Source organism: Flavobacterium succinicans LMG 10402, from assembly GCF_000611675.1.
In the GTDB taxonomy this organism is placed as follows: Bacteria; Bacteroidota; Bacteroidia; order Flavobacteriales; family Flavobacteriaceae; genus Flavobacterium; species Flavobacterium succinicans.
This window is the reverse complement of the sequence record NZ_JATV01000014.1, coordinates 1-98,851: the sequence shown is the minus strand read 5'-3', so window position 1 is coordinate 98,851 and position 98,851 is coordinate 1. Positions and strand designations below refer to the sequence as shown.

Annotated in this window: 81 protein-coding genes, 3 tRNA genes and 1 pseudogene; 54 read left to right on the top strand and 31 right to left on the bottom strand. The window is 36.5% G+C overall.

Annotated elements, in window-relative coordinates:
- The 8 genes and pseudogenes from AO58_RS18105 to AO58_RS0113740 all read left to right on the top strand — a co-directional run.
- Positions 1-885, top strand: a pseudogene (locus AO58_RS18105) (hypothetical protein); the annotation flags it as partial.
- A 76-nt stretch (positions 886-961) separates the two neighbouring features.
- Entirely contained in the window at positions 962-1,354 is a 393-nt protein-coding gene (locus AO58_RS0113770; protein WP_024982263.1) for a hypothetical protein, read from the top strand.
- A 188-nt stretch (positions 1,355-1,542) separates the two neighbouring features.
- Positions 1,543-2,346: a hypothetical protein gene (locus tag AO58_RS0113765; protein ID WP_139225557.1), complete on the top strand. Its 804-nt coding sequence runs from the start codon at positions 1,543-1,545 to the stop codon at positions 2,344-2,346.
- 175 nt (positions 2,347-2,521) lie between these two features.
- A complete protein-coding gene (locus tag AO58_RS0113760; protein ID WP_155959424.1) occupies positions 2,522-2,896 on the top strand; it encodes a hypothetical protein in 375 nt (124 codons plus the stop codon).
- Positions 2,897-2,935: 39 nt separating this feature from the next.
- The gene (locus AO58_RS0113755) at positions 2,936-3,286 is read left to right on the top strand and encodes a hypothetical protein (RefSeq protein ID WP_074917648.1); all 351 of its coding nucleotides are present in this window, start codon (positions 2,936-2,938) and stop codon (positions 3,284-3,286) included.
- Positions 3,287-3,312: 26 nt separating this feature from the next.
- The gene (locus AO58_RS0113750) at positions 3,313-4,656 is read left to right on the top strand and encodes a hypothetical protein (protein ID WP_024982259.1); all 1,344 of its coding nucleotides are present in this window, start codon (positions 3,313-3,315) and stop codon (positions 4,654-4,656) included.
- Between the two features lie 21 nt (positions 4,657-4,677).
- Positions 4,678-5,070 (top strand): hypothetical protein, encoded by a 393-nt coding sequence (locus tag AO58_RS0113745; protein WP_024982258.1) that lies wholly within the window; start codon positions 4,678-4,680, stop codon positions 5,068-5,070.
- A gap of 382 nt (positions 5,071-5,452) precedes the next feature.
- The gene (locus tag AO58_RS0113740; protein WP_024982257.1) at positions 5,453-7,951 is read left to right on the top strand and encodes a DUF5686 family protein; all 2,499 of its coding nucleotides are present in this window, start codon (positions 5,453-5,455) and stop codon (positions 7,949-7,951) included.
- 331 nt (positions 7,952-8,282) lie between these two features.
- Here AO58_RS0113740 and AO58_RS0113735 read toward each other — a convergent pair whose 3' ends face one another.
- Positions 8,283-10,550, bottom strand: a complete 2,268-nt coding sequence (locus AO58_RS0113735) for a cation:proton antiporter domain-containing protein (RefSeq protein WP_024982256.1) — start codon at positions 10,548-10,550, stop codon at positions 8,283-8,285.
- Positions 10,551-10,748: 198 nt separating this feature from the next.
- Between AO58_RS0113735 and AO58_RS0113730 the strand changes: the two genes are divergently transcribed.
- The 4 genes from AO58_RS0113730 to rpoN all read left to right on the top strand — a co-directional run bounded on the left by AO58_RS0113730 (position 10,749) and on the right by rpoN (position 16,933).
- Positions 10,749-13,169, top strand: coding sequence for an efflux RND transporter permease subunit (locus tag AO58_RS0113730; RefSeq protein WP_024982255.1), 2,421 nt, complete (start codon positions 10,749-10,751; stop codon positions 13,167-13,169).
- A gap of 9 nt (positions 13,170-13,178) precedes the next feature.
- Entirely contained in the window at positions 13,179-13,661 is a 483-nt protein-coding gene (locus AO58_RS0113725) for a SixA phosphatase family protein (protein WP_024982254.1), read from the top strand.
- A gap of 268 nt (positions 13,662-13,929) precedes the next feature.
- Entirely contained in the window at positions 13,930-15,375 is a 1,446-nt protein-coding gene (gene asnS, locus AO58_RS0113720; RefSeq protein ID WP_024982253.1) for an asparagine--tRNA ligase, read from the top strand.
- 94 nt (positions 15,376-15,469) lie between these two features.
- On the top strand, positions 15,470-16,933 hold the full coding sequence (rpoN, locus tag AO58_RS0113715; protein WP_024982252.1) for an RNA polymerase factor sigma-54: 1,464 nt from the start codon (positions 15,470-15,472) through the stop codon (positions 16,931-16,933).
- A gap of 44 nt (positions 16,934-16,977) precedes the next feature.
- Here the strand turns inward: rpoN and AO58_RS0113710 are convergent, their stop codons facing one another.
- On the bottom strand, positions 16,978-17,571 hold the full coding sequence (locus AO58_RS0113710; RefSeq protein WP_024982251.1) for a thymidine kinase: 594 nt from the start codon (positions 17,569-17,571) through the stop codon (positions 16,978-16,980).
- A gap of 103 nt (positions 17,572-17,674) precedes the next feature.
- Here AO58_RS0113710 and AO58_RS0113705 point away from each other — a divergent pair, with 103 nt between their 5' ends.
- The 5 genes from AO58_RS0113705 to AO58_RS0113685 all read left to right on the top strand — a co-directional run bounded on the left by AO58_RS0113705 (position 17,675) and on the right by AO58_RS0113685 (position 23,017).
- Positions 17,675-18,616, top strand: coding sequence for a DUF8457 domain-containing protein (locus AO58_RS0113705; RefSeq protein ID WP_024982250.1), 942 nt, complete (start codon positions 17,675-17,677; stop codon positions 18,614-18,616).
- 89 nt (positions 18,617-18,705) lie between these two features.
- Entirely contained in the window at positions 18,706-19,419 is a 714-nt protein-coding gene (rsmI, locus tag AO58_RS0113700; RefSeq protein ID WP_024982249.1) for a 16S rRNA (cytidine(1402)-2'-O)-methyltransferase, read from the top strand.
- Positions 19,420-19,429: 10 nt separating this feature from the next.
- Positions 19,430-19,780, top strand: a complete 351-nt coding sequence (locus tag AO58_RS0113695) for a HopJ type III effector protein (protein ID WP_024982248.1) — start codon at positions 19,430-19,432, stop codon at positions 19,778-19,780.
- 275 nt (positions 19,781-20,055) lie between these two features.
- Entirely contained in the window at positions 20,056-21,747 is a 1,692-nt protein-coding gene (gene recJ, locus AO58_RS0113690) for a single-stranded-DNA-specific exonuclease RecJ (protein ID WP_024982247.1), read from the top strand.
- Position 21,748: 1 nt separating this feature from the next.
- Entirely contained in the window at positions 21,749-23,017 is a 1,269-nt protein-coding gene (locus AO58_RS0113685) for an MFS transporter (protein ID WP_024982246.1), read from the top strand.
- Between the two features lie 12 nt (positions 23,018-23,029).
- Here AO58_RS0113685 and AO58_RS0113680 read toward each other — a convergent pair whose 3' ends face one another.
- The 5 genes from AO58_RS0113680 to AO58_RS0113660 form a co-directional block, all read right to left on the bottom strand.
- Positions 23,030-23,725, bottom strand: a complete 696-nt coding sequence (locus AO58_RS0113680) for a GNAT family N-acetyltransferase (RefSeq protein WP_024982245.1) — start codon at positions 23,723-23,725, stop codon at positions 23,030-23,032.
- Between the two features lie 11 nt (positions 23,726-23,736).
- Entirely contained in the window at positions 23,737-24,489 is a 753-nt protein-coding gene (locus AO58_RS0113675; RefSeq protein WP_024982244.1) for a UDP-2,3-diacylglucosamine diphosphatase, read from the bottom strand.
- 237 nt (positions 24,490-24,726) lie between these two features.
- Positions 24,727-25,179: a 6-pyruvoyl trahydropterin synthase family protein gene (locus AO58_RS0113670; RefSeq protein WP_024982243.1), complete on the bottom strand. Its 453-nt coding sequence runs from the start codon at positions 25,177-25,179 to the stop codon at positions 24,727-24,729.
- A 34-nt stretch (positions 25,180-25,213) separates the two neighbouring features.
- The gene (locus tag AO58_RS18165; RefSeq protein WP_169733399.1) at positions 25,214-25,387 is read right to left on the bottom strand and encodes a hypothetical protein; all 174 of its coding nucleotides are present in this window, start codon (positions 25,385-25,387) and stop codon (positions 25,214-25,216) included.
- A 5-nt stretch (positions 25,388-25,392) separates the two neighbouring features.
- Positions 25,393-26,160, bottom strand: coding sequence for an enoyl-CoA hydratase/isomerase family protein (locus AO58_RS0113660; RefSeq protein ID WP_024982242.1), 768 nt, complete (start codon positions 26,158-26,160; stop codon positions 25,393-25,395).
- 115 nt (positions 26,161-26,275) lie between these two features.
- On the opposite strand from AO58_RS0113660, the gene AO58_RS0113655 reads away from it, so the two are divergent.
- Positions 26,276-26,349, top strand: a tRNA-Ala gene (locus AO58_RS0113655).
- 54 nt (positions 26,350-26,403) lie between these two features.
- On the opposite strand, the gene AO58_RS0113650 is transcribed toward AO58_RS0113655, so the two are convergent.
- Both AO58_RS0113650 and AO58_RS0113645 read right to left on the bottom strand, forming a co-directional pair.
- Positions 26,404-26,892, bottom strand: a complete 489-nt coding sequence (locus tag AO58_RS0113650) for a dihydrofolate reductase (protein WP_024982241.1) — start codon at positions 26,890-26,892, stop codon at positions 26,404-26,406.
- A gap of 8 nt (positions 26,893-26,900) precedes the next feature.
- Positions 26,901-27,230 (bottom strand): 2TM domain-containing protein, encoded by a 330-nt coding sequence (locus tag AO58_RS0113645; protein WP_024982240.1) that lies wholly within the window; start codon positions 27,228-27,230, stop codon positions 26,901-26,903.
- A gap of 236 nt (positions 27,231-27,466) precedes the next feature.
- On the opposite strand from AO58_RS0113645, the gene AO58_RS0113640 reads away from it, so the two are divergent.
- Positions 27,467-27,769 (top strand): isoamylase early set domain-containing protein, encoded by a 303-nt coding sequence (locus tag AO58_RS0113640; RefSeq protein ID WP_024982239.1) that lies wholly within the window; start codon positions 27,467-27,469, stop codon positions 27,767-27,769.
- Between the two features lie 21 nt (positions 27,770-27,790).
- Here the strand turns inward: AO58_RS0113640 and AO58_RS0113635 are convergent, their stop codons facing one another.
- The 4 genes from AO58_RS0113635 to AO58_RS0113620 form a co-directional block, all read right to left on the bottom strand.
- On the bottom strand, positions 27,791-28,615 hold the full coding sequence (locus AO58_RS0113635; RefSeq protein ID WP_024982238.1) for a thymidylate synthase: 825 nt from the start codon (positions 28,613-28,615) through the stop codon (positions 27,791-27,793).
- 68 nt (positions 28,616-28,683) lie between these two features.
- The gene (locus AO58_RS0113630) at positions 28,684-29,307 is read right to left on the bottom strand and encodes a bifunctional nuclease family protein (protein WP_024982237.1); all 624 of its coding nucleotides are present in this window, start codon (positions 29,305-29,307) and stop codon (positions 28,684-28,686) included.
- 250 nt (positions 29,308-29,557) lie between these two features.
- A complete protein-coding gene (locus AO58_RS0113625) occupies positions 29,558-30,526 on the bottom strand; it encodes an electron transfer flavoprotein subunit alpha/FixB family protein (RefSeq protein WP_024982236.1) in 969 nt (322 codons plus the stop codon).
- An 82-nt stretch (positions 30,527-30,608) separates the two neighbouring features.
- Complete coding sequence (locus AO58_RS0113620) at positions 30,609-31,355, bottom strand: electron transfer flavoprotein subunit beta/FixA family protein (RefSeq protein WP_024982235.1); 747 nt, start codon at positions 31,353-31,355, stop codon at positions 30,609-30,611.
- Between the two features lie 421 nt (positions 31,356-31,776).
- Here AO58_RS0113620 and AO58_RS0113615 point away from each other — a divergent pair, with 421 nt between their 5' ends.
- The 5 genes from AO58_RS0113615 (at position 31,777) to AO58_RS0113595 (ending at position 39,412) form a co-directional block, all read left to right on the top strand.
- A complete protein-coding gene (locus AO58_RS0113615) occupies positions 31,777-32,796 on the top strand; it encodes a pyruvate dehydrogenase complex E1 component subunit beta (RefSeq protein WP_223253754.1) in 1,020 nt (339 codons plus the stop codon).
- Positions 32,797-32,914: 118 nt separating this feature from the next.
- A complete protein-coding gene (locus tag AO58_RS0113610; protein ID WP_024982233.1) occupies positions 32,915-35,416 on the top strand; it encodes a DUF5686 and carboxypeptidase-like regulatory domain-containing protein in 2,502 nt (833 codons plus the stop codon).
- Between the two features lie 87 nt (positions 35,417-35,503).
- Positions 35,504-36,112, top strand: coding sequence for a DNA-3-methyladenine glycosylase family protein (locus tag AO58_RS0113605; RefSeq protein WP_024982232.1), 609 nt, complete (start codon positions 35,504-35,506; stop codon positions 36,110-36,112).
- A gap of 102 nt (positions 36,113-36,214) precedes the next feature.
- Positions 36,215-36,745, top strand: a complete 531-nt coding sequence (locus AO58_RS0113600) for an inorganic diphosphatase (protein ID WP_024982231.1) — start codon at positions 36,215-36,217, stop codon at positions 36,743-36,745.
- 114 nt (positions 36,746-36,859) lie between these two features.
- Positions 36,860-39,412, top strand: a complete 2,553-nt coding sequence (locus AO58_RS0113595; RefSeq protein ID WP_024982230.1) for a sodium-translocating pyrophosphatase — start codon at positions 36,860-36,862, stop codon at positions 39,410-39,412.
- A gap of 157 nt (positions 39,413-39,569) precedes the next feature.
- Here AO58_RS0113595 and AO58_RS0113590 read toward each other — a convergent pair whose 3' ends face one another.
- Both AO58_RS0113590 and AO58_RS0113585 read right to left on the bottom strand, forming a co-directional pair.
- A complete protein-coding gene (locus AO58_RS0113590) occupies positions 39,570-40,184 on the bottom strand; it encodes a deoxynucleoside kinase (protein ID WP_024982229.1) in 615 nt (204 codons plus the stop codon).
- Positions 40,184-40,984, bottom strand: a complete 801-nt coding sequence (locus AO58_RS0113585; RefSeq protein ID WP_024982228.1) for a hypothetical protein — start codon at positions 40,982-40,984, stop codon at positions 40,184-40,186. Before AO58_RS0113585 ends, AO58_RS0113590 begins: the two co-directional genes overlap by 1 nt.
- A 112-nt stretch (positions 40,985-41,096) precedes the next feature.
- Here AO58_RS0113585 and AO58_RS0113580 point away from each other — a divergent pair, with 112 nt between their 5' ends.
- Complete coding sequence (locus tag AO58_RS0113580) at positions 41,097-42,011, top strand: GLPGLI family protein (RefSeq protein WP_024982227.1); 915 nt, start codon at positions 41,097-41,099, stop codon at positions 42,009-42,011.
- A gap of 26 nt (positions 42,012-42,037) precedes the next feature.
- Here AO58_RS0113580 and AO58_RS18050 read toward each other — a convergent pair whose 3' ends face one another.
- Entirely contained in the window at positions 42,038-42,220 is a 183-nt protein-coding gene (locus AO58_RS18050) for a hypothetical protein (RefSeq protein WP_139225559.1), read from the bottom strand.
- Between the two features lie 11 nt (positions 42,221-42,231).
- Between AO58_RS18050 and AO58_RS0113570 the strand changes: the two genes are divergently transcribed.
- Positions 42,232-44,934, top strand: a complete 2,703-nt coding sequence (locus AO58_RS0113570; RefSeq protein ID WP_024982226.1) for a carboxypeptidase-like regulatory domain-containing protein — start codon at positions 42,232-42,234, stop codon at positions 44,932-44,934.
- 147 nt (positions 44,935-45,081) lie between these two features.
- Here the strand turns inward: AO58_RS0113570 and AO58_RS0113565 are convergent, their stop codons facing one another.
- The 6 genes from AO58_RS0113565 to AO58_RS0113540 all read right to left on the bottom strand — a co-directional run bounded on the left by AO58_RS0113565 (position 45,082) and on the right by AO58_RS0113540 (position 51,996).
- Positions 45,082-46,848 (bottom strand): DUF4153 domain-containing protein, encoded by a 1,767-nt coding sequence (locus tag AO58_RS0113565; protein WP_024982225.1) that lies wholly within the window; start codon positions 46,846-46,848, stop codon positions 45,082-45,084.
- 107 nt (positions 46,849-46,955) lie between these two features.
- The gene (locus AO58_RS0113560) at positions 46,956-49,055 is read right to left on the bottom strand and encodes a peptidylprolyl isomerase (RefSeq protein ID WP_024982224.1); all 2,100 of its coding nucleotides are present in this window, start codon (positions 49,053-49,055) and stop codon (positions 46,956-46,958) included.
- Between the two features lie 189 nt (positions 49,056-49,244).
- Positions 49,245-49,439 carry a hypothetical protein gene (locus AO58_RS0113555; RefSeq protein WP_024982223.1) on the bottom strand — a complete coding sequence of 65 codons (195 nt, stop codon included), beginning with the start codon at positions 49,437-49,439 and terminating at the stop codon, positions 49,245-49,247.
- An 8-nt stretch (positions 49,440-49,447) separates the two neighbouring features.
- The gene (gene lptC / locus AO58_RS0113550; protein WP_035717840.1) at positions 49,448-50,002 is read right to left on the bottom strand and encodes an LPS export ABC transporter periplasmic protein LptC; all 555 of its coding nucleotides are present in this window, start codon (positions 50,000-50,002) and stop codon (positions 49,448-49,450) included.
- A 19-nt stretch (positions 50,003-50,021) separates the two neighbouring features.
- Positions 50,022-51,269, bottom strand: a complete 1,248-nt coding sequence (gene bamG / locus AO58_RS0113545; protein WP_024982221.1) for a BamG family beta-barrel-assembly machinery protein — start codon at positions 51,267-51,269, stop codon at positions 50,022-50,024.
- Positions 51,262-51,996 carry a type III pantothenate kinase gene (locus AO58_RS0113540; RefSeq protein ID WP_024982220.1) on the bottom strand — a complete coding sequence of 245 codons (735 nt, stop codon included), beginning with the start codon at positions 51,994-51,996 and terminating at the stop codon, positions 51,262-51,264. The genes bamG and AO58_RS0113540 overlap by 8 nt, the downstream gene beginning before the upstream one ends.
- A 99-nt stretch (positions 51,997-52,095) precedes the next feature.
- Here AO58_RS0113540 and AO58_RS0113535 point away from each other — a divergent pair.
- The 8 genes from AO58_RS0113535 (at position 52,096) to acs (ending at position 61,506) form a co-directional block, all read left to right on the top strand.
- Positions 52,096-52,168 (top strand) — tRNA-Phe (locus AO58_RS0113535).
- 295 nt (positions 52,169-52,463) lie between these two features.
- Positions 52,464-52,883 carry an IS1/IS1595 family N-terminal zinc-binding domain-containing protein gene (locus AO58_RS0113530; protein ID WP_024982219.1) on the top strand — a complete coding sequence of 140 codons (420 nt, stop codon included), beginning with the start codon at positions 52,464-52,466 and terminating at the stop codon, positions 52,881-52,883.
- A 172-nt stretch (positions 52,884-53,055) separates the two neighbouring features.
- Entirely contained in the window at positions 53,056-54,438 is a 1,383-nt protein-coding gene (locus tag AO58_RS0113525; RefSeq protein ID WP_024982218.1) for a hypothetical protein, read from the top strand.
- A gap of 32 nt (positions 54,439-54,470) precedes the next feature.
- On the top strand, positions 54,471-56,003 hold the full coding sequence (locus tag AO58_RS17305; protein ID WP_035717838.1) for an MFS transporter: 1,533 nt from the start codon (positions 54,471-54,473) through the stop codon (positions 56,001-56,003).
- A gap of 10 nt (positions 56,004-56,013) precedes the next feature.
- On the top strand, positions 56,014-56,241 hold the full coding sequence (locus AO58_RS0113515; protein ID WP_024982217.1) for a DUF6814 family protein: 228 nt from the start codon (positions 56,014-56,016) through the stop codon (positions 56,239-56,241).
- Positions 56,242-56,512: 271 nt separating this feature from the next.
- Positions 56,513-59,221, top strand: a complete 2,709-nt coding sequence (locus AO58_RS0113505; protein ID WP_024982215.1) for an ATP-binding protein — start codon at positions 56,513-56,515, stop codon at positions 59,219-59,221.
- On the top strand, positions 59,218-59,577 hold the full coding sequence (locus AO58_RS0113500) for a response regulator transcription factor (protein WP_024982214.1): 360 nt from the start codon (positions 59,218-59,220) through the stop codon (positions 59,575-59,577). The genes AO58_RS0113505 and AO58_RS0113500 overlap by 4 nt, the downstream gene beginning before the upstream one ends.
- 21 nt (positions 59,578-59,598) lie before the next feature.
- A complete protein-coding gene (acs, locus tag AO58_RS0113495) occupies positions 59,599-61,506 on the top strand; it encodes an acetate--CoA ligase (protein WP_024982213.1) in 1,908 nt (635 codons plus the stop codon).
- A 94-nt stretch (positions 61,507-61,600) separates the two neighbouring features.
- Here the strand turns inward: acs and AO58_RS0113490 are convergent, their stop codons facing one another.
- From AO58_RS0113490 to AO58_RS0113475, 4 genes are all read right to left on the bottom strand, one after another.
- The gene (locus AO58_RS0113490) at positions 61,601-64,465 is read right to left on the bottom strand and encodes an alpha-amylase family glycosyl hydrolase (protein ID WP_024982212.1); all 2,865 of its coding nucleotides are present in this window, start codon (positions 64,463-64,465) and stop codon (positions 61,601-61,603) included.
- Positions 64,466-64,538: 73 nt separating this feature from the next.
- A complete protein-coding gene (locus AO58_RS0113485) occupies positions 64,539-65,627 on the bottom strand; it encodes a SusE domain-containing protein (RefSeq protein WP_024982211.1) in 1,089 nt (362 codons plus the stop codon).
- Positions 65,628-65,648: 21 nt separating this feature from the next.
- On the bottom strand, positions 65,649-67,220 hold the full coding sequence (locus AO58_RS0113480; protein WP_024982210.1) for a RagB/SusD family nutrient uptake outer membrane protein: 1,572 nt from the start codon (positions 67,218-67,220) through the stop codon (positions 65,649-65,651).
- Positions 67,221-67,235: 15 nt separating this feature from the next.
- Positions 67,236-70,316 (bottom strand): SusC/RagA family TonB-linked outer membrane protein, encoded by a 3,081-nt coding sequence (locus AO58_RS0113475; protein WP_024982209.1) that lies wholly within the window; start codon positions 70,314-70,316, stop codon positions 67,236-67,238.
- Positions 70,317-70,553: 237 nt separating this feature from the next.
- Between AO58_RS0113475 and AO58_RS0113470 the strand changes: the two genes are divergently transcribed.
- From AO58_RS0113470 to AO58_RS0113425, 10 genes are all read left to right on the top strand, one after another.
- Entirely contained in the window at positions 70,554-71,576 is a 1,023-nt protein-coding gene (locus AO58_RS0113470; protein WP_024982208.1) for a LacI family DNA-binding transcriptional regulator, read from the top strand.
- 713 nt (positions 71,577-72,289) lie between these two features.
- Complete coding sequence (locus AO58_RS0113465) at positions 72,290-73,618, top strand: MFS transporter (RefSeq protein ID WP_024982207.1); 1,329 nt, start codon at positions 72,290-72,292, stop codon at positions 73,616-73,618.
- A 108-nt stretch (positions 73,619-73,726) separates the two neighbouring features.
- Complete coding sequence (pgmB, locus tag AO58_RS0113460; RefSeq protein WP_024982206.1) at positions 73,727-74,386, top strand: beta-phosphoglucomutase; 660 nt, start codon at positions 73,727-73,729, stop codon at positions 74,384-74,386.
- Between the two features lie 62 nt (positions 74,387-74,448).
- Positions 74,449-76,740, top strand: a complete 2,292-nt coding sequence (gene mdxK, locus AO58_RS0113455) for a maltose phosphorylase MdxK (protein WP_024982205.1) — start codon at positions 74,449-74,451, stop codon at positions 76,738-76,740.
- A gap of 65 nt (positions 76,741-76,805) precedes the next feature.
- The gene (locus AO58_RS0113450; RefSeq protein WP_024982204.1) at positions 76,806-79,172 is read left to right on the top strand and encodes a glycoside hydrolase family 31 protein; all 2,367 of its coding nucleotides are present in this window, start codon (positions 76,806-76,808) and stop codon (positions 79,170-79,172) included.
- On the top strand, positions 79,172-80,836 hold the full coding sequence (locus AO58_RS0113445; protein ID WP_024982203.1) for an alpha-amylase family glycosyl hydrolase: 1,665 nt from the start codon (positions 79,172-79,174) through the stop codon (positions 80,834-80,836). The genes AO58_RS0113450 and AO58_RS0113445 overlap by 1 nt, the downstream gene beginning before the upstream one ends.
- 266 nt (positions 80,837-81,102) lie before the next feature.
- A complete protein-coding gene (locus tag AO58_RS0113440; protein ID WP_024982202.1) occupies positions 81,103-81,846 on the top strand; it encodes a glycerophosphodiester phosphodiesterase in 744 nt (247 codons plus the stop codon).
- On the top strand, positions 81,843-83,048 hold the full coding sequence (locus AO58_RS0113435) for a BaiN/RdsA family NAD(P)/FAD-dependent oxidoreductase (RefSeq protein WP_035717835.1): 1,206 nt from the start codon (positions 81,843-81,845) through the stop codon (positions 83,046-83,048). The genes AO58_RS0113440 and AO58_RS0113435 overlap by 4 nt, the downstream gene beginning before the upstream one ends.
- 87 nt (positions 83,049-83,135) lie before the next feature.
- Positions 83,136-83,357 (top strand): DUF2683 family protein, encoded by a 222-nt coding sequence (locus tag AO58_RS0113430; protein WP_024982200.1) that lies wholly within the window; start codon positions 83,136-83,138, stop codon positions 83,355-83,357.
- Positions 83,339-83,614: a Txe/YoeB family addiction module toxin gene (locus AO58_RS0113425; RefSeq protein WP_024982199.1), complete on the top strand. Its 276-nt coding sequence runs from the start codon at positions 83,339-83,341 to the stop codon at positions 83,612-83,614. Before AO58_RS0113430 ends, AO58_RS0113425 begins: the two co-directional genes overlap by 19 nt.
- A gap of 203 nt (positions 83,615-83,817) precedes the next feature.
- On the opposite strand, the gene AO58_RS0113420 is transcribed toward AO58_RS0113425, so the two are convergent.
- Together AO58_RS0113420 and AO58_RS0113415 are read right to left on the bottom strand one after the other, a co-directional pair.
- Complete coding sequence (locus AO58_RS0113420; protein ID WP_024982198.1) at positions 83,818-85,473, bottom strand: S41 family peptidase; 1,656 nt, start codon at positions 85,471-85,473, stop codon at positions 83,818-83,820.
- A 53-nt stretch (positions 85,474-85,526) separates the two neighbouring features.
- On the bottom strand, positions 85,527-86,003 hold the full coding sequence (locus AO58_RS0113415) for a TspO/MBR family protein (RefSeq protein ID WP_024982197.1): 477 nt from the start codon (positions 86,001-86,003) through the stop codon (positions 85,527-85,529).
- A gap of 110 nt (positions 86,004-86,113) precedes the next feature.
- On the opposite strand from AO58_RS0113415, the gene AO58_RS0113410 reads away from it, so the two are divergent.
- The 6 genes from AO58_RS0113410 to AO58_RS0113385 all read left to right on the top strand — a co-directional run bounded on the left by AO58_RS0113410 (position 86,114) and on the right by AO58_RS0113385 (position 92,578).
- Positions 86,114-87,238, top strand: a complete 1,125-nt coding sequence (locus AO58_RS0113410; RefSeq protein ID WP_024982196.1) for a diphosphomevalonate decarboxylase — start codon at positions 86,114-86,116, stop codon at positions 87,236-87,238.
- 40 nt (positions 87,239-87,278) lie between these two features.
- Positions 87,279-88,217, top strand: coding sequence for a mevalonate kinase family protein (locus AO58_RS0113405; protein WP_024982195.1), 939 nt, complete (start codon positions 87,279-87,281; stop codon positions 88,215-88,217).
- Between the two features lie 20 nt (positions 88,218-88,237).
- Positions 88,238-89,194: a geranylgeranylglycerol-phosphate geranylgeranyltransferase gene (locus AO58_RS0113400; RefSeq protein WP_024982194.1), complete on the top strand. Its 957-nt coding sequence runs from the start codon at positions 88,238-88,240 to the stop codon at positions 89,192-89,194.
- A gap of 241 nt (positions 89,195-89,435) precedes the next feature.
- Positions 89,436-90,338 (top strand): pseudouridine synthase, encoded by a 903-nt coding sequence (locus tag AO58_RS0113395; protein ID WP_024982193.1) that lies wholly within the window; start codon positions 89,436-89,438, stop codon positions 90,336-90,338.
- Between the two features lie 67 nt (positions 90,339-90,405).
- Positions 90,406-90,768 carry a nuclear transport factor 2 family protein gene (locus AO58_RS0113390; RefSeq protein WP_024982192.1) on the top strand — a complete coding sequence of 121 codons (363 nt, stop codon included), beginning with the start codon at positions 90,406-90,408 and terminating at the stop codon, positions 90,766-90,768.
- Between the two features lie 49 nt (positions 90,769-90,817).
- A complete protein-coding gene (locus AO58_RS0113385) occupies positions 90,818-92,578 on the top strand; it encodes a DUF885 domain-containing protein (protein WP_024982191.1) in 1,761 nt (586 codons plus the stop codon).
- 74 nt (positions 92,579-92,652) lie between these two features.
- On the opposite strand, the gene AO58_RS0113380 is transcribed toward AO58_RS0113385, so the two are convergent.
- Both AO58_RS0113380 and AO58_RS0113375 read right to left on the bottom strand, forming a co-directional pair.
- Positions 92,653-93,225 carry a hypothetical protein gene (locus tag AO58_RS0113380; protein WP_024982190.1) on the bottom strand — a complete coding sequence of 191 codons (573 nt, stop codon included), beginning with the start codon at positions 93,223-93,225 and terminating at the stop codon, positions 92,653-92,655.
- Between the two features lie 146 nt (positions 93,226-93,371).
- A tRNA-Leu gene (locus AO58_RS0113375) sits at positions 93,372-93,453 on the bottom strand.
- 109 nt (positions 93,454-93,562) lie between these two features.
- Between AO58_RS0113375 and AO58_RS0113370 the strand changes: the two genes are divergently transcribed.
- From AO58_RS0113370 to AO58_RS18040, 4 genes are all read left to right on the top strand, one after another.
- Positions 93,563-94,951 carry a dipeptidase gene (locus AO58_RS0113370; RefSeq protein WP_024982189.1) on the top strand — a complete coding sequence of 463 codons (1,389 nt, stop codon included), beginning with the start codon at positions 93,563-93,565 and terminating at the stop codon, positions 94,949-94,951.
- Positions 94,952-95,215: 264 nt separating this feature from the next.
- A complete protein-coding gene (locus AO58_RS0113365) occupies positions 95,216-95,647 on the top strand; it encodes a toxin-antitoxin system YwqK family antitoxin (RefSeq protein WP_024982188.1) in 432 nt (143 codons plus the stop codon).
- Positions 95,648-95,650: 3 nt separating this feature from the next.
- The gene (locus AO58_RS0113360; protein ID WP_024982187.1) at positions 95,651-96,025 is read left to right on the top strand and encodes a BlaI/MecI/CopY family transcriptional regulator; all 375 of its coding nucleotides are present in this window, start codon (positions 95,651-95,653) and stop codon (positions 96,023-96,025) included.
- On the top strand, positions 96,022-97,824 hold the full coding sequence (locus AO58_RS18040) for a M56 family metallopeptidase (RefSeq protein WP_024982186.1): 1,803 nt from the start codon (positions 96,022-96,024) through the stop codon (positions 97,822-97,824). The genes AO58_RS0113360 and AO58_RS18040 overlap by 4 nt, the downstream gene beginning before the upstream one ends.
- Before the next feature lie 74 nt (positions 97,825-97,898).
- On the opposite strand, the gene AO58_RS0113350 is transcribed toward AO58_RS18040, so the two are convergent.
- Positions 97,899-98,807, bottom strand: coding sequence for an IS1595 family transposase (locus AO58_RS0113350; RefSeq protein ID WP_024982185.1), 909 nt, complete (start codon positions 98,805-98,807; stop codon positions 97,899-97,901).
- Positions 98,808-98,851 lie beyond the last annotated feature (44 nt).

The following is a 98,851-nucleotide window of genomic DNA, read 5'->3' as shown; positions in this document are numbered from 1 at the left end:
ACTTCAAAAACATCAAAAATTAGTGATGTTGATTGTGAATTGTGGGGCTATTTCTTAACCAATGATGATACTGGTGAAAGAACGCTTATCTATACTTGGTATGTATGTTCCCGTTCTGGTCAACCAGAACAGGTACCTCCTGGTGATGGAGGTGGAGGTGGAGAGGCTGTAAGTTGTGGGACTGGATATATTCAAGATGAATACGGAAATTGTGTTGTAGATGATCAGATTATTGTTGAACTTACTGGAAAAGAAAAGTGTCTCAATGATTTGTTAGACAAAAATGGGGTTTCTTTTGTAAAAAATTTATTAGCTAATTTTAAAGGGAATTCAGAATTTAATATCAAAATTGTTTCTAAAGACAAAGTAACAGTTTTAGATGAAAATAAAATTACTAAAGAAGTTAATGGAAAAACGGAGCACACACCAGGAAGCACTTTAATGACAATTGAAATCAGCACATCTAGAACAAATGAACATTCCGCTTTGGATGCCGCAAGAACCATCTTGCACGAATACATTCATGCCGATATGTATAGAAAAACATACTCAAAAGACATAACAAACAAAGAAGTTTTGGATTTTAATAAAACTTATGAAGCATACGGAAATCAACACGGAACTATGGGAGCATTATACATCGATAGTATGAAAGAAGCTCTAAAAGCGTTTCATAGAGATGTTCTTACCGATGATTATAATAAATACACAAATTATTTTGGAGAAACACCTAGTGATGCCTTTTATGAGGCTCTGGCTTGGAACGGGCTAAAAGAAAGCAATGTTAAGTCTTGGACAGATTTACCTGCAGAAAAAAAAGCAGCAATAGAAGCACTTGCAAACAGAGTTCCTCTTTTAAGTAAAACAGTTCCTTGTCCTAATTAATTAAAAAGTTACAATCCTAAATTATGTGTTGAAATTTCAATATATAATTTAGATTGGAGCCTAAACAACTTTAAATATGAAAACAGCTATTTTCCTTCTATTCCTTTTATTTTTAACCCCTATTTTAAATGCTCAAGAAAAACCAAAAGACACCCTCTATTTTAACTATGATAATAAATATATAAATAAATATGTTGAAATTCCAAATCATTTGTATCTGGATGATAGTAGTGGAGGCAGTAAAGGATCTTTTTTCTTTAAAGAAGTTGAAGTAAAAAACAATCTAAAGCCAAAAAAAATTCTATCCCTCAAAAAATTCATACATTCATCGGAATTTTACGATAAAAAGAAAAAACTGGAGGATGAAAAACTTGCCGTATTTTTTAGTAATTACGTGGTGTTTTTAGTAAAAAAGATTAATAAAAGCGTAAAATATATTCATGTAGAATCAGGTATTGAAATTGAATAACCCTATTAAATTTTACCCCCATTCCCGCACGAAAAATGTCATTAGGTTAAGGGATTTTTTGTCATTTCAACCAGCGGGAGAAATCTAATAATGTGAGAAACTAATGAGATTCCTCGTCCCTGGGAAAGACAAAATCGAGAAGTTTTTTTTCTTAACTAAATGACATTTTTCGTGCGGGAATGGGGGACATGTTCTCAATCGATGGTGAAACAGGAGAAGAAACGCTGTTATATACGTGGTGTGAATGTTCTGGCTCTAGCCAACCAGAACAGGTGCCCCCTGGTGACGGAGGTGGTGGCGAACCTGTAAGTTGTGGCCCTGGATATATTCAGGATGAATATGGAAATTGTGTTGTAGATGATCAGATTATTGTTGAACTTACTGGAAAAGTAAAATGTATTTATGATAAATTAATGAATTCAAATTCTGGATTTAAAAATGCTATACAAAAATTTGACGGAGAATTCCCTGTAAGTCACTTGAAATTCATTAATACTACTTCCCTTCCAAATAATATTAACGCTACAACTCATCCTCCTTTGAATTATTTAATAACTATTGAAGTTAATGATAACAACTTATCTAGGCCAAATTTATCAATTGCGAGAACATTGATTCATGAAACTATTCATGCTGAAATGTTTAGAAAAATATTATCTATTTTAGAAAATGGAGGAGACTTAAATGGTTTAACTATAGATGAATGGAATCAAAAATTGTCAAACGGAGACTATCTTGGTATTTATGATTATTATAGTCGTTTCGGTATTAATGGAATGCAACACAAACAAATGGCAGCGCACTATAGAACTACAATAAGTGATTACCTTAAAGAGTTTCAACCTGGTCTTTCAGAAAGTATATATGCCTCTTTAGCATGGGAAGGATTAAAAGGAACAACTTCTTGGAATTTGTTACCCCTTTCAGAAAAAAATGCAATAAACGTAATTATAGCTAATTTTGAACAAGCTGGTAGTGAAGATTGTAATTAAATATGAAATTAACAAAAACATGTTTGTGCAATTAGACACAAAAGAATATAATTTTCTGATTATCAATTTATTAAAAAACAACATACATATGAAAAATTTGTTTATCTACCTAATAATTTTAAGCTCAAGTATCAAAATGAATTGTCAACAACTAAATAACAAATCTATCTTTGTTATGATTGATAGTATTCAAAATGAACAATTATTTATTTTAGAAAAAAATAAAAATAATGTTTATGCAAACATAAAAATACTAAAATATGATAAAAGAAAAGAGGGGTTTAATAATAAAGAAACAAAAATAAAATCTAAAAATGATATAATTCAAGTAAACCCTGAACCAAACATTATAAATTACTATGAATTTAGAGCAAACAATCCCCCGCAAAAATTAAATAGTTTAAAGGGCTTGAAGCTGAATAGCATACAAGATGTTAGCAAAAACAAGAAAAATGTATGGAGTAAATACCCATATACTATTTTCTTTGTAGAAAAATTAGAAAAAAGAGAATATAATTTATGGGAAATGAATTTGATTATATACGAATAGTGGATTTCCTCAGATAAGCCAACTTGGAATCATGAAATGATGGCAAACCATTACAGAAGTACAATTGCTGATGTGATACAACAATTTGATAATAATCGTCTTCCCCTATCTACCTATGAAGCTGTAGCGTGGGTAGGTTTGGGTAAACTTGACAAAAATGTAACTACAATTGCTTGGGATAATTTACCTCCAGATGTAAAAGCCTCAACTAACGCACAACTTAACTTTCACAACAAACATCAACGAAACCGTCTCCAGAATCTATTGGAGACGGTTTTTTTGTGCTTAAAAATCACTAAATGTGGGTATTGTGAATTGATAAGGAATACCTATTTTTATAAACCATTAACTAACAACCATTTTATGAAAACAAACAAACAAACAAACTAAAAATCAGTGTTCTAAGACTTCTTGTAATGCTATTTATAGGATGTATTCAAAGTTGCTCTACTGAAGAATCTGTACTAGAAAATAATGCTGTCATTAAAACCGTTACCAAAAAAGAAGCCATCCAATTCCTAAAAAAGTATGATACGACTTTGGGAATTAATAGCAAAAACACTGCTTTAATCTTTGACTTCAACAAAATAACTCAAGAAAAGCTAATCAATACATCAGAATTGCTAACAGTGGTACCGGTATTCACTAAAGCTAAAAAACAAAGAACGCGTGCGTTATTACTAAAAGTAGAAAACTCCATTGAAACCATTCTCTATAACGAATACCCAGATGCATCTTCTACAAAAAGTAGTTTTACAGGTATTATTCTTATGACGAAATTGAATGGCGATTTCATTAGAGCCTACCGATTAAAAAATAATGAATATGATGTAGAATTAGCTCCAACCACTGGAACTAAAACTAACAAACTATTTCCTTCAAAAGATGTCATCGCAATAGAAGAATTAAATGAAGTAATCATAAAGAATAATTACAAAAAACCATCAGGCTATATCATTATACTTGAATTTACTCCTCCATCACCAACAGCACCTAATAATGAGTTGATTTGGGAAATCACTGGTGGCGGTGGTGGTAGTGAAGAAATAATTTGTGGCTCTGGATATATTCAAGATGAATATGGAAATTGTGTTTTAGATGACCAGATTATTGTTGAACTTACTGGAAAAGAAAAGTGTCTCAATGATTTGTTAGACAAAAATGGCACTTCTTTTGTGAAAAATTTATTAGCTAATTTTAAAGGAAATTCAGAATTTAACATTAAAATTGTTTCTAAGGACAAGATAATCGTTGATAAAAATGGAATTACTGAAGAAGTTAACGGAAATACGAAGTATATCGAGGGAAGTAATTTAATCACAATTGAAATCAGCACAACAAGAACAAATGAGCATGCAACTTTAGATGTCGCAAGAACCATATTACATGAATACATTCATGCCGATATTTTCAGAAAGCTAAACACAACAACAGGCACATTAGCAGAAAGTTTGGATTTTAAAATTACATATGAAGCATATGGAAATCAACACGGAGCTATGGGAGCTTTATACATTGATAGCATGAAAGAAGCACTAAAAGCGTTTCATAGAGATGTACTCACCGATGATTATAATAAATACACCAACTATTTTGGAGAAACACCTAGTGATGTCTTTTATGAGGCTCTGGCTTGGAGCGGACTAAAAGAAAGCAATGTTAAATCTTGGACAGATTTATCTGCAGAAAAAAAAGCAGCAATAGAAGCACTTGCTAAAAGAGTTCCTCTTTTAAGCAAAACAGTTACGTGTCCAGACTAATTTTATAAAAACTTACTAGTTATGAAAACAATTTTTCTAGTCCTATTATCTTTCTTTTTCGTGAGTTTAAAAGCACAGGAAAAAGAAAAAGATACACTTTATTTTAAATATGACAATAAGTATGTTTATGAATCAAAATACGCCCCTAAAGAGTATTTACTTAAAGACAGTAACAGTGACGAAATCTTTTTCTTTAATGAGGTTGAAAAAGTTACTGATTTAAACCCGAAAGAAATACTTTGTCTTAAAAAAATTATACGCACCCCTAAGTTTTATGATGAAAACAAAAAACAAAAATTAAATAATTATAAACTTATTCTTTTTTTTAGAGATTATGTTGTGTTTTTAGTTAAAAAAACCAATAATAAAACTGAATATATTCGTGTAAATCCAGCTGAAGTAATTTACGATTAAGTGTATAAACCCAACTACCGCACGAATCCTTCCGTTTGATAGTTTATTACAAAGTGTATTCTGTAATTACAAAACAGTGCGTTTAGTCTGTACTTTTAGTTTTTTGGAATTTTTATTTTATCCACGAATAATTCCCTTGGGAACTGGGGTTTTGAATAGAGTAAGAGAAAAACAGGGCTCATCGTCTTCAAAAGTTGTAATTATGAAAAAAGAAAAGGGCAAGTGGATAATAGTTAGAGTTATGGGAGATTATATCTATTCATAATTTTAAAAAATATAAATCAACTCAACGAAACCGTCTCCAGAATCTATTGGAGACGGTTTTTTTATGCTATTTTTGTCAATCTAATACAAAAATCGCTTGGGTTCAAAATACACTTTTATGAAGCAATTGAGTTGGTTGTTGCTACTTTTTACGTTCTCTGGGCAAGCGCAATTCCAATGGAATGGTTTGGTGAAAGACGCGAAGACCAATCAACCCTTGCCTTTTGCGAGCATTACCAGTAACACGGGAGTACAAACCGTCTCGGATGTTGACGGGAAGTTTCTGCTCACAAGTGCCAATCCCATCACGGATTTTATCGTCTCGTATATTGGCTACGCTCCTATTCAACAAAACATCATCCCCAACAAAACGTTTTACGGGATTGTACTAGAAGAAAAATCCAATGACTTGAATGAAGTCATCATTCCAAATGACAATGACGCATTGCGCATTATTCAGCAGGCGATTGCAAATAAAAACAACAACAACCCAAGAAAAAAAAACAAAAGCTATTCCTTCAAATCCTATAACAAACTCTTAGTTACCGCCAATCCTGACTCCATCAACGGAAAAATTGATTCGATTTTTGTTGAAAAAACCTACGGTAAAGAGCTAATAAAAATAGATTCTTCAAATTATAAGTTCAAAGAAATCATCAGTAAGCAACATTTATTTCAAACGGAGAAAGTGTCCTTTTTTCAGCACCAAAATACTCATTTGAAAGAAGTTATATTGGGCACCAAAATGTCAGGTTTCAAACAACCTATTTACGAGATTATTGCTTTTAATTTACATTCCTTTTCGATGTATGATGCCAAATACGAATTGTTTGAAACCAAATACAATAGCCCCATAGCCGATGATGCAACAGAGCATTACCACTACAAACTACTCGATTCGGTAACCATAGATGGCAGGAGTACCTACATGATTTATTTCAAAAACAAAAAAAAGAAAAACGCTTCAGGCTTAGAAGGCGTACTATATATTGATACCAATTCCTATGGTATTGCCAAAGCCATTATGCGCATCAAAGGAGTTTTAGACATTAGCAGTACTCATGAGTTTGCGTATTTTCCGAAAGAGAAAATTTGGTTTCCTATCACCAAAACCTTTCAAATTGTAAAAGGAAAAAATGAAAATGATATTAAGATTCTAGGTGGCACCATACAATTTGATGGTGCCGAAGAAGTCTCGTTTATGCCCAGAAAAAAAGAGGCTACAGACATCAGTTATTTACGATCCAAAAGCTACTATTTTGACATTCAATTTGACAAAGTGGTCGTTATAAAACAGCCATCCATTGCGATTGAAGTCGAGACCAACGCCATTAACCCGCCAGAATCGTTTTGGCAAACCTACCGCAAGGAGCCCCTTGACCTACGCAGCCAAAAAACCTATAGCGCGGTGGATAGTATCTCTATCAAAAACGGAATTGAAAACAAACTACTGTTTGGCAGAAAAATCATTAATGGGTATGTACCCATCAGTATCATTGATTTTGATTTAAGAAAGTTTGTGAGTTACAACAACTATGAAGGTTTTCGCTTAGGTGTTGGTGGTATTACCAATGATCGCTTTTCAAAAAAATGGAAAATTGAAGGGTATAGCGCATACGGAACTAAAGACGGAACTTTTAAATACAGTTTAGGTATTGGCAGCAGAATCAATAAGTTTTCGAATACTTGGTGGGGCATTTCGTTTACTGATGATGTGCGAGAAATCGCCAGTACTGCATGGGCTGTTGATAAACGTGGTTTTAAAATATACGACCCAAGACCCATAAACATTAGTACTTTTTACCATTATCAAACTTGGAAAACAAGTGTAGAAACCAAATTTATCCCCAAAACGGAGAGTATCTGGGAAATTTCCAACACTTTTGTGGAACCGCGTTTTGATTATGTTTATAATTTAAATGAAAAATTATTCACAAAATACAATTTGACTACAGCCATGGTTTCGTTGCGATGGAATCCGTTTAGCGACTATATGCAAACGCCGACCGGAAGAATTGAAACCGAAAAACGATATCCAAAATTTACGTTTCAATTTACCAAATCGTTACCCAATGTAGGCAATAATGATTTTGAATTTAGCAAAATCGACTTTAGAACCGAGTATCAAAAAAACTATTTGAATGGCCAAAAAACAAGTTTGCTTTTTGAAACCGGTTACGTAGTGGGCGATTTACCTTTGACACATTTGTATAACACCTCGCCCAATAACTTGAATAAAGAAACCATTTTTCAACGGATTACTTTTGGCGGAAAAAACAGTTTTGAAACCATGTTTTTTAACGAATTTTTCTCCAGTAAGTTTGCTTATTTTCAATTCAAACATCAATTCAATCGGATTCCTATCTTGAAAAAAGTGAAGCCAGTGTTGGTATTGGTGAGCCGAATGGGATGGGGCGACATGGAAAAACCAGAGCAACATGTGGGTATTGATTATAAAACCTTACGCGACGGTTTTTTTGAATCGGGTATTGAATTGAATCAGATTTTTAATGGTTTAGGCTTGAGTGGTTTTTACCGATATGGCCCGAATCAATTGCCAAAATTTCAAGACAATATTGCGGTAAAAATTAGCTTTATTTTGAATTTAGGATTTTGATTGTTTGCAGGGTTAAGCGAGGGATGTAAGCCAATGCCATTAAGTAAAGAGATTTTTGATTGAAGAGCAACGATTCTTGATTTTTGATTTTGTGCTAATAAATAAGAAAAACTAGTTTTTTCAATGGTTTACACATCAGCAATCAAAAATCGTTATTCAAAAATCAGCAATCAAATTATTGATTATTTCTTAACTTAATGACATCGGGATGGAAGCGGGATCCTCGTAACGCAGCGGAGAGATATAGCGTAAAGCCCGACAGCATAAAAAAAAGAGCCATTCACCGGCAGGATGAATGGCTCTTTTTTTTATGGTGGCACGCCCAATTTACCTAAGGTTTTAGTATAAGTACTGAGGGTACGCCGCTCAACCAAATACTTCGGGAATCAACTAGGGCTTTCCAACTTTCGAGACTGATCATCATTAAATCTTGATCGGCCAGGAACTCTTTTTTGATGATTTTTTCGCCATACAACGTGATGTTATTAGGGAACTTATGTTCTAACGAACTGATGGCGCTTCCGATGACGAAATTGGACTTGATGTGTCCGTTTACATCTAACACTACCACTTTGGATTTATTATTGTGAATCATTTTTTGAGCATAATCGATCAAAAAGGCATCTTCGGAATTGAAGATCGGGATAAAAACAGTGTTGACTTTTTGTAAATCTTTATCGATCAAAATCCCTACTGGCATTTTGGCTTTGAGTAATATTTGTCGGGTTCTCTCGTCAAAAGGAGAATTGGCAAACAAGCCTTCTTTCCCAGTGAATTTGTCCATTAATCGTTCTGGATTAATGATTCGGGTGGTAAATCCAATGACTTTGCCGAGTAAAGTGCCTTCGAAAATAGATTTTCCGAGTCCAATTAACAACAAATCGTATTCGCCATGATTGGCCGTATCGGTGATTTCGGATTCGATGTCCAAAGTGGCTTTGAACAAAGTCGTAACTTCCTGTTTTAGCAGTTTGGATTCTTCTTCTATGGGAAGAAAAGCAGCGGTTTCTTTATCTTCGATGGCAAACGAATGCATTTCGTTGCTCAAAGAAAGGTGCATAGCGGTAACCGAGGCGTCTTTTTGTTTTCGAACAAAAGCATTCGCCAAACGAAGCAATGATCTTCCTTTTTCGTTGTTCCCAAAAGATAGCAAGATACGATAGACTTTGACTTGCTCGCTTTCTTCAGAATCGACATCGTCTTTGGTTTTGAAAATAAAATTAATAAGGTTCAACGCTGGCCCAGTCATAAACGTAGTAAACAAGGCCATAATTACCATCATGGTAAAGACAGCCGGAGTTAAAACCCCTAACTCTAGCCCAATGTTGAGAACAATTAATTCCATCAAGCCACGTGTATTCATTAATGCGCCGATGGTAAGACTATCTCTCCAATTTTGTCCCACAAATTTAGCAGCAATGGCACTCCCGAAAAACTTTCCAACTACTGCGACTAAAATGATGCAACCGGTGACTTTCCATAAATAAGGATCATTTATCAATCCGATTTCGGTTCGTAATCCGGTAAAAACAAAAAACAAAGGCAAGAGCAAAATGACGGATACGTCCTCTACTTTTTCAATGAATAAAATTCGGAACTTGGTAACATCAGGCATGATTACACCCGTCATAAAAGCACCAAAAAGAGCATGAATTCCAATAACCTCAGTGGCATATGAAGCAATAATTAAGGTCACAAAAAAGATGGCTACTACCGGTTTACTAATATTTTCTTTAGTGGCGTATAAATCACCAATTCGTTTTAGAAACGGTTTTACAATAAGTAACATAATCAGTACAAAACCTACCGATAATGAAATCACATACAACGAACTCACAAAAGAGCCTGCTTTTACAATGGCAATAACGGCTGCCAACAAACACCAAGCCGTGATATCATCGGCAGCAGCGCACGTGATGACAATGGCACCTAATTTGGTTTTATGAATGCCGCGTTCTTGAACAATACGTGCCAAAACGGGAAACGCCGTAATACTCATTGCGATTCCCATGAACAAACTGAACGAAAGGAATTTTACCCCGTCGGGAGCAAATTGATCATACACAAAATACGCCAAACCAATTCCGAGGGTAAACGGAAAAATAATACTAGCATGACTAATAACAACCGCTTCGTTGGCTTTGTTTTTCAGTACTTTCAAGTCTAGCTCCATTCCGATTACATACATGAAAAGTATCAAACCGATTTGACTCAGAAATTTCAAATTACCTAGTGAAGCATCGGGAAACAGTACTTGAGAAAACTCCGGAAAATACATACCTAACAAGGACGGCCCCAAAGCAATTCCGGCAATAATTTCGCCAATTACAGACGGTTGTCCAATTTTTTTAAATACCCAACCAAAAATTCTTGCTACAACAATAATGGTAATAATTTGGGCCAACAATATCGCTAAGGGCTCCTGAAAACTGTGTTGCATGGTCTCTATAAAATCCAACCAAGCATCCTTTGAACTTATTTTGGTTTTCACCACATCATTGCCTTCTAGAAGTTTTCCATTTTGAATAATCCAATACATTAACACGGAAAAACCACCCGTAACCGTGATATAAAAAATAGAGTTCCTGTACTTTTTCATTGATTTAATTTAATACGTAATGAGTGACTTGTTATAGCAAAGATGAGAAAATCAAACAAAAGTATTGCACTACAGTGAAAAATAGTAACCAAAAAATAATAGTAATTCAATATTTATTAAAAAAAACCGACACGGCACCAAAGAATTTTAATTTTTCAGTATGCATTTGTTACCTTTGCTGCCTTTTAAATACAGAAAATGATTAAATGGTTTAGTTTAGGATTTTGGGAACTCATAGCCCGTATTGTCCTTAGAAATAGATTGCTAATGATCGCTATCATTGCAGCCCTCACGGTCTTCTTGGCGATGCAATGGAAAAACATTCACTTTACGTTTACCGAAGCCAATATGTTGCCCGAAGACAACATTGCCAACATAGAATACAATGCCTTTTTGGATAAATTTGGAGAAGAAGGAAATCTGATTATTATTGGCGTTAAAGATGCTACTTTTTTCACCCCAAAGGCCTATAAAGCTTGGAGCACCTTAATGAATAGCATTAAGAATGATCCTACCATTGATTTGGTGGTTTCAATAAATGATTTGAAAAAACTTCAAAAAAATGAAGCATTAGAAAAATTTGAATTGATTCCGTTTGTCGACGAAGCCAAGGTACTAGATCCGGATTACTTAAAAACGATCAAAAAGGAGCTTTTTCATGATCTGCCGTTTTATGAAGGTTTGTTATTTAATAAACGTTCAGGAAGTATTCGCTCGGCAATTTACATGGACAAAAAAATTGTCAATACCAAAGCTCGTAAAGAATACATCTTACAGCGCTTAATTCCTGCTATTGAAACTTTTGAAAAACAAACCAATATAGACCTTCGCGTTTCAGGAATGCCCTACATAAGGACTATGAATACTAAAACGATAACAGGCGAAATTAGTATTTTTATTGGTGCTTCCTTGTTGATTACCTCGTTGTTATTTTTCTTCTTTTTTAGAAGCTTCAAGGCGACTTTAATTTCTATCATTATCGTAGTGATTGGCGTAATGTGGTCGTTTGGATTCTTGGGATTATTCAATTACGAAATCACTATTTTAACTGCTTTAGTTCCTTCCTTGATTATTGTGATTGGGATTCCGAATTGTATTTTCTTGACCAATAAATACCATCAAGAATTTAAAGTGCACCGCAACAAAGCCAAAGCCCTGCAAAGAGTCACCACCAAAATTGGCATGGCTACTTTGATGACCAATTTGACCACAGCTATCGGTTTTGCAACCTTCGTTGCTTCGAACAATGACTTACTCATAGAATTTGGCGTGGTGACTTCGATCAATATCATGGCGCTCTTTTTCCTGAGTTTGGTTTTGATTCCTATTTTTCATAGTTACTCGAATCCTCCTAAAGAAAGACATCTTAAACATTTGGATCGAGGCACGGTTCAAAAATTCATGAACTGGATTTTGAATACGATCAAAACCAATCGTTTTTCTATTTATGTGGCTTCAATCGCGTTACTGATATTCAGTATTATTGGAATTTACGAGATGCGTATTTCAGGCAGTTTGATTGAAGACATGCCCAAAAAAGAAGCCTTCTTTCAGGATATTGTTTTCTTTGAAAAAGAATTCGATGGTGTGATGCCGCTCGAAATCATGATTGATACCCAACGTAAAAAAGGCGTCATGAAATTGTCGACCCTAAAACGTATGGAAGAATTCGAGGAAGCAATCGCTGAAATTCCGGGATTATCCAAACCCATTTCGATTGTGAATTTGGTGAAATATTCCAAACAAGCGTATTACAATGGCAATCCTGAATATTACGACTTACCCACTGCTCAAGAACAAGCTTTTATCCTTTCGTATGCGAAAAACGCCGCTGGAAACGGAAAAGAAAACATCATGAAAAGCTATGTGGATAGCACGGGGCAATATGCCCGAATCACCACCTTTATGCGCGATGAAAATGGCGCACAAATTGCCGAAATTGAAAAACAAGTTAAAGAAAAAGCCGCAAAACTATTCCCAAAAGAACGCTTCAAAGTGACCATTACTGGAAAAGCGCTAGTTTTTCAAAAAGGAACGGGTTATCTCCTAGACAACCTACTCAGTTCCTTATTGTTTGCTCTTTTCTTAACAGCAGTGCTAATCGCATTTATGTTCCGTTCTGTAAAGATGGTAATCGTTGCTATTATTCCCAATTTATTACCACTATTTTTAACCGCAGGATTGATGGGCTTTTTGGATATCCCATTAAAACCCTCGACTATTTTAGTGTTTGGGATTGCCTTTGGACTATCGGTAGATGATACCCTTCGATTCTTGTCGCAATACCGTGAGGAATTGAAGAAGAACAATTGGAAAATCAAAAAATCAGTATATGCTACGTTTAAAGAATCGGGATTGAGTATGTTTTATACTTCAATTGTATTGTTTTTTGGATTCTCGGTATTTATGCTGTCCAGTTTTGGTGGAACGATTGCTTTAGGCGGATTGATTTCGTTGACTTTATTATTTGGTATGTTATCGAATTTGATGTTGCTACCCGCTTTGGTGTTGACTTTGAATAAAACCTTAGCCAACGAGCAAGAATTCATTGAACCTAAAATCGACCTGATCGAACCGAGTGACGAGAAAATTGACACATTAACAGCCCAGAAAAAATAGAGAACTGTCATGAGAAAATTAATTATATCACTACTGTTTTTGGTTCTTTCAGCAGGTGCTTGGAGTCAAACGACTACTATTTATTTGATTCGTCATGCCGAAAAAGTAGACAATTCTAAAAATCCTGATTTATCAAAATTAGGATGGGAACGCGCCGAACATTGGAAAACGATTTTGAATCAGGTTCCACTAAAGGTAGTGTACAGCACTGATTATTTGAGAACGGTACAAACCGTTACTCCAACAGCTACAAGCAAAAACTTGGAGATTATAAAATATGACCCAAAAACAATTGATCTGGAAAAACTCAAAAATGAACACAAAGGTCAAGCTATTTTGATTGTAGGCCATAGCAATACGACGCCTGATTTAGCAAACAAAATCATTAATCAAAAGGTGTATGCGCCAATTGATGATACTGTTTTTGGAAATTTATACATCATTACCATTAGCGGAAATGAAGTAAGTCACCAATTGCTGCAAGGGTTGTAAATTAAGAAACGACTGGTTTTCCTACTGCCCTAGCCCCGATTGTAGTGGAAATCCTTGTGAAAATAAAGACTAATTTTTCTTGACGAAAAAGAGCGACCAGCGGAAGCTCCTTTTTTGGCTTAGAAAAATAGTATTTATTGAACAAGATTGTAACGAAAAGCGGGAAATAGCTCCTAAAAAATAAACACAAAACAATTATATTTGCATAACGCTTAAAGCACCGATTTTTGTTTTGAGCGCGTATTTAAATCTATAATCTAAAATGAAGATGAAACACACAAAAGTTAAAGACTTATTAAACAGCACTACTACGCTGCAAGAGATCAATGCTAAAGGTTGGGTAAGAACGTTTAGAAATAATCAGTTTATTGCGTTGAATGACGGGTCGACTATCAATAATATTCAATGTGTGGTTGATTTTGAAAATACACCAGATGAGACACTAAAACGCATTACCACTGGCGCTGCCGTTTCGGTAACTGGAACATTGGTGGAGAGCCAAGGTGCGGGACAAAAATATGAAATTCAGGTAAAGCAATTGGAAATTTTGGGCGACTCGGATGCGGAGAAATTCCCAATGCAACCTAAGAAGCACTCTTTGGAATTCTTGCGTGAGAATGCGCATTTGAGAGTAAGAACGAATGCTTTTGGCGCGATTATGCGCGTGCGTTCGGTTTTGGCTCACGCGGTGCACACCTATTTTCAAGAGAAAGGTTTTGTGTATGTGAACACGCCAATTATTACTGGTTCGGATGCTGAAGGTGCGGGTGAAATGTTTAAAGTAACCGCTTTGCCTTTTGACAATACACCAAGAACTGAGGAAGGTAAAGTAGATTACAAAAAAGATTTCTTTGGTAAAGAGACCAACTTGACGGTTTCTGGACAATTAGAAGGTGAAACGTTTGCCATGGCGTTGGGTCAGATTTATACTTTTGGTCCTACGTTTAGAGCTGAAAACTCAAATACTTCTCGTCACTTAGCAGAATTTTGGATGATTGAGCCAGAGGTGGCTTTCAATGATTTGGAAGACAATATGGATTTGGCTGAGGATTTCATTCAATTTGTGATTAAATATGTAATGGATAAATGTCCAGAGGATTTGAAATTCCTAGAAGGACGTTTGTTAGAAGAAGAAAAATCAAAACCACAAGCCGAAAGAAGTGAAATGGCTTTATTGGAGAAATTGAACTTTGTATTGGAAAACAATTTCAAACGCGTTTCGTATACGGAAGCCATTGATATTTTGAGAAACAGTACCCCAAACAAAAAGAAAAAATTCCAATATATTATCAACGAATGGGGTGCTGATTTACAATCAGAACACGAACGTTACTTGGTGGAAAAACACTTTAAATGTCCAGTGATTTTGTTTGATTATCCAGCCAACATCAAAGCATTTTATATGCGTTTGAATGATAATACAGAACCTGGAAAAGAGACAGTTCGCGCCATGGATATTCTTTTCCCAGGCATTGGAGAAATCGTAGGTGGTTCTCAAAGAGAAGAACGTTTTGATGTTTTAGTCGAAAAAATGAAAGCCTTAGGTATCGATGAAGAAGAATTGTGGTGGTACTTAGATACCAGACGTTTTGGATCAGCCGTACACTCTGGTTTTGGTCTTGGCTTCGAAAGATTGGTATTGTTTGTAACTGGAATGACGAATATTCGTGACGTAATTCCTTTCCCAAGAACACCAGGCAGTGCCGAGTTTTAAAAAGTTTACTGTTGTTTAAAATGGTTTAAAGTTGTTGCCTACAACACAACAACTTTAAACCTTTAAACCTTAAACCTTTAAACTATTAAAAAAAATGCTAAAGCAATTTTTAAATTTAAAATTATCACAGAAATTATCTCCACAACAAATTCAGTTGATGAAGTTAATTCAATTGCCTACGCAAGCCTTTGAACAACGTTTATTAGAAGAAATGAACGAAAATCCGGCTCTAGAAGCAGGCAAAGAAGACGACTACGAGAAAGACGAATTTGAATCTGAAGACTACGACGATTATGATGATCCCGAATCAGATCGTATAGAAGCCGACGATATCGACGTGGATGACTATTTGAATAGTGACGATATCCCCGATTACAAAACACAAGCTAATAACTACAGTGACGATGATGAAGAGCGCGAGACTCCCTTTGCTGCTCCTATTAGCTTTCATCAAGATTTAATCAATCAGCTCAATACTTTTATTTTAAACGATGAGGACCGAGAAATCGCGGAATTCTTAGTGGGAAGTATTGATGATATGGGATACATCCGAAGAAGCATCGCTGACATTGTAGATGATTTGGCCTTTACACAAGGCATTTATACTGATGAAAAAAACGTAGAACGCTTGCTTCACGTTGTTCACGAATTGGAACCCACAGGAGTTGGTGCAAGAGACCTACAAGAATGTTTGCTTTTGCAACTCAAACACAAAACGCCTACAGAATATATTGAATTAGCCATTGATATAATCGAAAATCAATTTGATGCTTTTACCAAAAAACACTACGAAAAATTGATTCAAAAATACAATGTTTCCAACGAGCAATTAAAAAAAGGCATTCACGAAATTGAAAAACTAAACCCAAAACCGGGAGGATCACTGGCTGGAAACAACAAAGTTACCGAAAATATTGTTCCTGATTTCGCCATCAGAATTATTGAGGGCGAACTCGAACTAACGTTAAATGGTCGAAATGCACCTTCGCTTCATGTATCTAAGGACTATCAGGAAATGATGCAGACCTATAAAGATTCTAAAGACAAATCCAACCAACAAAAAGAAGCCGTTCAATTCATCAAACAAAAATTAGATTCGGCCAAATGGTTTATTGATGCCATTCGTCAACGTCAAGAAACACTTTTTGTAACCATGAATGCCATCATGCATTACCAAGAAGAATTTTTCCTAGATGGCGATGAGACCAAGTTAAAACCAATGATTTTGAAAGACATTGCCGATTTGGTTGGTCTTGATATTTCGACCATTTCTAGGGTGGCCAATAGCAAATATGTAGAGACACCCTATGGTACCAAATTGATTAAAGAATTTTTCTCTGAAGCGATGATGAACGATCAAGGTGAAGAAGTTTCAACTTTAGAAATCAAGAAAATTCTAAAAAATACGATCGAAGAAGAAGACAAACACAAACCACTTCCCGATGACCAATTGGCTGAAATTTTAAAAGAAAAAGGCTATCCGATTGCCAGAAGAACAATTGCAAAATATCGAGAACAACTTGATATTCCAGTGGCGAGAATGAGAAAGAAAATGTAGTAAAAAAATCCCAACGAATTGTTGGGATTTTTTATGGTACTATATTATTTCTTTTCTTTAGCATCATGCATCGCATGATAATAAGCGGCTCGACTCAAAGGTTCATATTCCTCGGTTTCCCCTAGCATAACGAGCTTATCATTGTCGGTTTTTCTGAAACTGTAATTCGCTAAATTCCCTGTTCGGGTACATACGGCATGCACTTTCGTAACATACTCCGCAGTGGCCATCAATGCAGGCATCGGACCGAAAGGATTGCCTTTAAAATCCATATCCAAGCCCGCAACAATTACGCGAATACCTTGATTCGCTAAATCATTACAAACAGCGACAATTTCGTCATCAAAAAACTGAGCTTCATCAATACCTACCACATCACAACCTTGAGCCAACAACATAATATTGGCTGCAGCAGGAACTGGCGTAGAACGAATCTCGTTCTCGTCATGAGACACCACCATTTCCTCGTGATAACGTGTATCAATGGAAGGCTTAAAAATTTCGATTTTTTGTTTGGCAAACTGAGCGCGCTTTAAACGACGAATCAATTCTTCTGTTTTACCCGAAAACATGGAGCCACAAATGACTTCGATCCAACCAAATTGTTCTTTATGATTTACTGTATTTTCGAGAAACATTTTGTATTTTTCTACCTTTAAAAATGAATAGTTTTTATTACTTTGTACTGTCGACAAATTTATTAAAAAAGACACACCCTATTCATTATAAATTCCAAAAGTTATGAAAAAAAGATTGGAAGCTGATTTAGTTAGCATTGCGCATAGAATTCTAAAACTCAAAAACAAATCTGATGTGAATGTCCTACTTTTAGAAACCCAAAAACTACATGAAAAACTAGCGGTTTTAAAATTTATACAGGATAATTTCGGAGAAGTCAAACCAACCATTGGACAAGCGGCTTTAGAAATAGAAGTTGAAAAAGCTTTTGACAAACTCGAGAGCTCTCCTGAAATTGTGCTTCCTGCATCTGCTGCAACAATCGAAAAAGTGCAAACAGAAAATGATCTTCCGAAACAAACATTCGTTACTGAAATTTTAGAAGAAGTTGCTCCAAAAAGTACTATTGAAGAAACAATTTTATCCGAAATTGAAGCGACTGAAAATGAAATTCCAAGTATTGAAGACGTTCTAAAAGAAGAAGAGAAACCAATACTTGAAGCTATAGTAGAAGAAGTTGTCGCAACAGAAGAAGTGAAAATCCAAGAACCAGAAACTGTTTTACCTTTAGAAGAGATTAAACAAGAAGTAATCCAAATTTCTTTTGAAGAATTATTAGGAGGAAGCTTTACTGAACCTCAATTTGTAAAAGCAGATAGTATCGAAGCAGGTAAAACCAATGCAACCGTTTCGCCTTTTGATTTAGCTTTTGATAAAGTAGAAACACTAACCGAAGAAAAAGAGAACAAACCTAAATCATTAAACGAGAAGTTAAGCAAAGGTATCGCCATAGATTTGAACGATCGTATTGGATTTGTAAAACATCTTTTCAACAACAGTAACGAGGAATACAATCGAGTTTTGAGTCAACTGAATAGCTTTACTACTTTTCACGAAACCAAAGCCTTTATTGATGAAATGATAAAACCTGAATACAACAACTGGGAAGGTAAAGACGATTATGCCCACCGATTCATCGAAATCGTAGAGAAAAAATTCTTGTAATCCACTCTATTTTACCGCTCCCTTCAATACCTCATCATCAAACACGAACTTCGTTTTATTGCGGATTTCGTGTTTTAACTTTTTAAAATATGTCTAAACTTTATATCGTACCCACTCCAATTGGCAACCTCGAAGACATGACGTTTCGAGCGATACGCATTCTAAAAGAAGCTGATTTGATTTTGGCCGAGGACACCCGAACCAGTGGGAAATTGCTCAAGCATTTTGAGATTAGCACGCACATGCACAGCCATCACATGCATAATGAACACAAAACCATCGAAAACTTGATTGCTAGATTGCAAGCTGGCGAAACCATCGCTTTGATTTCGGATGCTGGAACACCCGCCATCTCGGACCCTGGTTTTTTGATTACTAGAGCTTGCATCGAAAACGGCATTGCGGTAGAATGCTTACCTGGCGCCACTGCATTTGTCCCTGCTTTAGTCAATAGTGGTTTGCCGAATGACAAATTTGTATTTGAAGGTTTTTTGCCTGACAAAAAAGGAAGACAAACTCGCTATTTGGCTTTGGCCGAAGAAACGAGAACGATGATTCTTTATGTTTCTCCACACAAATTAGTAAAGACTTTAAGTGAATTTATTACTTATTTTGGTGAAGACCGTCCCGTTTGTGTTTCGAGAGAATTATCTAAAATGCATGAAGAAAACGTACGCGGAACGGTAAAAGAAGTGCTGGCTCACTTTGAAAAAACCGCACCTAGAGGCGAAATTGTAGTGGTGGTTGGAGGAAAACCCATAACCAAAGAAACCAAAAAAAGTAAATTTTCAGAAGAACAATAAAATAAAAAATATGAGCCTAACTGCTTTTTTAGAAAAATTAAAAAACACCCCAAACGCGATTACCTTTCAAGAAACAATCGCGGTTATTGAAGCGCATTATGATTTTGAACCAACAGCTTTCGAAAACGGCTTACAACATAATGCTGCCAACGAAAACAACGGCTCTTGTAAATTGTTTGCTTTTGCTGAACTACAGCAGTTGTCACCAGAAGCAACATTAGCTTGTTTTGGAGCCTATTATACTGAAGACGTCTTGAAAAATCCAGAAGGTACAGACCATCAAAACATTCGTAATTTTATGAAAACAGGTTGGGATGGCATCGCTTTTTATGGAGAGCCTTTGACATTGAAACAACAATAATTGTTATTTATAGATATCGATTTTTGAAAAAAATGTTATTTATTGATAACAAAAATAGTTCTAAAATATAGTCTAAAGACCATTTTAAAATGCCAATAAAAAGGCAATTTGTGGCTCTTTAACCCCGATAGCAGCGGCATCCTTTGTTTTTTTTCTTTAAAAAAACAAAGATAAAGCGGATAGCGGGACCCGTGTTTCCTGAAAAAGCCTTTTGCTTTGGTTCCTAAAAAAATAAATTATACGCCTAATTAACAAGTTATAAAACCTAAAATACCATGCGTTGGACACTCAAACCCAAACCCAAAGAAGAAAAAATAAATGAATTAGCGAAAGCCTTACAAGTTTCTAGAACGATTGCCGCATTATTACTGCAAAGAGGCATCACTTCATTTGAGGAAGCCCGACAATTTTTTCGTCCCTCGTTAAACGATTTGCACGACCCGTATTTAATGAAAGATATGGATAAAGCGGTGGCAAGACTTGAAAAAGCGATAGAAAATGAGGAAAATATTTTGGTTTTTGGAGATTATGATGTGGATGGAACTACGGCTGTTTCTTTGGTTTCGGGCTATTTGAGAAGTTTTTACCCCAATGTTGCGACTTATATTCCGGACCGTTATGATGAGGGTTACGGAGTGTCGTTTAAAGGAATTGATTTTGCCGATGACAACGGTTTTTCACTAATTATAGCGCTAGATTGTGGGATAAAATCTATTGATCACGTGGCGTATGCCAAAGAAAAGAATATCGATTTTATTATTGGCGACCACCACCGCCCTGGTGACAACTTACCTGATGCCGTAGCAATTTTGGACCCGAAACGAACTGATTGTGGGTATCCGTACGACGAATTGTGTGGTTGTGGAATTGGTTTTAAACTCATTCAAGCATTGGCAGCTAACCGTAATCAAACCATAGAAGATTTGATTCCGTATCTGGATTTGGTGGCTACCGCAATTGCTGCCGATATTGTTCCGATGACGGGTGAGAATAGAGTTTTGGCACATTTTGGATTGCAAGTAATTAACAGCGAACCGCGTCCTGGAATTAAGGCGATGACGCATCAACTCAAGAAAAAAACGCTCGACATTACGGATGTAGTTTTTATTATTGCGCCGAGAATCAACGCGGCGGGTCGCATCAAACATGGAAATCATGCCGTAGAATTGTTGACCGAATTTGATTTTGAACAAGCGCAGCAATTTGCCTCTGAAATTGAAGCCTATAATGCCGAACGCAAAGATTTGGACCAACAAATCACCAAAGAAGCGCTGACGCAAATTGAAGAAAACGGCGAACAAAACCGATTTACCACAGTAGTTTTTCAGGAAACTTGGCACAAAGGCGTGATTGGCATTGTCGCTTCTCGATTGATAGAAACCTACTATCGCCCTACCTTGGTGTTTACCAAAAGTGGCGATAAATATGCCGCATCAGCCCGTTCGGTAAAAGGATTTGATGTTTACAATGCGCTAGAAGCTTGCTCAGCACATTTGGAACAATTTGGAGGACACATGTATGCTGCAGGCATGACGTTGAAACCTGAAAATTATGCCGCATTTAAGGAAGCCTTTGAAAAAGTAGTACAAGAAACCATTGCCCCCGAATTACTTCAACCCGAACTTTCTATCGATGCTGTTGTCCATTTTGAAGAAATTACCCCTAAATTTACACGCATTTTAAAACAATTTGAGCCTTGTGGTCCTCAAAATATGACCCCTATTTTTGCGACCAAAAATGTATTTGATACGGGCTACGGAAAACCGATGGGAAAAGAAGAAGAACATCTGAAACTTTTTGTGCGCCAAAATAATTCGGAAGGCATTCCTGCTATTGGTTTTGGATTAGGAAGCAAACATGCAATAGTAAAAAACAAACAAGTTTTCGAGGCTGCTTATTGCATAGACGAAAATGAATGGAACGACAAAATAGAACTGCAATTGAGACTAAAAGACATAAAGAACTAAAATGAAACCAAAAAACGACCCTTATCAAGCACTTCGCTATAAAGAATTTAATATCTTTTTACTCATCCGATTCGCTATGGTTTTTGCATGGTCGATGCAGTTTATCATTATTGAATGGGAAGTATATCGCGTAACCAAAAGTGCTTTATCCTTGGGGATTATTGGGTTGATGGAAATCATACCTGCGGTTGCCATGGCGCTGTTTGCTGGTCATATCGTGGATCAAAAGGAAAAAAAAGGCATGCTAATCAAATGTATTTTGGGATTTCTTTTTATTAGTTCAGGATTATTTTGCTTGACTATTCCAAGTTTTTCTTCCCAGTTTGAAGGCAGCACCATTCTGTACCTCATTTACTTATTTGTCTTTTTAGGTGGTCTTGTCCGTTCGTTTTTGGGGCCTACTATTTTTTCTCTTTTAGCCTTAATCGTACCCAAAAAAGCCTATTCCAATGCCGCTACTTGGAGCAGTTCGGTTTGGCAAGTAGGATCGGTAATTGGACCTGCGGTTGCTGGATTTTCAATTACTTTTATAGGCGTTCATTGGTCTTTAGCCCTTGTCGTTGCCTTTGCTTTTGCTGCTTTATTAGGCTTAACTTTCATAGAAAAGAAACCCATTTTAAATCCAAAAATTGGCGAACCTGTTTTAGATAGTTTGAAAGAAGGCGTAAAATTTGTGTACAACAACAAGATGATTCTTGGAGCCTTAACCTTAGATATGACTGCGGTATTATTTGGTGGCGCAGTAGCGCTGTTACCTATTTTCGCTTTAGATATTTTACAAGTAGGTTCGCAAGGTTTTGGCGTTCTAAGAGCCGCTCCTGCAGTTGGAGCGATACTAACCATGCTTTTCACCGCTTATGTTCCAGTAAATAAAAATGCCGGAATGAAATTGCTAACCGCTATTTTCTTGTTTGGTGTTTGTATCATCATTTTTGGCCTTTCTACCATCTTCTGGGTTTCCTTGTTAGCCTTATTCTTTAGTGGCGTTGTGGATGGCATTTCAATGGTGATTCGTTCGACTATTTTACAATTAAAAACTCCAGATCACATGCGTGGCCGTGTGGCTTCGGTAAATTCAATTTTTGTTGGCTCGTCGAATGAATTGGGTGCTTTTGAAAGTGGTCTTACGGCAAAATTAATGGGAACCGTTCCTGCAGTGGTATTTGGAGGATGTATGACTTTGATGATTGTACTCGGAATGGGAACCTTTATGCCTTCTTTCCGAAAATTGGATTTACAAAAAGATCTCGATGCACATGAAAATTCCTAAAAAAGCGGCAAATTAAGGGCTATGCTGCTTTTTAACCAAATGCCAAATATTAATTTCTTTACGCGTGCTAAATCCTAATGATTCATACACATGAATCGCTCTACTATTGCGCCTTGCGACATGCAAAAAAGGAAATTTATTTTGATCAAAAATAGCGTTTGCAGTATGTGTTACTAACTGTTTAGCATACCCTTTTCCTGTGTGATCCGGATGCGTAATTACAGCACTGACCTCTATAAAATCGTTCATTTGCATGCGCTCACCTGTAACAGCAACTAATTTACTGTCTTTATAAATACCGTAATAATTTCCCATAGCTGTGGTTTGAGGCTTGAAGTACTCTGGATAAACCAAACGTACCAAACCCAACAAATCGTCTAACTTTTCAGGGCCTAATTTGATGATAGTTTCAGTAATAGGATGCTTAATTCGACAAGTAAGAATCATTTGACAACAACGTAACGCTCCTTTATTTTCTATACACGAAGGGACTTCAGGTAAGTTACCAAAAATATAAAAAGAAGATGTTAATTTTAAATACTGCTCTAAAATAGAAGCTGCATTTTCAAAAGAAGAAAAGTCCCCAAAAGGACAATAGTCAGGAAGATAAAAATGCCCATTTTGAAAATCTAATCCATACTGACTATGGCATTCTTTAATGGAATTCCCAATAGGATAATCTAGTTTATCAAAATCTATTGGCACCATATCACTTTAATTTAGTTGAATGTTTTGACCTCAAAAGTTTCACCATCAAAAACGCCATAAGTAAAATAAGTAATCCAATCGCCTAGATTTACGTATTCAGCGTTTTCACCAACGGTGTATTTCATGGGCAAATGACGGTGTCCAAAAACCAAATAGTTATAATGCTTGGTTTCTAGTTTTCGTTTAGCATATTGAATTAACCATTCGTTGTCTTCACCTAAAAAAGTAACATCTTCGGCTCCAGAAATTAACTTGTTTTTTACCGAAAGATATTGTGCTAGTCCAACACCAAGATCAGGATGCAACCAACGAAACAGCCATTTAGAGAACGGATTGGTAAACACTTTTTTCATGCGTTTGTAGCCCAAATCTCCAGGTCCTTTTCCGTCTCCGTGTCCTACTAAAAAAGTTTTTCCATGAAAAGTATATTCTTGATTGTCATGAAAAACCGGAATATTCAGTTCTTTTTCAAAATAATCGTTCATCCATAAATCATGATTCCCGACGAAAAAATAAATCGGAATTCCACTATCGCGAATCTCGGCCAATTTACCTAAAACGCGAACAAATCCTTTGGGCACGACGGTTTTGTATTCGAACCAAAAATCGAATAAATCACCCAATAAAAAAATAGCTTCTGCATCTTTCTTTACTTCGTCTAGCCATGCTACAAATTTTTGTTCTCTAGGAAAACTCAACTCAGGCGTAGGCGCACCAAAATGTTGATCAGAAGCAAAATATATTTTTTTGGAGATTGAAGTCATGCAATTTAATTTGGATTTTGATCCCGAAACTTTGGGTTAAATTATCTTTTTACCACATAGAATCATAGAATTTGTAGTTTTTTAAGAAAAAGAAAATAGACGTTTTACTATTCACATAGTTATCTATTGTGGAAAATAGAACTTTTTCTCTTTTTTCTATATTGATTATCTTTTAATCTATGGCTCTATGTGGTTAAATTTTTATTTTATTTGAATTTGACCAAGGGTTATCTATTTCTATACATTATCGCTGGCAAACCATTCTGCGAAAGAAGATTCGGTTTCTTGTAATTTTAAAGAGAATAAGTTAATTCCCTCTGGCAATCGGCTTTTGATTCTTGCCGCAAAATCAACAATCATGTTCTCGCTGGTAGGCTGATAATCGACCAAAATTACGTGATGTCCACGGTCTTTTAATTCTTTTGCCAATTCAATATGAGGAGTCGTTTGGTTGAAAACAGTAGCGTGGTCAAATTGATCTACTACTTCTTCTTTGACAATTTTTTTCAAATCGGTAAAATCAATCACCATGCCTAGTTTCACGTTCGATCGATCGGTTATAGGAGAGCCGATAACAGTTACTGATAATTTATAACTGTGCCCGTGTACATTTTTGCATTTCCCATCATAACCATACAAAGCATGACCGGTTTCGAAACTAAATTTTTTGGTGATTCTGATATTACTCATCTGTATTGAATTTGAGGGGCAAATTTAAGGAATTTTAGCGGTTTTCGTCTCTTTTTTTTGCTCGGTAATACATCCAATACGCAAATCCAACCAAAACCACGAAAGGCAAATACGAGCCAATAACCACTCCTATTTCATAATTTTTGTCTGGCGCTTGGGCTATTTTTTGGGCTACATCTACTTTTTGAAGTAAAGAAAAAAAAGTCATTGTTGTTATTTTTTAAATTGAAGTAAAGCGTTTTTGGTAAAATCAGAAAGCACCAATTGTCCGGAAATCGCGGCACGTTCTAGCAATAAAGTTGCCCAATGATCGGTGCCTTCCCAAAATACTTTCTTGATTTCGAGTAAAGCTTGGGGATTGTAGCTGGCTAGTTGTGCGGCCATTTGTTGCACGGCTTCGTCCAATTCTGGAAGGGTTTCAAAAATAGCGGCATACAAACCTTGTTGTTGTGCCCACTCGGCCGATTTCCATTCTTGAGCCGTCAAGGTCATTTGAGACATCGCCATTTTTCCGATTTTACGACTCACCGCAGGCTCAATCACAAAAGGACCAATTCCGATGGCGAGTTCTGATAATTTGATACTAGCCTGACGTGTAGCCAAGGTATAATCACAAGCTGCCGCAATGCCAACTCCACCGCCTATGGCTTTTCCTTGAATGCGACCAATAATCACTTTCGGACAAGCTCGCATTGCATTAATGACATTAGCAAAGCCAGAAAAGAAGGCTGCTCCTTCGGCTTCATTGCTGACCGCCAAAAGTTCGTCGAATGAGGCACCTGCGCAGAAAACTCCGATTCCTTCACTTTTCAGAACCACTACTTGCACAGCTTCATTGGCTCCTACCTCTTGAATAGCTTCAGTAAGTTGTTGTAATAGTTCTTTAGGAAAAGAATTACTAGCTGGATGCCCAAAGGTAAGCGTAGCAATTCCATTAGAAATATTGATCGATAAGATCCCGGGAGAAGTACTCATTGACATGCTGGTTGTTTTTGGGTAAAGTTAAAACTATTTCTAGACCTAGCTTCTTTTTTATTTTGTGATGAATATATTTGTATAATCAATAATTAAAATACTATATTTGCGACATAGTCATGGGGATGTAGCTCAGTTGGCTAGAGTGCTTGACTGGCAGTCAAGAGGTCGTGGGTTCGAGCCCCATCTTCTCCACAAAAAAGCCTTAAAAACTTCTGTTTTTAAGGCTTTTTTTATGGTCTTCAAAGATTACTTTTGAATTTTTGCATACGTTTCAAAAGTATACTCATAGAGATGTTTCTCGTCTCTAGGTTGTTTTTCCGCACTGGTTAACTTCCATTTATTCACATCAATTTCAGGAAAAAAGGCATCTGCTTCAAACTCATGATGCACACGTGTTAGATCTAATTGATCTGCAAAAGGCAATGCCAACGCATAAATTTCGCCTCCTCCAATCACATAAATTGGCGCTTCAGAAGGGCAAACTGCCAAGGCTTTTTCCATCGAATCCACCACAATACAACCTTCAACTTCATAATCCTTCTGTCTAGTTATAATCACATGCGTTCGATTGGGTAATGGTTTAGGAAAGCTTTCAAAGGTTTTTCGCCCCATTACTATATAATGCCCTGAAGTGATGGCTTTAAATCTTTTGAAATCATTAGGCAAATGCCAAAGCAGCTCGTTGTTTTTACCTAAAGCCCAATTCTCTGCTACGGCAGCAATAAGTGTAATCATTTGTGTCTTTATTTTGATTCGTTTTCAATTTGCCTTTCTAGTTGGCTGATTTTTTTTTGCTGTAAAGCTACCAATCGATCAATTTGGTCGCGTTCCCAATTTTTATTCATAAAACGATCTGTAATAAACACTTTTACAAAATGAAGCACAAACAGAAAAGCCCACATGGTAACTGCCCATAACGTCCAATTGTTTTCAATTCCTACGTCAAAAAAACGATAAGCCACAAATAGAAAAAGACTACTTAATGAAAAAAACACAAAATGATAGTACAATCTTTTCTTTTGCTTAATTCTTTTTCTAGCATATTCATATTGTTCGTGTTGCTCTAAATCCATAGTTGATTATTTTTTTTAAAGATAAAATATTTTTTAAACTATTAAAATACTTCAAGACCAAAACCCTGTTATAGCTCACAGATAATTTTTAGAATACCTTTTTTATTCCATAAAAAAAAACAGAATATAAAATTAACTAAGGGCTATTTTCAAAAATTCGTAAAAATAAAACAATGCTATTTATAGTTTACAAGATTCTAATTAACTTGTACTAAAATATTAAAAAACAATATATTATGGCAATCAAAAAACAATTTACAAAAACAAAATCATTGTGTAAAGTTACCTTTTCAATTGCAGCAAAAGAAGCACAATCGGCAGCAGTAATTGGTGACTTCAATAATTGGAACACACAAGAAGGCACGTTAACCAAATTAAAGAACGGGACCTTCAAAGGCATCTTTGATTTACCAAAGGACGCTACTTTTGAATTCAAATATTTAATAGATGGTGTATACCTTAACGAGCCTGAGGCAGACGGATTCAAATGGAATTCGTATGCTGGAGCAGAAAACTCAGTATTGGAGCTTTACAATTAAAATTACTATTTTTTCAACTTACTAAACAGCTACACTTCCTTTTATAGTAGGATGTGGATTATAGCCTTCTAAAGTAAAATCTTCATAGGTAAACGTAAAAATGTCTTTTACCTCGGGGTTTAGCTTCATTATCGGCAAAGGTCGTGGTTCTCTTGAGAGTTGCAATTCAATTTGTTCAAAATGATTGTTATAGATGTGTGCGTCCCCAAAGGTATGAATGAATTCGCCTGGAGCTAAGTCACACACTTGAGCAATCATCATCGTCAACAAGGCATAAGAAGCAATATTAAAAGGAACACCCAAGAAAATATCGGCACTGCGTTGATACAACTGACAGGATAACCTTCCTTCCGCTACATAAAATTGAAAAAAAGCGTGGCATGGTGGCAATGCTGCCTTATTATTGGCTACATTTTCTTCGAAGGACTTTGTAGTATCTGGCAAAACCGAAGGATTCCAAGCTGAGACCAAAAGTCTTCGGCTATTGGGGTTGGTTTTTAGTTCCGTAATTAAATCGGAGATCTGATCTATTTCCTCACTGTTCCAATTACGCCATTGATGACCATACACAGGTCCTAAATCCCCTTTACTATCGCCCCATGCATCCCAAATTTTTACACCATTTTCTTGTAGGTAAGCAATATTGGTTTCTCCTTTTAAGAACCATAACAACTCATGAATGATGGATTTTAAATGAAGCTTCTTGGTGGTCACCATCGGAAATCCTTCTGCCAAATCAAAGCGCATTTGATAACCAAAAACACTTTTTGTTCCTGTTCCAGTTCGATCTCCTTTTTGTGTGCCGCTTTCCAAAACGTGCTTTACTAAGTCATGGTATTGTTTCATTGTGGGAATATTTCATTAGTAAACCTATTGCATGCGCAAGTAAACAAATGTTGTTATCGCAATAAGTTTTATCGTTTTGATATTTCGTCTCTTATTTTGGCTGCCGCTTCATAATCTTCATGTTCCACCGCCTGCTCTAAAAGTTCGTTTAATTCTTGTAGGGTATGATTGGCATAAGCTGTACCAGATTGATTACTCTCTTCTTCATTACCAAACGTTTGAGGATTGGACAATATCGCATCAATTTCCTCAGCTCCTGCATCGGCATTAGAAAGGTTTGATTTCAGATAAATACCTGCCTTATCTAAGATGTTTTTATAGGTAAAAATTGGTGCATGAAAACGCAGCGCCAAAGCAATTGCATCGGAGGTTCTGGCATCAATAATTTCTTCAATTTTGTCTCTTTCACAAATAATACTTGAATAAAAAACACCATCGACCAACTTGTGAATGATCACTTGTTTTACCACAATATCAAAGCGTTCTGCAAAATTTTTGAACAAATCGTGTGTCAAAGGGCGTGGCGGTTTAATTTCTTTTTCCAAAGCAATGGCAATAGATTGCGCTTCAAAAGCACCAATAACAATGGGTAACTTTCTCTCGCCGTCTACTTCGTTCAAAATCAAAGCATAAGCTCCGTTCTGTGTTTGACTGTAGGATATTCCTTTTATGGTTAATTTTACTAAGCTCATGGATTTTTTTATAGAAAAAACAACTATTGATTCTGCAAGTTATTTGATGTTTTTAAAGGTGCAATTTTAATCAAAAAAAGGGATAAAAAAAAGAGCTACCTAAAGCAAAGATACGATTATCTTGTTTTTAGGTAGCCTTATTGTGATTTAAATTAGCACTTAGTTGCTAGTCCTTAGTACTTAGTTCTTTTTCTTATTGTCAAGAAACGTTACTTTATTAGATTTAGGACTAAAAGCTGGGCACTAAGAACTATGAATGTTGTGCTTTGAAAGCTTTGAATTTTTCAATCAATTGCGGTACAATTTCGAAAGCATCTCCAACAATACCATAATCAGCTACCTTAAAGAAAGGCGCTTCTGGGTCACTATTGATAACAACTTTTACTTTTGAAGAGTTGATACCCGCAATATGCTGAATCGCTCCAGAAATACCTACTGCAATGTACAAATTAGTCGCAACTGGCTTTCCTGTTTGTCCAACGTGTTCTCCGTGAGGTCTCCAACCTAAGTCGGATACTGGTTTTGAACAAGCAGTTGCAGCGCCTAAAACTCCTGCTAATTCCTCTATCATTCCCCAGTTTTCTGGACCTTTCATTCCGCGGCCTGCAGACACTACAATATCAGCATCGGCAATAGAAATTTTACCAGAGCTTTTTTCAACTGAAGTCACTTTTACACCAAAGTCGTTCGCGTCAATGCTTGGTGTAAAATCTTCTTCTGTTAACGAGCTTGCATTTTCAAAAATACCATACGAATTTTTAGCAATTCCTAATACTTTTACCTCTGTGCTAATTTCAGTGGTATTGAACGCTTTGTTAGAAAAAGCAGTTCTTTTTACTTGAAATGGAGCGGTACTTACTGGTAATCCAACAACGTTTGAAGCAAAACCTGCTTCTAAACCTACAGCTACTAATGAAGACAAATAGATACTATCAGTAGTTGATGAAAGAATTACCACTTTTGAACCTTCTTTTTGTGCAGCTTGTTTGATTACGTCGGCGTAAGCTTTTGCTGAAAAAACAGCCAATTGATCATTGGTTACTTTTAAAACTTTGTTCACACCATATTTTGACAATTCCGAAACATCTCCCGCATTAACGGTTACAGCCGTTACGGTAGTATTTAATGTTTCAGCAACTTTAGCAGCATAAGAAGCCAACTCTAATGCTACTTTTTTAAATTTTCCTTCTGCAGATTCTGCATATATTAATATTGACATAATTTTTTTGTTTAAGAGTTTATAGCTTAAGATTAAAAGTTTTGCAACTTAAAAACCGATACTAAAAACTGATTACTGAATACTAAATTACTTTCGCTTCGTTGTGTAACAAACTGATTAGTTCATCCAAGTTATCCGCTGCCACTAACTTAACTGCCGATTTTGGAGCTGGCTTGTCAAACTTTACCGCTTTAGTAGCTACATTAGCTTCTACAGGCTCTAAAATAGTTAAGGCTTTGGTTCTTGCTGTCATAATTCCTCTCATGTTTGGAATACGCAAATCTTTCTCTTCAACTAAACCTTTTTGACCACCTATAATTAATGGTAATGTTGTAGCAACAGTTTCTTTTCCACCATCGATTTCTCTGGAAGCAGTAACAGCATTTCCGTCAACAGTTAAGCTTACGCAAGAGTTCAAAAAGTTGTACCCTAAGATTCCAGCAATCATTCCAGGAACCATTCCACCGTTGTAATCTAAAGATTCTTTTCCGGCGATTACTAAATCATATCCGCCATTTTTAATCACTTCTGCCAGTTGTTTGGCTACAAAGAAACCATCCGTTGGATTGGCATTTACACGAATTGCTTCGTTGGCTCCAATAGCTAAAGCTTTTCTTAAAGTAGGTTCTGTGTCTGGTCCTCCCACATTTACAACAGTTACTGTTGCGCCTTGTTGTTCTTGAAACCAGATGGCTCTAGTTAATCCAAACTCATCATTTGGATTGATTACGTATTGAACGCCATTGGTGTCGAATTCTGAATCACCATTAACGAAATTGATTTTTGAAGTAGTATCAGGAACGTGACTGATGCAAACTAATATTTTCATAAGACATTTTTTTTGATAAGCTTGACAAATTTAGAATAATAATTCATATATATACTATGCATGCATAATATTTTTGAAAAAACTATTACGATTTCGCTGATTGCTAGGAATGCACTTATCAAATAAAAACCAAAGGGTTACCTGTGACCTGACTTGTGTAGTGCCTAACAATAAAAACCTTGTAGTTTTGACTGTTTATACGCATTACAAAATCACATCTTAACCTCTATTTGTTTTAAATATAATACACTAGAGCCTTTACTCTACTTATGAAAACACTCTTTTTGCATACTGAATCCTAGCCCAGATAGGAGCGGCATCCTCGAGTGGCGGGGTTCGCCACTAGAGATATAGCGGATAGCTGGAAATAGCTCCTGATAATTTTAAACTTAATATTGCTTTAAAGTGGTTTAAAATATTTATTTTTGCTGTTCGAAAAAACACACATAGAAAATATAATATGAGAACGATACAATTTAGAGAGGCAATTTGCGAAGCGATGAGTGAAGAAATGCGTCGCGATGAGTCCATATACTTAATGGGTGAAGAGGTTGCTGAATACAACGGTGCCTATAAAGCATCGAAAGGGATGTTGGCCGAGTTTGGCGAAAAACGAGTAATCGACACTCCTATTGCAGAGCTTGGTTTTACTGGTATTGCGGTAGGTTCAGCCATGAATGGATGTCGCCCGATTGTAGAATACATGACCTTCAACTTTTGTATGGTGGGTATTGATCAAATTATTAATAATGCTGCCAAGATGCGTCAAATGTCTGGTGGGCAATTTAACATTCCTATCGTTTTTAGAGGACCAACAGCTTCTGCTGGACAATTAGGAGCGACGCACTCTCAAGCTATCGAGAATTGGTTTGCGAATACTCCAGGTCTTAAAGTTGTAGTACCTTCGAATGTTTATGATGCTAAAGGATTGTTGAAATCAGCCATTCGTGATAACGACCCTGTTATCTTTATGGAATCAGAGCAAATGTACGGAGACAAAGGCGAAGTACCAGACGGAGAGTACACTATTCCGTTGGGAGTAGCTGATGTGGTGAGAGAAGGAACCGATGTAACCATTGTTTCTTTTGGAAAAATTATCAAAGAAGCGTTCAAAGCAGCTGATGATTTGGCGAAAGAAGGAATTTCTTGTGAGGTAATCGATTTGAGAACGGTTCGTCCAATGGATACTGAAGCTATTTTGAAATCGGTGAAGAAAACGAATCGTTTAGTTATCTTAGAAGAAGCTTGGCCGTTTGCTAGTATTTCTTCTGAAATTACGTATTTAGTACAAGAACAAGCGTTTGATTTCTTGGATGCGCCAATTCAACGTATTACCACTGCCGATACTCCTGCACCTTACTCCCCTGTTTTGTTAAAAGACTGGTTGCCTAATGCAGATGATGTTGTGAAAGCAGTTAAAAAAGTAATGTACAAAAAATAATCTGAAGTAAACCTTGCATTTTTAACAGTCAAAACGACTTGTTTTATCTGCTACTTACTCTCTTAATTATTATATTTGAGGCTTCATCGAAACTACTTCGATGAAGCCTTTTTTTATTATGAAAAAATTCTTTCTATATCTTTTTTTTAGCGCCCTTTTTAGCGCCTCGCTGCTACAAGCGCAAACCAAAGTAAGCGGAATTGTAGTCGATAAAACCAACCAACCCATTCCGTATGCCAATGTTGTTTTTAAAAATTCAAATACAGGTATTGTTACGAATGAAGACGGACGGTTTTACATTGAATCCGACAAAGATTATACTACGTTAGTGGTTACCTCTGCTGGTTTTTCAGATAAAGAAGTTACCTTAGAAAAGGCCGTAAATTACAACTTCAAAATTGTATTGAAAGAAATGCAAGAATTGAATGAAGTGGTTATTTTTACTGGTAAAACTTCTAAAAAAAACAATCCTGCCTTGGATATTTTGCGCAAAATATGGGAACGTAAACGCAAAAACGGCCTGTATCAGTTCAGTCAATATCAAATGGAAAAATACGAGAAAGTAGAATTTGACATGAACACCATTGACAGTGCGCTGATGAAAAACAAAATTTTCAAAGGCATGGAGTTTATTTTTAACCAAGTGGATACGTCTAAAATTACTGGAAAAACCTATCTACCTATTTTTATCAACGAAGCCTTGTATGATGTGTATGGTGACAACACCATCAAAAAAATCAAAGAAATCAATAAGGCCAACAAAACTTCAGGTTTTAATGGTAACCAACAAATTCTGGCATTCATCAAGGATTTGTATGCAAACTATGACATCTACGATAATCACTTGACTTTTTTTGACAAAAGTTTTACGAGTCCGTTATCCAAAACAGGAATCGATGTGTATAACTATATATTGAAAGACAGTGCTTTTATCGATAACAAATGGTGTTTCAATATTGTATTTTATCCTAGACGCAAAAACGAATTGACGTTCAAAGGGGATTTTTGGGTGAACGACACCACTTTTGCTATCAAAAAAATCAATATGGCGGTAACCAAAAGCGCCAATATTAACTGGGTAAAAGACATTTACATCGAACAAGAATTTGACGTTATGAACGACTCCATTTTCCTGCTCACAAAAGACTACTTGATGTCGGATTTTGCCTTGAACAAAAAAGAAAAATCCAAAGGCGTCTATGGCAAGCGAACGTCGTATTACCGCAATCACGAATTCAATAAACCCAAAGAGGCTAAATTTTACAAAGAAGAAGTTAATTTTATTGACAACGAAGTCTATAACCGACCCGAAACGTATTGGGATGAAAACCGTTTTGAAAAATTGTCCAAAGACGAAAAAGGCATTTACAAAATGCTCGACACCCTGCAAACCGTCAAAAAATTCAAGCAACTCTATAGTCTGGTTTCTATTTTAGGAAGTGGCTATGTCGAATTTGATAATTTCGATTTTGGAAGTGTCTACTCCACCTTCGGATTCAACGATGTAGAGGGAATTCGTTTGCGTTTAGGAGGCCGAACGTATTTTGGCCCCAATGACACTTGGCGTTTGCAAGGCTTTACCGCCTATGGTTTTGACGATAACAAATTCAAATATGGCGCTTCGGGCAAATGGATGCTCGACAAGAAAAACCGCATCATTATCTCCGGAGGCAATCGTCGTGATGTAGAGCAAATAGGCGCTAGCTTAACCACAACCAACGATGTTTTGGGTAGAAGTTTTGCCTCTTCAGCCTTATTTACCACAGGCAACAACGGCAAACTAACCAATATTAATCTAACCAACATTTCCTTTGAAATTGAACCCATCAAAAACTGGACGTTTCAAGCAGGACTTTCACATCGAACGCTGGTATCGGCATCGCCTACCTTTAGCTTAGATTACTACACCACGCTACCCTCGGCTGCTAATCCTTTGGGAGTAATAAAAAGTGAGGTCAAACAATCAGAAGCGAACCTTCAAATTGAATACACCCCCAACCGACAAACCATTGGTTTTGGCGTAGAGCGCGATATTGTGGACAATCCGTACAGTCGTATTTTTATCAACTTTAGTCATGGATTCAAAGGCGTTTTAAACAGTGATTTTAAGTACGACAAAATTCAGTTGTATTACAAACAACCCTTCATTATTGGCCCCCTAGGAAGAACCAATTTGATTCTGGAAGCCGGCAAAACATTTGGCACTATACCCTTGGGCTTAATGAGTGTTATTCCCGGAAATCAAACGTATTTCAGCATCGAAAACACGTTTAACAATCTGAATTTCTATGAATTTATAAGCGATCAATACTTGACCTTGCAGTGGAATCACAACTTCCAAGGCCGCTTGTTTGCCCGAATTCCATTCATGCGAAAACTCAATTGGCGAGAAGTTGTGGGTATAAAAGGGGTTTACGGCACCATTTCAGATGCCAATCGAGCCATCAACGCTTCAGGAATTCCCTACCTCGCTCCCGAAAACATCTATTGGGAATACAGCGCAGGCATTGGCAACATTTTCAAAGTATTCCGCATCGATTTTGGCTGGAGAGGCAATTACCGAGACCTGCCCGACGCGCAAAATTTTACGGTTAAAGGCACTTTTGGTTTTAATTTTTAGGAGCTATTCCAGCTGTACGCTATATCTCTAGTGGCGAACCCCGCCACTAGAGGATGCCGCTTCCATCTGGGCTAAAACACATCCGTTATGCAAGAACCATTTGCTTTTTTAATTGCACAAGAACCTGTTTTCAAAGACATCTACGATCAATACGGTTTGCCTACCATTCCGCAACGCCCTGAGGGTTTTGAGACCTTGGTCCTTTTAATTTTGGAGCAACAAGTCTCGATTGACTCCGCCAAAGCCACATTTTTAAAACTCAAAACAATTGGCACGGGCATCCATCCTGAAATTCTGCTTGATCTTTGCGAAACACAATTCAGAGCCGCAGGAGTGAGTCGCCAAAAAACCAGTTACATCAAAGCACTAGCTTCTGCCATCCTTTCCAAGGAACTCCTTTTAGAAGCCTTAGCCACAGCACCACCTTACGAAGTACGCGAAACATTACTCAAAATAAAAGGCATAGGCCATTGGACCATCGATATCTATTTGATGTTTGCTCTTAAAGCTCCTGATGTGTTTCCACTTGGCGATATTGCTGTAGTCAACACCCTAAAAGAATTATTTAACGTACACGAAAAATCCGAGATGGAAATGTTGTCACAATCTTGGTCCCCGTATCGTTCGTATGCTACGTATTTATTATGGCATCATTATTTAGGCAAACGCAAACGCACCATCAATTATAACCCTTAACAACTGGAAAAGATATCCGTAGATATCTTTACTTTTTATTGGTGAAACTGATTGGTTTAACTACTTTTGCAAAAAATTATAAAACGTTAAGACTTACTAAAAATGACTGCAGACAAATTAAAAACTTTCGATGTATTGATCGAGATACCAAGAGGAAGTAGAAACAAATACGAATATGATTTTGACATCAAAAGAATGCGTTTCGACAGAATGTTATTTTCTTCTATGATGTACCCAGCAGACTACGGTTTTATTCCTGAAACTTTAGCTTTAGACGGCGATCCATTGGATGTATTGGTATTAGTAAACGAACCTACTTTTCCTGGATGCGTAATGGAAGTAAAACCAATTGGCGTTTTTCACATGGCAGATGATAAAGGTCCAGACGAAAAAGTAATTTGTGTACCCGTTTCTGATCCTATTTGGAATTCATTAGAAAATCTTTCAGATGTAAATCCACACTTATTAAAAGAAATTGAACACTTCTTTCAAGTTTACAAAGATTTAGAAAACAAAAAAGTAGATGTTGAAGGTTGGGGAGATGTGAATGAAGCCTATGCTATCATTCAAGAATGCACCAAGCGTTTTGATGATATCGAAAATAAACCAGAGGGATTATTTAGTATAAAATAATTTTACCCTTCCTATTTTATAAAAAAAGCAATACTCAGCAATGAGTGTTGCTTTTTTTTGCTTAAATTCGTTTCCAACAAGATTTTATAATTAATTAAAAATAACATTTTTTTTATGAATACATTTATGATTTATGTGCCAATTGTCATGGCACTTATTGGACTTCTGTTCATGTTCGCAAAAAGAGCCTGGGTGCTCAAACAAGATGCTGGAGACGGCAAAATGAAAGAGATTTCAGATTACATATACGAAGGAGCTTTAGCTTTTTTAAAAGCAGAATATAGATTATTAGCTGTATTTGTTCTTATCGCAAGTGCAGTATTGGCAGGGATCACTTTCTTGCCTGGCGTAAAAACCCATCTATTAATAGTTATAGCCTTTATTTTTGGAGCATTCTTCTCTGCATTGGCGGGGAATATGGGAATGAAAATCGCCACCAAAACCAATGTAAGAACCACACAAGCCGCACGTACTAGTTTGCCTCAGGCTTTGAAAGTATCTTTTGGTGGAGGAACTGTAATGGGATTAGGTGTAGCCGGTTTAGCTGTTTTAGGGTTGACCGGTTTTTTTATTATCTTTTTCAGAATCTTTATGAACGGAGAATGGACGTCTACTGAAGACATGACCATTGTTCTGGAAACCTTAGCTGGTTTTTCTTTAGGAGCTGAATCTATTGCTTTGTTTGCCCGTGTTGGTGGTGGTATTTATACCAAAGCAGCCGATGTGGGTGCCGATTTAGTTGGTAAAGTAGAAGCTGGAATCCCTGAAGACGATCCAAGAAACCCCGCTACAATTGCAGACAACGTAGGTGATAACGTAGGTGACGTTGCTGGTATGGGCGCCGATTTATTTGGTTCGTATGTAGCGACTGTATTGGCTGCAATGGTTCTTGGAAACTACGTGATTAAAGATATGGGTGGTAAAATCGAAGATGCCTTTGGCGGAATTGGTCCAATTTTATTGCCGATGGCGATTGCTGGTTTTGGAATTTTGTTTTCTATTATCGGAACGATGTTGGTAAAAATCAGTAGTGATGATGCCAAAGAAGCTCAAGTACAAAAAGCCTTAAATATCGGAAACTGGGTTTCTATAGTTTTAACCGCTATTGCTTGTTTCTTCTTAATCGATATGATGTTACCAGAAACAATGCAAATGTCATTCTTTGGCGAAGGAGTTCAAGACATTTCTTCTATGAGAGTTTTCTATGCCTCTTTAATTGGATTATTTGTTGGTGGAGCCATTTCATCAGTAACAGAATATTACACTGGTTTAGGAACAAAACCAGTAATGGCTATCGTCCAAAAATCATCAACTGGTGCTGGAACTAATGTAATAGCTGGTTTAGCAACAGGTATGATTTCTACTTTCCCAACGGTATTGTTATTCGCAGCTGCTATCTGGTCTACTTATGCATTAGCTGGATTTTATGGTGTGGCTTTAGCTGCTTCAGCAATGATGGCGACTACTGCTATGCAATTAGCTATTGATGCATTTGGACCTATCTCAGACAACGCAGGTGGAATAGCTGAAATGAGTGAGTTACCCAAAGAAGTACGTACCAGAACCGATATTTTGGATTCTGTTGGAAATACAACCGCAGCCACTGGAAAAGGTTTTGCTATTGCTTCTGCGGCTTTAACTTCATTGGCTTTGTTTGCGGCTTATGTAACTTTCACAGGAATTGATGGAATTAATATTTTTAAAGCTCCTGTTTTAGCAATGCTATTTGTGGGTGGAATGATTCCGGTAGTGTTCTCTGCTTTAGCAATGAATTCTGTTGGAAAAGCTGCGATGGATATGGTGTATGAAGTACGTCGTCAGTTCAAAGAAATTCCTGGAATTATGGAAGGAACAGGAAAACCTGAATATGGTAAATGTGTGGAGATTTCAACGAAAGCCGCTTTACGCGAAATGATGTTACCTGGTATTTTAACTATTGGTTTCCCAATTGCAATTGTTTTACTTGGAAAATTAGTGTATGCAGACAACAACCAATTGATTGCTGAAATGTTAGGAGGCTATATGGCTGGAGTAACGGTATCTGGAGTATTGTGGGCCGTTTTCCAAAATAATGCTGGAGGTGCTTGGGACAATGCTAAGAAATCTTTCGAAGCTGGGGTTATGATTAATGGAGAAATGACATATAAAGGTTCTGATGCACACAAAGCGGCGGTAACTGGAGATACAGTTGGAGATCCATTCAAAGATACTTCTGGACCTTCTATGAATATTTTAATTAAATTGACTTGTTTAATTGGGTTAGTGATTGCTCCTATCTTAGGAAGTGGACATTCTGATACGGCTGCTACAGCGTCTTGTTGTAAAAATGGTGCTAAAACTGAAATGATGTGCGAAGCCAAAAAATGCGATCCAGCAAAAATGGCCACTATGACCAAAGACGAGTGCGCAGCGATGTGCAAAGAAAATGGTTGTTCAGAAGAATGTACTGCCAAATGTTTGTCTATGTATGACGCTGACGGAAAATTTATAGGCGAAAAAACAGAAACAATTTCATTGACCACCTCTAAAGATGTTCGTGTGGAAATGACCAACGAAAACGGAAATTCCAAAGCGACAGTAACCACTACAGCCAATGGAACGACCACCACGCAAACTTTTGAAGGAACCGAAGAAGAAGTGAAAGCGAAAGTGCAAGCTTTGAAATAACACTATTACTATGTTAAGTTAATTGCTTTGGCACTAGTTCAAACTACAAACACCTCACAACATTATTTTGTTGTGAGGTGTTTTTTTTATCCAATCAACAAAAAAGCCTTGCGTCTGCAAAGCTTTTAGTTTTTTATAAATGTGGTAATCTGTATCTCTAAAACAATCCGTTCAATTCTGCGTCAATTCTGTTAATGATATTACCTAAGTCTTCGGGATTATCTACAAAATTGATATTATCTACATCAATCACCAAAAGTTTCCCTTTGGTATAACTTTGAATCCACGCTTCGTAACGTTCGTTCAAGCGGCTCAAATAATCAATAGAAATAGAATTTTCATAGTCGCGTCCGCGTTTGTGAATTTGACCTACCAAATTAGGAATGGAACTTCTTAAATAAATCAATAAATCTGGTGGTTGCACCATCGTTTCCATCAATTCAAATAAGGAAGTATAATTCTGAAAATCACGATTGGTCATTAAACTCATTGCATGTAGATTCGGAGCAAAAATATGAGCGTCCTCATAAATGGTACGATCTTGAATGATTTTTTTACCACTTTCTCTAATTTGCAAGATTTGTCGGAAACGACTATTTAAGAAATAAATCTGTAAATTAAAGGACCAACGTTCCATTTGGTGATAAAAATCGTCCAAATAAGGATTATCGACAACATCCTCATAATGAGGTTCCCACTTGAAATGTTTCGACAATAATTGTGTTAAAGTAGTTTTTCCTGAGCCTATGTTTCCTGCTACTGCTATATGCATTACGGTAGTATGATTTTAAAATTAGAAATTCCTTCGGCGGTAAAAATAGCTAAATTTTGCGCTTGGTAATAGAAATTTTGAAACCTTTTTTCCGTTAACGATATCTTAGTACGCAACCAAGAACTGTCTTTTTGACGAGATAAATAAAACAGCGCATCGCCTTGTGAAAAAAGCACACTATTAGAAGAAATTATTTGAAGCTGATCCGCTGCTGGAAATTCGCCCAAAGGTGTAATGTTGCCAAAAATAGAACAAGCGTAGCCCTGATTATTTTCATCGATCCATACAAACGAATTAAAGTCGGTTGCATAATAATTAATTTTAGTGGTGAGCGGAGTTCCGACCGTTTTATATGTTTTTTTAAGGTAATCATACAATCCTATATGCTGATTGAGACTATTATAAACCCAAAGTTGATTGAGCGACGCAATCCCCAAAGCAGTAACATTCATTGGAACGCTTTCTTGTGAGAAGTCAACTTTTTGAGTTTCATTTAATTGGTTATCAAGCAAAACTACCGTATTAAAATCTTCATAATACAGCATCAATTTGAGTGGATTTTGAATGTCAACTTTCGTGATTTTGCCTAAGGAAATATTCTTGTATTCCAACTGTTCTTTGTGGAGGGTTTTGCTAAATACGTTGCCTTGCACAGCATAAACATACTGAAAGGAATCAGTAGCATAATAGGAATAGTTACCAGCAACCATACTGGATTTTTCAATTGCTATTGCCTTATCTTGTGCTTGCGCCAGTGGACCAACCAACAAAAACGTGATCCAAATCAAAAATTGCTTCATAATGCTAATGTACGATTAAACCTTCTCAATCTTCCATTGTCTTATTAGATTTTCTAACTACTTGTGTAACAAAACGAGATCGTTTTAGTCTTATTACCAAAATCTATAAATCATGTATAAAATTATTTTGTTGTTGACGGCGCTGGTTTTGACCAGTATTGGGCTTAGAGCTCAGGAATTTCAAGGTATGGCGGTATACGAATCCAAAACAAGTACAGCCGATTTTAAAACCCGAATGGAGGGAAATAAAAACATGACTCCCGAGATGATGAAAAACATCGAGGAAAGAATGAAAAAGATGTTTGAGAAAACATTTATACTCAATTTTGACAAATCAGCCTCTATTTACAAAGAAGAAGAAAAACTAGAAGCACCCGGACAAAGCGGTGGTGGCGGAATGCGAATGATGGCCTCTTTTACTGGCGGCGGCGGAACGTATTATAAAAATGTAAAAGACAAAACGTATACTGTAGACAAAGAATTTATGGGTAAGGAGTTTTTGGTAAAAGATACGCTCACGCAAATGAAATGGAAAATGGAAGGCGAAACCCGAGAAATTGGAGGCTACAATTGTTATAAAGCTACTGCTGTGGTACCCATAAACAAATCGGATTTTAGAAATTTTAGACCAAAAGAGGATAAAAAAACAAAAGAAGCTGCCGATAAAGACAAAAAAGAAGCGGCGACTGAAAAGAAATCGAGCATCATGGATATGATCGAAATGCCTAAGGAACAAACCATCACGGCTTGGTACACTCCCGAAATTCCGGTTAACCAAGGTCCAGAAGGCTATTGGGGATTGCCTGGACTGATCTTGGAGGTAAACGATGGCAGAACGGTAATTTTATGTTCTAAAGTAGTGCTAAACCCAAAAGAAAAAGCAGCCATAAAACCAGCTACCAATGGTAAAGTGGTAACCCAGAAAGTGTTTGACGAAACGATGATGCAGAAAATGGAGGAAATGCGAGAAATGAATCGCGGTAGAGGTGGTAATGGTGGACAATTTATTATTAGATCTGGCGGATGATCCCAAAGAACTTTTGTTACCCTATTTTATTTTTTTACAATTTTTCCAAATACAAAACCATGTTGGTCCATAGCCCCGGTGGTAGCGGCATCCTTTGCCTTTTTGTTTTCAAAAAAGGCAAAGATATAGCGGACGACGGGACTTTGTATCTTAATGAAGCCCTTTGCTCCTGCTCCAAAAAAGCCTAACAATTCTATTAACGCATTCAAAAAACCACTTTATGAAAGCATTGCTTCGCCTCGTCTTATTCTTTTTTTCTACGCTATCTTTTGCCCAAACTGTTAAGCTGGACGGTTTGATTACCGATGCTAAAAATGCGGGGCTTGAAATGGCCAATGTTATGGCGGTCAACAAAACCTCCAAAGCGATGGACGCCTATGCCATAACGAATGACAAAGGTAAGTTCAGTTTGAATTTGAAACCGAATACGACTTACATAATCAAAGTGAGTTTTTTGGGGATGCAAAATAAAGAGGTCGAAGTAACTACAGCTACTACTAATTTAGTCAAAAATATTGCTTTGGATGCGGGTGGCATCGAATTGGACGGAGTTGAGATTGTACGCGAAATGCCTGTCTCGATCAAAGGAGACACTATTGTGTACAATGCGGATTCGTTTAAATCGGGCACCGAACGAAAACTGGAAGATGTACTGAAAAAATTACCTGGAGTAGAGGTAAATGCCGACGGCGAAATTGAAGTGGAAGGTAAAAAAGTAACCAAGTTGATGGTAGAGGGCAAAGATTTTTTTGATGGCGACACCAAGTTGGGAGTGAAAAATATTCCTGCCGATGCCATTGATAAAATTCAAGTATTGCGTAATTACAACGAGAATTCGATACTCAAAGGGGTTGAAAACAACCAAGATAATATTGGGATGAACATTAAACTAAAGTCGGGTAAAAAGAACTTTTGGTTTGGAGATGTTAATGCGGGTTCGGGTATTGGCCACAAAGAAAGTCGTTATGTAATTAATCCGAAATTGTTCTATTACAATCCAAAATATAGCGTGAATTTTATTTCGAATTTTAATAACATTGGAGAATTGCCATTGACCGTACAAGATTATTTCAAATTTACGGGAGGTTTTAGAGGGTTGTCGGCCAAAGGTGGATCAAGTTTTAATGTGGCTTCGAATGATTTGGGCTTATTTGGAGCCCGAAACAATAGAGCCAAAGAAATTGACACCAAGTTTGGCGCAACCAATTTCGCTTACAACGTAAATAAAGCATGGAGTTTTAGTGGATTTGGCATTCTTTCGTCCTCGATCACGGATTTGGAAACCACTTCGCAAAACAACATTTTGAAACCGAATTCCTCAGAAGTATTCTCTACTGAAAACCGTAAAGAGGTGGTGCGTCAAAATAGTAATTTAGGTTTGTTCAAATTGAGTACGTCGTACAAACCCAGCACCAACTTTCAGTTGGATTATGATGTGTTGACCAAACTATCCAAACAAAACGAAGACAATTCCTTGTTGCGTCAATCTGTTGTCAATGGCAGTAGCGACCTTGAAACGATTACCACCAATAAAAATCAAGAGCCCATATCGGTCAATCAAAATTTGAGTGCTTATTTTACCTTGAGTGAAAAGAATGTTTTTGCGCTTGAAATGCAAAGTTTATACCAAGAAGAAGATCCCTTTTATCAGGCCAATTTAAAAACACGTCCTTTTGATTTAGTGGGGTATACTAATGGTCAAAACCGCAACAACTTGAATCAAAATAGGTTTGTAAAAACCAATAAAATAGATGCCAAAATAGATTACTACTACATGCTTACCAACAAAAGCAACATCAACATTACGTTAGGAAACACCTATTCGTACCAAAATTTCAACTCGTCTATGTTTCAAATTTTAGACGATCAAACGATCAATAATCTTAACGACAAAACCAATACCAACGATGTGGATTATCGCTTCAACGACCTGTATTTGGGCTTGCACTACAAATTGTTAACTGGCAAATTTACCTTTACCCCAGGCGTAAGTCTTCATAGTTATGACATGACCAATGCGCAATTGGGCTCTGCTTTTAATTTGAAATTTTATAGGGTTTTACCTGACTTCTTAGCCATTTATCAAATCAAAAAAGCGGAGAGTTTGACCTATAATTATTCCTTGACCAATAATTTCACAGATATCAACCAATTGGTCGAAGGTTATGTCTTTTCGAATTACAATAGTTTAGTACAAGGAAATAGAACCTTAGAGAATGCTACTGCACAACAACATTCCTTGCGCTATTTTAAATACAATATGTTCAATTTAGAAAACATTAGCGCCTCAATAAACTATACCAAACGATTGGATGCCGTTAAAACCGATGCACAATTTGATGGAGTCAATCAAACCTCTACGCCCATTAACTCCCCTTTTGCCGACGAAACCATTTCAGGCTTTGGGTCGTATGGCCGTTCGTTTTTAAAACGATATAAAGCGTCATTCAACGCAAACGTAAACTGGTCAAAATTCAATAACATTCAAAATGATCAAGCCGTCGTTGTGGAGAGTTTGACTCAAAGTTATACGCTACGAGCTTCGACCAACTACAAAGATTTACCTAATCTTGAAGTGGGCTACAATATTGTAATCAATGATTTGAACAACAATACATTTTACACCGACAGACCTTTTGCTAAATTGGATTATTTTTTCTTTAAAAGCTTTTCGTTTGTGGCCGAGTATGAATTTTATCATTACTACAACACCAACAGAACGGTCGACAACGAATATGATTTTTTGAATGCCAGTATCATTTATCAAAAAAAAGATAGCAAATGGGAATACAAAGTTAGTGGTACCAATTTATTGAACACGACTTCGCTTAATGATGATAGTTTTACACAATTTGCCACCCGTACTTCACAATATACCGTGCAACCACGCTATTTAATTTTATCGTTGAAGTATAATTTATAAGAAGCTATTCCAGCAATCCATTACAATCTTTACTGCAAAAACCTCTTTTTCTAAGCTCCAAAAGGAGCTTCCGTTGGTCGCTCTTTTGGAACAAGAAAAAAGTAGGCTTTTGCAGCAAAGGATTTTCATTCCTTTCTGGGCTAATGTCTATTTTATTTTCAAAAGGACTTTAATATTATAACTTTCTGTTGTCTTTTTTCCATTTTTGATAGTACCCGCTGCTTCAAGATAAGTAATAAGCAGTGTATATTTTGGGTACTCTACGCGTTGTGTGATTTTTTTGGAATTAGCATTATGAAAACCAGCATGGCCATTAATAAAATCAAACAAACGCAACGGCATAGTATCCTGATTCACCTGAAGATCTAGACCATAGGGCTTCTTACTAGATTGTACATTGTACGGAATACCATTCAATGTAATGCAATTGGTACAGTTCACTTCATTATAATTGGAAACGGAAAACAACAAATCATAGCCACGAATGTTTTCAATGCGATGAGCAGCATTATCATAAAAAGTATAATTAAAAACCGTTCGATTGCTAGTCTCCAAATCATAACGCGACCTATAAGTAAGCCCTAACGCCTCCATAATCTTAGACACACTTGGCTTCTCCTCTTGAGCAAGTAATGCAGTCAATTTACCTTTACTATACGGCTGTAATACTTTGGCAGTATAATTATCTTGTAAAAAATAAACAATAGAACTCAGATCCTTTTCTGCTTCAAAGCTTAATTTCTTGGTGTCTAATTGCTGCATGTAGTATTCAAAACGAAGCAACTGACTCCTTTTCGAAATGCTATCGGCACTTTGCGGACCTGCAATTGAGAAAAGTGCCGCAAGACACATACTTATGGGTATAAATTTAATTTTAGGCGTTTTGCTCGCTAAAAAGTATCCCACAACTACGGCCAACCAAATGGACAACAGTAAAACATAATAACGTTCATGGGTAAAACCATAGCTATAAATTCGATAACCTATGGCCCAAAACAACAAGCCCAATAAAGGAATTAACAAGTAATAAAACCAACGATTGAAGGTTTGCATCCACAAATTACCTGCCGACGAAGCAATGGGATGAACCAATAAAAAAGACAAAATACCGATAATAGCAAAAACCAATACCAAATACGAAACCCAGCCAATAGGCAAAGAAAGAGTAATAAGGATCTTCGCTTCATAACAAAGCAATATCACCAAATAAAGACTAATTAAAGGCAGTAGTACATATTGAGTGAATTTCTTAAGACCAATAGGATAACTAAGTGTGAGCGTCGTATTGACGCTTTGAATAACAGGTACACCACTCAAAAAAAAGAGTGTATTAAATGGCCCAGCTATTACTACAAAGAGATAACCAAAAATCTTTTCATCCAACTCAAAACCGAACAATTCCTTTATAGCAACGATGGCCAAAGCCAAGCCTGCAAAAAGAAAACCACTATACAAACCAGCCGTTATAATTCGTAAAAAGAGTTGTTTATTGAATTCCCAAAATTCCTCTTCGCAATACTGTTTTGCTAAAAAAGCAGCAAAAGAAACCAGCAAATGCAGGGCAATCGACAAAACAAAAAATTGTAAAAAATCAATACTAGCCGTGGGAATCTCAAGACTAAATACAAACAGAAATAGCAAAAATCCCCCTAAACAACTACTCAAAACCCTAAAAACAATAGATTTATTACTTGTGTTAAAAAACAGCGTGCAAGACAAAAACCATACTAAACACAACGAACAGCTCATAATGGTTTTGATCATTTGTGCTTCCTCTGCTGTTGCATAGTTATTTTTAACCATTAACAACGCAAATAGGGTTCCCAATAAAGTCACAACAAACTCAAGTGGAAAACGAAGAACGGTTGTAGAGGTGGCAAGCCATACTTTTTGAAGCGAAGGAAATGAAGCCATAATAATTGGGTTAGTAATCTAAATTAGTAAAAAATAGCGTGCAAAAAAAACCAGTTACAAATTAATGTAACTGGCTTCTAAATATAATAACTAAACTTTATTATCGATTACAAACCGAATTGTTTTCTGTTGTCTTCGATTGTAGCCGCTGCTTTCAAAGCAGGAATGGCTCTATTCATATCACCACTACTTTGTGTTTTCAATTTAGTGATGTAAGGCGCATGACTTTTCAAAGTTGGAGCTTTGATAGTACTTACATTTTTCACAACATAAACACCTGTATTTCCTTCTATCGGAGCCGAAATTTTATTGGCAGCCAATGCTAAAGCATTACCTACAACTTTAGCTTCTTGTCCTACTCCACCTGGCAATACTGCATTTTCTAAAGTTAATCCTGTTGCTTGTTGTACCGGTGCGCCTACTGCTTTGGCAATAGCCTCAAGTGAAGCACCTGTCATTTTAGCTTTAATTAACTCTGCTTTTTTCTTGTTCTTAAGGATTGGTTCAACGTAAGGTCTAGCGGTAGCGATTGCAATTAAACCTGAATTGTCAATGCTTTTTACTTTAGCAATTACGTGACCAATGTTAGCTATTTCAAAACGTTTTACCGTACCGACTTTAGAATCTCCTTCAAATGCCCATCTCACAATATTTCTTTGAGCGCCTAATGAACCAAAATTTTCATCCATTGCAGTAACGTTAACCACAGGAGCAACTGTCAATTTCATGTCTTTAGCCAATTTATCAAAATCTTTGTCTGCTGCTTCCATTTCAAATTGCGTTGCTTGTGCAAACAATTTGTCTGAAGTAACTTCAGAAGGCTCGATACGTTGTGCTACAGTTGCTAAACGAATACCGTCTTGCTTATCAGTAATTTTAATAATATGAAAACCAAAAGGAGTTTCAACCAAACCAATTTTTCCAATTCCATTATTGAAAACAAAGTCATTAAATGGTTTTACCATGGCATTAGGTCCAAAATATCCTAAATCTCCACCTTGTTGTGCAGAAGAATCATCAGAAGCTGTAAAAGCCAACATCAAGAAACTATCAGGATTTGCTTGCACTTGCGCTAAAATAGATTCAGCTTTTGCTTTTGCTTCTTCTTTAGTTCTTAACTCACGTTTGTTAGGCACTTGTGTTCCTTCATAACTGATCAAAATGTGACTTGCTTTTGCATTCACTCCCGATTTAAAACCTAAAGATTTTGACAAGCAATAGTAAGTTCCAAATTTGTAAGGCCCGTAAACTGCACCTGCAGGCAAAGCAAACAAACGATCTGCATCAACTGCTGGTAAATCTTTCTTAGCGATATAAGTTGAATCGTAAGGAACATCAGAATTTGCATTTACAAAATCAATCGCGTTTTTAGCATTTTTAAAACCAGGAACGGTATCGTTTTTGGCAGTAGCTTGGTTATACACCACGCTTCCTGATAACAAACTTGTAATTTTATTTTTAATTTCAGCTTCATCTTGTGCTGAAGCTTTATCTTCAATCAAAACATAAGAAATTTCACGAGACTCATCAGCTTTGAATTTCTTTTTGTTTTTAGTCATATACTCAGTGATTTCAGCATCAGTGATTTTTACCTCACTATCTTTAATGGTAGAATATAAACCAGCTACATAAGCAAAATTAACCTTGTTTGCTTCTGCTTCATATTTCATTTTTCCTTCTGCTTCTGTAGTATACAATGCTGATTTGATCAAAGAATTATACATTTGATATTTTGCATTGATTTCAGCATCTTTTTCTCTCTCTTTTAAGAACTGTGCTTGCTCAGGATTACTGCTGAAAAATTGTTTGAATTTTGCAATATCAAACATACCTGCTGCATTCAAGAACATTGGGTTTCTACCAATATTTTGATCTGCTTTCAACACTTCAATAATGTGTTTTTCACCTACTCTTAATCCTAATTTTTCAAATTCTTCAGACAACAAAGCAATAGTCACTTCTTGTTCCCAAACTCTATTTGCTGCTTCTGTTGCAGAAATCCCTTGACCACTTTTTTCTAAATTAGTAACTTTTAGTCTAAAATCTTCAAAAGCAATATCTTTATCATTTATACTTCCTACATCTTTTGTATTTTGACCAAGACCACCTTTTCCAATAAGGTCTTGAATGATAAATGCAAACAATGCTAATGCAATTGCTCCAATCAATAGTGCGGAACGTTGTCTAATTTTTGCTAAAACTGCCATTTCTATTATAGTTAATTTTTATATTCGATTTGCGAAAATACAATTATCTAGTTAATAATAACACTTGGAGTGTTTTATTTTAAAAGTTTTTTTTATGTTTTACGACATTTTGTAGTTACTGAAAAAACAACAAAAGTAAATTAAGCACAAAACATTCACTTTTCAACTAGCTTCAAGATTTTCTAGAGTCTATTTTTGGGCATCGCGATCTTCAAATCGTTTGGCATATTTAGTTCTAAAAAAGAACATAAAAACAGCCACCACTGCAATTCCTAAACTCAACCAAGGCCCAGATGTTGGGTCATTCCACTTTTTAACACCATCATAAACACAAATCAAAGCAATAACAAGATAAGCGTAAGAAGTAAATTTTAAATATTTCATAATTATTTTTATTTATTGGTATCCACCTCACCAGATATTTTTTGCGAATTAATCACTTTGAAATCTTTACTAAAATCAATCCCTTGACCTTCAGAATTTCCTTTCGGACTGGTAAAGACAAAATGTCGCTCGGTGTAAAACCATTCATTTTTTTGATCAAAATACAATTGTTCAGTTGCTAAAACCTGACCTTCTTCTGTGGTAATTCGAACCTTTCCTTGCAAATCAATAATACCTGTTTTTTTGTAAGATATTGCGTAATTGGATTTCACAAATGTCTTTTTGCCTTTAGCATCAAACAAAGTAACATCAATACCTTTTGGGAATTCCGTAAAAGGAAAATCTACGGCTGAATAATCTAACATTTTAGAACTAATCAAAATCGCCGAAATACGCCCAGAGTCAGTATATTTTACATTGATAGAATCTGCTTCTCCTGAAGGATTAAATTCGGAATAATTGATTTTTTGAACTTCTTTGAAATTGCTTTCACAAGCAATCACACTCCACAATAGAGTTACACAAAGTAGTTTTGAAAATATTTTTTTTAAGGAAATTGTCATTAGAAAGCCTTACGTACTACTAGTAGAATTTTCGTTTTACGAACCATTTGTCATTAAGAGAAAAACTCACACTTGCATTGAAGTAGTTTTCTTTGATCAATCCCGCAGCAGTAGTCCCTTTGATGCCGTATTCTAAACCAATATTAAAATTAGAAAAGGTTCCTATCGCGGGCAAACCAAAACCTAAAGTAAAAGACTTATCCTCTATGTGTTGATTCTTAACTACCAAACCTGTTTTTTCATATCGAATTCCAGCTCTATATACTACTCTTTCCAAATAACTCGTGAAAGAATTAAAATTTGGAATATAATATCCACCCACACTAACTCGCTTGTAAGGATCAAAAGTAACCCCTGCAACATTATTAAAATTATTGGCCAAATCGCCCGCTTCACGAAGCGCAATTTCAGTACCTAACATCCATTTTCTGGCTTGTCCAACACCTACCCCAAAGGTAACTTTACTGGGTAAAGAAAGACTTTTAGATGATTGCAACTCATCAAAACCCTCTGGATCAATATTAACAGTTCCATCATAGTCAATCGTTGAAATATTTCGAGTGTTTTCAGAAGTTAAATTTCCTTGAAAAGTATAATTCAAACTAGAATAAAGGCTTAGTTTTGGAGAAATTTTAGCTTGATACATTGCACCTACATTAAAATTGGCACCATTGATATAGGTCAGATTCGTTTCTCTTGTTCCCACAGGAACACCTGTAATATACTCTAAACTTTCGGTTTGAATTTTACCAAAATTATATTGAAAGTCAGCACCAAAACTAAAGTTTTTTGTCAGTTTGTACCCCGCGCCAATAAACGCTTTGTTGACACCTCCGGTTCCTTCTAGACGTGAATTATTTTTATCCAAATCAGCCGAAACAGACTGAATTTTGTATCCTACCGAAGAATACGGAATTAATCCAAAACCAATTCCTAATTTCCCCACAGGTATAGCTACTACCATATAATCAACAGTGGTTCTAGCTGTTGATGCTTTCCCAACATTATCTTCCAAGGCTCTTCTACCATAAGTCCCGCCCATGGTCAAAGTAGTTTGTCGTAAACTAGCGTAACTAGCAGGATTTTCAACATTAACATGGATACTATCTTGCTCTACAGCAACACCTCCCATAGAACGATTTTCTAACATTCCTCTATATCTTATTTCACCAATTCCATAATAAGAATAAGGAGAAGATGTACCTTGTTGTGCAAAAGATACAAATGAAAAAAGCAAACCAGTTGCTACAATTATTTTTTTAATCATTGTGGATTGAATATTGAAATGTTTGATTCAAACTCTCTAAAAGGAAATTTGAATTGGCAAATATGGTATTTTTTAATCGCATCGCCAAAAAAAGTGCATCACCCCCCGTTAAAATTATGATAAAATTTGAATACTTTGCTTTGAATTCCTCTATGAAGCCATCAATTTCATATACAAGCCCATTGACCACGCCCGAGTGTATGGCCGAAGCTGTAGAATTACCAACAAAATCCAGCGGAGGCTCCAAGGATAGCAAGGGTAACTTTGCCGTATAATTGTGTAATGCTTCGTATCGCAACCGAATTCCTGGCGATATAGCTCCACCCAAATAACGATCATCAGCATCCACACAATCATACGTTACACAAGTACCCGCATCAATCACCAAGCGGTTCTGACCCGGAAAACTCAAAGTGGCTCCAGCAGCCAAAACCATCCTATCGATTCCTAAGGTCATGGGTGTGGCATAAGTATTCACAAAAGGAAAAGCGCTTTTGTGCGACACAAAATGAACAACGATTTCATTTTCCAATGCTAAAAATACGTCTTGAGTCACATTTCCAACTGAAGAAACAACCAAATGCGTTACTTCTGGATATTTTTTTAAAATTTTTTGAAGTTGATTTTGTATCTCTTTTGTATCAAAAACAAAAAACTCCACCGAAGTATTCTCCTCAAAAACAGCCGCTTTGACTCTAGTGTTCCCGACATCAACTGCTACAATCATTTTTACAAATTTAAGAAAGCAAGGTACGAATTGATTTTTTTTTACAAAATGTTTTGGATAAATTAAAAATGGTTCTATATTTGCACCCGCAACAAGCAAGGTACCTTAGCTCAGATGGTAGAGCAATGGACTGAAAATCCATGTGTCCCTGGTTCGATCCCTGGAGGTACCACAAAACCCGAATAGCAATATTCGGGTTTTTTGTTTTATAATCTCATGGAACTTCCATTTCGCTATTTTCGGCTGTTCTCGCACTAGCGATTCTCCTTTTTTATACAAAATTTAAAAAAACGCAACGCTGTGAGCTAATCAAAAGCAACGAAGCATAATCGAACATTCTTCATTTTTTTGCTATAAACTGATTTTTTGACTAGAAAAACATGGAATTCTAAAAAAATAAGCTTCATTTTTTTAAAAATATATTTACAATGTTGCAAAATTACTATATTTATGCAAATTAAATATATATGGAACTTTTTAGCTGTCCGAAATGCTTGAGCGACCATCTGATCAAAAGCGGAATCATAGCCAACAAACAAAGATATACTTGTAAAAAATGCAAGTATAGCTTCACAGTAAACAAGCTTGGAAAAAAAATTGACGAGTATTATGTTTGTAAAGCATTGCAATTATATCTAGAAGGCCTAAGCTATCGAGAAATTGAACGCATACTTGGCGTATCCCATGTTACAATTAGCAACTGGGTAAAATCATACAATATCAAAAAACCTTCACACGCAAACTACCATCCTACCTACAAAATCCTAAATCACACTGAATTAATAGAATACATTAAAAACAAAAACCAACTCACAGGTGCTGGTATGATCATTACTGAGTTGGGCGATAAATTTATGCTCATTAAATGGGAGCGTTTTAAGGATTAACTATACTATTTTACACTTATCTATAGCATTATTTGCTAATCAAAAATTAAATTGGAATTTGGCTTCACGAAAATCAAACAAAAATTTAATTTTCTATGTCATTGAATTTAAACTCCTTTTGTTCAAATTAAAACAATCACATAGACATTAGTAACCCATAATTTGTAGCTATATGAAAAAAATTAGTGCACTGTTACTCCTACTCCTACTAACATCTCTATTTAGCTTTGCCCAAGGCTCAAGTGAATACACGAGTGGTATGAAATTCAACCTCAACGATGCTGGATCGAAATACATGCGATTTATTGTGTGGAATCAAATTTGGTTTCGCTCTTCGCAAATGAATCCTGGAACCATGGTGGGCAATGAAGCAGCCTCAAGCGCCACTGATATTGGGAACCGTAGATTGCGTTTCTTGGCCTACTCCCAAATCTCACCGCGTTACATGATTGTGACACACTTTGGAATCAACAACCAGTCCTTCACCAGTGGTGGTGCATCAGGTACAACAGGCACTGGGGGTTACGGAGCAGGTAAAAAACCGGGGTTGTTTTTTCATGACGCTTGGAATGAATACGCCTTGGTTTTACCACAAAAAGACAAAAAATTCAGTTTGTCACTAGGTGGAGGCTTACACTACTACATGGGACTTTCAAGAGAAACCATGGCTTCTACACTAAACTTCTTGACCATTGACGCCCCAATATTCAATTGGCCATTAATTGAAAACTCTGATCAATTTGCCCGACAAATGGGATTATTCGCGAAAGGAAAATACGGCAAGTTGGAATACCGACTAAGCCACAACAAACCCTTTGCGACCAATGTAGTGCCAACCAATGTTACAAATGCCTCCAATGCTGTTGCAGTAGACAACAACGGTAACGCAAAATGGGCTACGGCAGGTTATTTTGAATACCAATTCTTAGACCAAGAATCTAATCTATTACCTTTTAAAGTGGGGTCATACGTAGGAACCAAAAAAGTATTCAACATTGGCGCAGGTTTTTATAGAGCACCCAACGCCACGAAATCCTCTGTCAACGCTCAACTTCAAAAGCACGACATGAATCTTTTCTCTACCGATGTCTTCTTGGACTTGCCAGTAGGCAAAAAAGAACATAAAATGGCCGTTACCGCATATAGTGTTTATTATAATTATGATTTTGGCCCTAACTATCTACGCAATATCGGCATCATGAATGTAGGCGTTGCCGACCCTTCATTTACAGGAAACAGAGCCATGGCAGGACCAGGTAATGCACAACCTACCATTGGAAGCGGCTCTATTTGGTATACGCAAGCCGGTTTTTTATTGCCTAGCAAAGTGGAAAAACCAAATGTGCGAATTCAACCCTTTGGCGCCATCACCTATAAAGATTTTGATGCCTTACAAAAATCAAGTACACAATTTGATATCGGCACCAACTTTTTACTCGATGGGCAACATTCAAAAATTACAGCTCAATATTCTACTCGACCAGTGTATAGCGCAGATGGCGTAAAAGAAAACAGTAAAGGCGAATTTATAGTGCAATTACAAATCTATTTATAAATCCAAAAAACAACCAAAAAAAAAATCAACCAATGAGCAACAAATCAACAAAAGGAATCTGGAAAGTAATTTCCGCTTCCTCCATGGGTACCATGATCGAGTGGTACGACTTTTACATCTTCGGCAGTTTGGCTGTGGTGATTTCTACCAAATTTTTCCCAGCCGACAACCCAACTGCGGCCTTCTTAGCCACCCTAGCCACCTTTGCTGTTGGCTTTGTAGTACGCCCGTTCGGAGCTCTTTTCTTCGGGAGATTAGGCGATATTATCGGACGCAAATACACCTTCATGGTCACCTTACTTTTAATGGGAGGCGCTACCTTTTTGATCGGTTGCATTCCGAGCTACGAAACCATTGGCTTTATGGCGCCTTTATTGGTTCTTATTCTAAGAATGTTACAAGGATTAGCCTTAGGTGGCGAATATGGTGGAGCTGCCACTTATGTAGCCGAGCATGCCCCAGTGGGACAACGAGGTTATTGGACGTCATGGATTCAAACCACAGCTACCGTTGGTCTGTTCATTTCATTAATGGTTATTTTGGCCACAAGAAACGTATTAACCCCAGAAGAATTTGATAATTGGGGCTGGAGAGTACCGTTTTGGGTATCCATCGTAATGGTAGGAATTTCATATCTCATTCGAAAAAACATGGACGAATCTCCGGTATTCGCCAAAGCCAAATCCGAAGGAAAAACGAGTACCAATCCTTTAAAAGAAAGTTTTGGAAATCGCTACAATTTGAAGTTTGTATTATTAGCACTATTTGGCGCCACAATGGGACAAGGTGTCGTTTGGTATACTGGGCAATTTTATGCCATGAGTTTCTTAAAAACCGTAATGACCATCGACTCCTCGCAAGTTGATCAATTACTTGGAATTGCCTTGATATTAGGTACACCTTTCTTCATATTTTTTGGATGGCTCAGTGACAAATTGGGTAGAAAATACATCATGATGGGCGGCATGTTAATCGCGATTCTTTTATATCGCCCGATTTACCAAGCCATGTTTGAAACCACCAACATCAAAAACAAAACGGAACTGGTAGACCAAACTACGATAGTAGCCGAAACCAAAACCAACAAACAAGCCCTAGATTCCATATATACCACCACAAAAGTTTTTGAAGATGGCACAAAATGGGTCGAAATCAAAACCATTCCTCTAGAAAATGGTCAGGCTAAAATTGTAGATGGAAAACCGAAAGCAGACATCAAAACAACCCTTACCATAAACAACACCGATATGTGGATGTTGGTTTTTTACATCTTTGTCCAAGTGCTATTTGTAACTATGGTGTACGGTCCAATTGCCGCTTTTTTAGTCGAAATGTTTCCTGTAAAAATTCGTTATACTTCCATGTCATTGCCTTATCACGTGGGGAATGGAATATTTGGAGGACTACTACCTGCCATCTCAACTTATTTGGTGACCAATGCCAAAGAAGCAGGCGATGTGAATTACTATCTTGAAGGATTGTGGTATCCCATCATTATTGCTTCGGTCTGTTTTGTGATCGGAATGATTTATCTTGACAATTCAAAAACCAATAAACACGTTTAAAATTAACATTATGGATCAGATAAAAAGAGTTCTAGGTATGGTATGGATTGCCTTGGCTGTAGCAGCCGCCTATTTTTGTATTTTTGAGTTTGGCTTACCCAAAATTGCTTCAGGAAAACAAGATGATTTGGTGTTTGGCATCATCATACTGTTTGTCCTCACACCCTTAGTAGTCTTGGGCATGGGAATATTTGGCTATTATTCGCTCATGGGTGAATATGACCATTCCAAACGATAAAAATAAAAAAATCGCAATCTCTTTAGAAAAAGAGGTTGCGATTTAACTTTAAACTTCTTACTTTGTTAAAAGGAAAAAGCAATTATGAAAAAAAGACACGAGCAGAAATTTCTAATTTTTAGCCTAGTACTGTTTTTGGCGCTAAATTTTCCGTTACTATTATTATTTGACAGCACCGATGCAATTGCTGGTTTACCAATTATTTATGTCTATATTTTCATGGTTTGGTTTTTTTCGATTGTCATGAGCTTTATATTAATTAAAAAATACGATGAATAGCCTTGGCATTTTACTGGTTCTAACGGTGTATGTTTCCATTTTGTTTTTTATTGCCCACTGGGCCGAAAAAAAACAACACTACAAATGGACCAACAATCCGTATGTATATTCCTTGTCGCTTGCGGTATATTGCACGGCATGGACCTACTATGGAAGCATTGGGGTAGCCGCCAAATCTGGGTTGAGCTATCTTCCTATTTACATTGGCCCAATCATCATCATTCCGGCTTGGATGTTGATTTTGAAAAAAATTATTCAAATAACAAAAGTCAACAAAATTTCAAGTATTGCTGATTTCATTTCACTCCGATATGGTAACAGTAGGTTTTTGGGGGCTTTGGTTACTATAGTGTGTGTGGTCGGCATCATTCCCTACATTGCTTTGCAACTCAAATCGATATCAGACACCTTTCATGTTATTACCCGAACCCAATCCACTGAAAATATTTTTTTTGACACGACTACCTATGTTTGTTTGGCTTTAGGATTATTTACTTCTTACTACGGCACCCGTTATGTAGATGCCTCTGAGAAAAGACGTGGTATCGTTCTGGCAGTGGCCATAGAATCGATTTTAAAGTTGGTTTTCTTTCTACTATTAGGTATTTATGTGACTTATTTTGTCTTTAATGGTTTTGATGACATTTACAACAAAGCTCTTTCTCTTCCAGATTTTAACCAAAAAAACACCATCGGATCTATTGAAAATGCCCTCAATTGGTTTTTTCTTTGTCTTGTTTCTATGTTTGCCATGTTTTTGCTGCCCAGACAATTTCACACAAGTGTTGTAGAGAACAATCATAGCAAACATATCAAAACCGCTACGTGGCTGTTCCCGTTATACCTCTTGCTGTTTAATATCTTTGTGTTTCCAATTGCGTGGGGTGGCAGTATTTTATTTCGAGGACAAAATTTAAATTCCGATACCTATTCCTTATTAATTCCGCAATTGTTCCAAAACGACACATTGACGTTATTAGTGTTTTTGGGTGGATTTTCGGCAGCGATTTCCATGATTATTGTTTCGTCTATCGCCTTGGCTACTATGGTCAGTAACAATTTATTGATTCCCTACGGCTTTATTGGTTCGTTAGAAAATCAACAAAAAGAGAACAGCCGTCGCATCGTCAACAGCCGAAAAATAGGTATTTTCACCTTGATTGTTTTGGCTTATATCATTTACAAAGTTTTTATTTTAGATTACTCACTCTATTCCATTGGCTTAGTATCGTTTGTGGTCATTGTTCAATTGGCTCCTGCCTTTTTTGGTGCTCTGTTTTGGAGAAGAGGTTCAAGTAAAGGCGCGATTACAGGAATACTTATTGGATTTCTCACTTGTGCCTATACCTTAATCATACCTTTTGCATTGGGCTTACAAGAAACAAATAGTTCATTCGTACAAAACGGCCCTTGGAATCTAACGCTATTAAAACCTTTTCAACTATTTGGCTTGGATTATTTGGATCCGATTCCGCAAGCAGTATTTTGGAGTTTATTATTCAATACCCTTTCATATTTAGCGGTATCCGTTAGTTTTAAAGGAAATTACAGAGAAAGAAACTATGCCGAAATGTTTGTAGACATCAATAAATACAGTGGTCATCTTGAAAATGCCTTTGTTTGGAAAGGGATTGCTTATGTAGCGGATATTCAAAAAATATTAGAACGCTTTTTGGGGATTGAAAGAACAAAAAGAGCCTTATCGCTTTTTCACATCAAGTACAACATTGATCAAAACATCACTACGGCCGATGCGAGATTCATCAAATTTGCCGAAAATCTTTTAACGGGACATATCGGAACGGCTTCATCCAAGATTTTAATTGCTAGTGTGGTCAAAGAAGAAAAAATAGCTTTACCCGAAGTGTTGCGTATCCTTGAGGAATCACAAGAAAACATTATTGTCAACAAAAAACTGACTGAAACAACCCATGCTCTCCAAAAAATATCACAGCAATTACATGAGGCCAACTTGGAACTTTTGAAAAAAGATGCACAAAAAAATGAATTTTTGGACACCGTTACTCATGAATTACGAACTCCAATTACCGCCATACGAGCCGCAAGTGAAATACTCATTGATGACGAAGAAATTCCTAAAGAATTACGTCAACGCTTTCTACAAAACATTATTTCAGAATCCGATCGTTTGAACCGTCTCATTGACAAAATCTTGGATTTAGAAAAATTTGAAACCGGCAAACAAAAAATTTATTTGTCTAAAAATGATCTCATACAAACCATAATTAAAACATTACATCCATTACAACATGTAGTACAAAGCAATAATATTCAAGTAGTATTTGATCCACAAAAAAAGGAAATCCGTGCTTTTTATGATGAAGAGCGCATGGTACAAGTGGTTCACAATCTACTGTCGAATGCGATGAAATTCTGTCCTAATCCCAACGGAAAAATAACCATCACTATAACCGAAAACCCAACCTTAGTATTGGTGTGTATCCACAACAACGGAAACAAAATCAATGAGGAAGAGTACGAATCTATCTTTGATAAATTTTACCAATCCAAAAATCAAAACGTTCGAAAACCAATAGGAAGCGGGCTGGGATTGGCCATTTGTAAACAAATCATTGAACATCATAAAGGAAAAATATGGGTAGAAAATTCGAGTGAACAAGGCGTAAACTTCTATTTTTCATTACCCAAGTATAACACAACTGAAGCTGCAACATCATGAAAAAGATACTCTTAGTGGATGACGAACCCAACATTCTAATGTCGTTAGAATACACCTTTAAGAAACATAATTTTGAGGTTTTTGTTGCCAGAGACGGCCAAGAAGCCCTAGATATAGTACAAAACCAATTACCCGATGTGATCATCTTAGATGTGATGATGCCTTTGGTAGACGGTTATGAAACTTTACGACAAATCAAAAAAAACGATAAACTCCAACATTGCAAAGTGATCTTTTTATCGGCCAAAAACAAAGAAAAAGACATTGAAAAAGGACTTGCATTGGGCGCTGATTTATACCTCTTAAAACCTTTTTCGATAAAAAAATTAGTGGAACAAGTACAAGCATTATTATAACTAACTAAAAAAAAACAAAAGATGAGCTACTACAAAATCAACACCTTAGAAGAATACTTTAAACATTATAAAAAATCGATCCGTGAACCTAAAAAATTCTGGGACAAAATAGCCTCAGAAAATTTTGTTTGGTACCAAGAGTGGGACAAAGTGATTGATTTTAATATGGCAGAAGCCGATATCAAATGGTTTGTCAATGCCAAAGTGAATATCACCAAAAACTGTATTGATCGCCATTTGGCCAGAAACGGAAAACAAACCGCCATCATTTTTGAACCCAATGATCCCAATGAAGATGCCCTTCACATTAGCTACAACGAACTTTCGGAACGCGTCAATAAAATGGCCAACGTATTGCTTGATCAAGGCATACAAAAAGGAGACCGAGTGTGTATCTATCTACCTATGATCCCAGAATTGGCCGTTTCGGTTTTGGCTTGCGCTCGAATTGGTGCTATACATTCTGTAGTTTTCGCAGGATTCTCAGACACGGCGGTAGCGGCTCGAATTAACGATAGCGAATGTAAAATGGTCATTACTTCTGATGGTGGTTATCGTGGTAACAAAACCATTGATCTAAAAGGAATTATTGATGAAGCCTTAAAAAAATGTCCATCGGTGGCCAAAGTACTCGTGGCCAAACGCATTCATAGTGAGGTGAACATGCAAACTGGTAGAGATTTATGGTTACAACCTTTATTGGACAAAGCCTCGGATTCGAACGTGGCCGAAATCATGGATGCGGAAGACCCACTATTTATATTGTACACCTCTGGCTCCACAGGAAAACCCAAAGGAATGGTACACACTACAGCTGGCTACATGGTGTATACCGCTTACACATTCAAAAACGTATTCAATTACCAAGACAATGATGTTTTTTGGTGTACTGCCGATATTGGTTGGATCACAGGACATTCCTACATCTTGTATGGTCCATTATTGAACGGTGCAACTACCGTAATCTTTGAAGGCGTACCCTCGTATCCTAATTTTAGTCGCTTTTGGGAAATCATCGAAAAACACAAGGTCACTCATTTTTATACCGCCCCTACTGCAATTAGAGCGCTAGCCAAAGAAAATCTTGAGTATGTACAAAAATACCCTTTAGCGTCGTTAAAAGTGATTGGTTCTGTAGGAGAACCTATTAACGAAGAAGCTTGGCACTGGTACAACGACCACGTAGGAGGCAAAAGATGCCCGGTGGTAGACACATGGTGGCAAACCGAAACCGGTGGGATTTTGATTTCGCCCATAGCTTTTGTAACACCAACTAAACCCACCTATGCGACACTACCTCTTCCTGGGATTCAAGCCGTTTTGATGGATGAAAAAAGAAATGAGATTGAGGACAATCAAGTTACTGGAAGTTTATGTATCAAATACCCATGGCCGAGTATTGCTAGAACCATTTGGGGCGATCATAAGCGATATAAAGAAACCTATTTCAGTGCTTTCCCAGGGAAATATTTTACGGGCGATGGCGCACTTAGAGATGAAGTAGGCTACTATAGAATCACAGGTCGTGTAGATGATGTCATTATTGTTTCGGGGCACAATTTGGGTACCGCACCAATTGAAGACGCGATCAATGAGCATCCAGCGGTGGCCGAATCAGCTATTGTAGGATTCCCACACGACATAAAAGGAAATGCATTATACGGTTTTGTGATATTAAAAGAAGTTGGCGAATACCGTGATCGCGACAACTTGAGTAAAGAAATCAATCAATACATTTCGGATCACATTGGTCCGATTGCGAAACTTGACAAAATTCAATTTGTAAACGGTTTGCCGAAAACACGTTCTGGAAAAATCATGCGAAGAATATTACGCAAAATTGCCGAAGGGGATTTTTCTAATTTCGGGGATACTTCCACCTTACTGAATCCAGAAATTGTGGAAGAAATAAAGAATGAAAAAGTGTAACCATCACCAAAAATAGTGTATACCTAAAAGCAAAAATCGGCTGCCTCACATGAGACAGCCGATTTTATTTATTTTGATTTTGTAGGGATTACAACTAGTTTTTAATCAATTTTAAAACCTGCGTTTGTTTTTCAGCATTTTGTGCTTTAACCAAATACATCCCTTTGTTCAAATCACTAATTGAGAATTGTTGATCCACAGCTTCGGCACCTTCAAACTGCTTCACTTTTTGGCCCGAAATCGTGAAAATTTCAACTTTAGTAGTTACTGTACTTAAGGTAAAATAGTTGGAAGCTGGATTTGGATACAATCTAATTGAAGCTTCTTTTTCATAATCTTCAATTGCTAAAGTAGCGGTTTTGTTGCCTAGAATTTTAAACTCTCCTGGTTGCAATGTAATTGTTTGATTAACATTGGTCACATTGAGCTCTGAATTATTCATCAAATCATACCAAGTACCTGTATATTGAAAACCAGTTGCAACACTAGTTGCTACTACTCCAAAATTAGCCACAATCAAGACATCTTTAAGTGCTGTACTTGCTAATGTTGCATTGGTAATTTTGATATTTGGCGTTACACTATTAGTACTAGAAATAGTCACATCTCCTAAAAAAACAGGCTCATTAATTTTTAAACTAATCATTTTCGCCCAGTCATTATAGATCTTACTTCTCTCGGAATTCCCTAACCAATTCCCTGTCCATTGTGGTTGTGGTTTGGTATCTAATTTACAATCTCCAACAATAGTAGCCGATTGATCATTTACTGTTCCATTATTACAAGTAAAAATGGAAGATTCCCAACCTAATTCACCAAAATGCCAAATCATTTTTGGTCCAGGCACCAAAAGAGATACCGCGCCAATAGCAGACATTCTAGATAAAGCAACATTCAATGTTTTTACGTTATGAGCAGCATTCGTACTATTACCAAACTGTAAATTTTTGTACATCAAGCGTTCTTCATCATGACTTTCGGCATAGCCCATTAATCGTTGTTTGGTAAAACCACGACTTGCGCTGCTCATTCTTGAGATGTTTTTATTAGGCCATCCCATAGAAAGTTCGTTGTACTGTTCTGTCATTTTACCCCAAAGCATAATCCCATCCTTGTAGTTTGCCCATTCCTTTTCTTCAGTATCTGTCCCTAAGTGCTCGAAAATCACGTAATGAGAAGGATCAGTAGCCCAAGAAAAATCAGCATATTTTTTTAAAACATCTACACGGTCTTGTTGATACGCATCGGTTTGTGCATCTGATCCCTGCGCATTTTGAGTAAATCCTTTGGTTAAATCCCAACGGAAACCGTCGATTTTAAATTCTTTGATCCAATGTTCTACTACTCGTTTTACATAGTTCTGTGTACGTGGTAGCTGATGATTAAAATCTTCACCTACACTGTAACTGTGTTTTGCTACCGTATTAAAATATGGGTTTTCAACTGTTGGAGTTCCCCATCCATCGTTTTCAGGATCATTCATCCACATACGCACCATTGGGTTGCGACCAAAAGCGTGATTCAATGCAATATCTAAAATTACAGCGATACCATTTTGGTGACACAAATCGATAAATTCTTTCAATTTTTCTGGAGTACCATAATACTTATCCAACGCCATATGAAACGAAGTGTTGTACCCCCAACTTTCATTACCTTCAAATTCCATTACAGGCATCAATTGAATGGCATTTACTTTCAGATTTTTGAAATAATCTATTTTATCAATTAAATCCTGATAATTTCTTCTGGAATCAAAATCACGAACTAGTACTTCGTACACTACCAATTTTTCCTTGGTTGGTTTTTCAAAATTAGTAGTAGCTAGACTCCATGCAAACGGAGTTTGACCTGTTTTGAACCAAGTCACTTCACGCTCTTGACCTGTTGGATATGCCGGAATATTTGGAAAAGATGCAGATGGAATACCACCATCATCAAAAGGAGAAAGCACCAAAGTAGAATATGGATCGGCCGTTTTGACCAATTTTGGTGAATTGGCTAAAGGAGCTTCTTTTCCTACCCAATATTGATAAGTATAATTGGTCCCTGCAGTAAGACCCGTCAATTCCAACCAAAATTTGGTAGAACCAGCAGTAGCATCCTTCTTCATAGCATACGCATTTGTAGGTTGCCAGTTGTTGAAACTACCAGCTACGTATACAAAATCTTTTAAAGGTGCATCTAACACCAAAGTAGCTTTAGTAGCATCATTTGCATTATAGTTGATACCATCCACTAAACCAGCAGGTATCGTTTCTGAAACCACGGATGGATTCACGACAACAGAAAACTTCTTTACTATAGTCGTTGTGCCTTGCAATACTTCTAATTCATAGTTTTGATTTCCAGTAATATTGGCATGATTAAAGGAATAGCTTGCTGTAGCAGCAGCTGTATTAAGAACAGTGCCATTGGATTTTAAAGTATAGGAAGCATTGCCATTGGTATTGGTTGCCGTAATATTTAAGCTACCTCCTGAAGATAAAATCGTGGTGCTGTTTTGAGCCGGAGTATTCAAAGTAACTTGAAACGTTCCTACTTCAGCAAGTATGTTTTGCGATTTTTTGTCACCTGTTCCGTCTTTAGCCTTGATTAAAAAGCCTATTCTTCCAAGCCCATTACGGTTAAAAAACACATTAGGAACAAAAGTTAGCGTATAAGTATTCGATACAGCATTGTAAGTAAAACGATTGGCTTCGTTAGAATTCGTCCATGTACCATTGGTTGGGCAATCCCTTTCATTAGCATCATTGCTATCATAGGACCAAGCCCACATATATAGCGCATTTCCTGTAACTCCCCAAGTCGCTTCGTTGATACTAGAACCATCGACAGTAATAGTAATCGACGTGGTTTCTTCAAAAGTGGCGGGACTAATGGTGTGAGTGGCTGTTTGCTGCTGTGAAAAAACACTCCAACATACCAAAAGCATCAGTATAAGTAATTTTTTTCTCATTATTATTTAAAGTTTGGATTAAAGAAAAAAAGGGCTGCCTTAGAGACAACCCTTTTTAATAAATGAACTAAAATTATTTTTGATTTGGAATCATAGAATAACTTCCGTCAATGTCACTGAAATACACAATGAATTTTGATTTCCCAGCTACTGGAATGTTATCGCCAGTTCCACCAATAGAAGAGAAAGCAGTGGTACCTCCCCAACTAGTATCCCAAGCGTTTTCAGCTCTGAATTTAGTTTCAGCTTTAGTTAAGTCAATTTTTACGGTCCAAACGTGAGGATCAAATGTAGACTTTGTCATGTCTTGATCAGCATCCCATCCACCTGCTGTTGCAGTACCAATCATACCAATGGTAGTATATGTTTTTAAGGAAGCTGTGTAAGGCACTAAGGTATACGTTAAAGCTTTGGTATCAAACATAAATTTGTAGTACCCTTCAGTTGGGATGACAAATGCTCCAGCATTATCTTTAATTTCAATTTCAGTAGCACTTGCTTTACCAACTTGAGATGCCCAGCTACCTTTAACAGAGATTAATTTGAATTCACCAGCCTTAAAAAATCCTATGAACGAATACTTATCAGCGTTTTTTCCATCTCTAAACATAGGTTGATGCGTAGTATCAACATCATTATCCCAACCCCCTACAACAGCTGTACCAACTAAAAACCAGTCGGTTTTACCATAAGCTAAAAGACCTGTGTAAGGCGTAACTTTTAAAGTGATCACATTAGAATATTGTTTGATAGCGTTAGTAGACGTACCTAACTGTCCCATAATTCTAACATCAATTGACGACTGAACAGCTGGAGCAAACCCAGCCTTAGTTAACACATCATTCAATTCTTTAACCGTCCAAGATAAAAAACGATCTGCTGTAGTACCAGCTGCGATAGGTTCTTTAAAGTCCGTTCCTGATTTTGCAATTTCAACAGTGTATGAAGCTGCAGTTTCAATACCAAAATCACTGTAATCCCATACTAACGTAGTGGCAATATTATCTTGATTAGCTTCTAATAACACTAATTCAGTTCCTGATGCTGGTGTTAAAAGCTTAGCTCCTGATTGCTTGGTTGCAACCGCTTCGATATCATTTTCACAAGAGCCTAATGCCGCAAGCATGAAGGCAAAAATGGTGGTTTTAAAAATGTTCTTCATTTTGTTTTTGGTTTTAAAAAATTAATAGCCTGGGTTTTGTGTTAAATTAGGGTTAGATTGAAGCGCAGTTAAAGGAATTGGAAACAGTTTGTATGTATCTGGAATAGAAATTCCATCTTTAGACCCACCTTTCCAAGGCCATAAGTACGTTCCTCCTGTAAATCTTCCAAAACGAATCAAATCTGTTCTTCTGTGCCCTTCTAAGTTTAATTCACGTGCTCTTTCATCAATAATGAAGTTCAATGTTAAACTAGAAGCTGAAATAGTTGAAGCATTGGAACGAGTTCTTACTTTGTTCACATAGTCTAAAGCTTGAGTAGCGCTTCCACCTGTTGCTCCACGTAATACACATTCTGCGTACATTAAATACACATCAGCCAATCTGAAAAGAGGAAAATCAGTGTTTGAAAATGTAGTTGGAACAGTAGACCCTTGGAAATTGGTATTTCTAAATTTCACACTTGGATAACCGTCTGCCCATTCTCTATAATCTGTCATTTCAAAATTATGCCCTGTAGTCCAAAATAATTTAGCTCTATCATCAGAAGCATTAGTAAGATCATTTGCTGAAGTACCAAATAAACCATACCAAGCTTTTGTAGCACGGTGTCCTTGCCATCCTGAGTCCGCTCCAAAATCCGCAAGTGGCATAGTCACATTACTTAAATTACCATTAACAATATAAGTTGTATTTCCATAACTTTGAGACACTATAGGATCTGCTATTAATGCGTAGATAATTTCATTTTTAGCAGCTGTCTTATCGTTGTCTCCTGAAAATAAACTCACGAATTTAGGCGCTAATGTATAACCTCCCTCATTAATGATTTTATTAGAGTAAGCTAATGCTTCATTATATCTAGAAGTTCCTGTATATACCTGAGCATTCAAATACAATTTAGCCAAAAGCATTCTTACTGCTGATTTATTCGCTCTACCATATTCGTTTTTAACAGGAATTATAGGCTCGATTTCTAACAACTCTTTTTCAACATAGTTAAACATCTCTATCCTTGTCGACTCTTTGATAGGCACTCCACTACCTAAATCATTTTCGGTAGCAATTACACCTTTACCAAAACAATCGATCATATAATAGTAAGCTAATGCACGTAAAAAACGCAATTCACTTCTGTACAATTCTTGATCTGGTACGGTAACATTATTTAGTACACTTAAAAGATTATTAGATTGAGGTACTACAAAATAAATACGGTTGTATAAATATCTAAAGAACTTATTATTCTCATCCCAGTTTGAAGTTGTAGTCAATTGATCTAAACCATTATCTCCCCATCGGTTTTTCATACCATCGGCAGTAAATTCCTGAAGGTTAACAATCCCTCTCAAAAATGGTGATTCACCTGCATTATCTCCTGCTCCTAAATCAGACTCTCCAGCTCCTTTAGAACTAGATAATGCAAAAGCGCCGTAAATTTTGGACACCAATCCTTTGATTGCATTAGGGTCCCTTTGCAACAATTGCTCTAGGTCTAGTTCTACTTTCGGCTTAGTATCAAGATCATCAGAACAACTATTAAGGGATAGTAGCATTAAACCTAATCCTACTAAACATAATTTTAAATTTTTCATATCTCTTAAAAGGAATTAAAAATCAAGACTTACACCAAACGTATACGTTCTTGGTCTTGGATAAAAGTTATTATCAATTGCATTAAAGTTCTCAGGATCTTGTCCAGAGTATTTAGTCAATACAAACACGTTGTTTACAGATCCATATACTCTTAATGATGAACTACGAACAAATTTATTGAACTTGTAACCTAAGGTTACGTTGTCTAAACGTAAAAACGTAGCATCTTCTAGCAAGTAATCAGAAAAAGTATCATTACCATTAAAGTTTTGGTATAAAGGGTCTGCTGATCCATCATAAAAATTAAGAACGTTATTCAAAGCACTAGTAGTTCCTTGCGTAGCTCTATCTGTAAAACCAGTGGTTACCAATCTAGAGTTGTACACTTGCCCACCGATTTGCCCTCTGAAGTTAGCTACTAAATCCCAGTTTTTATAGTTGAAATTAGTAGTAAAACCATACGTCCAATTTGGTCTTAACGCTTTGTAATATCTATCCTCATTATCAATTTTATTATCTCCATTTAAATCTCTGAAAGCACCAGGAATTGGTTTTCCACTTTCATCGTAGATTTGTTGGAACACCCAAGCAGAATAAGGTTGTTGTCCTACAGCATGATTCGCTAAAAACAATCCAGTCCCTGTTGGCAATCCACTTTCAGATGCTTGAACTTGAGTAATTCCTTTTAGACTAGTTACTTCACTGTAGTTATAGGCAATATTACCACCAATTGTGAATGAAAAATCTTCTGTTTGAACCGCTTTCACATCAACATTAGCTTCAAAACCTTTACTTTCTATAGATCCTACATTATCAATAAAAGTACTAGTTAATCCTTGTCCTGAAGGAACCGGAACTACTGCTAACAAGTCATTGGTGTTTCTTTTATAAAAATCAACAGCTCCTGAAAGTAAACCACTTTTAAACAATTCGAAATCCAATCCTATGTTGTAATTATCTGTTTTTTCCCATGTAACATCTGGGTTAAATGCTTTTGCAGAATAGGTTGGATATCCAGGTAAATACTGACTATTAGGATCCCCGATTTCAAAAAACGGACTAGATGGGAAATACCCAACAGAACCTGTAATATTTTGTTGTCCTGTTTTACCCCATCCCAAACGCAATTTAAGATTTTGGAAAAACTCAGAATCTTTGATAAAAGCTTCATCTTTAATTTTCCAAGCCGCACCTACTGCTGGGAAATAGCCCCATCTTTGATCTTTTTGGAACAATGAAGATCCATCCGCTCTAAAAGTAGCTGTAAACAAATATTTGTCTAAAATATCAAAGTTAGCTCTAGCAAAATATGCTTGTAAGTTTAAAGGATTGTAATATCTATTACTTGGATTGTTAACATCAAAACGAATTTCTCTTAATCCTGAATCAATATTGTATTGATAAATATCTTTATTACCATCTATTTTGAAATTTTGGTAAGTATACCCCCCTTGAATATCTAATTTAGTCACAAAACCAGTTAAGCTTTTGTTGTATGCTAAATAAGCATCCATAGTTTGGTTCGTTGAAGTCTGATTCTCCAAGTAATTTTCTCCAGGATTGAACACGTAATTGGTTAATGGATCTTTACCTTGGTTAAATCTGTAGGTTGCAATAGCGTTGTCACTATACACTTCTCTAATTCTAGCTTCTGAAGCGTCTAAACCTAAATTTACAATCGCTCTCAAATCTTTTAAGAAAGGCATCTTGTAGTCAAACTCAATATTTCCTAAGAAACGGATCGCCTTTTCAGGTCTAGTTCTTTGCTCCAACAAAGCTAAAGGATTCGTTGCGCCTTCTAGTTGATTTCTACCACTGTTCAAACGAGTGTTTTGGTAAAATCCTCCAAAGATACTATTGCTATCATAGATAGGTTTTGTTGGATCCATAGCCACAGCTCCACCAATAGCTCCACCATCATCTACAGAATTTTTGGTAGTAATGGTTCCCTTAGCATTGAAATCAACTTTCAAATTATCATCCAAAAATTTAGGAGTCATTTTTAAGGAATAACTGTATCTTTCAAAATCATTGTTTTTCACAAGACCTTGAGTTTTATTGTACCCTACAGAAGCTCTAAAAGGAATTCTGTTGTACAAGTTTGCTCTAGCACTGAAGTTATGATCAGTAGAAATAGCTGTTCTGTATACTTGATCTTGCCAATTAGTATCGGCAATGATACGTCCTTCAATTTCTGGAGTAGTTGGGTCATCCACTAAAGTATTACTTGGGTCATCAATCCCTAAGTCATTTGTTCTTGTTGGGTGGTATTCTTGAATAAAACGCACGAAATCACTTGAATTCATAACATTGATTTTCTTACCAACTTGTCCTACGGAAACGTTTGAGGAATAATTGAACTGAGGAGCTCCAGATGTACCTTTCTTAGTAGTGATGATAATTACCCCGTTCGAAGCACGTACACCATAGATAGCTGTAGCAGATGCATCTTTAAGAATAGAGAAACTTTCTACATCATTTGGATTAACCAACGACAATGGATTGCTAACACCTGCAGGGTTTTCATTACTAATAGGCACACCATCAATGATAATTAACGGATCATTAGAAGCACTTAACGAAGCACCCCCACGAATTCTGATGTTTGGTGCAGAATCTGGCTGTCCACCATTGTTTGTGATACGTACACCGGCGGCTTTACCAGATAACAATTGATCCACGGAAACGATTGCGCCTTTATTGAAATCCTTAGCTCCAAGTATAGCAACAGATCCTGTAGCGTCTTTCTTCTTTACAGAACCGTACCCCACTTGAACTACAACTTCTTTCAATTCGTTTGCATCTTCATCTAATGAAACATTCAAGGTAGCCTGTCCGTCATAAGTTACAGTAACGTTTCGTAAACCAATAAAAGAAAATACTATTTTATCTCCTTTTTTTACATTTGATAGTTTATATTTACCATCAAAATCTGTTGAAACACCATTTGTAGTTCCCTGTACATTTACATTGGCTCCTGGGATGGGCTGACCTGTTCCTTTTTCAAGAACGGTTCCCGTAACAGCATTCTGAGCCAGCATGCTGAAAGGCAGGAGTAACAATAAAAATAACAACTTTTTATAAATTGTTTTCATACTTTTTGTTTAAATTAATTTTTAATTTTGGTTTTTAGTTAAGCTTTAATCTTTACTTCGAGTTTCAAAATTAACATAATATTAATACCACCGACATGACATAAATCAAGTAGGTCAACGAAAACGTGATAGTGTTGAAAACTTTGACTTTTATTTATTATTTTTATCTGAAAATTACCAGAAATAAAAAAAAAACAGCTTTTATAACGAATACCATTTTTTTTAAAAAAACAAGGAATGAAAAAAAAAGTAACTTTAAAACAAATCGCTAAAGAATTAGACGTTTCCATCTCAACTGTTTCAAAATCACTTCGTAACAGTCTGGAGATTGGCGAAGAAACCAGATTAAAGGTTCAAGCATTTGCAAAGTTTTACAACTACAGACCCAATAATATCGCCTTAAGCTTAAAAAACAGACGTACCAAAACTATTGGCATCATTATCCCTGAAATTGTACATCATTTTTTCTCAACGGTTATTAATGGTATCGAACAAGTGGCCAACGAAAAAGGGTATAGCGTTATTATATGTCTATCCGACGATTCGTTCGACAAAGAAGTAATGAATATGGAACTTCTAGCCCATGGTAGTACCGATGGCTTTATTATGTCATTATCCAAAGAGACGCAATTCAAAAAAGACTTTCACCACATCACTGAAGTCATCAATCAGGGTATGCCTGTTGTAATGTTTGATAGAATTACAGACGATGTAATCTGTGACAAAGTGATCATTGACGACAAAAAAGCCGCTTATGAAGCCGTAGAATACCTCATTCAACAAGGGAGAAAAAAAATTGCCCTAGTCACTACAGTAGACTATGTTAGCGTAGGAAAGCTCAGAACAGACGGCTACACCAAAGCGCTCATGGACTACCAGATTCCATTTGACGAAGACTTAATTATTAAAATTGAAGATATTGATACGTGTGAAATAATTATTAGCCAATTATTAGAAGATAAGGCGATTGATGCTGTATTTGCTGTAAACGAACTTTTTGCAGTAACTATTTTAAAAACAGCACACAAAATTGGATTAACCGTCCCTAAGGACTTGGCTATTATTGCCTTTACCGACGGTATCATCTCAAAATATTCTACACCAACCATCACAACCGTAAGTCAAAGTGGTGTTAAAATGGGAAAAAAAGCAGCTGAAATGTTAATTCACCGTCTTGAGGCTGAAGAACAGGAAGAAGAAGAGGAAATTTATACTACCGAGATTATAGAAACTCATTTAGTACAAAGAGAATCTACCTAAACCAAAGAACTCTTCTCAGAGCTACAAGTTACTAAAACCATTCCATGATTTTTAAAATACAAGAAATCCGGGAATGGTTTTCGTTTTTTTTACCCCATAACCCTCTCACCTGCTGCGAATTTAAAACAAGAAAACTGTAGGTTTTAGCTCTATTTCAAACCACAAGCAAAATCAGACTCCAACAACAAAACCTGCAATTTTATCAACAAAAAACGTTAGAGTACATCTATTTCAAAAATTCGAAACCACATACAATGATTATTTTATATATTTACACTAGTCTAAACTTTGTCTTTTACTTCGAAAATTAAGTAAAGTTTTAATGGCGCATCTACCTACACCGCTATTTTTTAGTAATAGCATGGCTGTAAATAATTCCTCAAAACCTTGCTTAAAACAAGCAAAAACCAACTATTCTTTATTTTTGTAATTTTCTGTATATCTTTATATTATACAAAAAAAAAACAAAGTATCAAGAATGTTTTAGCAACCGTAAACTTAATGTTACTCTATTTTTTTAGTCTTTCAACACTATTACGATCTTAGTAATACCCGTTGATGAATTAAAACTATGGCTCTCCATTAAAAAACTAAAGCTAACCCACATTCTAATGCTTTTGTAATCAAAGTTAGAACAAGTATTTTTTTAACCAGCATTAGACATAAACAAACAACATTGCGTTTGTAGTATTTAACTTTTAAAAATGGATTATATGGAAAAACCAAAATTAAGTTTTTGGCAAATTTGGAATCTAAGCTTTGGGTTTTTAGGTGTACAAATTGGATACTCGCTTCAAAACGGAAATACCAGTAGAATTTTAGAAGCTCTTGGCGCTGATGTTCACAGTATTGGCTATTTTTGGCTTGCTGCCCCATTAGCGGGACTAATAGTACAACCTATTATAGGACTTTCAAGCGATAAAACTTGGACCCGATTGGGCAGACGAATTCCATTTATTTTTTTCGGAGCAATCGTATCAGCGCTAGCTATGTTTTTTATGCCTAATGCTGAGTATTTTGCTTACCTCTTACCGCCGCTTTTCTTTGGTGGTTTAATGTTGCTTTTAATGGACACTTCCTTTAATGTGACCATGCAACCTTTTAGAGCCTTAGTAGGCGATATGGTCAATGACGACCAACGCAATTTAGGCTATTCACTGCAAAGTGCTTTAATCAACTTTGGAGCCGTATTTGGTTCATTACTCCCTTGGATTTTGACCCAATCCGGCATCTCTAATGTTCCAGCCGCAGGCGAAAAAGTGGCCGAATCCGTAATTTGGTCCTTTTACATCGGAGGAGGAATATTGTTAGTTAGCGTACTTTGGACGGTTTTCAGAACCAAAGAATATGCCCCTAAAGAACATGCTCTTTACAACAAAATCGATTTGGATGCCGAAGTAAAAAAAGAAAAAACTAGCATTCTAAAATTAATCACAACTGCTCCAAAAATCTTTTGGCAGTTAGGATTTGTACAATTCTTTTCTTGGTTTGCCCTCTTCTTAATGTGGGTGTATACCACAAGAGCCATTGCCAATCAAGTATGGGGACCAGATGCCCTTGATGCCAAATCCATCGGATTTAATGAAGCTGGAGATTGGACTGGTGTTTTATTTGCCTTTTACAGTGCCGTAGCCGCTATTTACTCTTTATTGATGCCTTCTATAGCAAAAACTATTGGCCGTAAAAAAACCTATTCCTTCTCATTACTTTTAGGAGGTTTAGGATTAATATCCATGTTCTTAATAGAAGACAAAAACCTATTATTAGTATCAATGGTTGGAGTTGGACTAGCATGGGCTGCTATCTTAGCCATGCCGTATGCCATGTTATCAGGATCACTTCCTGCCGACAAAATGGGGGTTTACATGGGCTTATTCAATGCCACAATCACACTACCACAAATTTCCGCAGGACTTTTAGGAAGTACACTAATCGCACTCTTTGGAGGATTTCCGATGGCGATCATTGTCATAGCAGGATGCTCCATGTTGATTGCCGGATTAGGTGTTGTTTTCATTAAAGAAAAAACAACAAATCAATAAGAAGCCACAAATTGAACGGCTTTGAATTTTGAAATAAAATAAAATCAGAACGCTGATGTTTCAGCGCTAAAACAATATAGCACAGAGATAGTCACCAATACAATTAAAATGAAAAAGAAAAAAGGATTTATATTCGATTTAGATGGGGTAATTGTAGATACCGCAAAATACCATTATTTAGCTTGGAAGCAAATTGCAGACAGTTTAAATATTGAATTCACACACGAACACAATGAATTATTAAAAGGAGTTAGCCGAGTGCGATCGCTAGATATTATCCTAGATTTAGGAAAAATAGAAGCTTCACAAGCACAAAAAGACCAATGGCTAGTGCAAAAAAACGATGAATATCTTTCCTATTTAGTAGATATGGATCAAACAGAAATTCTTCCTGGAGTACTAGACGTTTTAAATTTCTTGAAAGAAAACAATCAAGGTATTGCCTTAGGATCTGCTAGTAAAAACGCCAGACCTATTTTAGAAAAAACAGGAATCCTTTCCTATTTTGATGCTATTGTAGATGGTAATGATGTCTCTAACGCCAAACCTGATCCTGAAGTATTTTTAATTGCCGCACAACAACTGCAGGTAGAGCCAATTCACGCTTTTGTATTCGAAGATTCAGTGGCTGGCGTACAAGCTGCTAATATTGGTAACATGACCAGTATTGGTATTGGAGAACAAAGTGTGCTGCACGAAGCGCACCATAATTTCAAAGACTTCACCTTTATTAGTGAGGATTTCTTAAATGAATTAATCAACAAATAAACACTTTTTGCCCCCAAAAAAGATCCCAATAACATTTCAAAAGAACAATAAAAATTAAAAAAATGAACCAAGATTATATAAAACCCGACAATTGGTCCATCATTGAAGAAGATTTTGATGTAGAAAGAGTAAAATCATCAGAAAGTCTTTTCAGTATTGGAAATGGCGCCATGGGACAACGAGCTAATTTTGAAGAAAATTACTCTGGCCCGACTTTTCAAGGAAGCTATATTGCAGGAATTTACTATCCCGACAAAACCAAAGTGGGATGGTGGAAAAATGGGTATCCAAAATACTTTGCAAAGGTTTTGAATGCACCTAATTGGATCGGAATCAACATAGCCATCAACGGTGAAAATTTTGATTTATTTACTTGTACTGAAGTAAAAAACTTCAAAAGAGAATTAAACATGAAGGAAGGTTGGTATAACCGATCTTTCGAAGCTACATTAGTCAATGGTACAGCAATCGCGGTAAATGTGCGTCGTTTTTTAAGTTTAAATCTTGACGAAGCTGGTGTTATCAATTACGAAATAACACCATTAAACAAAGATGCAAAAATTGTTTACCAACCCTACATTGATGCAGGTGTTACCAACGAAGACACCAACTGGGAAGAAAAATTTTGGGAACCGTTAGAAGTAAAAAAAGCAACTAACGAAGCTTTTGTAACTGCTCAAACGTTCAAAACGCATTTTAAAGTAACCACTTTTATGCACAACACCATTTTAATTAACGGTGTACCTTCTCAAATCTCTGCTTCTTCTGTTGAATCTACTACAGATAAAGTACAATACACCTACGAAACTTTAGTAGCCAAAGGGGAAGTATCCGCTATTCAAAAAATTGGTGGTTATACCGTTTCATTAAATCACGACAATACACAAGCAGCAGCAGAAAAAGTAATTCAAGGCGCTGTAGCCAAAGGATATGATGCTTTGTTACAAGAACAAATTGAGGCTTGGGCCAAAATTTGGGAAATGTCAGACATTACCATTGCTGGCGATGTGAAAGCACAACAAGGCATTCGTTTCAATATTTTCCAATTGAATCAAACCTACTTAGGTAAAGATTCTAGATTAAACATTGGTCCAAAAGGATTTACCGGAGAAAAATACGGTGGATCTACCTATTGGGACACTGAAGCATACTGTATTCCATTTTACATGGCGACCAAAGACCAAGAAGTGGCGCGTAACTTGTTAACGTATCGTTACAATCAATTGGACAAAGCCATCGAAAATGCTAAAGATAATTTAGGATTCAAAAACGGTGCTGCCTTGTATCCAATGGTTACCATGAACGGAGAAGAATGCCACAACGAATGGGAAATTACCCATGAAGAAATTCACCGTAATGGAGCAATTGCATTCGCCATTTATAACTACTACCGTTACACCGGAGATTACTCATATATACCAGAAAAAGGATTAGAAGTATTAATTGGTATTGCTCGTTTCTGGCACCAAAGAGCTTCGTTCTCTACCCACAAAAATCAATACATGATTTTGGGAGTAACTGGACCTAACGAGTACGAGAACAACATCAACAATAATTTCTACACCAATTATATTGCCAAATGGTGTATTGATTATGCTTACGAACAAATCCAAAAAGTAGCTACTGAATATCCATCAGACCACAAACGTGTGATTGAAAAAGTAAATCTAGCCGATGCAGAATTACAAGATTGGAAAAAAGTTTCTGGCAATATGTATTTCCCAAAATCAGAAGAATTGGGGATTTACTTGCAACAAGATGGCTTCTTAGACAAAGATTTAGTTCCAGTAAAAGATTTAGACCGCTCACAACGTCCGATCAACCAAAAATGGTCTTGGGATAGAGTATTGCGTTCGCCTTACATCAAACAAGCCGATGTGTTACAAGGTTTCTATTTCTTCGAAGATGATTTTACAACCGAAGAATTAAGAAAGAACTTTGAATTCTATGAATCTTTCACGGTACACGAAAGTTCACTTTCTCCTTGTGTTCACTCGATCCAAGCAGCAAAACTAGACAAAATGGATATGGCTTATGCTTTCTACTTAAGAACGTCTCGTTTGGATTTAGATGATTACAACAAAGAAGTAGAAGAAGGATGCCACATTACCTCTATGGCGGGTACTTGGATGAGTATCGTAGAAGGTTTTGGTGGAATGCGTGTTAAAGATAACGCGTTACACTTCGCTCCAAAAATCCCTAAAGAATGGGAAGGATATTCCTTTAAAATTAACTTTAGACACCAAATACTTAAAATGGAAGTCACACATAATGAAACCAAATTTTCATTAGAAGGTGACAAAGCATTGACCGTATTTGTCAACGGAAAAGAAGTGGTGGTTCAACCCAACTAATTCAATTCAGCTAATAACAATAACCCTTTCAAAGTAATCTTTGAAAGGGTTTAAAATTTAAAAAAATGAGAAAAATAATCGTATTCCTATTATTCAGCTCACTAGCATTGGCCCAAAATGCCAATCGAAAGTTTGAAAGTTTCAAAAAAACAAATCAATCTCTGGAAGTTACTACATCAGATGGGGTGTATACTTTCCAACCGTATTCTGACAAAATCATTTCCACTTCGTTTGTACCAACTGGAGAAAAAGCCAATCCAAAATCGCATGCTGTAGTAGCAACACCTCAAAAGGTCAACCTAAAAATTACCACAACTCCAACTTCCCTTAAAATGGCAACTAATGGAATTGTGGTCGTTATTGAAAAAGCACCTTTTAAAATCTCGTATTCTTACCAAAACAAAGAATTGATTTCGGAAAAAACAGGCTATTTCAAAAAAGAAACGAACGAAATTCTTGATTTCAATTTAGATGCTACGGAAATATTGTATGGTACAGGTGAACGCGTGTTGGGCATGAACCGTCGTGGTCATCGTTTGCAATTATACAACAGAGCACATTATGGTTACGAAACGCATGCTGAATTGATGAATTTCACCATGCCATTGGTACTTTCTTCTAAAATTTACGCCATCCATTTTGACAATGCACCAATTGGTTATTTGGATTTAGACAGTAAAAAAGACAACACTTTAGCGTATGAAACCATTTCGGGTCGCAAAACCTATCAAGTGATAGCTGGAAATTCTTGGACTGATTTGATTGACAGTTATACGACATTGACAGGAAAACAACCCTTGCCAGCACTTTGGACTTTAGGGAATTTCTCTAGCCGATTTGGTTACCATTCTCAAGATGAAGTCAACAAAACTATTGATAAATACATCAAAGACGGAATTCCAGTAGATGCGATTATTTTGGACTTGTACTGGTTTGGAAAAGAAATTACTGGAACTATGGGTAATTTAGATTGGGACAAAAACAATTTTCCGAATCCTTCCAAAATGATCGAAGACTTAAATCAAAAAGGTGTAAAAACCGTTTTGATTACCGAGCCGTTTATCACTAAAACGTCTAGCAAATGGGACGAAACCGTTGCCAAAAAAGTTTTGGCCACTGACAAAGATGGTAAACCGTTTACTTTTGATTTCTTTTTTGGTCATACCGGAATTGTAGACATTTTCAATCCCGATGGAAAGCAATGGTTTTGGGACGTGTACAAACGATTAATCCAACAAGGCGTTGGCGGATTTTGGGGCGATCTAGGCGAACCAGAAGTATTCCCATCCGCGGCCATCACTAAAGGCGGAACCGCTGACGAAGTACACAATATCTACGGTCACCACTGGGCAGAATTAATTGCAGATGGCTACAAAAAAGACTTTTCAGCTACACGTCCGTTTATCTTAATGCGTTCGGGCTACTCTGGGTCACAACGTTTTGGTATGATGCCCTGGACAGGCGATGTGAATCGTACTTGGGGCGGATTAAAACCACAAACTGAAATCTCACTACAAATGGGATTACAAGGTATTGGATACATGCACTCGGATCTGGGTGGATTTGCGGGCGATTATTATGACAACGAATTGTACTTACGTTGGTTACAATATGGCGTTTTTCAACCTATTTTCCGTCCACATGCCCAACAAGATGTGCCGTCAGAACCTGTTTTCAAAGACATCGTAACCAAAGCCAATGCTAAAAAACAGGTGGAATTGAGATACCAATTGTTGCCTTACAATTATACTTTGGCTTTCGAAAATAATCAAAAAGGAACACCTTTAATGCGTCCGTTGTTTTTTGAAGAGCCTGAAAACAACAACTTGCAAACAGTTTCCCATACTTACCTATGGGGGAATGACTTTTTAGTACACCCGATCACCGAAGCAGGCAAAAAATCGGCAGAAATTTATTTTCCAAAAAACAATTCTTGGTTCGACTTTTATTCTGATGCAAAATATCAAGGCGGAAGCACTGCGAATGTAGCTACGGCTACTGATCATATTCCTGTTTTTGTGCGTGGAGGCGCTTTCATTCCGATGATCAAAACCATTCAAAGTACTACAAAATATAGTCTAGACAGCTTTGACGTTCATTATTTTATGGACGAAAAAACACCTAATAGTGAAGGAAAATTATACAATGATGATGGTGTAACTGCTAATGCTTTCGAAAAAGGTCTGTATGAAATGATCACGTTCAATGCCCAAACAAAAGGGAATAGTACTACAATTACAGTTGCGACTAAATCAGGAAAAGCATTCTCTTCTAAAGACAAAAAAATAAATATGATCCTACATAATAGCGCAGCTATAAGCCAAATCAAAGTAAACGGAATCGTTACTCCATTTACCAAAGAAGGCCAAACAATTACTGTGACTGTTCCTATAAGCAAAAACAAACCAACACAAATTCAAATGCAACACTAATGAAAAAACAAACGATAGCGCTTACTTTAGCTCTTTCCACCTTAGTTGGTGGAATGGCTAGCGCACAGCAAAAACAAGCTCCCAAAAAAGAAACCATCCCTTTTGTTTGGGAAGGTGCCAATTTGTATTTCTTAATGACTGATCGTTTTAATGACGATAACAACCAAAAAGAAATCTATTTTGACAGAACCAAAACCTCAGGAAAACTCCGTGGGTTTGAAGGTGGAAATCTAAAAGGTATCACCCAAAAAATTGAAGAAGGCTATTTTACTAAACTCGGAATCAATGCCATTTGGATGACACCCATCGTAGAAAATATTCACGAAGGTGTAGACGAAGGAACTGGTTTAAGCTATGGCTTCCACGGATACTGGGCGAAAGATTGGACAGCCTTAGATCCGAATTTCGGAACCAAAGAAGATTTGGCAGACTTGGTGAAAAAAGCCCACGCCAAAGGCATCCGAATTGTTTTGGACGGAGTAATCAATCATACAGGACCTGTAACTGAGAAAGATGCCGTATGGCCATCGGATTGGGTTCGAACAGGACCACAATGCGATTACAAAAATTTTGTAGGAACTACCGAATGTACCTTGGTGGCCAATCTTCCCGATGTATTGACTGAAAGTGAAAAAGAAGTTGCCCTCCCTCCTTTCTTGATTGAAAAATGGAAAAAAGAAGGGCGTTACGAAAAAGAAATCGCTTCGTTGGACGCGTTTTTCAAAAGAACCGGTTACCCAAGAGCACCAAAATATTACATCATCAAATGGTTGACGGATTATATCGTTGAATTTGGAATTGATGGTTATCGTGCCGACACCGTAAAACATACCGACGCGAAAGTTTGGGGCGAATTCCAAAAAGAATGTCAATATGCCTTTGAAACCTGGAAGAAAAACAATCCTGCCAAAGTACTAGACAACAACTCGTTTTACACCATAGCCGAGGTGTATAATTACGGGATTAGCGGCGGACAAGATTTTGATTTTGGAGACAAAAAAATCAATTACTTCCAAAATGGCTTCAACAATATGATCAATTTTGAGTTCAAATCCGATGCACAAAAAGACTACGAATTCATTTTCTCAAAATACAGTTCCAAATTGAATAATGAACTCAAAGGGTACAGCGTTTTGAATTATTTATCCTCTCATGACGACGGTGGCCCATTTGACCCGAAAAGAGAAAAAACCATCGAAACAGGAACGAAATTATTACTCTCTCCCGGGATTTCTCAAGTATATTATGGAGATGAATCGGGACGTTCCTTAGTGATCGAAGGTACTCAAGGCGATGCGACTTTACGTTCGTTTATGAATTGGGACGCCATCAAAACCAATCCTGAAACTCAAAAAACATTGGCACATTGGCAAAAACTTGGGCAATTCAGAAAAAACCACCCTTCGGTTGGTGCTGGAGTTCACCAAAAAATTTCTGATGCTCCTTATGTTTTTAGTCGTCAATATTCTAAAAACAAGTATACCGATCAAGTGGTAGTTGCCTTAGACGTTAAAGCAGGTAAAAAAGAAGTTCCCGTAGGTAGTATCTTCAAAAACGGAACTACCGTTCGCGATGCCTATTCCAACCAAACCGCCAAAGTGAAAAACGGAAAAGTGACTATTACTTCTAATTTTACTTTTGTGCTTTTAGAGGCTAAAAAATAGAAAATTCATAAAAGTTCTAAAGATCGCAAATTCGCAAATTTCAATCCTTATTTAGGAAAATGAATTTGCGAATTTGCGGTTATTTTTTTATAAAGAAAAAGAAAAAATTACGAAGAAACACGAAGATATACTTTTTTACTTTGCGTTCCCTTGCGTAAATCTTTGCGAACCTTGCGGTTAATTTCACAAAAAACATAAAACAATGATAACTTACTATTTAGCTAAGAAGTAATTGCTTTTTCCTATTTTAGACCAAAAGAAAAAAAATGAAACTTCAACCGTATCTTTGGCTTATTTTTATTGGATTAACCAGTTGTACTACTATGCACAAACCACTCAACATTGGCCACAGAGGCGCCATGGGACACGAAACCCAAAACACCGTTCCCGCGATTAAAAAAGCATTAGCAATGGGCGTCGACCGCATCGAGATTGATGTGTTTGTCATCAAAACAGGAGAAGTGATGGTATTTCACGACGATATTTTGGATAGCCTAACCAATGCAAAAGGTCCGATAGAAGACTACACTTTCGAAGCTTTGCGAAAAGTAATCGTAAAAGGCGGACATCACATTCCGACGCTAGAAGAAATCATCACCACCATCGACCGAAAAGTACCTTTGAATATCGAATTAAAAGGCAAAAATACCGCCGAAGCTACACATAAAATTGTTGCTGCTTTTGGCAAAAAAGGCTGGAAAACTTCTGATTTCATCATCTCCAGTTTCCTTTGGAACGAATTAGAAACCTATCGAAAACTCGATTCCAAAATAGCCATCGACGTCTTAACCGAAGAAAATCCGCTAGACGCACTCCCAATGGCGCATCAATTAAAGGCAAAATCCATCAATCCTTGGTTCAAAACCCTTACGCCAGAAAATGTAAAACGCATTCACCAAGAAGGATTTAAAATCAATACGTACACCGTAAACGAACCTGAAGACATTAAAAAAGTAATCGCATTGGGTGTCGATGGAATTTTTTGTAATTTTCCCGAAAGATTACGATGATGTACGACTGTTTAATTGTGGGAGGTGGCGCTGCAGGTTTTTTTACTGCCATCAACATTGTAGAAAGAAATCCAAAAGCCAAAGTTGCCATTTTAGAACGTGGCGCCGAAGTGCTAGGCAAAGTGCGCATTTCAGGTGGCGGTCGTTGCAATGTTACTCACGCTTGTTTTGAACCCAATGAACTCGTAAAATTTTACCCAAGAGGCGAAAAAGAATTGCGAGGTCCTTTCCATCAATTTTGTTCCAGGGACACCATCGAGTGGTTTGAACGCCACGGCGTAGCCCTCAAAATTGAAGACGATGGCCGAATGTTTCCTGTTTCGAATTCTTCTCAAACCATCATAGATTGTTTTCTAAAAGCCACCCAACAATTGGGCATCAAAGTCCTCACGGGTCAGAGCGTACAATCTATTTTCAAAAAAGACAACTACTGGAAAATTGATACCCAAAATCAAAATTATCAAGCCGATAAATTGATTTTAGCTACGGGAAGTAATCCAAAAATTTGGGAGATGCTACAGCAATTTGGCCACGCCATCATTCCGCCCGTGCCCTCTTTATTTACCTTTAACAGCAAAGACCCTCGAATCAAAGAATTACCAGGCGTTTCGGCAAAAGTGACCGTGCGAGTAAAAGACACCAAACTTGAAGCCACTGGACCACTTTTGATTACCCATTGGGGTATGAGCGGCCCCGCTATTTTGAAACTATCCGCTTGGGGTGCCCGCATTTTGCACGACAAAAACTATCAATTTACGCTTTTGGTGAATTGGCTTAATACTATCGATACCGAAGAAGCCATCGCGCAACTGAAAACCCTTAAACAAGAACAAGCCAAAAAAACAGTCTCCAAAAAATCACCGTTTGAACTCACCAATCGCTTATGGGAAAGCTTGGTGTTGGCTTCTGGCATTACTACTGAAACCAAATGGGCCGATTTGTCCAAAACCCAATTGCAAAACTTAGCACAACAACTCACTAATGGTGTTTTCCAAATCAATGGGAAAAGCACTTTCAAAGAAGAATTCGTTACAGCTGGCGGTATTGATTTAAAGGAAATCAACTTTAAAACGATGGAAAGTAAAATTCATCCCAACCTTTATTTTGCGGGTGAAATTGTCAACATCGACGCCATTACAGGTGGTTTCAATTTCCAAAATGCTTGGACTAGCGGGTTTATTGTGGCGAATGCGGTGGGGTAATCATAACTAAAAACACAAATCGTTATAAATCAAAACACAAGACATCTCTGGCCACAAAACTTTTTGTAAATTTGAAAAAAATAAGCGATGACAACAATAACCTTAAAAATAAATGAAAAGTCAAAAAAAGGAAAAGCTTTTTTAGAAATGGCTCGTGTGTTTTCTGAAAATTCAAAAGAAATTGTTTTAATTGAAGAAGAGGATAAAAGCCCTTACAATCCTGAATTTGTAAAAAGAATCAAAAAAGCAAGCACTGAGAAAGGCCGACTAATGGAAAGTGCAGAAGATTTATGGGAAAGTATCAAGTAATCATTAAAGCAACTGCTGAAAAAGATTTGTCTAACCATAAAAAATCAGGCGATCTTGCTTCCATAAAAAAAATTATAAAAATACTCAATGAGTTGAAAGATCATCCCTACACTGGTAGTGGAAACCCCGAACCGTTAAAATTTGAATTAAGTGGATATTGGTCAAGAAGAATCAACAAAAAAGACCGTTTAATATATGAAGTTCGAGACGAGATTGTTACAGTGTTTGTAATTTCTGCACTAGGACATTATTCTTAATACTAAAAAATACATTCTTTACTTCAAATTATTCTTCAGGTGAAATTGCCAATATCGACGCCATTACAGGTGGTTTCAATTTCCAAAATGCTTGGACTAGCGGGTTTATTGTGGCGAATGCGGTGGTATAATTGTTTACAATTTATTAGACCTCCAAAACCATAACTTAATTTTAGTAGATTCAAAGAAAACTTGTACACCAACTACTTCCCTGTTTCTATAAATTGAATAGCTCGTTCCAATACTTCATCCTTACCTTCACGAAGACCCAAGATGGTCGGTTTTGCCTCGATATCGGGAACTATCCCAATGCGTTGTGTTTCGCGTCCATCAGGATAAAACACACCCAAACCACTAAACTGTGTATTGAAACCCTCGAGTATCTCAAACCTAATTACCCCACCGTCTGCACCTGCTGTTTGACTTCCTATAACAGTTGCATTTGGAGCCGATTGCAAACACATCGCTGAGTATTCTCCATGACTCTGAGTATTCTCATTGACTAATACAATGACTTTTCCCTTATAATAATCAGGATTTGTTTTACCACACATTTCAGTTTCTCTCCAGATAAATCTCCCTGGATACGTAACATCAGGATCGATAAACTTTGCAAATTCTTTGGGTTCCGGGTTTAAAAATTCAGCTAAGATATAATTTGTATCATGAGCGCCAAGTCTAAGATCAAAAACTATTGCTTTAGTGCTTTTTAGCTTTGCTATGATGTTATTAATGTCTTCTGGATATACTTCTCCCAAATTCACATAACCAATATTACCGTCTAAAAGTTCCCATTGCCCAAGCAGTTTATTGGTCTTTCTGAATAATTTTGCGGAGTGTCGGTAAATGTACTTCTCAGACACTTTACCTTCTCGATTGTATTCTACTTTAACTGAATCTGTATGACCATTAAAAATATGATACCAAGAATTACTAGCCCTCAAAACATCATTACCTCCATCCAAATATCTTCTTGATTCTTTTAAAATTTCAGGTATTGTTTTTCCCCCCACTTTAATAATGATATCTCCAACTCTGATATCACTGATTTTAGCCAAAGAATCACTAAATACTTGAGTAATTAGGACCTGATCGTCAACAATTCTAACTCTGGCAGGTATTTGTAATCTGCCAAATTTTTCTAACATCACTTTTGTACCTAGGAAAGCATGTAAATCATTTAATTTAATCACTAACTCTCGCATTAACAAGTGATACTCAACTTCTGTACTAGCAGTATTGAACTTCGGGAGCATTTCATAAAGAACATCATCCCAATTTTGGTCCATTAGGTATTTGTAAGGAAAAAAATATTCTACATAATTCCAATAACGGAACAAAGCCAACAAACGAAACTTTCGGTCCTTCCAATCGTACTCAGGATATTTTATTTCATTACTAAACTCATAAGAAATAGCATCTGGTTTAGGCTCTCCTTTTCGATAATAAAAATGATTTGACTGTAATCGATTCTCTAGTATGAAGGTTAATTTTTCTGAAAGAGATTTTGAAAAAAAATGAGGATTGTTTAGCCAAGCAGCATTTAAGTTCTTATCAAAATACTTGATTTCACTTGACAAAATAATAGGTTCAACTTTCTTTACTTCGCCAAGTGAAGTAATCCAGTTTTCAACAACTTCCGAAAACTCTTTCTTACTTTTAGCTTTCTCTACTTGAGGTAGAATAGTAAATAATTCCTTATCCCAATCGTATTTCCCGCTAGCCACGTTAGGATGGTAGTATTTCAAGAAACCCCAAACTTTAGCAGTAGTGGCTAATTTTTCGGTTTCAGTTAAAGATTGTTGAGCTTGACTTATTTGAAAAAATAAAAAAAGAGTAAAGAAAAAGATTTTTTGCATTAGGGTAGTTGTCTATAATTCACTTATTGCTTGTTTAAAACAAATATATCGAATTATTTATTTAACCACCAAATACTTATATTTAATACCGTTGCAAAACTTACCCAAGCCAAATAAGGCAACAATAAATAGCCCGCAATTTTATTGATTTTAGCAAACTGAAGATAGGTTTCATAAATCATCAACCACAATAAGACAATCTCGATTCCTGCTAAAAAGGGATTATGCAAACCAAAAAACAAATACGACCACAAGGCATTCAATGCTAATTGTATCGCAAAAAGCGTCAAGGCTTTCTTTACAATAGGTCGATTCCATTCGATTTTATCCCAAACCAAACCAGCCGCAACACCCATCATCACATACAACAAACTCCAAACAGGCGCAAAAACCCAATTCGGTGGATTAAATGAAGGTTTTACTAATGTAGGATACCAATCTAAAATAGCGGCTTTGGTAACTGTACTTGAAAAATAACCTATTGCCAAACAAGTGACTACTACGGTAAGAATTCGGGTAATTTTATTCATTAGAATGATTTTTAAAGATTCCAAAAATAGGAAAAAGGATTCAAAAGAATAGCCAACAAAGAAATAAAGAAATAGTCAAAAAAAGTATCTTTGCGCAAATTTTATCTTCTATGACTGCTACCAATGATTTTATTCCAACAACGCCTTATACACACCACATAGAAAAAGGCATTTTTCAATGGAGTGCTCCAAGTAACATTGCTTTAGTTAAGTATTGGGGAAAAAGAGACGATTTGGGCCATCAAATACCAGCCAATCCATCTATAAGTTTTACGCTAAATAACTGTAAAACCATTACTAGTGTGGCTTTTGAAAAAAGAGACCTTTCGACTTCTATCAACGGTACCAATCCAAGCGATTACTCTTTTGACTTGCTTTTTGAAGGACAGCCCAAAGAAGATTTTAAACCAAAGATTCAGAAATTCTTAGAGCGCATCACTCCATTTATGCCCTTTTTGAAAGACTATCATTTTACCATCAATACCGAAAATACGTTCCCGCACAGTTCTGGAATTGCATCTTCGGCTTCGGGGATGGCGGCTTTGGCTATGAATTTTATGAGTATTGAAAAAGCATTAATCCCTGAAATGACTGAGGAGTATTTCTATCAAAAAGCGTCTTTTCTAGCTCGTTTAGGTTCAGGAAGTGCGTGTAGAAGTGTAAAAGGAAATTTGGTAGTTTGGGGCAATCAAGAGAATATTGAAGGTAGTTCGAACCTTTTTGGCGTACCTTTTTCAGGAAAAGTACATTCGGTTTTCGAAAACTATCAAGATACTATTTTATTAGTCGATAAAGGCGAAAAGCAAGTATCAAGTACAGTGGGTCATGATTTGATGCATAATCATCCTTTTGCCGAACGTCGTTTTGAACAAGCACATGAGAATATTGACCAATTGATTCCAATTTTCGAGAATGGTGATTTGGAAGCATTTATCAAAATTGTAGAAAGCGAGGCTTTGACCTTGCACGCGATGATGATGACTTCTATGCCGTATTTTATCTTGATGAAACCAAACACGCTACAGATTATCAACGCCATTTGGAAGTACAGAAATGAAAATAAAATACCCGTTTGTTTCACCTTAGATGCAGGAGCAAATGTGCATGTTTTGTACCCGGAAAACGTGAAAGAATCCGTTTTACAATTTATTCAAAGTGAATTAGTTGGCTATTGTCAAAATGGTCAGTACCTTTGTGATGAAATAGGATTTGGCAGTCAACTAATCAAACAATAATAAAAATCCCTATATTTACCGTTAGGAAAGCAAAAAAGATATGAAAGGACCTTTATTTTACTCAAAAATATTACTTTTCGGAGAGTACGGAATCATTCAAGACTCAAAAGGATTATCTATTCCTTACAACTTTTACAATGGCGCCCTCAAAAAAGAAGACAATCCTTCGCAAGAGGCTATTGCTTCTAACGGCCATTTGAAACGATTTGTAACCTATTTGGAAACCCTACAAACGGAACAACCGGATTTGGTACAATTTGATATTGCCACTTTGCAAAAAGACGTGAATGAGGGTATGTTCTTTGATTCCAGTATTCCGCAAGGGTATGGAGTAGGTAGTAGTGGTGCTTTGGTGGCTGCTATTTATGACAAATACGCACAACATAAAATCACTGTTTTAGAAAACTTAACTCGTGAGAAATTATTAGCCTTAAAAACTATTTTCTCTCAAATGGAAAGTTTTTTTCACGGAAAAAGCTCTGGTTTAGACCCGTTGAATAGCTACTTAAGCATTCCGATTTTAATCAACTCTAAAGATAATATTGAAGCCACAGGCATTCCAACTCAAAGTTTTGACGGCAAAGGCGCTGTGTTTTTGCTAGATTCTGGCATTGTAGGAGAAACCGCTCCTATGGTAAATATCTTTATGGAAAACCTAAAAGACCAAGGGTTTCGCACGATGTTGAAATCACAATTTGTAAAACATACTGATGCTTGTGTTGAAAATTTCCTTGTTGGAGATATCAAAGCGCTGTTTAGTAATACAAAAAAATTGTCTAAGGTCGTTTTAAATCATTTCAAGCCAATGATTCCTGAGCAATTTCACGGGGTTTGGCAACAAGGAATAGACACAAATGACTACTACTTAAAACTTTGCGGTTCTGGAGGCGGCGGTTACATTCTTGGTTTTACACAAGACTTAGAACGTGCCAAAGTAGCTTTAAAAGACTACAAACTTGAAGTGGTATACCAATTCTAAAAAAAACGAGAAGACTATTCATGATCAAACGAGAGCAAAAGCTATTGTTATTAAAAATCGTTAGTTTGTTCTCTGTTATTCGAGGGTACAACATTCCAATAATTATCATTGCGCAGTATTTGTCGGCTATTTTTATTATGGCGCCAGAGCAACGTGCCTTGAATATTTTATTGGATTTTAATATCTTTATTTTAGTATTTGCTTCGGCCATTGCGATAGCCTCAGGGTACATTATCAATAATTTTTACGACAGCCAAAAAGATTTAATCAACCGTCCGAACAAATCGATGTTGGACCGATTGGTGAGTCAAAAAACGAAACTTCAGGTATATTTTTCCTTGAATTTCATTGTTGCCTTGATGGCTTGGTTTGTTTCTTTGCGAGCCTTACTGTTTTTTTCATTCTACATTTTTCTGATTTGGTTCTATTCACATAAATTGAAAAAAATCGTTTTTATAGGAAATTTATCAGCGGCATTGCTAGCTGTTTGGCCTTTTTTCGCCATTCTTTTGTATTACTATCAACCCACTTCGATTGAAGAATTGGAACGCCACAAAGACCATTTTGCTGTAATCTTCGCCCATGCTTCTTTCTTGTTTTTATTGATTTTGATTCGGGAATTGATTAAAGATTTGGAAAATTTGAAAGGCGATTTGGCCAATAATTACCATACTATTCCTGTTTTTTATGGAGAAAATTGGTCCAAAAAAATCAGTACGGGATTAACGGTTTTAACGTTGGTTCCTGTGTACATTTTGATTGAGCTATATGATGTAGGCTATATGGACATCTACTTTTACAGTTCTTTGATTGTACTGTTGTTTTTTCTGCTTTTATTGTGGCAATCAAACGACAAAACGCACTACATTAGATTGCACAACATCTTGAAATTTTTGATTGTAGCAGGTGTTTTTTGCATTGTATTGACCAATCCAAGTGTGCTTTGGCATGGTAAAAATTGGTTATTAAAGCAGTAATTTCTCTGGAACAAAACGTTCTGTAGTGCAGGATTTCCTAGCCCTGATGGGAACGGCATCCTTTACTGCCGGGGTTCGGCAGTAAAGATATAGTGGACAGCAGGAAACAGCTCCTAAAGCAAATCGACTCACTAAAAACCGTACTTAACTACTAATAAATTAGCCAGTTATCGTTTTCTAATTATCGAAAATCGTTTCACAAGGATATAAATAGTATCTTTGCACCAAATTAGAGATTATTATGAATAATAAGGAAGGCAACAACAAACGAAGCGGAGCAAGGCCAGCAGGTTCAAGACCCAATTCGAATAAGCCAAAACCTGCGATGCAAAAAAGGGCACAAGGGCCTAAAAAAGCAAAACCAACTGCTAAAATTGAAGAGGCGAATAAAGTAGTTAAAAAACCCAATCAAGTAGCCAAAAGACTTAAAGAAAAAGACGAAATTCGTTTGAATAAATACATTTCGAACTCGGGCGTTTGTTCGAGACGTGATGCGGATATTTACATTCAATCTGGTAATGTAAAGGTAAATGGTGTTCCCGTAACTGAAATGGGATACCTAGTAAAACCAACAGATGTAGTGAACTTTGACGGAAAAGTTTTGACTCCAGAGAAGAAAGTGTACATCCTATTGAACAAACCTAAGAACTTTACCACGGCACTTGATGAAGGTCAAGAATACCGCAATGTTTTGGAATTGGTAAAAGGTTCTACTACGGCTAAAATTGGCCCAATTGGTAGAATGGACAAAAATACTACCGGCTTGTTATTGTTTACCAATGACACCGATATGATTCGTAAATTCACTTTACCAAATCAGAAATCATCTAAAATCTATCAAGTTTCATTAGATAAAAACTTAAAGTTTGAAGATTTAGAAAAAATCAATAAGGGTGTCGTTATTGATGGACACCGCGTATTTGTAGAAGACGTGAGCTACATTGAAAATGAAGCCAAAAGCGAAGTGGGCTTAAAATTACGCTCGGCGAATGTAAAAGTAGTGCGTTCTATTTTTGAACAATTCAGTTATGATGTGTTACGCATCGATCGCGTTTCGTTTGCTGGTTTGACCAAGAAGAATTTACCAAGAGGCAATTGGCGATTATTGACGGATCAAGAAATTATCAATTTGAAAAACGTTTAACAAAAATAAATACCAAACAATCCCATTACAATCCAATTGCAATGGGATTTTTTAATTCAAAACTATTATGAGTCCAGAAAAATTAAACTCTATTGCTTTCAAATGGTTTGACTGTTTTAATAATAAAGAGTTAGAAAAATTGTTGTCGCTTTATGATGACGAAGCCATACACTTTAGTCCAAAACTCAAAGTACGTCAACCTGAAACCCAAGGTCTAATATCCGGAAAACATGCCTTAAGAGCATGGTGGCAGGAGGCTTTTGAAAGACTTCCGAGTTTGCACTACAAAGTAACCTCGCTTACTGCTAATGGCGATCGAGTATTTATGGAATATATTCGAATGGTCGACAATGAAGACAATATGCTTGTAGCCGAAGTTTTAGAAGTTAAAAACGAAAAAATTATAGCTTCGAGAGTCTATCACGGATAAAATTAACAAAAAAATAAAGTAGCTTTACGGTTGTTCTAAACTAATCAAAATGAGAAAAAACCTATTCCTATTAACTTTTGCGCTATCTGTACTTTTTATTAGCTGCAAAAAAGAAGCGAATTCTACTAATTTTAGTGCACTAACCAAGAGTTACTTTGATGACAAAAATGTTTTAAATCCACTTGGCGCCACACAAAATGGTCAAAACGAATACAATGACCAATTGCAATTTGAAATGACCGATTCGTTCCGAAAAAAACAAGAAGCTTTTTATGAAAAATACGAAACAGCATTGAGCGAAATAGACAGTACAAGCCTCTCTGAGGAAGAGCTTAACAGCTATGAAATCATAAAATGGGAAATTGCTATAGGCAAGGAAATGCTACAATATCCTACTAATTTAATACCTATGAGTCAGTTTGAAGGCACGCATTTAACGATTGGACAAATGGCCGGCGGCACTAGTGCACAACCTTTTAAAACCGAAAAAGATTACACCAACTTTCTCAAAAGAATGGAATTGTATAGCCAATGGATCGATTCGGCCATGGTATATATGAAAAAAGGTATTAAAGAAGGTGCCGTATTACCCAAGGCTTTGACTTTAAAAATGATTCCACAATTTGAACAAATGCCTACAGCAAAAGTTGAAGATAATCTATTTTATTCGGCAGTAAAGCTCATGCCCTCTAGTTTCTCAGCTAGCACAAAGCAAGACATAGCCAACAAATACAGCACGGTAATCACCACAAAACTGATCCCTCAATACCAAAAAATGACTGCTTTTTTGAAAACCGAATACCTCCCTGCTTCAAGAGCTACAAGTGGTATCGGCAGCCTTTCGTTTGGCAAAAATCTATACGCCAGCTATGCCAAACAGTGGACTACAACCACCACCACTCCAGAAGCCATTCACGAATTGGGACTTAAAGAAGTAGCACGCATTCGAAGTGAAATGGAGAAAGTAAAAGCCCAAGTAGGTTTCAAAGGAAGCTTAATAGCCTTTTTTGATGAAGTGCGAAACAAAAAAGAATTAATGCCTTTTACACAACCTGAAGAAGTAATTGCCAATTTTAATCGCATCCATAAAATTATTGAGCCTAAAGTCAATCAGTTGTTTTCATTACAACCTAAAACTAAATTTGAAGTAAGAAGAACTGAAGCATTTCGAGAAAAAACGGCCAGTGCCGAATACAATCAAGGCACGACAGATGGTAGTCGTCCTGGTATTTTTTACGTTCCCATTCCAGATGTTAAAAGCTACAATATGTATGGTGACGAAGATTTATTTTTACACGAAGCCATTCCAGGTCATCATTTTCAGGTATCCTTGCAACAAGAAAATGCCAATTTACCTGATTTCAGAAAATACAATTGGTTTGGTGCGTATGGCGAAGGCTGGGCGCTATACACTGAAAGCTTAGGCCCAGAATTGGGACTTTATAAAGATCCGTATCAGTATTTTGGCATGTTGAGCAACGAGATGCATCGCGCCATTCGTTTGGTGGTCGACACAGGATTACACAGCAAAGGCTGGACTAGAGAACAAGCCATCAAATATTCTCTGGAAAACGAAGCCGAAAGTGAAGCCAGTATCATTGCCGAAATAGAACGTTACATGGCCATTCCAGGTCAAGCGCTCTCTTATAAAATGGGACAACTTAAAATCATGGAACTTCGAGAAAAAGCAAAAACCAAGTTAGGCAATAATTTTGATATCAAAACATACCACGAAAAAGTATTAGAATCAGGATGCTTGCCTTTGGCTCTATTGGAAACAAAAATTGATCACTGGATAGGCAAAAAATAATTTCAAAGCAAAAGGGATATTGAGCACTTCAATATCCCTTTTTTTATATCAAACTAGAGCAACAATTCTAGTCTTTACTTTCCTTTTTTAAAACGGAAGAACGAAAAAGCAGCGATCTCTGGCCGGCTACTTTCAAAATAATCATACCCTTTTTCAGCATTGGCAATCCCTAAGATTAACCGCACACCTCGGGGCAAAATACCATACAAAGTTTGAGCCTCTTTATCTAACAATGAAAATAAATTTTCAGGAACCTCTTTCTTCAAGTTAGCCAACACCAAAAGCGTTACTACATTAAAAAGCACCCTTGCGGATTCGCTTTTAATACACATTTCATTAGAAATCATCTCTGACAAACGCTCTTTTTTGTTGGGAAACAAACGGTTAAGATACACAAAAGCCTCGGAAAACAAGTTTTCATGAGTATAAAAATCATCTAATTGTTTTTCAAAAGAAACCTCTATTTCATCCACTGCTTTTAACAAAACCTCCAAGTCTTTACAATTTTTAATCCCTACTAAAAGGGTACAAATGCATACTTCGAAAGCTTTTTTTAATTGATTTTCCCGCTCATTACATATGTACGCTAGTTTTACGAAAAGATCATTTGAAACTAAATCTTTGAAAGGATGCAGTAAAGTTGTCATTATGGTTTTTGAAAAAATTAAATTAGGAACAAAAAGTGATATTTAGAAACGAGGTTCTAAATGTACTATTTTATTTGTTATTTAAAAATTAAAAAAACGTTACTCATTCAAAAAAAAAAGCTTCTCGTAATGAGAAGCTTTTTTTGTGCGGATAATAGGACTCGAACCTACACGCCTTGCGGCACCAGATCCTAAGTCTGGCACGTCTACCAATTTCGCCATATCCGCGACTTTGTGGGTGCAAATATAAGCATAAGTTCTAATTTTCAAAGGATTTTTTAAAAAAAATAATAATCATTTTTTTGTACATTTGACTTTACAAAATTAAACCTCCAAAATGGAAAATAGAAGTAATTACGTTCAGCAACATAAAGAACGCTTTATCAATGAATTAGTCGAATTATTAAAAATTCCTTCCGTTAGTGCCGATACCGCTTTCTCTCAAGATGTACTTGATACCGCAGAAGCCGTAAAAATTAGTTTAGAAAAAGCTGGCTGTGATTTCGTTGAAATCTGTGAAACTGCAGGTTATCCGATCGTATATGGAGAAAAAATCATAGACCCTAATTTACCAACGGTTTTGGTTTACGGACACTACGATGTACAACCCGCCGATCCTATCGAATTATGGACCTCTCCTCCTTTTGAACCTGTGATCAAATCAACGGCTATTCATCCTGAAGGCGCTATTTTTGCTCGTGGTGCTTGCGATGACAAAGGCCAAATGTACATGCATGTAAAAGCTTTTGAATACATGATTCAAAGCAATACTTTGCCTTGTAATGTAAAATTCATGATTGAAGGTGAAGAAGAAGTAGGCAGTGTCAACTTAAAAACATTTGTTGAAAATAACACTGAGAAATTAAAAAACGATGTGATTTTAATTTCGGATACGGGAATGATTTCTAACCAACAACCATCCATTACCACAGGATTGCGTGGATTGAGTTATGTAGAAGTAGAAGTGACTGGTCCTAACCGCGATTTACATTCTGGTTTGTACGGTGGCGCAGTTGCCAACCCAATCAATATCTTATCCAAAATGATTGCTTCGCTTCACGACGAAAACAATCACATCACCATTCCAGGTTTCTATGATAATGTAGAAGAATTATCTCTGGAAGAAAGAGCCGAAATGGGCAAAGCACCATTTAGCTTAGAAAACTACAAAAAAGCATTAGATATCAATGATGTGTATGGCGAAACAGGCTACACAACAAATGAGCGTAATTCTATCCGCCCCACTCTAGATGTAAATGGAATCTGGGGAGGTTATACAGGAGAAGGAGCCAAAACGGTCATTGCTAGCAAAGCTTACGCAAAAATATCAATGCGTTTAGTACCTAATCAAGATTGGGAAGTGATTACCGATTTGTTCACCAAACACTTCATAAGTATTGCTCCAGCTGGCGTGAGTGTTGTAGTAAAACCGCATCACGGTGGACAAGGTTATGTGACTCCTATCGACAGCATTGGTTACCAAGCCGCCAACAAAGCTTATACAGAAACCTTTGGAGTGCCTGCTATTCCGGTTCGTTCCGGTGGAAGCATTCCTATCGTTGCATTATTCGAAAAAGAATTGAAAAGCAAAACCATCTTGATGGGATTCGGTTTAGACTCCGATGCGATTCACTCCCCTAACGAACATTTCGGAATTTTCAATTACCTAAAGGGAATCGAAACCATTCCGCTTTTCTATAAATATTTTGTAGAGTTGAGTAAATAAATACTCTTTTCATACCAACATCCGCTCCTTCATACTTGATTGAGCGGATTTTTTTTTGGGCGTAACCCGCAGAAAAAGCGGGTCGGGTCATCCGCTATATCTTTTTGGGCCCTCGCCGAAAAAGCGAGTCCCCAAAAAGGATGCCGCTCCTACCCCTTACGCAAAACCGTTCCTAAACCACTCATTGCAAAAAAGTTAACCATTTTGTTGCAGATATTATTTTTTATTCTACATTTGTAGAGTAATGTATTATTCTGTAGAGCCATGGCAAAACCAATCTTACTATTTGTACTATTTCTTTTATGTAGTTGCCAAGTACAACACATCAATCAAAAGAAAGACAAAAAAATGCACGGCAAATGGATTGAAGAATATACTTTGGACACCATTCGATACAAATCTATTGGAAGATACAAAGAAGGAGAGCCAGTCAAAAAATGGAAATATTATGCCAATGGCAAAATCATCAAAAAAGAAACCTATAAAAAAGAGTATTGCAAAGTGCGCTTTTACCACCCGAATGGAGCGCTTCAAGCCAAAGGAATTACACAGTTGATTGAAAAAGGGAAAGACATTCATTGGTTTTACTCCGGCGAATGGGAGTATTTCGACACCAATAAAAATTTAATCATCAACCGTTTGTACGACCATGGAGAACTTATCTCAGAAAAAGAAATAAAAAACACAAAACAATAAACCATGCAACAACTCACCAACGCCGAAGAACAAGTTATGCAGCATTTGTGGCAACTCGAAAAAGCCTTTATGAAAGACCTACTCGAAGCCTACCCTGACCCAAAACCTGCTACAACTACCATTGCTACCTTATTAAAACGAATGATTGACAAGCAGTTTGTAGCTTACAAAGAATATGGCAACTCGAGAGAGTATTACCCATTAATTGACAAAAACGATTATTTCTCAAAACATGTCAATGGACTAATTAGTAATTTCTTTAATAATTCAGCTTCTCAATTTGCTTCATTTTTTACCAAAGAAACAAACCTAACCGCCAAAGAACTAGAGGATCTTAAAAAAATCATAGATAACGAAATCCAAAAAAAGAAACCATGACACAGTACTTGCTCACTTCAACTATTGCTGCTACTATTCTATTGGTAGTATATCAGCTTTTTCTGGAAAAAGAAAAAATGCACCGTTTCAATCGGTTTTACTTGTTGATTAGCTTGCTTTTTTCACTTCTAATTCCTTTTATCTCGATTGAAATTATTAAAGAAATCACGACTCCTGCGACTGCTCCAATTGCAATGAACTTTTCTGGAGGAACTATGGTAATTGCAGAAGAAACGAATTATTTAGAACAAACATTATGGGGTATTTATGTCCTAGTAACTGCAATACTATCTGTTAGATTTATTCGAAATATTGTAACTTTTTATCAATTAAAAAAAAATAACACAACCCTTTTGTTTCAAAACGCGACTTTAGTTTTACTAAAAGAAGCTGTTTTGCCGCATACTTTTATGAATACCATTTTCATCAATGAAGCGGAATACCAAGAACGCAAAATTGAAAAAGAATTGTTTGCTCACGAAATGACACATGTCAATCAAAAGCACACGCTAGATGTTCTATTTGTAGAGTTGATTAAAACTGTTTTTTGGTTCAATCCTTTGTTTTTGTTGTACAAAAAAGCCATACAACTCAATCATGAATTCCTAGCCGATGAAAAAGTGGTGCAATCGTACAAAAATATTCCATTTTATCAATCGCTATTGTTATCCAAAGCGAGTTGCAACCCGCCTTTGTATCTAGCAAGTAATTTAAATTTTCAAGTCACTAAAAAACGCTTTCTCATGATGAGCCGAAATTCTTCTAAAAAGATAATACTTGGCAAACAGCTAGCACTATTACCCATTTTTACCGCACTATTTTGCTATTTCTGCATCGATAGTGTAGCGCAGGTACAAACGAAACCAACCATAAACACAAAATTTACAACTGCATCAGTCACCGACAGAGATGCCTACTATGCCAGTGTTACAGTTAATGTTACTGACGAAAAAAGAAACCTCATCTTTTCCAAAAAATACGAAGACTTGACTTTGGAAGAAAAAAATAGATACTTATCCTATACTCCCAAAAAATACTCAAAAAAGAGCCCTACAAAGGCAGAATTTGAAGATTTCAAAAACAGTAAAAAATATGCCATCTGGATTGACGATATTCCTGCTGACAACAGCCATTTAGCCGTCTATTCACCAGACAAAATTGCTTATTTTACAGGAAGCTCGGTTTTTAAAAATGCAAGAAGCAAAAAATTTCCACAACCATTTCAGTATAGTTTCTATACAGAGGCCTATTATGAAAAAAACTTAAAAAATGCGCATAAAAAGTTTTCTGGGAAAAGCATCGATATTGTTCTTACTGACTCGAAAAAAACACCGACAACTTCAAAATCGAATATAAAAGAAGAATCATTAGTCAGTCCTAATAAAAACCTAGCAAATTTAAATCCTGATCCAAAAAAAGAGGCTTTAGTCAATTTGCTACAAGAAACTACAAAAGAAAGCAATCCACCACCATCGAATGATGTTGTGTTTAATGTAGCAGGTATAACTGAAAAACCCGAATTCCCTGGAGGCATGGAGAAGTTCTACAAATTTGTTGGAAATAATTTTCAAGCTCCAACTGAACCTAATTTAAAAGGAAAAGTATACGTTATGTTCATTATCGAAAAAGATGGAAGCATTACTAATGTCAGCGTTTTGAGAGATATTGGACACGGGACCGGCGAAGAAGCCATGCGCGTAATCAAACTTTCTCCAAAATGGATTCCTGCTCAGAAAGACGGCGTACCAGTTCGTGTACAGTATAGTTTACCCATCACTATTATGAGTTCTAACTTATAAAACAATAAATATTTAACCAAAAAAAAGACCATGAAAACACCACAATTTCAATTAAAAAAGTAGGTATAGGCGCTTTAGTCGCACTCGTTAGTTATTGAATTTATTGAGTTTTCTTTGTAATTAACCATCTTTAGTATTAACACATCGAAGATTGTATCCATATTTGACCTTCTGTTGTATCTAAAATGATATTCATTCAAATAATCCTGCATATGTTCTTTGCTGCAATGATGATGTATTCCTCTTAGCCAACCTTTGATATTCATTATGTGGATATGTAACTCTTTAAAGTTTTTTCCATCATCTGAATCAACTTGTTTCAGGTTTAAAAAATCTTTTTTCAATGGACTATAACCTCTCCATTTATCAGTAATTATAGTAGCTTCTTTTGATACATATTTCTTTAAAAAAGTTCCCAATTCTGTTGCAGATGAATGTTCTATAACCTCAGCATAAGCACGGCCAACACCATCGTCTAAAATTTCTACGGCAAGAACAGCAAGTTTTTTTAACCCTTTACTTCTCCCTTTCTTATTTTCTTCTGGACCGCCAACCATAAACTCATCGACATGAATTATCCCTGTTAATGGGTGGTTCAAGCTGCTTTTCATTGCTTGTTGCACTTTTGATTTGAAAGACCAACAAGTCTTTTGACGAAGTTCAAACTCTGAACTTAACTCTAAAGATGACATCCCTTTCTTCTTAGTGCTAATTTTAAAGGCAATATGGAATGCAATTAAAAGAGAAAATTTAATCTTCTCAAACATTGTTCCTGTTGTAGGACTTTCATCGTATCTGCATTTTGTACATCGTCTGTTTTGAGGATTTTTTCCATTCCCGAACTTGTCATTATCACACCGTTTACATTTATATCCGTCCGCCCATTTTATTTGTGAAAGATAAGTCAAACAATAATTATCATCTTTAAATCTATTATGAAATTTTATCGAATTCACTCCTCTGAAAATATTTCTATCTGCCATAAGGCTAAGATAATTATTTGCGACCTAAGCGCCTATACCTATAA

Excerpts from the sequence above, each read along its gene's own strand:
- AO58_RS0113500 (WP_024982214.1), top strand. The coding sequence starts at position 59,218 with ATGAAAAAGATACTCTTAGTGGATGACGAACCCAACATTCTAATGTCG.
- AO58_RS0113590 (WP_024982229.1), bottom strand. The coding sequence starts at position 40,184 with ATGCATATAGCAGTAGCAGGAAACATAGGCTCAGGAAAAACTACTTTA.
- asnS (WP_024982253.1), top strand. The coding sequence starts at position 13,930 with ATGAAACACACAAAAGTTAAAGACTTATTAAACAGCACTACTACGCTG.
- AO58_RS0113490 (WP_024982212.1), bottom strand. The coding sequence starts at position 64,465 with ATGAGAAAAAAATTACTTATACTGATGCTTTTGGTATGTTGGAGTGTT.
- AO58_RS0113555 (WP_024982223.1), bottom strand. The coding sequence starts at position 49,439 with ATGAAATATTTAAAATTTACTTCTTACGCTTATCTTGTTATTGCTTTG.
- AO58_RS18165 (WP_169733399.1), bottom strand. The coding sequence starts at position 25,387 with ATGACTTTTTTTTCTTTACTTCAAAAAGTAGATGTAGCCCAAAAAATA.
- AO58_RS0113410 (WP_024982196.1), top strand. The coding sequence starts at position 86,114 with ATGACTGCTACCAATGATTTTATTCCAACAACGCCTTATACACACCAC.
- AO58_RS0113745 (WP_024982258.1), top strand. The coding sequence starts at position 4,678 with ATGAAAACAATTTTTCTAGTCCTATTATCTTTCTTTTTCGTGAGTTTA.
- AO58_RS0113425 (WP_024982199.1), top strand. The coding sequence starts at position 83,339 with ATGGGAAAGTATCAAGTAATCATTAAAGCAACTGCTGAAAAAGATTTG.
- AO58_RS0113740 (WP_024982257.1), top strand. The coding sequence starts at position 5,453 with ATGAAGCAATTGAGTTGGTTGTTGCTACTTTTTACGTTCTCTGGGCAA.
- AO58_RS0113515 (WP_024982217.1), top strand. The coding sequence starts at position 56,014 with ATGGATCAGATAAAAAGAGTTCTAGGTATGGTATGGATTGCCTTGGCT.
- AO58_RS0113480 (WP_024982210.1), bottom strand. The coding sequence starts at position 67,220 with ATGAAAAATTTAAAATTATGTTTAGTAGGATTAGGTTTAATGCTACTA.
- AO58_RS0113465 (WP_024982207.1), top strand. The coding sequence starts at position 72,290 with ATGGAAAAACCAAAATTAAGTTTTTGGCAAATTTGGAATCTAAGCTTT.
- AO58_RS0113435 (WP_035717835.1), top strand. The coding sequence starts at position 81,843 with ATGATGTACGACTGTTTAATTGTGGGAGGTGGCGCTGCAGGTTTTTTT.
- bamG (WP_024982221.1), bottom strand. The coding sequence starts at position 51,269 with ATGATTAAAAAAATAATTGTAGCAACTGGTTTGCTTTTTTCATTTGTA.
- AO58_RS0113400 (WP_024982194.1), top strand. The coding sequence starts at position 88,238 with ATGATCAAACGAGAGCAAAAGCTATTGTTATTAAAAATCGTTAGTTTG.
- AO58_RS0113735 (WP_024982256.1), bottom strand. The coding sequence starts at position 10,550 with ATGAAAAAGTACAGGAACTCTATTTTTTATATCACGGTTACGGGTGGT.
- AO58_RS0113670 (WP_024982243.1), bottom strand. The coding sequence starts at position 25,179 with ATGAGTAATATCAGAATCACCAAAAAATTTAGTTTCGAAACCGGTCAT.
- AO58_RS0113695 (WP_024982248.1), top strand. The coding sequence starts at position 19,430 with ATGAGCCTAACTGCTTTTTTAGAAAAATTAAAAAACACCCCAAACGCG.
- AO58_RS0113395 (WP_024982193.1), top strand. The coding sequence starts at position 89,436 with ATGAATAATAAGGAAGGCAACAACAAACGAAGCGGAGCAAGGCCAGCA.
- AO58_RS0113445 (WP_024982203.1), top strand. The coding sequence starts at position 79,172 with ATGAAAAAACAAACGATAGCGCTTACTTTAGCTCTTTCCACCTTAGTT.
- AO58_RS0113475 (WP_024982209.1), bottom strand. The coding sequence starts at position 70,316 with ATGAAAACAATTTATAAAAAGTTGTTATTTTTATTGTTACTCCTGCCT.
- AO58_RS0113645 (WP_024982240.1), bottom strand. The coding sequence starts at position 27,230 with ATGGATTTAGAGCAACACGAACAATATGAATATGCTAGAAAAAGAATT.
- AO58_RS0113565 (WP_024982225.1), bottom strand. The coding sequence starts at position 46,848 with ATGGCTTCATTTCCTTCGCTTCAAAAAGTATGGCTTGCCACCTCTACA.
- AO58_RS0113385 (WP_024982191.1), top strand. The coding sequence starts at position 90,818 with ATGAGAAAAAACCTATTCCTATTAACTTTTGCGCTATCTGTACTTTTT.
- AO58_RS0113765 (WP_139225557.1), top strand. The coding sequence starts at position 1,543 with ATGTTCTCAATCGATGGTGAAACAGGAGAAGAAACGCTGTTATATACG.
- AO58_RS0113680 (WP_024982245.1), bottom strand. The coding sequence starts at position 23,725 with ATGGTGCCAATAGATTTTGATAAACTAGATTATCCTATTGGGAATTCC.
- AO58_RS0113770 (WP_024982263.1), top strand. The coding sequence starts at position 962 with ATGAAAACAGCTATTTTCCTTCTATTCCTTTTATTTTTAACCCCTATT.
- AO58_RS0113405 (WP_024982195.1), top strand. The coding sequence starts at position 87,279 with ATGAAAGGACCTTTATTTTACTCAAAAATATTACTTTTCGGAGAGTAC.
- AO58_RS0113660 (WP_024982242.1), bottom strand. The coding sequence starts at position 26,160 with ATGTCAATGAGTACTTCTCCCGGGATCTTATCGATCAATATTTCTAAT.
- AO58_RS0113605 (WP_024982232.1), top strand. The coding sequence starts at position 35,504 with ATGCAAGAACCATTTGCTTTTTTAATTGCACAAGAACCTGTTTTCAAA.
- AO58_RS0113610 (WP_024982233.1), top strand. The coding sequence starts at position 32,915 with ATGAAAAAATTCTTTCTATATCTTTTTTTTAGCGCCCTTTTTAGCGCC.
- AO58_RS18040 (WP_024982186.1), top strand. The coding sequence starts at position 96,022 with ATGACACAGTACTTGCTCACTTCAACTATTGCTGCTACTATTCTATTG.
- AO58_RS0113685 (WP_024982246.1), top strand. The coding sequence starts at position 21,749 with ATGAAACCAAAAAACGACCCTTATCAAGCACTTCGCTATAAAGAATTT.
- AO58_RS0113540 (WP_024982220.1), bottom strand. The coding sequence starts at position 51,996 with ATGATTGTAGCAGTTGATGTCGGGAACACTAGAGTCAAAGCGGCTGTT.
- AO58_RS0113635 (WP_024982238.1), bottom strand. The coding sequence starts at position 28,615 with ATGAAACAATACCATGACTTAGTAAAGCACGTTTTGGAAAGCGGCACA.
- AO58_RS0113585 (WP_024982228.1), bottom strand. The coding sequence starts at position 40,984 with ATGAAGCAATTTTTGATTTGGATCACGTTTTTGTTGGTTGGTCCACTG.
- AO58_RS0113450 (WP_024982204.1), top strand. The coding sequence starts at position 76,806 with ATGAGAAAAATAATCGTATTCCTATTATTCAGCTCACTAGCATTGGCC.
- acs (WP_024982213.1), top strand. The coding sequence starts at position 59,599 with ATGAGCTACTACAAAATCAACACCTTAGAAGAATACTTTAAACATTAT.
- AO58_RS0113485 (WP_024982211.1), bottom strand. The coding sequence starts at position 65,627 with ATGAAGAACATTTTTAAAACCACCATTTTTGCCTTCATGCTTGCGGCA.
- AO58_RS0113560 (WP_024982224.1), bottom strand. The coding sequence starts at position 49,055 with ATGGCAGTTTTAGCAAAAATTAGACAACGTTCCGCACTATTGATTGGA.
- AO58_RS0113750 (WP_024982259.1), top strand. The coding sequence starts at position 3,313 with ATGCTATTTATAGGATGTATTCAAAGTTGCTCTACTGAAGAATCTGTA.
- AO58_RS0113360 (WP_024982187.1), top strand. The coding sequence starts at position 95,651 with ATGCAACAACTCACCAACGCCGAAGAACAAGTTATGCAGCATTTGTGG.
- AO58_RS0113505 (WP_024982215.1), top strand. The coding sequence starts at position 56,513 with ATGAATAGCCTTGGCATTTTACTGGTTCTAACGGTGTATGTTTCCATT.
- AO58_RS0113420 (WP_024982198.1), bottom strand. The coding sequence starts at position 85,473 with ATGCAAAAAATCTTTTTCTTTACTCTTTTTTTATTTTTTCAAATAAGT.
- AO58_RS0113730 (WP_024982255.1), top strand. The coding sequence starts at position 10,749 with ATGATTAAATGGTTTAGTTTAGGATTTTGGGAACTCATAGCCCGTATT.
- AO58_RS0113470 (WP_024982208.1), top strand. The coding sequence starts at position 70,554 with ATGAAAAAAAAAGTAACTTTAAAACAAATCGCTAAAGAATTAGACGTT.
- AO58_RS0113570 (WP_024982226.1), top strand. The coding sequence starts at position 42,232 with ATGAAAGCATTGCTTCGCCTCGTCTTATTCTTTTTTTCTACGCTATCT.
- AO58_RS0113600 (WP_024982231.1), top strand. The coding sequence starts at position 36,215 with ATGACTGCAGACAAATTAAAAACTTTCGATGTATTGATCGAGATACCA.
- AO58_RS0113760 (WP_155959424.1), top strand. The coding sequence starts at position 2,522 with ATGATTGATAGTATTCAAAATGAACAATTATTTATTTTAGAAAAAAAT.
- AO58_RS0113380 (WP_024982190.1), bottom strand. The coding sequence starts at position 93,225 with ATGACAACTTTACTGCATCCTTTCAAAGATTTAGTTTCAAATGATCTT.
- AO58_RS0113530 (WP_024982219.1), top strand. The coding sequence starts at position 52,464 with ATGGAACTTTTTAGCTGTCCGAAATGCTTGAGCGACCATCTGATCAAA.
- pgmB (WP_024982206.1), top strand. The coding sequence starts at position 73,727 with ATGAAAAAGAAAAAAGGATTTATATTCGATTTAGATGGGGTAATTGTA.
- AO58_RS0113705 (WP_024982250.1), top strand. The coding sequence starts at position 17,675 with ATGAAAAAAAGATTGGAAGCTGATTTAGTTAGCATTGCGCATAGAATT.
- AO58_RS0113365 (WP_024982188.1), top strand. The coding sequence starts at position 95,216 with ATGGCAAAACCAATCTTACTATTTGTACTATTTCTTTTATGTAGTTGC.
- AO58_RS0113650 (WP_024982241.1), bottom strand. The coding sequence starts at position 26,892 with ATGATTACACTTATTGCTGCCGTAGCAGAGAATTGGGCTTTAGGTAAA.
- AO58_RS0113350 (WP_024982185.1), bottom strand. The coding sequence starts at position 98,807 with ATGGCAGATAGAAATATTTTCAGAGGAGTGAATTCGATAAAATTTCAT.
- AO58_RS0113440 (WP_024982202.1), top strand. The coding sequence starts at position 81,103 with ATGAAACTTCAACCGTATCTTTGGCTTATTTTTATTGGATTAACCAGT.
- rsmI (WP_024982249.1), top strand. The coding sequence starts at position 18,706 with ATGTCTAAACTTTATATCGTACCCACTCCAATTGGCAACCTCGAAGAC.
- rpoN (WP_024982252.1), top strand. The coding sequence starts at position 15,470 with ATGCTAAAGCAATTTTTAAATTTAAAATTATCACAGAAATTATCTCCA.
- AO58_RS0113640 (WP_024982239.1), top strand. The coding sequence starts at position 27,467 with ATGGCAATCAAAAAACAATTTACAAAAACAAAATCATTGTGTAAAGTT.
- AO58_RS0113725 (WP_024982254.1), top strand. The coding sequence starts at position 13,179 with ATGAGAAAATTAATTATATCACTACTGTTTTTGGTTCTTTCAGCAGGT.
- AO58_RS0113370 (WP_024982189.1), top strand. The coding sequence starts at position 93,563 with ATGGAAAATAGAAGTAATTACGTTCAGCAACATAAAGAACGCTTTATC.
- AO58_RS0113630 (WP_024982237.1), bottom strand. The coding sequence starts at position 29,307 with ATGAGCTTAGTAAAATTAACCATAAAAGGAATATCCTACAGTCAAACA.
- AO58_RS0113390 (WP_024982192.1), top strand. The coding sequence starts at position 90,406 with ATGAGTCCAGAAAAATTAAACTCTATTGCTTTCAAATGGTTTGACTGT.
- lptC (WP_035717840.1), bottom strand. The coding sequence starts at position 50,002 with ATGACAATTTCCTTAAAAAAAATATTTTCAAAACTACTTTGTGTAACT.
- AO58_RS0113580 (WP_024982227.1), top strand. The coding sequence starts at position 41,097 with ATGTATAAAATTATTTTGTTGTTGACGGCGCTGGTTTTGACCAGTATT.
- AO58_RS17305 (WP_035717838.1), top strand. The coding sequence starts at position 54,471 with ATGAGCAACAAATCAACAAAAGGAATCTGGAAAGTAATTTCCGCTTCC.
- AO58_RS0113430 (WP_024982200.1), top strand. The coding sequence starts at position 83,136 with ATGACAACAATAACCTTAAAAATAAATGAAAAGTCAAAAAAAGGAAAA.
- AO58_RS0113415 (WP_024982197.1), bottom strand. The coding sequence starts at position 86,003 with ATGAATAAAATTACCCGAATTCTTACCGTAGTAGTCACTTGTTTGGCA.
- recJ (WP_024982247.1), top strand. The coding sequence starts at position 20,056 with ATGCGTTGGACACTCAAACCCAAACCCAAAGAAGAAAAAATAAATGAA.
- AO58_RS0113710 (WP_024982251.1), bottom strand. The coding sequence starts at position 17,571 with ATGTTTCTCGAAAATACAGTAAATCATAAAGAACAATTTGGTTGGATC.
- AO58_RS0113620 (WP_024982235.1), bottom strand. The coding sequence starts at position 31,355 with ATGAAAATATTAGTTTGCATCAGTCACGTTCCTGATACTACTTCAAAA.
- AO58_RS0113595 (WP_024982230.1), top strand. The coding sequence starts at position 36,860 with ATGAATACATTTATGATTTATGTGCCAATTGTCATGGCACTTATTGGA.
- mdxK (WP_024982205.1), top strand. The coding sequence starts at position 74,449 with ATGAACCAAGATTATATAAAACCCGACAATTGGTCCATCATTGAAGAA.
- AO58_RS0113625 (WP_024982236.1), bottom strand. The coding sequence starts at position 30,526 with ATGTCAATATTAATATATGCAGAATCTGCAGAAGGAAAATTTAAAAAA.
- AO58_RS0113675 (WP_024982244.1), bottom strand. The coding sequence starts at position 24,489 with ATGACTTCAATCTCCAAAAAAATATATTTTGCTTCTGATCAACATTTT.
- AO58_RS0113755 (WP_074917648.1), top strand. The coding sequence starts at position 2,936 with ATGGCAAACCATTACAGAAGTACAATTGCTGATGTGATACAACAATTT.
- AO58_RS0113525 (WP_024982218.1), top strand. The coding sequence starts at position 53,056 with ATGAAAAAAATTAGTGCACTGTTACTCCTACTCCTACTAACATCTCTA.